Origin of the sequence: Thalassolituus oleivorans MIL-1, from assembly GCF_000355675.1 — a bacterium.
Taxonomy (GTDB): Bacteria; Pseudomonadota; Gammaproteobacteria; order Pseudomonadales; family Oceanobacteraceae; genus Thalassolituus; species Thalassolituus oleivorans.
In genome coordinates this window covers 1-115,343 of the sequence record NC_020888.1, presented here as the reverse complement: position 1 = coordinate 115,343, position 115,343 = coordinate 1, and the positions used below count along the sequence as shown (strand labels likewise).

The following is a 115,343-nucleotide window of genomic DNA, read 5'->3' as shown; positions in this document are numbered from 1 at the left end:
AGCAACAAATCTAAAATCTCGCTGGGTTTTAAATTAATGCGGCCAATACCAAAACGCTTATGTAAACGCAGTCCACCACCACGCCCCGTATCGCTTTCAATCGGGTAGCCCTGCTCGCGCAGACGCGCAACGTCTCGCATCAAAGTACGCAGGCTAACGCCTAACTCCTCAGCAAGACGCTGTGCGGTGAACGATTCTTTCGTGCGCAACAACACCAGTAATTGCTGCAAACGATCTGATGGATGCAAATTTATCACTCCATAGTGTCATCAACTGTGCCATATCTTGTCATAGTTATAACCACACTGAGTACTCCTAACCACATTGATTAAACAAGGAGCAACCAATGCCAAACCAACAACAATCCAGCGCAAATCGCACCATCGAATGGGCGCCCTACACCCTGAAAGACGGTATCGATGAAAGTGATCTAATACAGGCAGCCACCGACGTTGAAACCCAATTTCTCAAACAACAACCCGGCTATTTGCAACGTCAACTACTAAAAGGTAAAGACAACCAATGGGTTGATCTGGTCTTTTGGCAGTCGGAGCAGGCCGCCGCCCAAGCAGGTCACAGCATTATGCAGTCACCTTTTTGCCTTAAATACTTCGCTATGATGCAAGAAATGGACGACCCCAATGCCGCACCACCGGCGCATTACCAAGTCATAAAACACTGGAATCTAACAAACTAGGTGAGAATTATGTTTATTGATCATATGGGCATTGCCGTTAGTAATTACCAACGAAGCAAAGAGTTTTATCTAAAAGCACTAAAGCCACTCGGCGCCGAACTCGTGCTCGAAGTACAAGGCTGGGGTGGTTTTGGCCAACAAGGAAAACCCGATTTTTGGCTAGGCGAAGGCGCAGCGGTTCACGCCCCTATGCACATTGCCTTTAAAGCCGAAAATCGCGAACAAGTGCGACAGTTTTACCAAGCCGCACTCGATGCCGGTGCGAAAGACAATGGCGCACCGGGCATTCGAGAAATCTACCACCCGAATTACTACGGTGCGTTTGTGTTAGATCCGGATGGGCATAATATTGAGGCGGTGTGTCATTTGCCGGAGTAGTTTTTAATTTTCGGTTTATTTTCCTGATTTAGCTCGGCTGCACGCCGAGCTTTTTTCTTTTATAACATGCAGATTTAACTCACCTATCATACCCTTCAGCCAGATGCTTATCTTTCAGCCGCACATAATTCCCTGCACCATAGGTAAAAAAACTGCGTTCTTTTTCGGTAATCGGGCGGACTTTTTTCGCTGGGGTGCCCATATACACAAAGCCGCTTTCGAGCACTTTACCCGGAGAAACAGTCGCTCCGGCGGCGACGATGACTTCGTCTTCGACAATTGCACCGTCCATAATCATGGATTTCATGCCGATTAATACGCGATTGCCGATGGTGCAGCCGTGCAACATGGCTTGGTGGCCGATGGTGACGTCGTCGCCGATAATCAGCGGATAGCCACCGGGGTTGTAGTCAGAAGCATGGGTGATGTGCAGCACCGAGCCGTCTTGTACGCTGGTGCGTGCGCCAATACGAATGTGATGCATGTCGCCGCGAATCACAGCCAACGGCCAGACTGAGCAGTCGTCGCCCAATTCTACGTCACCAATGATCACTGAGCTGCGATCGACAAAGACGCGTTCACCGAGTTTTGGGCTAATACCTTGATAAGTGCGCACGCTGGTGAGCAGTTTGCCGCTTTGATCGCTCATATTTCGCTCCGACTCTGGTTGTATTTTTAGTATTTGACCCAAATACTCTATCTATTGCCACCGCTTTGGAAGTTCTTCATGTCTAACCCTGTTTCTAGTGCTCATGCGTCATCCAATCCATTACTGCAAGAGCACGCCCTACCACCGTTTTCTGCGATCAAGCCGGAGCATGTTCTGCCTGCCATCGAGCAACGCCTAAACACCAACCGCGAGCGCATTAATAATTTGCTGCAAGGCCTTACTAACCCAACCTGGGAATCTTTGGTGCTGCCGTTAGAAGCCTGGAATGACGAACTTAGCCAAGCGTGGTCGCCGGTTGGCCATTTAAATGGGGTTAAAAACAGCGATGAGCTACGCGATGCTTACAACGCATGCTTACCGTTATGGAGCCAATATAGTACTGAAATCGGCCAAAATACCGAGTTGTTTAAAGCCTTCGAAGCACTGCGTAATAGCCCAGAGTTTGCCAACCTATCGAAAGCGCAACAAACCTCGATTGAACACGAACTGCGTGATTTCCGTTTGGCCGGTGTCGATTTATCCGGCGACAAGAAAACCCGTTATGGCGAGATTCAAAAGCGCTTATCCGAGCTGACCAGTAAATTTGGCGAGAACGTGTTAGACGCGACCCAAGCGTGGAGCAAGCAAATCACTGATGTCAGTGAACTGGCCGGTTTACCCGAAAGCGCGTTGGGTTTGTTGCAGCAGCAAGCACAACAACGCGACCTTGACGGCTATGTCATCACCCTCGACTTCCCGTCGTATATGCCAATTATGAGCTACGCCGATAACCGCGAGTTGCGCCAAGAGCTGTACACCGCGTTTGTTACGCGCGCTTCGGAGCAAGGCCCAAATGCCGGTGAGTTTGATAACAGCGCGGTAATGAACGAAATTCTCGATTTACGTTACGAACTCGCTACCTTGCTGGGCTTCGAAAACTACTCTGAATATTCAGTTGCCACGAAGATGGCAGGCTCTGCGCAAGAAGTGTTGGATTTCTTAGATGATTTAGCCACCAAAGCGAAACCGCAAGCCGAACGTGAATTTGCTGAACTCTCTGCCTATGCCGCCGAGACTTTGGGCTTAACGGAATTAAAACCTTGGGATATTACCTTCGCCTCCGAGAAGCTGCGCCAACAACGCTACAGCATCTCGCAAGAAGATATCCGCCCTTACCTACCGGTCGATACCGTCATCAAAGGCATGTTTGAAACGGTAACCCGTTTATACGGTATTGAATTTGTTGAGATTAAAGACTTCGATACCTATCACCCCGACGCCCGTTACTTTGAAGTACACAAAGACGGCGCAAAAATCGCCGCCTTTTATCTCGATTTATACGCCCGTGCGAAAAAGCGTGGTGGCGCATGGATGGACGACTGCCGTATTCGTCGTACTACCCAAGATGGCATACAAACCCCAGTTGCCTATTTGGTCTGCAATTTCTCGCCTGCGGTAGGCGATACTCCCGCACTATTAACTCACGATGAATTAACCACGCTCTTTCACGAATTTGGTCATGGGTTACATCACATGATGACCGAAATCGACGTTGCCGGTGTCAGTGGTATTAATGGTGTTGCTTGGGATGCGGTTGAACTGCCTAGTCAATTTATGGAGAACTGGTGCTACGAACCAGAAGCCCTCGCCTTTATTTCTGGCCATTATCAAACCGGCGAACCACTGCCACAAGAATTATTGGATAAATTACTTGCGGCAAAGAATTTCCAAAGCGCCATGATGACCATGCGCCAAATCGAATTCTCGATTTTCGATATGCGCTTGCATCGCGAACATACCGCCGCTAACCCAGTGGATGCGGCAACCATTATTACCGACGTGCGTAAGAGCGTTACTGTTGTACCAACGGTCGAGTTCAACCGTTTCCAACACAGCTTTAGCCATATCTTTGCCGGTGGTTATGCCGCGGGTTATTACTCGTATAAATGGGCCGAAGTATTAAGTGCCGATGCGTTTTCAAGTTTTGAAGAAGAAGGCATTTTTAACCGCGAAACCGGCGAACGCTTCTTGCGTGAAATTTTAAGCCAAGGCGGTAGCCGTGATGCTGCGGAACTGTTCGAAAACTTCCGTGGCCGTGCACCATCGGTGGAGCCGCTACTGCGTCATTGCGGTATCTTGGGTGAGGAAGCAGCGTAATGACAACCGTAAGAAAACGCCGCTTTATTGCTGGGGCCGTGTGCCCCAAATGCGCAGAAATGGATAAAACCGTGATGTTTACCAACGACGAGGGCGAAGAAGTTCGCGAATGCGTGAGTTGCGGTTATAGCCAAACCACCAGTGAACAGGCGGTCGAAGATCAAGCAAAAGAGATCGTTACCCGCGTAACACCGGATGGCAAAGCGATTCTCGATGAAGGTGAGCAGCCGCTTAGGATTTTGGGATTAAATCCGAAAAAGTAATTAAGCAATTTCAAATAGCGACTGAATAAACTCAGTCGCTATTGTTAAACCGCTAAATCTTAGTTAGCGGCATTAAATCCATGCGCAGCCAACCAAGGGTCGAGCTTGCCCATCACCCGCTGTAAACCTTCCCCGACCACAAGCATATGATCCATATTCACTAAACCGATAAATTCGCTATTGGTGTAACGCGCTGCTGTGCGGCGGCTAATGGGGGTTCTAACAATTCGATCAGATTCACCCGCAATCACCAGTACCGGGCCTTTAATACGCTCGGGATACACTTTGCTGGCTTTGGTTTTATCTAAAAACCACATCGACATTTCAAAATAAGCGCGGCCAGATTCAGCTTTTAGTTGATCAAAGATCTCAGCCATTAATGGCTTAGGGGTTAAATGCCCCGTACCCCAAACAAAGGTTTCCCACTCTGGGATCAAGGGCTTGCGCCAAAACGCCCAACGCGCAAAGTGATGTTGGAAGATTCTCAGCATGCTGGGATACATTGCGAACATACTGGCAGCGGGCGCGGGCGAGAGCAGCACTAGGCCCGCGTGTTCGACTCGTTGCGCGACAAGCTGCGCGATCAAGCCCCCCATCGACCAACCGATGATAATCGGTGGTTTCTCTAGGGTCTTAATCAACTCGACAAAATCATCGGCGTAGTCCGTTAAGCTAACCTCGGCCATTTTGCGCGAGCCTTCCAATATGGGTAGGTCGTGATAACGCAGTGGCGGCGCATACACGTCAAAACCGCGCTGTTCCAACTCAGCCTTCATGGCATCCCAAGCTTCGGGATAACAAAATGTACCAGCTACTAACACGACGGGCTGCTTTCCAGAAGCACTCATGAGGATGTCTCCTTGTTGTGAATAATGATCTATAAATACCTATTCATTAAGCTCACAAGATAGCGAAAATTGAATTCAGCCGATACACTCGATGGTATTCACATGGAGATCGTTCGTGAAGTTCGCCCCCTTACTATCACTACTATTGCTAACAAGCCTAGGCATTACAGGCTGTGCTTCCTATGGTGCAGGTATTCAAGGCGCATTAACGAAGGCTGAACAAGGCGACTATGCTGGCTCCGAAGCCATTATTACTAGCAGCCTAACTCCCGACGGTAATGATCGTCTCTTGTATCACCTCGAGCTGGGGGTGCTTAAGCATCTACAAGGCGACTATGCTGCCAGTAACGACCTACTTGAACGCGCTGCACAAATTAGCGAAAGCCTCGATACCATCAGCGTTTCTAACTCGTTTTATACGCTAATGACCAATCCGCGCCAGGGCCCTTATGGCGGTGCCGACTACGAAAAAGTATTAATCAATTACTACAAGGCACTGAACTACTTTGGTTTGGCGCAGTTAGCACTTACTCGCAACGAACGTCTCGATGCTATTGAGGGCGCACGCATCGAAGCGCGACGCCTGATTATTCGTTTAAACGACCTCAAGACTCGTTTAGGGACGTATCAGCAAGCCAGCGATGCCAAAGAACAAACCTTTAATCAACTCATGCGTATATTCGAACTGCTACTCGGTAACTGGGTAAATAACGACGATTTTCTCTACCGTGATGATGCGTTGGCGCACTATTTATCGGGTTTGAGTTTTGAAATGAATGGCGAGTACGACGATGCACGTATTAGCTATCAAACCGCAGCAACGAGTTACGGTACCGGCTATGCCAAGCAATTCCGCCTAGCGGATGGCATGGAAGAACAGGCTTGGTTCGACACCGTGCGTATGATGCGCACCGCAGGCGGTTACGATAATGAATGGCGTCAGCTCGCCAAAAAACACTTATCAAAAGTACGCCAGAACGAGCTGAATACACTCGATGGCAAAGCGCAACTCATTGTCATCGAACATAAAGGCTTAGTGTCTCAACGCAAAGAAATGAGCTTGGAGTTATCGGTTAATCCAAACCTTAAATCTCTCAATATTCGGCCCTATTTTATCGGCTATGAAGCCGATCAGTTGGCCTGGTTTTGGTTGCTCTATGCCGACAAGAGCGTATACCAATTAGTCACTGCCTATCTAAACGCAGTACGTAACAACGAACTGCGCTTATTTACCAAAACCGTTGCGCTCGGTCCCTTGTACCGCGAAGCAGAGAATATTGGCTTAACCCAAGCAGTGGGCAACTCGATGCGTATTACCGTGCCCTATTATTCGCCGCCGCAGATACTCGGTAGCACGCGGTTAAGCAGCGATGGAGCATCGTGGACCATGTTAGAAGCCGCCAGTCCTGAGCAAATGGCGGTACAAGAGCAAATTGTACGTTCAGGCAAAGATATTCAGTTAGCGCTGGCGCGTTCGGCATTGAAAGCCATTACAGCAGCATCTATCGGCAACGGCGATAGTTCGGGGTTTTTAGCGTTTGCAGGGAAATTAGCGGCACAGCTAACCGACGCTGCCGAGACCCGTAGCTGGTTACTACTACCAGCCAATATTCGTGTTAGCCGCGTTTTTTTAGAACCCGGAGAACACCAAGTTAGCCTCGATTCTGACATCAAAAACGGGCAACATTATCGCGACAGCAAACGCTTCACCTTAAAGCCGGGCGATATTGAACTTTGGCAGGTGCGCTCAATGGCCGCCAGTACCGGCTCTACGGCTGTACCAACGCCAGAAACAAACACCGCAAAACCACCGCAACGAACTGTCTCAGACGGCGCCGCTGAACCGGCACCAACAAATGATGACAAAGCTATTGTGAGTGAAAAGAAACCAACCAGATCATTGCCATCAAAGGAATAATGTCATGCTAAAACGTCTTTCAATCGTTACTGCCGCAACCGTTATCGGCGCGTCAGTATTTATGAGTGGCTGCGCCACTAAAGTATCTCGTGTTGATACCAGTGAAGAGATCGCTCTGTCGGATCGCTGGAACGCCAAAGACTCTGAACTGGTGGCCAATGAAATGATCACCGACATGATGGCCTTCCCGTGGGCGCGTGATTTTGAAATGAGTAATAACCGTCGTCCGACCGTGATTATTCAGCGTATTAGCAATAAATCATCTGAACATATTGCCATCGACACCTTTGTAAACGACATCAAACGCGCCGTCATTCGTTCTGGTAAAGCAGGCTTTGTGGCCGGTGGTGAAGAACGCACAGAGTTACGTGAAGAACGTAAAGATCAAGAGCTAAACTCTGCCGATGCCAAACAGCAAGGCCAAGAAAAAGCCGCTGATTTCGCCCTGTCTGGCAGCATCAACTCCATCGTCGATGAAGTGGGTAAAAAGCGTGTCACTTTCTATCAAGTCGATATGAAACTGATCGATATGGAATCCAACCTCGAAGTGTGGAACGGCCAGAAGAAGATCCAGAAACTTCAGGAAAAATCGAAATTCGGACTCTAAACCATGACGCTTCCACATCCTGTTAAATGCCATGCATTGTGCATGGCCTTAGCTGTATCAGGACTGCTGCTAAACGGCTGCGCGACCAATAAGTCGGACACCAGCGTTGTTCCCGAAGATCATATCCAAGCCAACAGTCTACCGGCGTGGACGACCCAGCCACCACAGCGTAGCGGTATGGCTTATGGTATCGGCAGCATGGAAATCTACGGTAATCCGACGCAAGCGGTGCAACGTGCTGGCGAGCTTGCTCGGGCCGACTTGGTTAGCCAACTTAAGGTGACAGTCAGTGGCCAAAACACCAACGACACGACGGAATTTCGCTTAAATGGCGAATCCAGTCGCGTGCAGCAAACGCTAAGTCAGGTGGTGAAAAGTCAAATTCCAAAAGCCGAGTTGGATGAAGTTGCGATTGTAAAAACCTACGTCGACGACAAGTATGCCTACGCACTGGCAGAGCTTGATCGCGTAGCAGCAGCGGCGCGCATTAAACAACAAATCAGTGATGTTGAAGTAAAACTCAATGCCATGGCGGCAACGCCACTAGCCAACGGCAGCAGATTAAAGCAACTACAACAGCGGCTACCTGCGCTCAGCGAATTTGCTATGCGTGCGCAATTAGCCGATCAGTACGCACTGATTAGCCCCGAACGCCGTCGCCCCGCATTAAATGCTGGATTGGCCGCTTATCGCGATGCCATTTTAAATGCTTTAAAAGAACTGCAAGTACATCTCGTACTTTTGGATGATGGCGCAAGAATTATGCGTGGCGGCTTGATAGAAGCCCTGACCACACAAGGATTACGTTTAAACGACAGTGCCGATGCTGACTTAACCTTTGAAGTAAGTGCGCAATTAGATACTCGTGAACAAGAGGGTAACCAATACGTATTTGCTAACAGTCGCGTCATCTTGCGTGACGATCAAGGAAAGGTCATCAGTACCTTTAGCAAGCAAGCAAAAGGAGTATCAGGGATTAAACAACTGGCACTACAAAAAGCGTCAGAAAAAGTGGCTGATTTATTAGCTGACGAGTTAGCACAGAGCCTAGTCACTCGTTTACGCTAATTCAGCTTAAAATAACGAAAAGCCCCCTCAGGCAGTTGAATCCTGAGGGGGCTTTTTTATTAGTTTGCAGGACTTTCAGTAACCGTATTTTTGGTTGGAAAAGAGTACTTCCAAATACGTTGCACCACAGTCACATATTGGCTGAGAAATGATCCAGAATTATAAGGAATATTATGCTCTGCGCAGACTTGGCGAACCTGCTTAGCCATCTCCCGATAGCGGTAGGCAGGTACATCAGGAAATAAGTGATGTTCAATCTGGCAGCTCAAATGCCCGGTTAAAATATGAAACCAGACAGGTCCTTCTAAATTTGATGAGCCTAGAATTTGACGATAGTACCACTGTCCTCTGGTTTCATTTTCGCAGTCAGCCTCATTGAAAGTATGAACATCCTCAGTGAAGTGACCGCAAAAAATAACAGTCGATGTCCAGATATTGCGAATTAGGTTAGCAATAGCATTACCGGCCAAAACAGCCAGAATCATAGGTGCTCCGGCAATCAATCCTGCAACTAACGGAAAGAACACATAGTCTTTAAATGTCGATTTACGAATCTTTTGAAAAAAGTCGTTCTTTAATTGATTGCGTGAAATCGGTAATTTGCTGTCTTTTTTCGGCTTACCAACAAAAATTCGTTCACCTGCCACTTCATGATAAGCAACACCCCACTGAAATAACAAACTCAGTGCTGCATAAGAAAATATCTGCCAACGATTTTTAGGGCGCCACGGCAAGTCATCACTTAAGCGCAATACGCCGTAACCAAAATCCCGGTCTTTACCGATAATATTGGTGTAAGTGTGATGCTCATAATTATGCACACGCTTCCAAGAATCAGCATCGCCGACGATATCCCATTCAAAGCGTCGCGAATTGATGTGTGGGTCATTCATCCAATCGTATTGACCATGCATAACGTTATGGCCAATTTCCATATTATCGAGAATCTTGGCCAAGCCTAATAAGGCAACGCCTAATAGCCACCACACAGGCGAGAAAAATCCCAACACCATGATCACTCGCCCTAAGAGGGCGCTCGCTCGTTGAACTCTTATAACACGGCGAATGTAATCCGCATCCTGCTGACCCACTTCACTCATAGCATTTTCACGGATCGTATTTAACTGGCGTTCGAATGACAACAAAGTGTCAGGTGACGGATACCCTTGGCGAATCATGACTGCTCCCTAATAAGCGACTTAGTGCTTTAGGCCAGCAGTTTTTACTTTACGCTCGGGATTGTCCAACATCGATTTTCTAGCGGGTTTTAACACCACTTATGATCAACGCAACAAACGGAGAGCCTTTCAATGGCAATGAAATTCAAAAAAGTCATAAATAACAACTAGTTACGACATACCAGCGAGGTCTAAAAATTAACTTACAGGCAAGTATTTGTATTCATTAGTGAATTCAAGGCACTTATATTATGATAATTATATTGGTATTAACGTACCAAATTTTCACAAGCGTCTCTAATTTACAGAACCGATTTAAATGTTTTTCTGAATCTCTTTCATCAAAATCATAATGTCTATCGGCTTAGATATATGCCCCTGCATGCCAATAGCGAGACAATTATCCACATCTATATCCAACGCATTGGCAGTCATAGCAAGTATTGGCATATCAGCATATTTAGGATTTTGACGAATACGTTCGGTTGCTTCGAAGCCATCCATAACAGGCATTTGAATGTCCATCAGCACAACATCGAAAGCACCGTGACGCTCGAGCATCTCCAGAGCCACCTTACCGTTATCAGCGACACTGACAATAGCACCAAACTCTTGGAGTATTTCCTGCGCCAGAATCTGATTTATTACAACATCTTCCACAAGTAAAATTCGAATATTCTTTAACGGCGTACTGTTTCCACTATTGGCATTACTGACCACTAGAACATCGTCAATACTAGAAGGATCACCCAACATTTCCGCATGATCCAATAACACATCCGATTGAGTAATGAGTTGAGAACCCTTGACCTCTGGTAATTTTAGGCGCGTAAAAAATTCACTTCCTACTCCGGCCGTACTTCTCACTTTAATCTCGCCACCCATCGCAAGCGCCAACTCGCGACTAATACTAAGGCCCAGCCCAGTTCCTCCAAAACGCCGGCTGGTCGAAGTGTCTGCTTGTTTAAAGACTTCGAATATTTGCTCAAGCTGATGTTTTGGAATACCAATGCCAGTATCACGCACGCTAATCGTTAAAATACTGTGAGAGCAATCGTATTGAAGGTGCACATAAACACCACCTTTCTCAGTGAATTTAAAAGCATTGCTTAACAAATTCAAACAGATCTGCTCGACGCGCAAACCATCTCCGATCAAGTAGCCCGGAATCTCTCCAGAAATACTGAATTCAAAATCCAAATTCTTATTTGAGGCTTGCAAAGAAAATAGTGCATTTAATTTATTGATAAGTTCTAACAAAGAAAAATCTTCACTATTAATTTCCAACTTTCCTGATTCTATTTTCGCATAATCTAACGATTGATTAATCAGTGACAAAAGAGTCGTTGATGAAAGAGCAGATTTATTTAAATAGTCGCGTTGCTTCGGACTTAGCGGCGTACGTAAACAAAGGTTAACGAAGCCAATAATGGCATTCAACGGAGTGCGCAACTCATGGCTCATATTCGATAGGAACTCAGACTTAGCCCTATTGGCGGCATTAGCTTCGTCCATCGCAAGCTTAAGATCATGAGTACGTCGATCAACCAGCCGCTGTACATGTTCGACAGAGCCGGTTATTAACAATAGAAAAATTTGAAATAAAGCAATTAACAAAAAACCACCGGTCAAAATAACATAACTACTCCAATCACGACCGCCAAAATTGAAATTTTCATTTGCATAAATTTCAATGCGATACCTTCGCTCACCGAATTCGGTGTAATAATTCTCTGGTTCAAAACCTGCTAAAGAATTATCGCTAGACTCAAATAGAGAAATGGGATTATTCAGGTCAGTTTCATCGTATATATTAAATGACAAGTTACGACTATCAGCATCTGATGAGACGCTCCCTAACATTCCATCTAGACGCAATATCCCACTAACAAATCCTGCAAATTTATGATTGGATGTATCATCAAGAAATACCGGCAAATATAAAATAACTGCTTTTAATTTTTCTTTTTCTTGCGCTAGCATGATTGGCGCAGTAGCTACAGCTCTACGCAGTTCTTTCGCTTTTGTTAATGCTTCCTTTCGTGCAGAGTTAGCTAATAAATCTAATCCAAACGCCTTTTTGTTGCGTTGAAATGGATAAATATAAAGCACTGGAGCATATTCATTTCTAATTTTAGCTGGAATCAATGTGCCGTCTGAAGAGAATTCAGTAATGTGGAAGTCTGGAAATCCTTCTTTTTTTAATTTAATTTCCGTTTCCAGTCGTTGGGCATGATCAATGATTGGAGTCCAACCCAATCCATAAAAAACTTGGTCTGAATCTAGAATCACTGCAGAAAACTGATCAAATTCAGTACGCGACACAGAATTAGACGCGTTAAAAAATGCCGAATATGCGACCAATTTGTTTTCCGATATTCTAAGTCGCTCTTGCAGCCGTTGAGAAAACTCATCGGTGTGAGAGCGAATAATCAAATTGTGTTCTTGATCGGTATAATTGATCGATTTTAAAAATAAGGCATACACTATGATGAGCATAGTGAAAGAAGGGACCACGATTTGAAGTTTACGAACTAGATTAAACCGTCTTTCCTGATCAGCTAATACAAGTAAAAGTGGTGTAACAATTAACACACCAATAGAGTCACCAGTCCACCAAGTTATCCAAGTGAACCACATCGCGGCTACGGGAATAAATCCCGCGAGTAATAGACTCATAGCACCGATTGAACTTGCAATCGTGCATCCCAACATGATGACTAAGATCACAAAACGCAAAATGCGCGTAGGTGAATCTAAGAACTCGACTCGCCCTATAAAGCGCGAGAACAACACGCATCCAACTCCAGCTTGAAGCATGGCACCGAAGGCAATTAACAACGCAGGAAGAATCGTCCCAGGCACTATATTTTCATAGCCGCCACTGGATATGCCCAGGTTAATAACAAATGAGCCAACACCTAAGCCGAGCAAGGCTGGTAAACGCCTGAAAACAATAACAGAAGCTAAAGCTATACCAGCCGCAGGCCATACTGCAGAAGCAAACCCAGGAGGGATAGCGAGCTCTAGCCCTATGCGTCCAGCGACGAAATAGCCGATTGCTGCGAGGATAAAATGAAGGAAATTCCTCTGCATTTACGAGGTCCGATGATGACTATACTTGCAGTATAGACACCATAGAAGATCTAGCGACCTCGTACTTAAGCCATATTTAGATCCCCTTTCTGGCACCTAATAATGAAAAAACCCGGTCTAAGCCGGGTTTTATTCGTATCACCTGATTACCTAAACATCAGCGACCATAACGCTCACGCAGGGCATTGATACGTGCATCTAGTGGTGGATGAGTTGAGAACAGTGCGGAAAACTTGCCTTCACCTCGAATACCAAAAGCCACCAGCTCGCCATTCAATTCGCTTGGCTGCTCATAGGTTTCTTTCAAGCGCATCAAGGCTGCAGCCATAGCTTGCGGGCTAACGAGTTCAGCACCGGCTTGATCGGCACGAAATTCGCGACGGCGACTAAACCAAGCAACGATGGTGGATGCCAGTATACCCAAGACAATTTCGGCAATGATCGTGGTTACAAAGAAGGCGATGCCTGGGCCGTTCTCATTCTTAAATACGGCTTTATCAACAAAGTTACCGATAATCCGCGCGAAGAACATCACAAAGGCGTTAACCACCCCTTGAATCAAAGCCAGTGTAATCATATCGCCATTAGCAACGTGACCAATTTCATGCCCCAACACGGCTTTCACTTCTTCTTTTTCCATACGCTGTAGCAAGCCAGTAGACACGGCGACCAAGGCGTTGTTGCGGTTCCAACCGGTAGCAAACGCATTGGGAGCGGATGATTCAAAAATACCAACCTCTGGCATGCCAATACCGGCCTTATCCGCCAGTTCTTTTACCGTACTAACCAGCCACTGTTCGCCGGAATTGTGGGGTTGATCGATGATTTGGACACGCATTCCCCACTTAGCCATTACCTTAGATAGCAGCAAAGATATAACGGAGCCAACCATACCGAACACAAGACAGAAGGCTAAAAGATTGCCTAAGTCCATGCCGGAACCACTGGAATTAAGATAACTCCCCACACCTAACAGCGAGAGAGTAATGCTGGCCACAAACACAACCGCTAAGTTAGTGGCTAAGAATAAAACGATACGCAACATGGTTGCTTCTCCCGTCATGCGACATTAGTTAAAAATCAGTTTTACTATGATGGCTTAGATGGTGGTTTTTATCCCGAGATTCAAGCTTTTTAAAGTGTAAAAAAACGTGATGAAAGCGCGTGTTCTTAATGCACTAAATCCAGTATCATGCGGGCACGAACCCAGGGGGTGGTGGCGGAATCTGATTCCAACGCCTGAGATGCACTAGCGAACCCCTAGAACCTGATCCGGTTAGTACCGGCGTAGGAATGGGGAGTAAGCTTGCTTACTCACACTTCGCTTGTTGGCGTGGCTGCTTTAGTTTAATCACTGACACCGCCCGCCCCTACGCAGACGCCGGGTCTCCCTTGTTTTATTAAAAGGAAAGACCCAATGAATACCCGCCAGAACGCACAGTTATCACTACTCATACTAGCCATTGCTGGCACAACGAGTACTTATGCAGACGATATTCAATTAGACACCGTCGTGGTGGAAGCCGATTTCCGCCAAACCGATGTACAACAAATTCCAGAAGCCGTGACCGTTGTCGGCAGCCAGCAAATAGAAGCACGCTCTGCCGAGCATCTAGAACAAGTATTAAGCTTTGCACCAAACGTAAACTTCTCTTCGGGCGCATCCCGTGGCCGCTATTTTCAAATTCGCGGTATTGGGGAGCGCAGTCAATTCGTTGATCCAGTCAATCCATCTGTGGGTTTAATGATCGACGGTATCGATATGACCGGCCTAGGTGCTGCCGCTACTCTGTTTGACGTACAACAAGTGGAAGTGCTGCGCGGCCCCCAAGGTACGCGCTTTGGTGCTAACGCCCTCGCTGGCATGATTAATATTCGTAGCAACGACCCAAGCAAAGAATCAGAAGGCTATATCAAGGCACGCGCCGGGAACTACGACAGTTATGGTTTGGGCGGTGCGGTATCTGGCGGCTTAGCCGATAACCTGCAAGGCCGACTGGCTGTGCAAGGCTTCCAGTCCGACGGCTACCTCGACAATACCTATCTCAACCGAGACGACACTAATAAACTCGATGAAATCATCGCCCGCGGTAAATTGGCCTATCAACTCAACAACGATACCGATCTCGGTTTAACCTACCTCTATGCTGATATCGACAATGGCTACGATGCATTTAGCTTAGATAAAAATCGCAACACTTTATCTGACCAACCCGGACGTGATAGCCAAGATACTCAAGCGGTCGCGCTAACCGTAGACTCACGTCTAAACAATGACGTGCAACTGCAAGCGGAATTAACTGGCAGTTGGAACGATAGCGAATACAGTTACGACGAAGACTGGGCTTACGTCGGTATTGCTCCTGATTCTGAGTACAGCTCATTCGACCAGTACCTGCGCAACTATCAACGCACCTCGGCTGATATTCGTCTGCTGTCTGGTCCAACAGGGCGTGTTATTAATAACAGCAGCGATTGGGTGGCTGGCATCTATGTCATGCAACGCAATGAAGATCTAAAGCGCAATTACACCTATTTAAGTGCTCCATTTACCAGTTCGCTGGAAAGCCAAGCGGTCGCGTTTTATGGCGAGTTAAGTTCAGACGTATCCGTAAGCACGCGCATTATTAGCGGCCTACGGTTTGAACATTGGGAGAACGATTACCAAGACAACAATGGTATTAACGGCAATACCGCCGAAGGTTTAATTGGTGGCAAGATCACTATTGAAACTTTGTTAAGCCCAAGCCAAATGCTCTACGGTTCATTGGCTCGCGGTTACAAAGCCGGCGGTATCAATACTGACCCCGATATCTCAGAAGACAATCGAGAATTTGATACAGAATTCAACAACACAGCGGAAGTGGGCTTAAAATCGAGCTTACTAGATGACGAGTTAACGACTCGAATTGCGGCTTTTTATATTCAACGTAAAAACCAACAAGTTAAAAGCTCTTATGCCATTCAAAACGATGACAATAGTCTGACCTTTCAAGATTATTTAGCCAACGCCGCCGAAGGACGCAACTATGGGGTCGAACTCGAAAGCGATTGGAATATCACTCCCTCATTAAATTGGGCTGTCAGCTATGGCTACTTAAAAACAGAGTTTATTGACTACCACTATCAAACCGATGATGGCGAAGTTAATAAAGATGGTCGTGCTCAAGCACATGCACCAGAAAATAGCCTAGCAACTTCGTTAACGACCCAACTGTTAAATGGCTTAAGTCTACGAATTGAGAGCGAAGCAAAAGACACTTTTTACTTCTCGGATAGTCATGACGAGAAATCAAAAGCCTACGTTTTATGGCATGCACGCCTTGCCTACGACAGCAACAATTACGCTGTCGCCCTTTATGGCCGCAACCTAACCAATCGCGATTACGAAGTTCGCGGCTTTGGTGGTTTTGGTAATGATCCGCGTAATGGTTATGCCAATGATCGCTACGTGCAATACGGCGAACCGCGCTTAGTCGGCATTGAAGGTACGTATCGTTTCTAAAAATGGCGAACCATAAGTTGGGCTAAGCGCAGCGATGCCCAACATTTAGCAAAGATTGAGGAGCACATGATGGAAATATCGGTAGAAATTAGTAAATACCCACTCGCAGATGATTATATCCCTGCGATCAAAACCTTTATCGAACGCCTCAACGCCATCGACGGTTTAACCGTGGTTACCAATACTATGAGCACACAAGTGTTCGGTGATCACGACTTAGTGATGAACACCTTGCGCGATGAAATGAAATTAAGCTGGGAAACGTTCGGCAAAGCGATTTTTGTCTGCAAGTTTATTGGGGTGAATTTAGATCCAGCGCTGAATCCGCACGGATAGCTTTTACTTTTAGCTGACACCGGCCAGTTGATACTCCACGGAACGCAGCAAGTACATCCCTGTATGCTCAGCTGCGCCATCCATGGCGCAGATGCCCGCTGAGCATCAACTAGCCGATTCAGCTTAGTATTTATGCGACGTTGAATTCTAACCGACCAAAGGATACCAACATGCTCGACACCATCATCGCAGGCGCACTCAACTACGCGCAGACTATGAGCCATTGGGAAACCATCGCAGTTATCCTCGGTGTCGCCTATTTGTTGCTGGCAATGAAACAAAGCCAGTGGTGTTGGTATGCAGCCTTTGGCAGCACCGCCATATTTAGCTGGTTATTTTTTGATGTTAGCCTGCTGATGGAATCCGCATTAAATGTGTACTACCTTGCCATGGCGATTTATGGATGGGTTGCGTGGCATAAAGGTGCCCATTCAGAGAATGAATCACTAAAGATACAAAGCTGGACCATGAACCAACATGCGCTTGCGATTGGCTCCGTCCTTACGATTAGTCTCTGTAGCGGTTATTTATTGAGTGAAAACACCAGTGCAATCATGCCGTATTTAGATTCATTCACAACATGGGGCGCAATACTCACCACTTGGATGGTGACGCGCAAAGTTCTAGAGAATTGGCTTTATTGGCTAGTAATCGATGGCGCGGCTATCGTGTTATATATTGATCGTGAATTGTATCTCACAGCATTGTTAATGGCCCTGTACCTACTGCTAGCCACTATAGGCTGGTTTATTTGGCGCAAACAATTTAACCAGCAAACAAACGACGACTCGAATTTAGCAACGGTAAACTAATGATCCGAAACACCGGCGACGAGGCACTACAAACGATTTTAAATGACTGGCAAGACTGGGCATTTTGTCGCTATCGACCGTCGTTGGCACAGGTTGCTCCTATCATCGGAGGACTGACCAACCACTGTTACCGCTTACGCCTTGCTGAAGGCGATTATGTTTTGCGTATAGAAGGAAAAAACTCGCGAGCGTTAGACATTGATCGCGAACAAGAATACTGCATCCATAAACTTGTTGCCGCCGCCGGCTTAACGCCACCTGTGGTCTTTCGCTCCAACCCCGAATCTACGAACTATTGGCTGAGGCCTTATGTAGAAGGCACACCATTGAACGAGGCTGATCTAAAACCTGCAATGGTTGTCCGTTTAGCGCAGTACTTAAAGCGATTACATCAGCTGCCTGTCGATTCACATCTAAAGACCTTAGATATTACCGCTAAAGCAATACGCTACTGGCAAATAATCAATACCAGTAATCATGAGTTACTCACATTAAAATCCAAACTGCAAAAAGCGCTTGCGGGCATGCCATCCGAAGAACTTTGTTTAATCCACATGGACCCGACAAAGCCAAATTGGATACACACACCTGACGACAAGTTAGTGTTACTCGATTGGGAATACGCATGTCTCGGTCATCCGTTGTGGGATTTAGCAACACTACTTCAAGATGCCCACTTATCAACAGATGAAGAAAATGCGCTAATAGCCGACTCACCGTTCTCGCAAGCTGAATGGTCATTTGCCAAGCGGCAGATAACTTATCTGACCGTACTTTGGTATCGTGCTCAGGATCTTAGTAGTGATGCAGACCTGACCCATCAGCTCCACGAACTCGACTTACACAAAGATACATAAGTCGCCAAAGTGTATCTTCGTGTAACCAATATCACCGACCATTTATGACTGAACAGCCTTTCACTACCTTCCAATAGGCAATTTGCGACGCTTAAATAGCGAACTTCCTCACAGCTTAAGTCACAATAAAAGCCTAACCTCTTACTAAAGCGGTCAGAATTCCACCCTTCACAACTGAGTCAGGTGATTATGCTGAAACGTTACTATACGATTCTCGGTTTGCCGGAAGGAGCCGATAAAGAAGCCATCAAAAAGGCATTCAAACGCTTGGCTATGGCCTATCACCCTGATCGCAACGAAATACACAGTGAAAGCGCTCATCTACTATTTCAAGATATCTGCCGTGCTTATCAGTTCCTGCTCGATCAACCGGAAAAAGACGTACCAGCAGGACAGCCGAATGAAGGCGACGATGCGCCTATGGTCAGCACCATCGAACCACACAAAGAGTTAAATACCTCGCAAGAACGACGCTCAACAGGCAGACGCTCACCAAACGACCGTCGTTTTGAACTTGTGTTAGAAGGGCACTACAAAGGCACGAGTATTAAAGAACATATATGACAGACCTTTCACGCCACCGGGTGAGCGTCCTTACGGGCCAATCCTGTCATTCTGGCGGGTAAGGTTTACGCTGTGATTTCCCCATATCTTATTTTGTTTGTATGATCTAAGAACTTATTCTAATTGTTCGACTAAACAATTAGGCCGGCCAATAATCATTAATACAAAGTCTTATCGCAGGATGCAGATATGAAAGCGCCAAAACACAGCAAAACCATCACTACTCTGATGCTCGCCATGAGCTTGAGTGGCTTTGCTGTGGCCGAAGATCGTATTCCTAAAACGAGCCTTGAAATTATTGCTCAAGCGCAAAAGGATTCGACGCGTCCAATTATTGATCACTGCATAGCTAACACACCTGAAATTTCCGACAATCTGCGCGATGAATACGCTCGTTATGAGCAAAAAATCGATTTAGCGATGGCTCCTATGCTCGCACGTGAAGCGGCCAAGCCACGACGCCAAGAGTCGCAAACAGCCCTCGCCGTGCTAGACGCAGGCCTGAAAGCGCAAACCCGAGTTAAACTCGATAAAATTCAAAACGCTGATACAACTATGTATTGCCGATGGTTAGTTAAACAATTAGCAACCGTTACAGTGGAATCGTTCCAAGAACAAATAGAAGCCGGCGTGGCGAAATATCGCCAAGTTGCCGACACAGAATAATCGTTATCCCACGCTATGAATGGTGCGATGCACAAAGGCTAACTTTGCACGTATCGCGTCACTGATCACAAACGGATAAGCATCTGGCAAGCCCATACTGCGATTGAGCGCATTCAGAACCACAGAAAAATAGATCCAATTACTAACAATATCTTCAATCGACGAATTTTTGCCGTAATACCGCTCTTCTTGCGGTAGCGTTATTTCTTTTGTGTCTATGACTGCAGCATTCTCAACTTCCGTAACAATACCGTAAGCTTGTGCCGTTTCTAGGGTGTCGAGCATATGTAGATAATGTGCCCAAGTTTCAGCCCAGTCTTCCCAGGGATGCATACTGGCATAACGACTAATAAATTCGCCCTTCCAGCTATCATCGTCATTACTACGTTTATAATGACGATCAAGCGCATCTTGGTACGACTCTCGTTCATCACCAAACACTTTACGATATTCACCCAATAGCACGGGGTGGCGGGCAATTAATACATCCCAATAATAATGCCCTATTTCATGACGAAAATGCCCAAGCAAAGTACGATATCCTTCGCCCATTGCTACTCGTGCAGCATGACGAGCAACATCATCCGCTTCGGCTAAATTAATCGTTATATTGCCGTTAGCATGACCCGTAAATACCGGCTCTTGATCTGCCAGAGGGCTATTAAAATGATCGCCCGCAGTTTTATCTGCCATAAAACTAAAACTTAAACCCGCTTCGGGTTCTTGCTCTCGATCTCGTATAGGTAAACCTAACGACTGCAAAGTAAATAATAACCGGCGTTTAGCCGTTTCTAATTTACGCCAAAGCGGCAAATGCTCTGGCACATCTAAATCGGGTACATTGCTATTAAAGTGACAAGCAAAACATAAGGCTTCGCCATTAGGTTGAACCTCATTGGCAAGCCGAATCATGCCATTACAGACCTGATGATGACGGTAGTTTTTGCATTGCTGATAACGGCTACCCCGGGCCATAAATACGCCCGACTCTTTTGTTTCATCAAAGCTCAGCATAGCGTTTTCTTTATAACAGTAGCCGCTAAGACGCTGACAGCTAAGGCATCGACTGCTTTCAAAAAATAAAGATTGCGTGGTGCCACAATCACATACAAAGCGTTTCATCTATTATTGATCCATATGATCGATATATTGAGAATTTGAGTACTAGAAATAACGACAATTACTGTTGTTGTTGTTGTTGCTGCTGTAATTTACGTCGATACTCGTCAGGATTTTTATCGGCTGGAAGTGTTCGCCCCTGCTGAGTAGCCAGACGTTGCGCCAATAAACGACTCAACCAAAACCGCAAGGCCGCGCCGCGCAGCAATAAAGGCCAAGCCATTTTTTCTTCCGTCGTAAAGGGCCGCACGGATTCATAACTTACCAATAATGACGTTAGTCGAGCCTTATCCCAAATGCCATTTTTCTCGCGGCACCAATCATTCGCAACGATGGCTAAATCGTAAGCCAAGGCACCATCACAGGCGTTATACAAGTCTAAAATCGCTGTTAACTTGGTGCCCTGTTCGCTTATTAAAAACAAAGCATTGTCGTGAAATAAATCCGCATGAATCCAGCCATGAGGAAGCTGACACCACAAGGTTCGTCCATCTTTTTGAGCTTGTAGCTCAGCCTCAAGAAGCGCTTGGTCGGCGGGCGATAAGTTAGCCTTTAACTCTGGCGCAATCGCTAGCCACCAATCAAACCCGCGTTCATCGACACGACGCTGAGGTAGATCTTGAGCAGCAAGATGCAGTTGCGCTAAACCTCGACCAATTTCAGCGCAATGCTCTGACGTTAATTGGTCGGTGTGCGTACCGGGTAAACGTCGACACAAGATTGCCGGCTTACCACTGAGTTCATGTAACCAAACACCCTGAATATCATCCAATGGCATGGGCACCGCTAATCCCGCTTGCCCTAAATGGCGCGCAAGACGCACAAAACTCGCAACCTCGTCTGCATTGTGATGCTCGAACAAGGTCAGTACAAATTCGTCACTCACAGTCTTTAATAAATAATTGGTGTTTTCGATACCGTCACTAATACCCTGCAGTGCGGTTAAGGGGCCGATTGCATACTGAGTTAAAAACGATGCGACCACATCGTCTGCGAGCTTTGTATAAACGGCCATAGAAAATTACCAGCGGAAAATAACCCATTTAGGAACGCGCATATCGGGATTGTCTTTACGCACAAAATCACCGCTTTCTTGTTGCGATGGCACAAGATAATAAGCAGGGCCAACCTTAGGCACGACTTTAATCTCACTAAGTTGTCCGTTAACTCGATATTCGTAATACGTATTATCACCATCATTGCGAATGGTGACCGTCTCACCTACCGGTTCTTCCGCGTACGCTAGGCTGCCTAACAATAACGCCGGAGCCAGAATTAATGCGGCCAGAAGTTGTGATGTCTTCATGTTAGACTGCGCCTCTATTTTAGTTGATCTAGTTTGGTTGATCTCGCAATGGTCGTATTCTGATTTTGACCATTGAGATTGGAATAATGTCCGGTTAGTGTACCCAAACCCTACTTCAGCGTCAGTTTTCGATTTGCTCAGGACCCCTGCTCATGTCATCAAACCCCGTGATTCTTGTAGATGGATCGTCGTATTTATTTCGTGCGTTTCACGCGATCCCCCTGCTAACCAACTCCAAAGGTGTACACACCAACGCCATTAAAGGCGTGATCAGTATGATCAAGCGCCTAAATAAGGATTATCCCGAGTCACAGGTTATCGTGGTATTCGATGCCAAAGGCAAAACCTTCCGCAACGATATTTACAGCGAATACAAAGCACATCGCCCGCCAATGCCAGAAGAACTGCGCGAACAAATCCAGCCCATCCACGACATTATCCGTGCCATGGGCTTGCCCTTGTTGATTATCGACGGCGTTGAAGCCGACGACGTGATTGGTACGCTGGCTTCCCAAGCGGTGCAACATCAGCAAGATGTCGTGATCTCCACCGGCGATAAAGACATGGCGCAATTGGTTAATGAGCACGTCGCCCTGATCAATACCATGACCGATACCTTTATGGATATCGAAGGCGTAAAAACAAAGTTCGGCGTGCCGCCCGAACACATCATCGACTATCTGGCGCTGATGGGCGACAAAGTCGATAACATCCCCGGCGTACCCAAAGTCGGCGAAAAGACCGCCGTCGGCTTAGTCGCGGGTTTGGGCAGCTTAGAGGATATCTACGCCAATCTCGATAAGGTCGCGACCCTTGATTTCCGTGGTGCGAAAACCTTAGCGCCGAAGCTGGAAGAACATAAAGAGCAAGCTTTTCTATCGAAGGAACTGGCCACCATTAAGTGCGATGTTGAACTCGAATTTGCGCTGCCGGATTTCAAAAACAGCGACGAACACAAAGAAGATCTGCTCGCCCTGTATCGTGATTTAGAATTCAAAGCTTGGATCGCCGAACTCAGCAGTGATCCAGACCTTGATGTCACGACAACAAATGCAAAAAGTACGGCGAGCCGTGCCAGCAAAGGCAAACCAACCGAAGCCGCAGAGGTCATTACCGATGTCATGCCAGACGCGCTTGAAGGCCAATATGAAATCATCCTTGAGCAAGCCGCTTTAGATGCATGGATTGCCCAGCTAAAAGCCAGCTCACTGTTTGCCTTTGATACCGAAACCACCTCGCTTAACTATAAAGAAGCGGAAATTGTCGGCGTCTCTTTTGCCGTTGAGATCGGCAAAGCGGCATATGTGCCACTCGCCCATGACTACGACGACGCACCACAACAACTCGATCGCGCTGCAGTATTGGCACAGTTAAAACCGTTACTAGAAGATAAGAATCAAAAGAAAGTCGGCCAACACATAAAGTACGACGCTCATGTGCTCGCCAACTATGGCATCCAATTGCAAGGTGTTGAGTTTGATACGCAACTTGAGTCCTATGTGTTGGATTCGGTTGGCACCAAGCACGATATGGACAGCCTCTCACTCAAGTACCTTGGCCATAAAACCATTACCTATGAAGAAGTCGCAGGTAAAGGCGCCAAACAGATTGGCTTCAATGAAGTCACTATTGATGTCGCAGGACCCTACGCCGCTGAAGATGCCGATATCACTCTACGCTTACACCAAGTGTTGTGGGCAAAACTGCAACAGCAGCCTAGTCTTGCCAAGGTATTCACCGACATCGAAATGCCCGTCATGCCCGTGCTGTGCGCCATGGAAGAAATCGGCACCATCATTGATGCCGATATGCTGCACGAGCAAAGCCAGCAAATAGAGCAACGCCTGCAACAGTTAGAACAAGAAGCCCACAATTTAGCCGGTAAGGTTTTCAACCTTGGTTCGCCCAAGCAACTCGGCGTGATTTTGTTTGAGGAGCAGGGCTTGCCGGTCTTAAAGAAAACGCCCAAAGGCGCACCATCAACCGCCGAAGAAGTGCTGGCAGAACTGGCCGAAGACTACGAACTGCCGCGCGTCATTACCGAGCATCGTGGTTTAGCCAAATTAAAAAATACTTACACCGACAAACTGCCGATGATGGTGAATGCAAAAACAGGCCGCATTCATACATCGTACAACCAGACCATTGCTGCCACCGGTCGTTTGTCGTCGACCGATCCCAATTTGCAGAACATTCCGATCCGTTCAGAAGAAGGTCGCCGCATCCGCCAAGCTTTTATCGCCGCACCCGGTTACAAGCTGGTGGCTGCCGACTACAGCCAAATCGAACTGCGCATCATGGCGCATCTGTCCGGTGATGAAGGCCTCCTTAGCGCTTTTGCAGAAGAGCGTGACGTTCACCGCGCCACAGCAGCCGAAGTATTTGGCGTCAATGAAGCAGAAGTGACCGACAATCAGCGTCGCAGCGCCAAAGCCATTAACTTTGGTTTGATTTATGGCATGTCTGCCTTCGGTTTAGCTAAGCAGTTAGGCATTGGCCGTGGTGAAGCTCAAGACTATGTGAACCTCTACTTCCAGCGCTATCCTGGGGTAAAAGACTACATGGACAACACCCGCGAGCAAGCCAAAGACCAAGGTTATGTTGAAACCATTTATGGCCGCCGCCTGTACTTACCTGACATCAAGGCCAGTAACGCTTCACGACGCCAACATGCCGAACGCACTGCAATTAATGCCCCTATGCAAGGCAGTGCCGCCGACATCATCAAGCGCGCCATGATTCGTGTCGCCGATTGGCTGCCCGACAGTGGCTTTGACGCGCGCATGCTGCTGCAAGTGCACGATGAATTGATTTTGGAAGTACGCGCCGATCAAGCGGAAGCCCTAGCGACCGAGCTGAAAACACAAATGCAGTGTGCCGCCGCATTAAAGGTGCCGTTATTAGTAGAAGCAGGGATTGGCGATAACTGGGAACAGGCGCACTGATTAATAATCAATGCGCCCTTGAGATTGAGCGAATTACACCAGTAAAGGAATAATCTGCTCCATCATACGCTCGGCATTGGCGGCAACTGTCAATGCTGGGTTCGCAGCACCGGCAGCACCCGGGATTGAAGCGCCGTCAATCACGAATAGATTTTCAACGCCGTACACGCGGCCAGAGTAATCACAAGCAGAACCCATCGCAGCGCCGCCAAGAGGATGCCAAGTACCAAACGCACTGATGTCCACCAGCTCGCCGCCACCGGTAGCGATCATTTTCTCTGTGCTATGCAATATCGCCTGATGCGACGTTTCATTTGCATCGCGATCCCAGTTCAAACTCACCTTATCCGTGTACTTATTGTAGGTTACGCGACTGTTTTTATCCGGCACACACATACCCATCTGTAGCTGAGTAAACTCTTTCACAGCGGACGTTGGAGAGTGCATAAAGCCCGTCGACTTGTATGGGTTTTCCAAATCGAATGCAGCAATTGATGGCGGGCCACCTTGGATAGGGGCCGTAGAGGTATCAATATTTCGACGCCCCATAAGTTCATCACCATTCGTACCCCATTCAGCGCCAATGCCATCGTTATTCTTAAGGCCGGCAATTTCACCCAAAGCTTGAGCTTTCAACAACAGCCGCGTGGTGTTCAACGAGCCAGCACCCATGAATAAATACTCACACTCAATGATGTGCTTGCCAGTAATACGGCCTTCTTCGTTTAATACTTCACAATGAATCTCGTAGCCGTTACTGCCCGGCTGCTGCACGATATTAGTCACATTATGCAAGGTTTTGATGGTGACATTACCCGTTGCTTCCGCATCGGCTAAGTAGTTTCGATCTAAGGTATTTTTAGCGCCACTGTTACAGCCAAATACGTACTCACCAACGGAGGCAAACGGCGTACGAGTACCATTTAGCTCTTCACGAATCACATCCCAATCAAAGCTTACGTGACTGCGCACAACTTCTAAGCCAGCATCCTCAGCGCTTTTTATAAATTCACGTTTTGACGTGTAGTTCGGATGGTTGAGAACATCGTCCGGAATCGGACCACCACTAATACGAGCAAGTACGCGCGGGTAATAAATTTCATCCATATCGGTGTACGACAAAAACGGCAACGCCTGCTCAAAAATTTCACGCTTTGGCTGCAATAACACACCGCCATACACCACCGAGCCGCCACCGAGACAGGCACCACAGCCAACGGCGATGGATTTATCGAAGTAGTACTGAATCATACCGACAGAACCTGGGATCAAAGAGCTAGGCTCCGACCACAGTACTCGGTCATCAACCTTCAGTTTCATTATGTCGCCATCCACGGTCGGATAGCTGTCTTCACCTTCATACTTCCAGTGCTTACCGCGTTCGATGAGCATGGTTTCAACACCAGCCTCAGCCAAACGTAAAGTTGCTACAGAACCACCGAAACCAGATCCAATAATCAGAGCACGAGTCGTTGAACGAGTTGTTTTGCGTAACCAACCAGCTTGCGCCATTGGCGACGCCGTTGCAGCGCTAGCGACCACCCCAGCAGCAGCCGAACTTTTAAGAAAATTACGACGATTGATTTTTTTCATTATTATAACGTCCTAAAACATAGCCCCCGAGTGTGTAGCCTCTCGAATCAAAGGGTCAAGGTGGACAGAAACATCGGCGCGAAAAGCAACAGAAAGGGAAGAGAGCAAACGACTTATTGTTCGACAAAAAGACCCAGTCGCCCTTGAAAGTGGGCAAACGACCTATTGTTCGACAAAAAAAGACCCAGTCGCTCTGGAGAGCGGGCAAACGACTTATTGTTCAACAAAAAAAGACCCAGTCGCCCTTGAAAGTGGGCAAACGACTTATTGTTCGACAAAAAGACCCCGTCGCCCTTGAGGGTGGGCAAACGACTTATTGTTCAACAAAAAAAGACCCAGTCGCTATGGAGAGTGGGCAAACGACTTATTGTTCGACAAATATGCAAAAAAAGACCCAGTCGCTCTGGAGAGTGGGCAAACGACTTATTGTTCGACAAAAAGACCCCGTCGCCTTTGAGGGTGGGCAAACGATACGCAAAAAAGACCCAGTAGCCCTTGAGAGTGGGCAAACGATACGCAAAAAAGACCCAGTAGCCCTTGAGAGTGGGCAAACGATACGCAAAAAAAGACCCAGTCGCCCTTGAGAGTGGGCAAACGACTTATTGTTCAACAAATACGCAAAAAAAGACCCAGTCGCCATTGGGGGCAAACGACTGGGTCAACTTCGGATCGTTGGGGAAGTACCGAAGAAAAAGAACTACCTATGACGGGAGAGCCAATCCTAGGCTCACAATCAAAGGGAACAACTTCACTATAGACCCACTCAGCAACCTCGCCTGTTATTTTCCGTTTAAATTTTGTATTGATTATTGATTAACGATAGTTAACATTTATTCCTAAAGGGCCAAATGGCCTATAGAGCCCGCCAAATCTCACGTTGATAATAAGATGCGTTCATCACGGATCTTTTAACTTGAGTAATGACTCACAGAATAATCTTATTAGTCGGCTCAAAATGGCGTGTTTCGTCCCGCAGAACGTATTTAATCGGGCCAGTATTCAGTTATTCCTTATCTATCACTAGATTCAATAAGGGTTCCTAAGGCACTGTTGCACCCTACAATAAAAAAAACAGGTTCCACTATGTCTATCACACGCTCATTGCGCTTGATGCTTGCGCCCGCACTGCTCGCTAGTGCTATCACTTCTCAGGCAGATGTAAACTGCAATCCAACCTCGGTCGGCACTTGCGGCCTGCCATTTCCATCGAATTACTGGAGCCTTGATGATAGCAATTCACCGACGGGCAAACGCCTATCGGTGCCAAACGGCGTAGTAAGAGACGAAGTGATTGCCCAATTGCCGGTGGATGATGGATTTACGCCGGAAGGAATTTTTAACGATTTTAGTGGTTTTTCTGCTGCCACACCGGTGATGTTCGAATTTACCAGCGCCCCGGATGCTGCGACTTTGCCATACGATGGCGGTACAGCAGTAATGGCATTCGACTTAACGACAGGCGAACAAGTAGCGATTCGCACTAAGGTAAGCGATTACGCTCAGTCGGATAAAGTGACAGAAAAAACCCATGTCATCGAAGTATTCCCACAAGTTCGCTGGGGATATGGCCACGAAATCTTAGTCGTCGTTACCGATAAACTCGATTTAGAGTATTTAGAACCCGGTATCGTCTCCAAACTTTTAAGCGGCACAAGCGAACAGCGCTCGTACACTTATAAGCTAACTAGCTTGTTAACATCATTGGGCATCAACTCACTAAACGTACGTAACGCTACGCGTTTTACTGTGCGTGATCGTGCTGAAGTTGTGCAACCAATGCAGACCTTAGTGGATAACGTTTGGGATATGGAGCACCCGGTTCGCAATCTCAAAACCACCTACAACTACATCAATTCCAATATCGCTGCACGCGTTGACGGTGAAGTTTTAATCTACAACTACCGTACCAACGACGGTACTGGGGTTGTTGATTTCGACAAAGAACCGACTGAACAGTGGATAGAATTCCGCCTGACTCTACCGAAGGCTTCTCGCCAAGGTCCTGTGCCCGTAGCCCTTTATGCTCATGGTTTAGGTGCAACAAAAGAAACAGATAGTACGGTGACCGACATGAATGCGGATATTGGTATTGCCACTTACTCGGTTGGTTTCCCGAATCACGGTGATCGTGCGGAGGCTGATGGTGGCTATGTATTAAGCATTGCGACAACAGACCAGTTAGCTAAAACCATCGGCATGATTCAACAAAATGCCATCGACTTTGCTTCCGCTCATCGTGCGTTGCAAACTAGCCTGGCGAATATCGACGTTGTTGGTAAATCAAGCTGGTCAAAATGGTGTAGCAACTGCCCTGATGGCGTTGCCGATATCGATGCAACCAATGTCATGATGGAAGGCACATCGCTTGGTGGTGTTCTGGGTTCTGTATACGGCGCACTTTCACCCGATTTGAAAGGTGCGGTGTATCACGTAACCGGTGTTGGCATCACTAGCATACTATCCGACTCTATTTTGTGGGACGCGATGTTCGTCAACCTAGTACCAAGCGAATCAAACGGCAGTGAAGCGGTTTTACTACGTAGCTCGATTCAACAAGCATTGGATTACGGCGATTCCATTAACTACATCGACTACTTCCGTTATCCTCAAGCAGGTAAAAGCGCTCGCCCACTGATGATCACAACCGGCGCAGGCGATACCATTGTTGGTAATCAAAGCAGCGTTGCCGCAGCAAACTTAGTTGACCTGCCTATCGTTGGTGAGCCTTTGTACGATATGCCCGGTGTGCGCTTAGAAGCCGATTATGACGAAGACGGATATGGTATTCGCCATTACAAGCCAATCGTGGGAACAGTTCCCTTAATTTGGGATGGCACTTGGGCAGAAGCATTGAGCGGTGCTTCGGGTCACTTAATCTTCACTCGCAAGTCGAAACAAGGTGATCAACAAGAATTCATCAAGCGTTTCATTATGAACTAACGCCTTGATCTACCAATAAAAAACCCCGGCTAGCCGGGGTTTTTTATTGTTCAAGATAAGCAATTACACAGTCGTATTGAGATCGTCGTCAGCCACGTCATCATCTGCTTGCTCGTCATCCGCCAACAGAGGCGGTAACAGCCAAGTGTTCAAACGTCGCTTTAATTCTTTCATGCCATCACCTGTGAGTGATGAAAATGTCTGAATTGTGACCAGATCGCCCAAATCAGCAACGGCTTTCTTTACTTTAAGCAAAGTCGACTGAGCAGGGCCGCGTTTAAGCTTATCGGCTTTGGTTAACAGGATATGCACGGGCATTCCAGTTTCACCAGCCCAATCGAGCATAGCGTTATCAAACTCTTTCAGCGGGTGGCGGATATCCATGAGCAGGACTAATCCCACCAAAGAATCGCGGTTATTAAGATAATGATCGAGTTCTTTTTGCCATTCATTTTTAACGGCAACCGGGACCTTGGCAAAGCCATATCCGGGTAAATCGACCAATGCGAGGGGTGCTTCACCTACCTGAAAGAAGTTAATTAGCTGTGTTCGACCCGGTGTTTTACTGGTTCGAGCAAGTTTTTTTAACTCGGTCAGGGTATTCAGCGCACTCGACTTCCCAGCATTCGAACGGCCCGCAAAAGCCACCTCACGCAGGATATCTGTGGGGCACTGACTCAACTTCGCAGCACTTTTAACGAAGAAGGTATTGGTATATGTCAATGAAACCTGTTCTATCATGGGGTAAACGTAATGACCGTCCGGAAATTAATGTTATATAATGCGTAGCCTTGGATGACAGTCCCATTCTATCACAGGGCGATGAGTTCGAGGCCAAGCTGTTTTAACGGTTACGCAAAACAAGCAAGAGAGAGACTCACTATCATGAAAAAACTCGCTGTGATGGCGGCAATTGTCGCCGCTATGAGTGCCAACGCTCAGGCATTCGATGTTGACGCTAAATACAAGCAAACCTGCGGTGCTTGCCACTCAATGGGTGTTGCTGGTGCTCCTAAAGCATTTGATGCGGCTGCTTGGGCACCGCGTTTAGCAACGGGAATGGACGCACTGGTTGCCAGTGTCACCAACGGTAAAAATGCCATGCCTCCTCGTGGATTGTGCATGGACTGTACTGCCGATCAGTACAAATTATTGATCAATTACATGTCGACTCCGAAGGCAAATTAATTCACCCTTCGGCTACACTGCTGTAATAGACGAATTCACTTACAACCTGGATCTGATGATGAAAAACCTGTTGATTAGCCTGATTGTTTCTGCCGGACTAATGTCTGTTGCTCATGCGGGTGACGCGGAAGCCGGTAAAGCAAAATCCGCAACCTGTGCCGCCTGTCATGGTGCCGATGGTAACAGCATGGCCCCAACCTTCCCTAAGTTAGCCGGTCAGGGCGAGCGTTATTTGATTAAGCAGATCAAGGATATTCGTGACGGTCGTCGTGTAGTTCCGGCCATGGCTCCTTTCGTTACGGGTATGAGCGACACTGACGTTGCCGATCTTGCCGCTTACTTTGGCAGCCAAGTTCCAACGACTGGCGGAGCCAAAGAAGAATTGGTTGAACTGGGCGAGCGCATTTATCGCGCAGGTATTGCCGCAAAAGACGTTCCAGCATGCATGGCATGTCACGGCCCTGATGGTAAGGGTGTTGATTTAGCGGGTTTCCCGCGTTTAGCCGGTCAGCACGATGCTTATGTTCAAGCTCAGCTAAATGCCTTCAGCACAGGCACTCGTACCAACGATGGCGACAGCAAAGTAATGCGCAGCATTGCTTACCGTTTGCATAGCAGCGAAATTGAAGCAGTATCGTCGTACATTCAAGGTCTGCGTTAATTCGCACTTGATGAAAAAGGTGGCTTAGGCCGCCTTTTTTTATATCCCGACCCTAAGCAACCGACCGAGTTTGCGTTAGGACAGTTTTACAGTCCTTTGCACTATCGGCGGTGGGCAGCACTTACGCTTTTGTGTAAGAATGCTGGAACAATAATTCATATCTAACACGGATTGGAGCTCTCATGCTTTCTCAGTTCAAATACTGGTTTACAGCCGCCCTTATGTTGGTGAGCGTTTCTGCTTTCTCAGCGGAATATGAAGCCAACAAGCAATACAAAGTTTTAGAACAACCAGTGCCTGTAGTTCAGGATGGTAAAATTCATGTCGAAGAAGCCTTCTGGTACGGTTGCCCACATTGCTTCGATTTGGAATCTATCCTTGAGCCTTGGAAAAGCAAACTGGCCGCTGACGTCCAGTTCGAAGGTGTCCCTGCAATGTTTGGCCGTACTTGGGTATCTCATGCACAGTTGTACTACACCGCCGATGCACTGGGTGTACTGCCAAAAGTTCACACCAGCATCTTTGATGCTATCCATCTGCAAAAAGTACGTTTGGTTACTCGTGAAGATCAGCGTGCATTCTTGATGGAAAAAGCCGGTGTAAGCGCCGAAGATTTTGATAAAACCTATGAGTCATTCACAGTTAAAACCCGCATGAATCGTGGCGACAAGCGCGTACGTTCTTTCCAGATTAATGGTGTTCCTGCCTTGGTCATTAACGGCAAATACGTTGTTGATGCTACCTCTGCCGGCGGTCAAAAAGAGATGCTTGAAGTCGCAGATTACTTGATCAACAAAGAGCGCAACGGCCTATAAGGTTGACTGAGCGCGTTACACTCCGTGAGTTTGTCGCAGCCCCAAAGGCTGCGGGAAGCTTGCGACTACTGACTTTCAATATGCAGGTCGGTATTCAAACCCGTGCCTACCACCATTATTTGCTCCGCAGTTGGCAGCACCTTCTTCCTTTTAAAGCTCGACATCTAGCCCTAGATGCCATCGCCGATCTGGTTAGCCACTTCGATATTGTTGCCTTACAAGAAGCTGATGGCGGTAGCTGGCGCAGCGCTAAAGAAAACCAAGTAGAATACATCGCGCAGCAGGCTAATTTCCCTCATTGGTATCATCAAGTTAATAGAAATTTAGGACAGCTAGCCCAGCACGCCAATGGCTTACTCAGTCGCATGGCCGCCAAACATGTAGAGAAACACACGTTACCGGGTGTTTTACCGGGTCGTGGCGTTATGGTTTTTCGTTTTGGCTCCGGCGATCACGAACTCGTCATAGCCGTCACCCATCTCGCCTTGGATCGTCGTACACAACAAAATCAAATCGCTTATTTAGTAGACGCCGTTAGTGATGCCAAGCATTTGGTCATTATGGGGGATCTCAATCAAGAAGCTGAGTGGCTACTGCAACACAGTGCCCTGCAAACGTTGAGCTTACACCCGATTGCGCCACATTTATCGACCTACCCCAGCTGGCGTCCCAATCGCGCCATTGATCATATTTTAATCAGCAACAACCTAGAGCTAGGCCGCATCGCGGTTATAGATCATCCGCTTTCTGATCATCTCCCGGTAGCCGCAGAAATCACCTTCACTATTTAACTTTCCTGCCCTTGTCGTCCAGCACTTCATTAATTCTTATCTATACTTGCATCAATAATACACTTTATTTTTTAGGGGCATTAAATGGCTGCTGGATCGGAAGCGGATGCTGCGCGCCGTTGGCGGGATAAGTACTTAAACTTACTCGACGAACACGAAAAACTTAAAGCTTCGTCAGACGACCGTAGCGATCAATTACGCCGCGGTTTGTTAATGGTGTCGCTGCTCGCAGAAGGGCAAGCCGGAAATGTCGACTCTGCGCTCGGCAATCTAAGAGAGGCCATGAAAGGCGGCAGCTTAGGTGTAAGTCGCAGCATGGATGAGTTAGAAAAAGTCGTGCGCCGCTTTGAAACCCAAAATGAAACCCAAGCTGGGTTACTAGCAGATGAATTAAGTGCGGTCGCCGATAAACTTTTACAGTGCCCACTGCCCAAAGAACTGCTAAAAAAGATCCGCGAAGTGCGCAAGTCTACCGCCAAAGACCTTGGTACTTGGGCTGGATACATTACCCAGCTAAAAGCATGGAGCGATATTCTTGCCGCCGTAGCCACTCTTGAAGGTTACGATGAAAACGCTAAATCATCCGCATGGTGGCAGCGCTGGTTAAAACCGCAAGAAAAGACAGAACAGCCGGAACCTGCTGAAGAAATTGCAGAAGAAGACAGTAGCACACCTCAGCAAGAGCCGGGGTTTTCGCATATTGCCGCAGAAGTTGCAGACACCTTAGGCAATTTACTATCTCGCCTTGTTATTCCAGAGCGTCTCGAAACTCGAGTAACTACCTTGCAAGAGCGCCTTAATGGAGGCCTCAATTGGTATGAACTCGTTCCTCTGTTAGAAGATACATCACAATTTTTACTCGACTGCCTTGGTAGCGGCCAAGAAGAATTTGAGCGCTTCTTACAAAGTCTCGATCAACGCCTACAAGCCATCCAGTTGATGGTATCGGACGCCAACACAGGCCAAAGCGACCGCGAAAAAGCTCGTCACGATTTAGAAAGTATGGTGCGCGAACAAATTGCAGATATACGATCAGTCGTTAACGGGCTCGGCGATTTAGGGGAATTGGGGTCAAGTGTTCGAGACCACCTTACCCTTATCGTTCAGGCAATGGAGCATTACCAAGAATGCGAAGTCGCGCGCGAGCAACGTTTGGCCGAGCAGTTACAAATAATGCAGGCTCGCCTCAATGAAATGGAGAGCGAAGCCTCACAAGCGCGTCAGATCATTGAAGACCAAAAAGCACGCGCAACCCAAGATCACCTCACCGGCTTACCCAATCGTGGCGCTTACCAAGTGCGCCTAGACGAAGAATTGTCGCGCCGCTCTCGGGGCGGCGGTGCACTATCTATTATTATTGCCGACGTCGATCACTTTAAACGCATCAATGATGGTTATGGCCATCTAGCCGGCGACAAAGTATTGCAACTCATCGCCTCCACTTTGCGGAAAAATCTACGCACTATGGATTTCATTGCCCGCTACGGCGGTGAAGAGTTTGTCATCTTACTGCCCGAAACCAGCGCCGAAGAAGCGATGGGCGTCGCGGAAAAACTGCGCAGCAAAATAGAAGCTTGCCCATTCAACTTTCGCAGTGAACGCGTCGTCATCACTATGTCGTTTGGCATCAGTGAATTTCGTACGCTTGAAGCCGTTGAAACGGTATTTGAGCGTGCCGACAAGGCACTCTACAAAGCAAAAGCAGAAGGCCGCAACCAATGTCAGCGCGGTTAGTGAAGACAACACTTGCCATTTAGTTTCGTTTTGATTATTTTGCTCAGCTAAATTTCGAAACGAAACCTTATTAATGACTCGTCGACCCACCCTTGCTCGCCGTGAGCAAATTTTACAACGCTTGGCCGAATGTGGCCGCGTTCAGGTCGACGAGCTATCACACCTGCTGAATACCTCTGAAGTTACCATTCGCAAAGACCTTACCGCATTAGAAGAAGCGGGAAAGCTAGTGCGACGATACGGAGGGGCAGTTCCATCTTTTGCTGCCGATACAACAAACGATGGAACCGACACTGAAGTTTCGAATCGAAAGATAGCAATAGGAGCTGCCGCTTCTCGCCTGATCCGTGATGACACTCGTATCCTTATCGATTTTGGCAGCACAACGACGACTCTGATTCCTCATCTCAGTCGCTATAGCCAGCTGGTCGTCATGACCAACTCGATGCGCACCGCCAATGCCGTACTGGCGTTAACCTCAGCGCCGACCTTGTTAATGACAGGCGGAACTTGGGATGCCCAAACGCACTCTTTCCAAGGGCAAATTGCCGAACAAGTATTACGCTCATACGACTTCGACCAGCTTTTTATTGGCTGCGATGGCATTGATTTAGAGCGAGGAACCAGCACCTTTAACGAATTACTCGGTTTAAGCCGGGTGATGGCCGAATCAGCAAAGCAGATTATCGTAATGGCCGAGGCCGACAAGGTAGGCCGCCGTATTCCAAATTTAGAAATTCCATGGCGTCAGATTGACGTTTTGGTCACAGATAAGCGCTTAAGCACAAGCGCCAAAACTCAAATTGAGCAGCACGGTGTCGAGGTCATTATTGCCGACATCTCTGCAACCCAGAATAAAACCGGAGAACAATAATATGTGTGGAATCGTCGGAGCAGTCGCCCAACGCGATGTGGTTCAAATCCTATTGGAAGGCCTACGTCGCCTAGAGTATCGCGGATATGACTCCGCCGGTGTCGCAGTAATCAACCCAGCCCAAGCGCTAGTGCGCGTGCGCCGCATGGGCAAAGTTCAATCGCTGGCAGAGGCCATTGATGCCGAACCCGTTCCTGGTGGCACTGGTATTGCGCATACGCGCTGGGCAACTCATGGCGAACCTTCCGAAGTCAACGCTCACCCACATGTCTCTGGTGACATTGCTGTAGTACACAATGGCATTATCGAAAATCACGAACACCTGCGTCGCGAGCTGCAAAGCCAAGGCTATGTATTTAGCTCACAAACCGATACTGAAGTCATCGCTCACCTCGTTGAACGCGAATTGCGCGATGCCAGCGGTGACAATCGTTTGCTGGCAGCGGTGATGGCAGCACGCACCTTGCTTGAAGGCGCTTACGGCATGGTCGTCATCGACCGCAATGATCCAGAGCGCATGATCGTAGCGCGCTCAGGTAGCCCACTCGTGATTGGCTATGGCATTGGTGAAAACTTTGTTGCCTCCGACTTATTAGCCTTACTCCCCGTAACACGCAAATTTGCTTACCTCGAAGAAGGCGACGTCGCAGAAATTACCCGTTCGGACGTGCGTATCTTCGACGCCGGTAATGAACCAACAGAACGCACAGCCTCCGAAACGACGGTTGAGCACGACGCCGGTGACAAAGGCGAATTCCGCCACTACATGCTGAAGGAAATCTACGAGCAGCCAACCGCTATTACCAATACCCTCGAAGGTCGCTTAGTGGGCGGGAAACTCAATCTGGAAGCACTCGGTGATTTAAGCGATATCGACCAAGTGCAAATCATTGCCTGCGGCACTAGCTATCACGCCGGTATGACGGCCCGTTACTGGATTGAAGAACTGGCCGGCATTGCCTGCAATATCGAAATCGCCTCAGAATTTCGTTATCGCAAGTCAGTTGTACGCCCAAATAGCCTGTTAGTAACGATTTCACAAAGTGGCGAAACGGCTGACACCCTTGCCGCCCTGCGCTTAGCCAAAGAACTCGGTTTTACTCGTTCGCTCACCATCTGCAACGTACCGGGTTCTTCACTAGTACGCGAATCCGATATGGCGCTACTGACTCGTGCGGGTACCGAAATTGGTGTTGCCTCAACCAAAGCCTTCACCACTCAACTCGTTGCCCTGCTACTGTTAACCGTCGCACTAGGTCGTGGCCGCGGCTTAACAGCTGCCGCTGAACAGAACGTCGCCAATGCGCTGACCTTACTGCCGGGTTTAATCGAAAAAGCCCTCACCATGGACCCAGCAATCGAACAACTGGCAGAACACTTCGCCGAGAAAAACCACGCCCTCTTCTTAGGCCGTGGCGATCAATATCCGATTGCGATGGAAGGCGCGCTAAAGCTAAAAGAAATCAGCTACATACATGCTGAAGCCTACGCCGCCGGTGAGTTAAAACATGGGCCACTGGCTTTGATCGACGCCGAAATGCCGATTGTTGTCGTGGCACCGCATAACGACTTGGTCGAAAAGTTAAAATCGAATATTGAAGAAGTGCGCGCCCGTGGCGGTGAGCTCTTCGTATTCGCAGATGAAGCCGCTTATATTCGCCCAGAACGCAATATGAAGGTCATGGAAGTACCGCATTGCGACGCCATCATCGCGCCGATTGTTTACACCCTGCCGCTGCAGTTGCTTAGCTACCACGTAGCCGTGATCAAAGGGACGGATGTAGACCAGCCGCGTAATTTGGCCAAGAGTGTGACGGTGGAGTAACTCCACCTCAGATTCCTGAGCAATTGTTAACACATTAAATGAAGACGCATCGGGAAGATTTCACACCCAAAAATATAAATCCGGTGCATAAATCATGCATAATACCGCCCCCACCTTAAATATTATTGCGCAGGTGAGGCATCGACCTTAAGGAAGAAATATGACTATAGGAATATTAATCGCCCTAGCTATTATACTGGCCATCACCATCGCGGCATGGATCATCCTAAATAAAACCAATAAAAAATCGACAACCGCATCCACAGACAAGCAAAACGCTGAGACGACCGACCCCAAAAAAGCGCGTACAGACTTAGTCGTTGAAACACTGCTCAAATTAAATATCGACATTAGAATCAGTGGTATTACAGAGAAGACGATGCTTGTCTGTGAAGACATTATTGATTCACTCATCAACCTACTCCCTCGCATTGAAGAACAAGACACTCTGGATGGCGAGTTGAGCTGGACAGTGCGCCGCATCGCGTCCGAATACTTGCCAAACAAATGCGTATATCCATATATCCGCTTGAGCCAAGCACAGCGTGACAGCGAAGAAAACATATCAAGTCTGAATCAAAGTCTCAGCAAACTGAAAACCGAAATAACAAATATCGATGAGCTGATCGCTAAAAAAGACGTTCAGTCATTCAAATCAAAAGCCGAATTTCTCAACCAACGTTTCATGACTGATGGAGAAGCCTAATGACCGACTCACAAACTCCCGTAAAAGCGCCAAAGTGGGCCTCAGAAGAGCAACTTGGAACGCTAACCGATAAAGCCAAATCATTAATTGTAGCGACCAAAGAAAAATCAGGTCCGGCCCTTAATCGCGTTATCGATACCTTAGGCCTGCAATCACAAAAAAGCATGGCCGCAGCAAATGACATTATGGAACAGAGCATCAGCAGTCTGTTAAAAGATGTCGACGGTGATTCTCCTACAGCCAATAAACTACTTGAGCTGAGATCGACAATGGATGAGTTAAACCCTCATTCACTGAGTAATACTTGGTGGTTTTCTTGGGTGCCGACCAGCATTAAACGCAAAGCAGTCACTCGTTTTATTCGCCGCTATGAGCCTATGCGCAATCACCTGACTGCGATATTTGACGGCCTTCGTAACGGCAAAGACCAACTGATTGAAAGTAATATTATTTTAGAAAATCAATACAACTCAGTGATGGACGCTAAACGCGACATCGAATCGGAAGTATATATTGGTGAATTATTTTTAGTTCAAGTTGATCAACTTGAAGCCGATGTCGATCAAAGTGATCTGGTGGAAGTGCAAAAACTTGCTACGATCAAAAATAAAGCAGCGCGTCGTATTCGCGAATTACGCACCAAAGAACAAGCGGCGATGCAATTTTTTATCAGCATTAATCAAACGATTGAAAACAACTCACTATTGGGCGAGCAAATTGAAAGCGCCTTGTCCGTGGGTCCAATGGTATTAACAAATGCACTTCGAATTCAGGCCGCACTCAGCCAGCAAAAAGCGATTAAAGATGCCGTGAATGAATTCCAAACGGGTCTCGGCGATTTAATGACTCAAAATGCGAAAGCGGTCAATCAAGCCACTCAAGAAATTGGCGATCTTTACAACAACCCGGTTATCAGCCTTCAGAAATTAGAAGAAGGATTTGATCAGCTTATGCAAGCGGTTAACAACGCCAATGAAACGATGCGAATCAGCACAGATAAAGCTCGAGAATCCAGTTCGCGCTTAGCAGAGATGACCGCCGAGCTTGCACCTGTTGTCGAAGGCACAGAACAAGCTAGAAATCTGAAGACGTCAATGTCCATAACCGAAGATGACATGACGCTAAAACTAGATACCCCTGAAAATAAATCAGGAGGTCCTAGTGTATAACACCCAACATCAGCTTGAATTGATTCGAGGCATTCATCCAAATGCATATGCACCACAGGGAACCTCAATCACAGAACTGTCGGCTGGCGGTTACATTGAATTTGGCGGTGCCTATTACCATCTGGTAACTGTCTCGCGCTACCTGGACGTAAAGTGGAATAACTTTAAAAAACGGAAAAATGATTATTGGGTTTATGAACTTCAATTGGTGGACTTGATGACATCCGAAGTCCGCTGGATTGAATGGGAGTACGACGACGAGCTAGAAATCACCGAGACCCTTGCTCGAATAGCACTTCGTGAGATCTCACATAAAGGCCAGACTATCACGCTCTCTGCACTTGCCGAGATTGCGGAGAACGAATCCGGACAAGTGACCTATCAAGGGAAGACTTACGACTACGTCGAAGATGATGCTTGGGCTGCTCTGTATTACAAAACGGAAGAAAGCGAACCCGCAGCCGTCCGAATGTTTGAATTCACCTCGGCTGACAATCAATACCTGACGATTGAAGCTTGGGATAATGAAGATGATCGACCGGATAGAGAGGCATTTTTAAGCAAACCACTCTCAAGCTCATCGATTCAGGTAGTGCAAAAGAAACCTTATATAAATAAGGAGCAGTGATGCAAAATCCAAAAGCGAATATGATCTTTGCTGCGATTGTTGTTTTTCTCTTAGCCGCAGGAGGGTGGCTGATCTATAAAGAAATGAATCGACTGCCCGACGTCTTAATAAAACAAGCAACCACACTTAACTACGGTCTTGTTAGTTCTCGCAAAATAATTAACAAAACAACATCAGAGATAAAAAACCTAGAGCGCAGCGAAGACTGGGAATTTCTAGCGCCTTACGCTGAGCGAGAAAACTGGTCTAGTCCGATACAGGAATCCAACACGCTGATTGATTCAGCCTCAGAAAAGTACAGTAGCGCTGTGATTCCGATTCTCGATACCAACCATAATCGAGATGAAGAAAAACTCAAAAAATTAATAATAGAAATTAAAACGCTTAATAAAAATGCGCTCGAAGCTTCAGCATTTATTGAAAAACGCCCCAACGAGCTGCTAGATATTCGCAATAACAGCACTCTTTATTACCAACGCAGTGAGACTGCAATCGAAGGCGCAAGAAATAGAATTTCGGAACTGAGGTCTAGCGCAAAAACCTATGCAGAAAAACATCTAAATAAAGCAGAAGACATACAAAGTAAGATAGATGCAGGGGCAGATCTTCTTGCTGAAGCAGAAAAAATGTTTGATACGATAACAACAGAGTACACATCGGATTCGCCCGATTACGCCGTTTTCATCGACACCTACAACCTGCTTACCAAGCAAACTAATCTGACTGCCATCTACACAACAGATACTTTAACGCTATTGAAAGAGCTTGATCGCAGCTATGTAAAAATTCTAGCGGATCAAAAAGTAACGTATTTGATCACCGTGGGACGACAAAGTTGGTGTGAAGTAGACTTTTGCGGCGAAGGTACTTATTACAACTACCCGCCTATATCCGTCGACGAAGAAACCTTCGAATATTTTGACAACCTAACTCAGGACTCTATTGCCTCTTATGGTGGCGCCTTTCGTTCCAGCCTCACATTGGCAATTCCACAGTCTCGCTGGAATGAGCTTAATATTAATTATAGAGCTCGGATGCCATCTTCCGAAAACTACGCGGAATATTGGATAGCCAAGACAGAGATAAAAGGCTATCACTCCTACACCATTATTGAAAATGAGCAGATTAAGACACTCGGTATGCAAAAAGTATCTGATACTGAGTTTTGGGATAATTATGACAACCTAGGAATGGCGCTGGTCACAAAACCCTACGGTTACTATGAATCCGAATCATTAAATGCACCAGAACCGATTGGCATGGCACTTGTTGCACCTCCTACGGTTGAAAATGGCGTCGCCACGGGAGCTAATCAATATGGCCAGTGGCAGCATTCTAATGGGCAATCATTCTGGATTTACTACGCACAATACAGATTTTTTTCTGACCTATTAGGCGGCGGTTATCATCATTCACCTTCGAGCTACAGCAGCTATCAAAATAGAAATCGAGCCAGTGCTTATTATGGTAGGAACAATGAATTTGGTACGTTTGGTAGTCAAACGTATTCGACCAGACAGAACGGGGCCTTTTATAGAAGCAACCCGAATATATCCAAAAGCATTCTAACCGGTAACACCGACAAGACCGCATCGTCTGTTCGTGGTGCTGGAAGCTCAAACCGCGGCAAAGGCCCTGGCGCGGGCGGAAAATAATTTAATTATCGGAGTTAATATCATGATTCTTCAACAGTATGGCATCTATTTTAGTTACGCAGCCTTGTGCTTTTTGCTCATGGTTATTCTTAAATACCTACTCAATTTCCGTGCAAACAAGGTGTACTCTGCGGAAGCAGAACTCTCTGGGGGCAACATTGCCGTTGGGCTTCGTCGTAGTGGCGCTCAGCTCGGTTTAGCTATTGCGTTACTGGGTGCGCTTTCGGGCAGCTCGGCCGAGACATTAGTATCCGATTTATTATTGACGGCGGGATACGGAGCGCTGGCCATCGGCTTTATTCTTAGTACCTTATACATTGCGGATCGTGCAGTACTGCCCGGCGTACGCAACTTAGAAGAATTAAAAAACAACAACATTGCTGTTGGCATCGTTGAGTTTGGCATGCTAATCGCCACTGGGATTATTGCCTACGCCAGCATTCTTGGTGAACAAGGTGGCGTACTATCGTCGGTTGTTCACTTTGCGGCAGGACAAGCTATTTTAATTTTACTCACCTTAGTTTTTGAGAAAGTGGTAACACGAAAAGTCGCTTTTATTCCTGCAATTGCAGCAGGAGAAATTGCATCGGGTATTTATCTTTCAGGTAAGCTGATTGCTTATTCTCTTATATTGAAGAGCGCTATTATCGGCGAAACTCACGCAATAACCGTTACAGATAAAGCCATGGAGTTTTTAACCTTTGCGTTTGTCGGCATGCTATTTCTCTATATGTTTGAGTTGTTGCTCGATAAGTTCATTATTACTTCAACGACCGTCACTGAAATTCTATCCGACAATAAAATCGTACAATCGCTGCAACTCTCAGCGTGCAAGGTGGGTATTGCCCTTATTTTGAGTGCGGGCATTCTTTAATGAGTCACACGCCTCGCTTCTTACCATTGCTTCTCGCGTTCTGTATGTTTTCTACGGGCGCGAGCGGCTTGGTTAATGAATACGTTTTAGCAACCATTACAACGTATATCCTAGGCAACTCAATTGAGCAGTTTTCGATTGTTATTGCATCAATGATGTTAATGATGGGCGTCTCTGGGTTTGTCCAGAGTAAAATGTCTGACCGCTTTTTATTACAAAAATTTATCGGCGTCGAAGTCTTAATGGCGCTACTGGGAGCTTTTGCCCCCCTCGCCATTTATGCCGCCTTTGGTTACATGAACGAACACTTCACGCTGGTGCTGTTTTTTTTCATTCTCTCTATCGGTTTTCTTATAGGCTTTGAGATTCCTCTGGTGATGAGGATTATTGACGCACAAAATATTCAGTTGAAAACCAACTTAACCATTGTCTACGCTATGGATTACATAGGCGCGTTTGTTGGGGCAATTATCTGGGTGAAGTTTCTACTGTTAAACTTCCCGTTAACAGAAATTAGTTTTATTGTTGCGGGCTTTAATTTTTTTATTGCAGCCATTGCCATTCTTTATTTTCTTAAGCAACGAATTATTCAATCTCCAGTCATTATCTTGCTTATTATCATCTCCACAGCTTGTGTTCTTATTGCGGGGTATTTTAACAATCGAGAGCTCAACAATTTATTGGAACAACGATTTTACGATGACCCGATTGTTTTTAAAACAACCTCTAAATACCAACATATCGTCATCACTGAAAACAAAAAAACGGACGACACACGACTTTACATCAATGGCAATACCCAATTTTCATCACTGGATGAAGTTCGTTATCATGATTTTTTGGTACACCCTGCGATGTCACTTTCACCGCGTCGATCAAACATACTGGTTCTTGGTGGCGGTGATGGACTGGCCCTTAGAGAGCTCAACAAATATAAAGACATTCAATCGATTACGCTCGTCGATCTTGATCCAGAGATGATTAAGATTGCGTCTACCAACTCGTCGCTGGTCAAGCTGAATAACAATGCGTTTGCTAATGCGAAAGTTAGCCTAACCCAACCAGATCTCCACAACGAAGGGTTTAAGCAAGCCGTATATCAAAGATCCGGTTCGGGCGAGAGCCCAGAAAAAGTGGCGTCTATCTCTGTTTATAACCTTGATGCCGAGCATTTTCTTAGAAATGTTAAAGATGTGACCTTTGATGTCATCATTATTGACCTACCGGACCCGTCATCGGTCGAACTCTCTAAACTTTACAGCAAACAGTTTTATAAAAGTTTACGTCGGCACTTAACTCCCGGCGGATTTGTTGCCATTCAGTCTACCTCTCCGTTTCATGCAAAGCCTGCGTATTTGGCAATCGGGGCGACGTTATCGGCGTCTGGTTTTACCGTACTGCCATACCGACAAAACATCCCATCGTTCGGTGACTGGGGGTTTTATCTCGCTTGGTACTCGGACACGACACCAAACAACGTACGTTCACAAATTAAAAACATCAGCGAATTTGATGTCGAGACTCAATTCATTACGCCAGAGTTATTGGTTGCCTCATTAGCGTTCGGTAAAGGTGAGTTAGATGCAAAAGAAATATGTATCAATACAATGATGAAACCCTGTTTGCTTCAGGCTTATACCCGCCAAAGCTGGTTAGTTGAATAGTAGGCTGCAATATCATTTAAAATCATGTTCTCTCTTAAACACATTTATTAAAAGACTCAATGTCTAATTTCCGCATATTAAAGTGCGCATGTTAAGTTCAGGAATAAGAACAATGCTAAAAGCTAGGATCTTTTAAATCATGCAAATTTTGTTAAGTAAATATCTCAGGCGCCTATCCTTTAGGATGTATTCCAACGCTTGGTTGACGCTGTCTATCATCATCACTGGCCTGTATACCTTAGGTTATGTCGGCATGTGGCTGTCAGATGAAACTCAGATTTTAGCGCACTACTCTTGGTGGTTTATCGTTACCATTACGACGGTAGGTTATGGTGATTTTTCACCCAAAACAAACTCCGGTCAAACCATCGCAGGTTTCATTATGATTCTTGGAATAGGTGCGATTGGTCTTATTATTGGTAAGTTATCAGAATTTATATTGGATTTATCACAAAAACGAATGAAGGGACTTGGTTATATGAACCTGACTGATCACACTATTCTTATGGGATACCGCAAAGGAAGCACCGAGCAAGTAATCACTGAATTACTGGCAAATAATCCGGACGAGCACATCGTCATATGTTCTGAATCACAAGTAACCCATCCTCTTCCAGATACGAATATCGGTTTTGTTCAGGGCGAATTATCTTCTGAGGATGTACTGCAACGATCCTGTGCCAGCGACGCTGCCAATGTCATTATCCATGGGGAAGATGACAATCAAACCTTCTTTGCGGCCTATGTGTTTCGCTCAATTAATACACATGCGCATATGGTCTGTTATTTAAATAACGAATCTCATCGGACCAAAATATTGGGTTTACCCGTCGACCAAGGCTGCTTGAATCAAGTGCTATTACCATCCAATGTTTATCTTATGGCTCAAGAACTTCAGGATCGTGAATCCAGCGATGTTATTCAGCAGTTAATCTCAACGCTAGATGGTGAAAACCTATATCGCACAAATCTTGGTGATGATTTCGACAAAACGGACTATTTATCTTTAATGGTCGATTTAAAGAAAAAGTTCAACGCCACACTCATCGCGGTAAAAAGTGACACATTACTCGTAAACCCGAATCATGATTTTTTGGTATGTCCTGGCATGGCTATATTCTACGCCTCAGCTCATCGTATAAAAATTTGAACATACATTAAGCTAACATGGTGCCACTTATTTTGGTTCAATACTTCCGGCACCAACCTATCATAACGCTCCAATATCCCCTGCTGGTAATCATGATACAGCTCCAATAGAAACGGATAAGCCACTCCAACTTTCAGCTCTTTGAGATCTTTGGCTAGAACACCTTCTTTTTCATTCCCTAAGGCCATCGAACAATGATCGACGCCGAGATGCCGATTGTTGTGGTAGCACCACATAACGACTTGATAGAAAAACTAAAATCGAATATTGAAGAAATGCGCGCCGATTGTTTACACCCTGCCGCTGCAGTTGCTTAGCTACCACGTAGCCGTGATCAAAGGGACGGACGTAGACCAGCCGCGTAATTTGGCCAAGAGTGTGACGGTGGAGTAACTCAGTAGCGCCAGCGTATTCTGCTATCAATACGGAATTGCTTGTAATCCGCGGCTTGGAGGTTCGATTCATTCCAGTCGCGAATCAACTCGAACTGGGCGCTCCAACGCGGTGTCATTTGCAATCAAGATCGGCGCTTAAACGGATTTTGTCATCGTGGCGCGCGGCGAGAATATCGCTGCGAATGCCATCGTATTGGCGCACTTCATAACGAGCCTTTATCTGTGTGCTCACAGTATCAGCTCCAACTTGCCAAGCCCGTTTCCACCCGAGGCGTACGATACCGCCTTGATATTGATAAATATCATCCGGGGTTTGTTCGCGCTTCAATTGCACATTAGCACTGATAAAATGGCGGGTTTTATCGAGAAAGCGATAGAGATATAAACCCACTGCGTCACCATCACTATCGCGTAATGGGTAATCGACAAACTGCTTTTGCGTGCGGTCATATTGCGCACGCCAATACCACTGCTGACCAATAAAAGAACCCGTCGCGGGGCTAATACGCCGCATGGTTAAAAACGCCTGACCATTCACATCTGCTTGCGCATAAACGCCCGCTAACTCGTTAATAAAATGTGAGGATTTGTACGTTACTTTGCCCAGGCCGGTGTGCATTTGGGTATCGTATTGCGAGTAGTTTTGCCACTGACTGTCGTAACCTTGGTAGCGGCCATTCCATTCCCAATTGGCCGACCACCGGCCGCTAGCTCCAAGCGCAACATTAAGATTTCTCGACCAATCACCAAGACCTGAAGTGCTATCAATAGAGTCTACGGCCACATTGCTGTCGTACTCCAAGCCTGCAGCCAATTCGGCGCTGAATTCCGCCTGCGCCGAAACGGCAAAAACCGCCAACATGAAGGCGGTTTGCACTGGTCCCAATAACGTTTTCACATACAAGATTTAAATCCTTCTTTGCGGTAATTCCATTCAGTTAGAAGCTGCTCGCAGTTGTGGAAGCCCGTAACCAAAAACAGTGTCCTTGCCGCGAGCGCCTAAATCTTTGGCCTGAACTTCCATACGCTCTACTTTATTTGCGCCGTCACTCTGTTCTAACGCCAATGCAGTGGCAACAAATACCGCAGCAACCGAGGTGCCGTCCATTGTTTGTTCGCGTCCTGTGCTTGCATCCGCAACTCGAACCCCAACACCAGGGGCAGAGAAGGCGATGTGGTCCCCTTGGCAAGCTCGCGAATAAATATTCAGCGCGGCATCAATTGCTGTCACGGCCACCACACTAGAATACGCGGCAGGATAACGAGGAAAGGCAGCCGGGCCATCATTGCCAGCCGAGGCGACGATGACCACGCCGCGATCATGAACACGATTTAATGCTTCTTCTAGCACTCGATTCGGGGGCCCAGACAAAGAAAGATTAATCACATTAACCTGTTGCGCTAGTAACCAATTCAAGCCAGCGACTAAATCAGCTGCGGTCGCCACCACTAAGCCATGATCTGTGCGAGCAAATACCACAGCATTGTCTAACTCCGCCTGCGCTAATATGCCTGGCGCCGCACAATCCGCTCGACCTGCGAATATTGATGCCATCGCAGTCCCGTGAGCATCGTCATTCGTTGCCTCGGGCGGGTAATAAGCCGCTTGATTAATGTGTACACCGGTTAAACAAGGATGGTCCTCCTGAATATGAGAGTCCATCAAACCGATCTTAACGGGTAAAGATATCGGAGCCGATATGCCCATCATCTTTGCCAACGTCGGCACAGGAGTCGATATTGAAGATGGCGTCGTTGTCCCGTCCAGCCCATATAAATGATTACTATCTGAGTCTTTTGGTGGTACTACACGCGAATCGCCGAAGGTAACTAAAATTCCACCTAATTCTGTCATGACTTCGGTGGCGATAATATCTGCACCACTCGCTTTGGCATCGTTTAATTCTTGCTCGGTTAGCAAAGCGATGGTTTGTTCAGGTAGCGCAGGAAAACCACTTTCATCGAGCATCTCTTCGAGTTGCCAAAGTTGATGAATATGATCCTCAATGCCTTGGGTGATGAAATCATCATCACCATGACTGCGAGCCTCAAACATACGTTCTAAGCGCTCTTCGAGTTCATCTTCTAATTCTTCGGCTCCCTCAAATTGCTCTTCAAGCGAATTCTCAATGTCGTGCTCGGCGCGTTCAAAGGCCTCATCTTCATCCTCGCTTTCTATCTCTGCCGTCATCGATTGTTCTAACGCTTCTTCTGCATCGTCATCCGCCCACACACAGCCCACAGCGACGAGCAGGCAGGTCGAAATAACAAAATGGCGCCAACTGGCGGTGTTGCGTTTCATGAAGTTCCTCGGTACAAACTTGGCAGCTTTCGTCACTATAACGAAGATTTTGCATTTTTATTTCACAACATGGGAATAAAGCCCATTAACGGGCGTTGTTACAGGTATGGATACAACCGAATCGGCCTTTCGCCAACAACTGATTGCCGCATTGCCGCATTGCCAGCATTGCCAGCATTGCGGCGCTATTGCTACGCCCTAACATCACATCCGCAAAATGCGGAGGATCTATTGCAGGCATCGGTTGAACGCGCACTCAGTCGATGGCAACAATACCAAGTCGATAGCCATTTTGATCGCTGGTTGTACCGTTTATGTCGAAACTATTGGATCGATACCATGCGTAAACAGAAGCCCAGCGAAACGTGGGACGAAGAACATGATTATGAGCAGCAAACGCTATCGACCGAACAGGTTTACAGCGCCAGCGCCGCCTTAAACAAGGTTCAATCTCACATGCAAAAATTGAATGAGGCAATGCGCTCCGTGCTCTACTTAGTGGCTGTAGAAGGCCGCAGCTATCAAGAAGCAGCCGATATTCTTAACGTACCGATCGGCACGGTAATGAGCCGTTTAACCCGCGCACGTCAGCAACTCAGCCGCAGCGTTGGCGATATTTAAGGGGAGAGCAATGACTAATTACAGCGATGAACAATTATCTGCATTTTTAGATAACGAACTATCACCGAGCGAATACCAACAGTGCGCCGAGGACATCGCCGCCAACGCAGAACTGCAACGACGTGTGGATGCCTTGCGAGCCGCTGACGAAATCGCCCGAGACTATTTTAAACGTGTCGATGAGCAAGCTGACAACGGTGCCTTAATAGACTTAATCAACTCGGCACCATCAATGGACTTGGCAACGTCCACCATGAACAAGGTCGTTACCCTGCCAACGAAGAAGCCTTTGTTAACTCGCATTACTAGCTTAGCCGTCGCCGCCAGTGTTCTGTTTGCAGTCGGTGCTCTATGGCGTACTGTCTCAGTCACCTCACCCTATGCACAAGAGCAAGTTTTGTTGTCAGAACTGAGCAGCGGTGAAATACGCAGCTATGATGATTCTCGTGCCGAGTTAGTGCAGAGTTGGCGGACAAGTAACGGTGAAATCTGTCGCGAATTAATGCTGCATCGCGCTGAAGGCTCCAACACTATAATCGGCTGCTGGCACAATCATGGGTGGGAAATTACAACACTCGACAACGATACCGCCGACTACCAACCCGCATCGTCTAACGATGTCACTTTCGGTGCTGAGCGCTTAACGCCAGAAGAAGAAAGACGCTGGCTTGAACAACACTGACGTCTATTACCAAGCCTAGTTCGGCCACATCCCTCCGATGGCGGCAAGTTTCTGTCTAATTTGCTGAGTTTAACGTCAAGTTATGCTCAATCTTACTTGCCTACGCGCCCCCAAACCCTGCACACTCCTGTGCTGAGCGGCGAATGACTAGATAACGGATGTATCGCAGCCCATGATCAAATGGATTGCAGCATGAATGCTGCCAAGGAGAAAGTTGCCATGAACTTAAAGCCGACGGCGAGTCTTATCGGCATGCTACTGGGTGGCGTTTCACTACTCTTAGGATGTAGCCCCAGCGTACAAACGAATTTAATTCACCCCGATGCTGATAAGAGCATTGTTTTTAGTGCCAGCAAAGGCGGGGTGAAAGGTAATGTCAGCCTACTTGAGCTAGAAGTCGGTGGTAGCATCGTCGCCTCCACCAGTGCCTCGTCGTTAGAATATACCGGCGGCCCCTATCCCATATTTAGCAATATGATGCTGCCGTATAAAGTCTATGCGCATTCGAACTATGGTGTAAAAACCAACACAGGCTCACTTTACATCGCTAACCCGAAAGGCCATTACCGCTACACAGTTGCATCAGGCAGTAACAATGGTTACCCCAATAGCACTGCCGAGCAAACAGGGCCGAATCTTTATCGGTTAGATAAAGCCGTTGTTCGCACCCATGCACAGAATGCCGTTATTGAATACGCCAACGCCCGAGGCTTAACAACTACTCAGGTATTAGCCACCGCCGATCATATGGTGGAAGCGGTTGCGCGCTATGTTTCTCAGCATATGAGCTGGCGCTCGGACGAACTCAACCGCCAAGTCTTTGCTGACAATGGCTACGAATCCTACTCTCCGGGATGGGACTTTCCACAACCGGCCGATTTGACCTTAACCATCTCCGGCGACTTAAATAACGTCAGTTCATCGGATGATTTTATGGGCGACTGCGAAGACCATGCGATTTTACGCGCTGCCCTCTTGCGAGCGTTAGGCTTCGCGCCGTGGGCAATCTGGGATGTAATTGATAATCCAGTGAGCCACGAATATAACGTCGTACTTTACCAAGGCGCCTTTCGCTTAATGGATTACGGCACCATCGACCGCTGGCTAGAAACCCATACTTGGGATGCCCACCAAAGCTATTACGGATGGAATGAAGAGCATGGCCCGCGTGGAACCGCTGACCTGAATCACGATTATTTAAAAGATAATACGCATAATTATCCTGGCGGACGTAGCAACGGCAATACCTGGAGCTACCAAGGTTACTACGAAGACGTCGCGCCATAAGCCCAGATTAAAGAGGAATGAACATGAATTGGTTACGTATGATGGGCTGCTTGGTTGGCGTTATTGTCAGTGCTAGCACCCTTGCTGTTGAGCAAAAAATATCGACGATGGACGTCGGACCTGCAGGTATTATTATCACCCATATGGAAGGCAAGATAGCGTTACAAGATGGTGCCGCACCGACGACAGATATCAAGCTGACCATTACCAATAGCTCCGAAAAGAACTTCACCGGCACAATCGGATTTCGTGGCGGTGATAGCCAACCGATTACTTTAACGCGTGGCAATACAGCGACCATAGCGGTAGCACCGGATGTGCAATACCGCGGCGAACGCGGTCATATTCAAAAGGCGGCGATTGATTTAACCATTTTAATGGATGGTGACCTACCCCAAAACGCCGTTGAATCGGTGAACGTTGCCGTATCTCTGCCAGAGGGTGGCAGCCCATTGATGAAAGCCACACCGCCGCTAATCGAGAACGAAGGAGCTGTACCGTCGTATATTTTGTTTTCTCGCGGGCAATACACATCGCCTCTGACCATGCTCTATACCATGGCGCCAGTGAATGTACGCATTCACAAAACCCTAACACCTAATCCGATTAAAGAAGGGCCTGTGACCGTGTCGCTCACCCTAACCAACGTCGGCAAAGAAACGGCGAAAGGCTTAATTATTAAAGACAGCCTAGATCCGCGTGATTTTTCCGGCGAAGGAGAAGGCTTTACACTCTATCAGGGTGAAGTCAATGATCAGCGTTTGTTATGGGAACACACGCTAGAGAGCCTTGGTGCAGGAGAAAAAACGACCATCTCCTATGAAGTAATCGCCAATGGCGCTGTGCATGATGTCGCTCTTGATGCCGCTAGTGTCATTGTCGATCAAGAACTTGCGGGAATCAGTAATAAGGTTTGGCTACATAAGTAGCACTGCCATTACTGAATTAAAACCGAGTAAATCCCTAGGTTTTTAATAAGTGGCGGACATTCCTGTCAGCCACTTCCTGCTAAATAACAAGAATAACAGTATCTAAACTTCTGCAGCCCAGAACCTGAGCGACCTGCACAATTCAGCAACATTTCTTAACGATAAATAACTACATTTTGTAGGTGTATTTTTCAAAACACTCGCCAAATAACTGCTTAACTCAGTGCATCGACCGAAGGTCACGTCATTAGTTAGGAGTTACAGCATGAATCGAATTACCCCATTGCTAGCAGCCATGTGCGTATCAAGTGCACTGGTCGGTTGCTCTAATACCAATAACGATAACGCCTCTGCCTCGACAGAAACCGGCAGCGAATCATTATCGGGTAAAGTCGCTGACGGTTACTTAGCCGGAGCCACCGTCTGCTTAGATCTGAATGACAACCAAGAATGTGATGCCGACGAACCATCAACGACTTCCACCTCTGGCGGTGCCTACACCCTCGAAGGCGTAACCGCAGAGCAACTAGCCAGTACTGCGATTCTGGTAGAAATTGTCGTCGGTGAAACCATTGACGAAGATAACCCTGGCGTTGCCATTGATCGAACCTACACCTTAACCGCACCTGCGGGTTATAACTTCGTTAGCCCTCTCACCACCATGGTACAGAACGAGGTGCGTGAAAGTGGTTTAACTCCTGACGAAGCCAAAGCTAGCGTACAAACGAAACTCGGTACCGAAATTGATCTTGCCGACGACTATGTTGCCGGTAGTAGTGATGAAACCAATGGCGCTGAATTTGCGCGCCTGCACAAGGTGGCTCAGGTTACCCGTGTGGTAATGCAAAATAACATCGAAACCGTCAAACAGCTCACTGACGGCACTGGTGTTGCGTTTGAAGACCTACTGTCACTCATCGTTAAACAAGTTGTCGCTGCACTTGACACTATTTCAGCACAAGTGGATGCCGCAGGTGAAAGCTTTGATCCTGATGATGTTGTTTCCTCGGGTGGCGTTGACGGCGCCAACGTTGATACCGCAACCATTAACGACGATCTTGCCGAACGCGAAGCAAAACGCAGTGCGACCGATGTAAGCATTGCCGAAGTATTAACTTCCGGTGACAGCCTGCACTTTTTTGAAAGTGATGAGTACGACCAAGGCGTTGTTGATTTCTTTTACGGCACCGTGAGCGCCGATAGCAGCAATAACGTCACCATCACGCGCTCCATTTACAACAGCTCAACCGAATCTTGGGATGCTGACTCAGAAGACAATGCTGATACCTACCAAGATTGTATTTTGGATAGCGGTGCTTGGAATTGTGTCTCGGATAGCTCTGAAACCATTACGGTATCGGGCGATAGCGTTATTGTTAAGCGCGGTGGTCTTGGTGCCTCTAAGGAAGTCATTACCGGTATTTCAGTCGATTTAACCGGCAAGCGCATCGCCAGCTTCGCCGACGACGAACGTTATGAATACGTACTCGACCCTGCCGAAACCTTTAGCGAGGGCGCTACTGGATATCGTTTAAGCTTTGTTCGTGACTCGGCTATTCACGTTATTTTCAACGATAACGTTGCAACGGTATCTGAATGCTGGGGTGGCTCTGGCAACGCTACAGGCCCATTCTCGCCAACGGATACTTGGTGTAATAACGTCTTCCTGCGCACCGGTGACGGCAACTACGAAACCGATGGCGACGCGGCGACGACTCTATCTCAGTTAGTTTCTAGCACAGCAGCTAGCAACCCAAATGATCCTGCCGATATTAAAGGCACCGAACTTTATGGTCGTGATATTAGCATCATGGCAGAGTTCGTCAGCGGCGGCGTCGCTAACTATTATTTAGTCGACTATCGCGAAGGTTCTACGACGTCATTGTCCACTAAATACACCGGCACTTGGGCACAAAATACGGTTGATACTAAGGTAGTTATGCAATTCACCTTACCTGCCATTTTGATCTCAAAAGGCGATCTGGACGACGACGAGAAAACCCAGTTCTTTACTGTTCATGATGGCTATGTACGTCGCGGCGGCATCATTCCAGCCGGTAGCAGCAATGACAATCAATGGGTATTCAATAACAGCGCACGCGATCAAATCAAAGCCGCATTTGATTACAGTTTGCTAACTGACCTTGAACCTTGCTCAACCGGTGATATTGAAGAAGGCGAAGATCAAAGCGGTGTTGCAACGGGCGGAACGTCATCCGATTTTATTGCCGCTGCTGAAGCATGTTCAGCCTCTAGCTTTGTCAGTGCAGACCTAACCAATCAAACCTTTGTATCGGATTTTGGCGTGTTTAATTTCAAAGCCGCAGGTGCGGGTGTGTTTGTTGGCGAAGTAGGTGGTGAAGAAGATTCCGTTCTCGACTTTACTTGGGCAATCAATAGCGCTGGCCACGTGGTCATTAACACGTCTAATACACAAAAGGGCGAGACGACATTCCTGCGCTTAACGATGGCGAAAATTGAAGTGAATGCACGTCAAATTAGCTTGAAAACCTTTAGCCAAGAGGCCGGTACATCTGCCGCGGTTGATCAAGCCGTTGGCGAAGTGTACGGCGAGGTTTGGGCAATTAAATAACCACAAACCCAACATAAAAAAGCCCAGCAATTGCTGGGCTTTTTTATGTTCGTTAATCGTTAAAAATCAGCCAACATATTGCGCAAACTGCTCAGCGTTTCTTGTCCGCGCTGCTTTTGCTCTTCAGCGCTGGTTTCGGTTTTACCTTCCCAAAGAATATCATCGGGCGGTAATTCATCCAAAAAGCGCGAATGCGTAGTCGACGCTGCTTCACCATACTGACGGCGCTTCGCTGCATACGTCAGTGTTAACGTCCGCTTTGCACGGGTAATACCCACGTACATTAAACGGCGTTCTTCTTCGATCGTATCGGCTTCAATGCTGTTGCGGTGCGGCATGAGTTCTTCTTCCATGCCCATGATATACACATGCGGAAATTCCAAACCTTTTGACGCGTGCAGCGTCATTAACTGCACTTGATCACTTTCGTCTTCTTGCGCTTGTTGCTCCATCATATCGCGCAAAATCAAACGTCCTACGGCATCTTCGATGGTGCATTCATCACCCTCTTCTTCCGCTTTTGAAATCATCTTGCTAATGGAGTCGATTAAAAACCACACGTTTTTCATGCGCCGCTCGGCTTGATTTGGCGTACCGGAGTTTTGCAATAAATAGCTTTCGTAATCGATGTCGGTGATCATTTCTTTAATCGCTGCCACTGGATCATCGGTATAAGCATTGCGAGTAATCCCATCGAGCCAATGGCCAAACCGACGCAAGCGATCCAGCGCCTTAGGCATCAGTGACTGTTCAAGCCCCATCTCAGTGGTGGCAGACAACATACTGGTGCCACGCATGGCGGCGTATTCGCTTAGCTTTTCAATCGTAGTCGGGCCAATTTCACGGCGCGGGGTATTAATAATGCGTAAAAAAGCAGCATCATCGCTGGGGTTAATGATTAAGCGTAAATAGCCCATGATGTCTTTAATTTCATTGCGGCCAAAAAATGACTGGCCACCACTGATTTTGTAAGGCACCTGATAGGCCTGCAATTTCATTTCAATATTGCGCGATTGATGATTACCACGGTACAGCACGGCAAAATCTTTATAGCCGCAGCCATAACGCAAGCGGCGCTCAACAATTTCCGTCGCGATGCGCTCGGACTCAACGTCGTCGTTGCGACATTTAAGAATCTTAATCGGATCGCCGTAGCCCATATCGGACCAGAGCTTCTTCTCAAACTCGTGCGGATTGTTATCAATCACACGGTTAGCGGCGTTAAGGATTAAACCGGTGGAGCGATAGTTTTGCTCCAGTTTGACGATCTTCAGCGTTGGGAAATCTTTCTTCAACAGCGACAAGTTTTCTGGCTTAGCGCCGCGCCAAGCATAAATCGACTGATCGTCATCCCCAACCACAGTCAAACCGGTACGATGACCCACGAGTAACTTAACCAGCTCATACTGACTGGTGTTGGTGTCTTGATACTCATCCACCAGCAAGTAACGAATCTTCTTCTGCCAGCGTGTTAATACTTCCGGGTTATTCATAAACAACACGGTTGGCGCCATGATCAAATCATCAAAATCGACCGCGTTGTAGGCCTTGAGCATGCGCTGGTAAACCGAATAGGTTTGCGCAATCAGCGAATCTTGCTGAGTTTGGGCCATGTTGACCGCTTGCTCAGGAGTAATAAGATCGTTTTTCAGATTGGAAATAGCGCTCTGAATCATGTCGAGCATATCGCCATCGTCACCGTGCTCACGGTGCATAACGTCGCGGATAATGCCTTTGCAGTCGTCTTGATCAAGAATCGAAAAGCCCGGCTTGTAGCCTGCTGTTTTGTGCTCAAAACGAATGATGTTCAAACCGAGGTTGTGGAAGGTAGAGACGGTTAACCCTTTGGCTCCGCCCTTGCCAACCAAGGCGCTGACCCGCTCTTTCATCTCGCGCGAGGCTTTATTGGTAAAGGTCACCGCCGCGATGTGGTGCGGCTTAATGCCGCAAACACCAATGAGATAGGCAATCTTACGCGTGATCACGCTGGTTTTACCCGAACCCGCACCGGCCAGCACCAACAGTGGACCGTCGATGTATTTGGCTGCTTCTTTCTGGCGGGGATTGAGTTGACTTAGATCGACCACGGACATACCTCTCTCTGGGCCGGGGATTTTAGCAGTTATCGACCGCGATTAAATCGTTCCTTTACTAACAAGACCTGACATTCGGCAGCAAAAACGCCCCAGCGACCCTCGTGTTTTCATATTTTTTCGCAATCCAACGGCAAGAGTCGCGCTAATGACCTATACATATAGGAGCCTTTAATTTAATTACGGTTTTATTGTTTTCTTATGGTGTCTCTACCAGACCACACAATACTCGACCTATTGGTTCTAGGGACGGAACGTCCCGTATCCTCAACCTTGATTCAATGGTTAAGTGAGCAACCAGGGGCCGCTGCGCATCCCATTCGTAGTGGCATGTTCGACGCCTTTATGCCGATTCCAAATGGCCATATGGTTATTGTAATCGCACCTCATGACTCACCTAATTTACGTGATCGTATTCAAGAAATGAGCAGCCACCATGCCTGCTTGATCATAGGTCGCCCTACAGAACGCGCTTATTACCCTGACGCGAGCGTGTGGCTAGATGAAGACCAACTATCACCGACATCAATCAACCATGGCTTAGAAGATTTACGTACGAGCGCTCTCGGCTTGCAGTGCCCATTACTCACGCGCCAGATGTTCTTGCGACAATTACGCATCCGCTTAGAGAAGCAATCCGATCTATTTTTGCAGGTGGTTAGTTGTCGATGGCGACCCGCAGCATCCGGCGATAGTGCTGAACTGCGCTTTGCCACCCAACAAGCGTTTGAACATCGTCTGCGCTCAAATGCACCAGCCGACGCCCTAATCGGCAAATTATTAGACGATCAGTTTGTTGTGGTGAGCACCCAACAAGCAATATTGGCAGAATCTTGGCTTGCCTCATATGAAGACGACAGTGCCTATCTGTGGACGTCTTTCCTTAGTAATCCCTTGATGTTGCACAGCTATAATGACCTTGGAAAAACACTACAAGCCTGTGTGCAGCAAATTGAACACAAGCGCATGATGCAAAGCGGCATAGGTACGCGGTCACTGAGTACATCTGAGAGCTTGGTCGTGTCTGATTTAATCCGCGCGCTAAGACGCAAAGAGTTCTACCTAGAATTTCAGCCACAATTCGAAACCGCGAGTGGAAAGTTAGTGGGGGCAGAAGCCCTATTACGCTGGCTGCACCCAGAGTTAGGGGTTGTGCCACCAACGGTATTTATTCGCGATGCTGAAATGGCCGGTTTAATTCGGACTTTGGGCTTATGGGCCTTGAGCGAAACGTTGAAAGCATGGCATCGACTTGCTGAGCGCGGACACTCATTGCGCATGGCGGTGAATGTGTCCTTCCCCGAAGTCGCCGATCCTGATTACGCCGACAAAGTTCTCAGTCTTCTGGAAGAGAACGGCGTACCGCCTTCCTGTTTAGAATTAGAACTAACCGAAACCGCCATGATGCTGGATGCCAGTGTGTCACTGCTAAATTTGCGCACACTAAAGCAGGCGGGTGTTCATATCGTATTGGATGATTTTGGTACGGGATTTTCATCACTCTCGCACCTAAACGAGCTGCCACTAACTGGCATAAAACTCGATCGTGCGTTTGTAACGCCGTTAGGTTCTGACGGCCCGCAAACACATATCGTTAGCTCTATGTTGTATTTAGCGCGGCGCTTAGGCTTAGAAACAACGGCAGAAGGCGTAGAGGACAGCAAATGCTTAGAGGTAATTCACACTCTTGGCTGTGATCGGGTTCAAGGCTTTTTATACGCCCAACCTATGTCTCTCGATCACCTCATCGAACGTATTGACGGCGAACTAGTTATGAGCGAGGGATCTGGGCAACAGTGCCTGTTTTAGGCGCTGCGGGTAAGGGAACAACAGGAACAGCTCCCGTTTCACCGAAGAAAGCCTTCGCATCAAATGGGCTAGGCGTTACTTTGTGGTAATACACCATACCCGCAACAATAACAGCTGTAACAGCCAAGAAAATAACCAATTGCTTTACCGAATCAGAGTCGCGCATCAAGTGCTCCAACGCTACAAAAAAAGATGAACTGTCTTTTTAGTCTGGTCTAGTCTCGGTAGAACGCAACTTTACAAAGTTTACCATTCCCTCTTTACAATATTCATAGATAAAAGACGTCCAAGATCTCTAGCACTGACATCTATAGTTCTGGCTGATCGACTAGCATCGGCCATCGCCTGACCGCTAATTGAAGACCATTCAATGAAGTAATCGTTTTGACTAGCTAACTGATCGATAAAGACACGCTGCGTTCGCCCGTTCCCTTCCCTAAATGCATGTATCTTATTGATCCAACCCAAATAAAAACCAGCTCTTTGCCCAAAGGTATTAGCGTCTAAGCCTCGTAAATAATTTTCAGTCATCAATTGCGAGAAGCAAGCAGCAGCTTCGCGATGAATCAAAGCATACGGTAAGAAAAGTTTATTCCCTTTGCCAATCTCTACTTTTCGTAATTCTCCAGCAAACGGGTAAACATGGCGAAAAATTCTGCGATGTATTTCAGCTAAGTGTTTCAAATCAAAAGAAGGCTGAACGGGTGAAGCTATTAACTGCGCTAATGTCTGCTGGGTAATACGCCTTTCGGCTTCATTAAGAGAGGTGGTATTCGTATGCCCTAATAAATTTTTTAAACATGACGAATTGTTAATTAAATACGGATCGTGTTCAGATAAGTCGTATTGTGAATAAGCTTCCATGCGTTGGGTTCCTTCAGATCAATCAAGTCGCATTTTTATTTGTAGCCTTGCAGGCTTGAACAATTTTTTCAATTTCAGCTTCGGCATCAACCCTACCGGCGATAATGTCGCTCATCAGCCGCTCTTCTTCAGCAGAAACCTTTAGCCCCTCGATCCTGCACGATCCAGCCGCCTGAGCAGCTAAAAATTCACTGGTGATAGGTTTGTTTGGCATTGTAAAGCCCCCCGATTTACCGAAATTCGAGTTTAACATGAAGTGCTCTTTACGCAGCAACATTGGTATAAGGTACAGATTAACGCAAAACAAAAACAAATCTGCACGCTAATAGCAAAAGAATCACTCCCAATCAAAGTTTATATCTTTACGTTATTACCCGAATTACGCTCAAAGTTTAAAAACATAAATACATCAAGTCACCTGCCGGTAACGATCCAAGCTGCGATAGCCTAAGGCCTCCATAAGATGAATTTTCTCGATATGCTCGGCTTCGGCCAAATCGGCAATAGTGCGGGCAACATTTAATAAGCGGTGATAGCCACGAGCGGATAATTGCAGTCGTTCGATAGTATCCAACAGCCACGTTTGATCATCTTCTCGTAACGCGCACACGCGATCACGCGTTGCACCCGATAATTCTGCGTTAGGGCAGCCTTGCCGTTGTATTTGACGCGCGCGCGCCGCGATCACCCGTTGCTGCACCTGCTCGCTTGGCTCTGACGGCGGCGCTTGTTGCAAGACAGCCACAGGAAGCGGAGGCACTTCAATGTGCAGATCAATACGATCAAGCAGTGGCCCAGACGTTTGCCCTTGATAGCGCCGTATTTGCTCTTGGCTGCAATGGCAACGCCCCGACGGATCACCGAAATAACCACAAGGACATGGATTCATGGCCGCGATGAGCTGAAATCGGGCTGGGAAGGTGATGGAACGATTCGCTCGGCTAATAACGATACGGCCACTTTCGAGTGGTTCGCGCAATACATCCAGTACTTTGCGGCTGTATTCAGGCAATTCATCGAGAAAGAGTACGCCGCCATGAGCTAACGATATTTCTCCCGGCTTAGGGTTTCCTCCACCGCCCACCAGTGCAACCCCAGATGCCGTGTGATGCGGTGCGCGAAATGGGCGCTGACGCCAACGTTGCTTCCAGCCATCATCTTGATGACTAATCGAATAAATCGATGCTGAGACTAAGGCTTCGTCTTCGGTCATTGGCGGTAAAATCCCCGGCAAACGACTGGCGAGCATGGTTTTGCCCGTTCCTGGAGGGCCAATAAACAGAAGATTATGCTGCCCACTTGCGGCTATTTCTAACGCCCGTCTGGCCTGTGGCTGACCGCGAACATCTTGCAAATCGTCTCCCAAGCGCGTTAATGCGAAAGCATCAAGGTTAGGCTGTACCTGAGTTAGCTGATGCTGGCCATGCAAAAACGCCGTTACCTCGCTCAACCCAGAAGCGATACGGTAATCACCAGTACTGCACAAACTTACTTCAGCCGCATTACCTGCTGGCAGTATTAAAATCCGTTGTTTTTCTGTGCACTGTAACGCCGATGGCAAAACGCCCGATACCGGCTGCAAAGCACCACTTAAGGCCAGCTCACCAATAAACTCGTATTTTTCTAAAGCATCGGCGGGGATTTGATCGGAAGCGGCGAGTATGCCTAAAGCAATGGCCAAATCATAACGACCACCTTCTTTGGGTAAATCCGCAGGGGCGAGATTGATCGTGATGCGTTTCGCTGGAAATTCAAACTGGCTGTTAATGATGGCGCTGCGCACGCGATCTTTTGATTCGCGCACGGCGGTCTCGGGCATCCCGACCAAACTCAACGATGGCAAACCATTCGATAGGTGAACTTCAACTTGGACTTGAGGCGATTCAATACCCAATTGTGCGCGGGTATAGACCTTGGCGAGTGACATTGGCATTCCTTGCTGGCGTCATTTTATTCAGACTAATAAAAGCAACTGAGAAGTGCCATAAGGCAAAAGGCTGATGAAAAAAGGATAAAACCCAAAAAGATACTGCGCCAGCTCGGTAAAATGCCTAACATTGAAACAGTTATTCAATTTGTTACGTATAGATATCATGAGGGAAAGGCATCCAATTCCTCTGTTAAGACGTATGTCATATAACCGAGCTTGCTTAAGTGTTTCGCCAAGCTTGTGGAGAAGTTAATGATTACACCCGCTCGTATCACTCTTTCGATTGCCTTAGCTTGCGCACTTATCGGCTGTAAATCTGGTGGCGGTAGTAGCAGCGACTCTGGCTTAAGCTTGTCGGGCCAGCTAAGTATTCCGGTTAACACAGTCACCGACTCCGATGTTAACGATAGCTTGGCAACCTATGCGTCTAACAATGATCCATCGACACCACAAAGTATCCCTAACCGCGTGACGGTACATGGCTTTGCCTCGGCGGTGCCGACTTTTGCAGCCGCCAGTGATTCCGGCGATTACGAGCGTTTTAATAACGATGCCGATGAAGATGATTACTTCTCGGTTAGCCTCCAAGCGGGGCAAAAAATAACGCTGCAAGTGGTTGATTATGAAGGTAATAATACCGGATCGGCGTACAGTGGCGACTTAGATCTTTATCTATTTAAACCTCCTCTAGAAACCTCAATTTTAAGCTCACTCAATGAATCTGAGTTTGAAGAAATCATCGTTCCTGCCGATGGTGAGTATTTAATCAATGTTTATGCTTATAGCGGCATCTCTAAATACGTACTACGTATTCAACCAGCAGATACCAGTATTACCAGTGCATCCAATAGCAATAGTTTAACGCCTTTCGTACTCGATCAAGCCATAGTGCAGTGGAAGGACAATAGCTCAGCGGCTAATGCGAAAGCCCTATCAGGTATAAAGGCGTCAGCAGAAACGCACAGCCGTGCATTAGGTACAACGCGGTTGAATGCCGACCATTACTCCAGCGAGTATCCGGCCAAGGTTAAAATGGCGCGCATTCAAGCCGCGGCGCTAACACCACTACAAGCTTTCAATCCTGAGCTAGCTCGCGCAAGGCAAACCCTGATTGATATCAAACGCTTAAACGAACGCGAAGACGTTGAGTTTGCTGAGCCAAACTATATTCGCCATGCGCTGCGAACACCCAACGACCCTTTATATCGTAATCAATATCACTACAACGACATCAACCTGCCTCAAGCATGGGATATCACCACTGGCAGCCGTGCTGGCGGCGGCAATGTCATTGTTGCCGTACTCGATACTGGAGTATTTCTCGCGCACCCCGATTTAAGCAACCAGCTAGTGAGTGGCTATGATTTTATTTCTGACAAAACCAATGCCAATGACGGTAATGGTATCGATAGCAATCCCGATGACCCCGGTGACAGCACTCAGCGGGGCGGTAGCTCGTGGCACGGAACACATGTCAGTGGCACGGTCGCAGCGGAAACCAACAACAATACCGGCGGCGCTGGTGTGAGCTGGAGCGCTAAAATTATGCCGGTGCGCGTGCTCGGCATCCAAGGTGGGGAATCCAGCGATATCATCCAAGGGATTCGCTACGCAGCAGGGTTAAGTAACAATAGCGGCACAGTGCCCAACCAGAAAGCCGACATCATCAATATGAGTTTAGGTAGCTACGGTGCATCAACCGCCGAGCAAAATGCCATTACCGCGGCGCGTAATGCAGGTGTCATCATTGTCGCAGCTGCCGGTAACGATGGCAGCTCCGAGCTATCCTATCCCGCCTCCTACAATGGTGTGATATCGGTTAGCGCCATCGGTCCTGATGGCAATATCGCTTATTACTCCAACTCCGGTAGTAAAATCGACGTAGCAGCACCTGGAGGTGATCTAACGGCTGATCGTAATGCCGATGGACAATCCGATGGCGTATTAAGTACTTCCGTCAATGATGCCAGTGGCGCTCGTGTTGCCTCTTACTATTTAGAACAGGGCACCTCAATGGCGACCCCGCATGTGGCTGGAGTGCTGGCGTTGATGAAAGCCGTCAATCCCAATCTAACACCCGTACAAGTCGATAATGCGCTTGCAGCAGGAGAGTTAACAGATCAAAGCGGACGTAATAACGAATTTGGATACGGCGTTATCAATGCCTATAAAGCAGTTGTCGCGGCACAAAATATTGGCGGCACTAGCAGTTCCACTCCCGTGTTGGAATCTTCACCGAATAGCCTCAGCTTAGGTACGGATGACAGCGCTAATTTTATCGTTAGCAATGCCAACCAAGACTCTACCGATCCTATGATCACTAGCGTCACTGACGATGCTAGCTGGCTAACAGTATCGTCGAGTAGCGTCGATGCTAATGGGCTGGGCAGCTACAACGTCACCCTTGACCGCACCAACTTGATCGATGGTATTTATGACGCAACAATTACGGTTACCCCCGACAGCGGTTATCCCTTGTCAATCAGCGTCACTATGCAGGTGGGTGAGGTCGTGAGCGGTGGTGGCATGACGCAGCAGTACATTTTATTACTCGATGCCGACAGCGAAAACGAAGATGTTGTCGCCGAGACACAAAGTGATAGCAACGGTAATTATAAATTCACCGACCTAAAACCCGGTCGTTATATCATTAATGCGGGTTCTGATATTGATGTCGATTTGTTGATTTGCCAAAGCGGGGAAACTTGTGGTGCCTACCCGAGCTTAGGAGCAGAACAAATAATTGAACTGACGGATACAGACCGCGCTAATGTCGATTTTGTTATTAGTGTGATCGGTGGTTTTAACAGTAATGCTGCCAGCGTTCAAAGCCGCCCAATTACCAACAACAACGCGGAAGAGAGTAACGGCACAGAGGAAGATAACAGCAAACAATCAGTCCACTCTATCGCAAACTGATTGTTCATAAGCCTAGAATCTAAGCACACCAATGGCACCTGAATGCAGGGTGCCTAGGTGTAAACCATCGTCTTCAGGTTGTACCGAGGTCACGTTACCCACCGTAACCGCCGCTCTGTCATGTAAACTTTGCAATACTTCGCCTTGCTCAGAAAAATGTACAATTAAACCGTACGCAGGTGGCACAGGTAATAGCCAACTGGGTAATTTGGCCATCTGATTTTTTATCCAAGGATACGGATGCAGCGCATCTAAAACGGGGCTGCGCAGAGCATACATAGCTACCCAAAAACTGCCATCGGCAGCACGCGCAATGCCATCGGGAATGCTCGGCAATCCATCAGCAAAAATCGCTTTCTCGCCTTTTCTATCGCCTGTTAGAAACACTTTGGTAATTTGATAACGATAGGTTTCATTGACCAACACAAATGACTGATCGCTGCTCACTGCGACACCATTTGCAAAGGCTAAATCATCCGCCAACAAGGTTAATTCTCCGCTCGGTTTAAGCGCAAATAACCGGCCACTGGGGCGGGCTTCGAGTGCGTCATTTAAATACTGCGCTAATGGCCAATGCGTACTAGCATCCGAGAAATAAATCGTACCGTCATTACCGATATCAACATCATCAACAACGCCTAATGCCTCGCCCTGATAATGGTCTGCTAATACTTGCAATGTCCCCTCATGCGTCCACTTCAATAAACCACGAACACCATCGGCAATAATAAGTTCATCGCTCGGCGTCATGGCCAGCCCAAGGGGACGGCCTTGAGTATTCGCAACCGTTTGCCAACGATCAGCCTCCTCACCGCCAGTGCAGAGTTTCAGAATGCTGCCATCATCGACACCAGTGTAACGACAGCCCTTGCTATCGAGTGCGACATCTTCACCACCATGCACGCCTGCTGGAAGAAGAGTCATTTGTGCCGACTGCAACATGTCGTTAGGCGCATAGGCACCGTCCAGCAATTGGGGCGTTGAGGGTGTCGTCGCCGCAGAGTTAATCGGAGAAGGCAGCAATAAAGCCACACCGATAATTGCGCCAAATCCAACGGCGACGTAGGTTAGTGATCGCATAATGTCCCTTTTTTATTTATAAAAAAAGCTGAGGATCTAATGACGCTCAGCTTCTATTGGAGTGTTTAGGCTACCAGATTACACCAGCAAATAACCACCATCGACATTAATGCAAGTACCTGTTGTGTAGCTTGCGGCATCTGATGCTAAATACAAAACCGTACCCGCCATTTCTTCCGGCATGGCAACACGCTTCATCGGAATGTGCATCATTGCATGTTTCAAAATAGCGTCATTCTTTGTTAGCGCACTGGCAAACTTAGTATCCGTTAAACCGGGCAACAAGGCGTTCACACGAATACCCAGTTGCGCGCATTCTTTTGCAAACGCCTTTGTCATCGCTATAACTGAAGATTTAGTAATGGAATAAATACCTTGTAAATCACCCGGCACAACGCCATTAACGGAAGCAACGTTGATAATAGTGCCGCCGCCATTTTTCTTCATCAAGTTACCGCCTTTAACGCACATAAAGAAATAACCGCGAATATTTACATCAACGGTTTTACTGTAAGCGCCCAAATCGGTATCTAAAATATGACCAAAATATGGATTAGCAGCAGCGTTATTAACTAAAATATCCAACTTGCCATGCTTAGCTTCTATCGCGCTAAAACACGCTTCAATCTGATCCATCTCACCAATATGGCACCCCAAGGCTTCTGCACTGCCACCGGCTTCGTTAATGGCATTAGCAACCACTTGGCAATCGTCGATCTTACGACTAGAAACAATCACATGCGCACCTGCAGCGGCGAGTAATTTTGCAATGCTTTCACCAATGCCTCGGCTAGCGCCTGTTACCAAAGCTACGCGGCCAGTAAGATCAAATAAGCTCGTTGGGTTCATATATGTTTCCTAGTTTTAACGATAGGTCAGATACTGTTTACCAGCACTGGCTAAGTGATGATGTTCATTACACGAGGCTAGGCTAACTTTGCCTTCGCGGTTATAGAGTAATTGCGATATTCCAGCATTGAGCAAGGTCCAATTTAATTCGAACGCTTTGTCATGGCTTAATCCCAAACAGTGTTGGGCAATCGCAGTGACGGGGCCACCCGAGGTAAATACCACAACATTTTTGCCCGCAGCATTAGTTATTAGATCCTCTAAAGCCCGAGTGCAACGCCCAGTAAAGTTATTCCACGATTCGATATAATCATCATCGTGCTCGCCCGACGTCCAACGTTCTACAGCCTTTGCAAATAATTCCTGAAATGCTTTACGACGATTTTTTTGTGTCAGCAACCAAGCGCCTAACGCAGCTTTATGTTTAAAGTGCGGAAAAGCACAAGCAATAACATCGTCTGAATCAAATTCATTAAACCCAAACATTTCGACAATCGGCCCAAAACTATGCCAATGCCGCTGCGCCGATTGCATCGTTTCGCGATGGCGCTGCATGGCGCCATGCACAACCATTGGCGCTTCAATGCCGCGCTGAGCCAGTGCCTTACCGACTAGCTCGCCTTGAGCAAAACCTAATTCGGACAGTTGATCATAATTTAATTTGTCAAAACCCGCCTGACCATGACGTACCAGATAGATGCTGGCCATAATTTAATGGCCAGCCTTTGGTAATTGGCTGCGCTTGATAATGCGATTACAGCGCCAGTTTAAATAATTCACCATAATCCAAAAATTCTTAAAGGCTGGATTATCGGTTTGCTTATGGTGATAACGGTAATAAATTTGTTGCGCAATAACCGCTAAGCGAAACAAACCAAAGACTTCATAAAAAGGCCACATTGCTTTATCGAGATTCATACGTTGGCAATAATGTTCAACGATTTCGTTACGCGTTAGCATACCTAGCAAATGGCTCGGCTGACGACGAACTGATCGCATGACGAAGTCATCGTCAGCTTGTATCCAGTAAGCCAATGCACCACCTAAGTCCATAAGAGGATCACCTAAGGTTGCCATTTCCCAATCAAGAACACCGATTATTTCACCCGGATTATCGGGATTAAGAACCACGTTATCCATACGAAAATCGTTATGAATAATACACGTCGCTACGTCGTTCGGCTGGTGCTCTTGCAACCATTTAATGGTCTTTTTAAAGCTGGGAACATTCCATGTTTTCGATTTACCATAGCGTTTCGTCCAGCCTTCAACTTGGCGCTGCACATACCCTTCGCCTTTGCCTAATGAATCAAGACCCGCTGCCTTGTAATCCACTTGATGCAAGTCGATAAGTTTGTCAAACGTGGAAATGCATAGATCTCGTGCTTGTTCTGCACTCAGCTGCATACCTTTCGGTAAATTACCGCGAGGAATAATTCCAACTAGGCGCTCCATAACGTAGAAATCGCTACCGATAACGCTTTGGTCATCACACATAGCAATCATTTGTGGAACATAAGGATAAACAGGTTTTAACGACGCCATGACGTTATATTCACGCTTCATATCGTGAGCACCGGCGGCCTTATGGCCCGACGGAGGACGTCGCATAATATAATCGACTGGCTTGCCATCCGCTTGCGCAGGGTAGCTCAATTGATAGGTTAAATTCGAAGCTCCACCAGAAAACTGACGAACCTCTGGCGTACCGCTTAAACCGTCAACCTGCTGCTGCAACCAAGCATTTAGCGCTTCAACATTAAAACTGTCGCTATCGCGTAAGGCCTTGGCCTGATCGATATATTCCTTAGACATATTATTACTTCCTGCGCTCTTCACGCTTTTTCAATGCTTCAGCCATCTTGCCGATTTGATTACGGTAAATCCAAGGCAGAAAGCGTTTTACAAAATATGCACGACGACCGACGGGATGCGGATTGCAAATCAGTTCATTTTTCTGCATCGAGACGTAAGCCGCATCAGCTACATCATCAGCATCTAAAGCGGATGATTCGAAGACTTTATCGACGAATTTCAACATATCCGGATCAGATGTCTTCATTCCCACATTTAAATTGGTGCGGAAGAAGCCCGGGCATAATGCAGTAGTGCCAATGCCGTACGGTTTTAATTCGTAATGCATAGTTTCTGACAGTGCAACAACACCGGCTTTTGTCACGTTGTAGGATGCCATCGAAGGTGCCACCATTAAACCGGCAAGCGATGCAACGTTAATAAAGTAGCCAGAACCTTGTTTTTTCATCAAAGGTGTAAAGGTTCGACAACCAAGAGCCACACCTTTTAAATTGATGTCGATGATCCATTCCCACCACGCCCACTCACCGGCATCAATACGATCTCCAGTAGCAACACCCGCATTGTTAATGACGACATCAATGCTGCCCCAACGCTGACTCACTTCTTCAGCTAGCGCTTGCCATTGTTCAGGACTGCGAACATCCAAAGAATAAATCCAACCATCGCTGCCGGCAGCTTTGACCATGGCTAACGTTTCTTGCGAACCGTCAGCATTAATATCGGCGATACAAATATGGGCTCCAGCTTTAGCAAAGCGCAGCGCTAAGGCACGACCTAAACCGCTAGCGGCACCGGTAATTAAAACGTGTTTCATTGTATATTTACCCTAATTTAAATTATCGCTGAACGCTTCGACCAGAGGTGTATCGCATTCTAGTCCGCGAACAAACGGCTACTTAAGAGCCGTTTGTGCCACATCCGTTTGATTCTTACTTTTCTGCCATGTATTTGCGATATTTCATCAGTTCAAACTTCGCTACTAATCCACGGTGCACTTCATCAGGGCCATCAGCCAGTCGTAAAGCGCGAGCCTGAGCGTAAATACCGGTTAATGGGAAGTCATCGGATAAACCGCCGCCACCATGAATCTGCATCGCCGCATCGCATATTTGTTGCGCAATATTCGGGGCAATTACTTTGATTTGCGAAATTTCACTCATGGCAGCCATAACGCCGACCTTATCGATGATCCACGCGGCCTTAAGAACCAACAAACGCGCTTGTTCAATACTCATACGAGCATTGGCAATGATGTCGCGGTTACCACCCAGATTGGCAATCGGTTTACCGAATGCCGTGCGGCTAACGGCACGCTTACACATCAACTCAAGCGCTTTCTCCGCCCCACCAATTAAACGCATGCAGTGATGAATGCGACCAGGCCCCAAGCGACCTTGGGCAATTTCAAAACCACGGCCAGGGCCTGCGATCATGTTGCTTAACGGCACGCGCACGTTATCGAATGTCATTTCACCATGACCGAACGGCTCATCGTAGTGACCAAACACCGGCAGCATGCGCTCGATTTTCACACCAGGTGTGTCAAAGTCGAACAACACCATAGAATGCTGCTGGTGACGATGTGCTTCAGGGTTGGTTAACCCCATAAAAATACCGACTTTGCAGTTAGGATGGCCGATTCCGGTAGTCCACCACTTGCGACCATTAAGTACGACTTCGTCGCCTTCAACAATTGCGGTTGCTTCCATATTGGTGGCATCAGAAGACGCCACGCCGGGCTCAGTCATGCAAAAGGCCGAACGGATTTCACCCGCCATCAATGGCTTTAGCCACTTCTCTTGCTGTTCGGCCGTGCCGTACTTCTCTAGCACTTCCATATTGCCGGTATCTGGCGCATTGCAATTGAAGATCTCAGACGCAATAAACGAGCGCCCCATAATCTCAGCCAACGGTGCGTATTCAAGGTTGGTTAAGCCAACACCGTGAGATTCATTCGGGAAGAATAGATTCCAAAGGCCTGCGGCTTTCGCTTTTGCCTTTAACTCCTCGATGATCGGTAGCACAACCCACTTATCGTCTAGGCTGTGCAACTCGCGCAAGTAGCTTTCTTCAATCGGATCAATCTCGTTCTTCATAAACTCAGAAACGCGTTTGATGTATTCCTGAGCCTTGGGGGAGTGCTGGAAATCCATTCGATTTCTCCTAGTGGATAGCAATGATTGAATTCAGTGTACGCAGAGGATTCAGATAGATGAAATGAATAGTTGTTATCTTCAACTATTCTTAAATCTTATGAGTGAGAATCTAGCACTGAATGCGTCAGCGGGACAAAATCGGACACGAGCGCAGAATGAGATACGAACCAATCTAAAGCGCAAACAACGAACTCTGCACTTTAGAAGTGCAGCAATCAAAGCACTCAAACGAAATATTGGCTCAATCCGCAAAAAATCCGAAGAATAACTCAGGATTTTTCTTATTATTAAACATGGCATAGCTCATGCAGTGATGTTAACTAGTGAGCCAACGGCGGCTCTTACAATTTAAAGAATTCTGGATAACGGCGTCCATCTCACGAGCAATTTTTGTTTGTGGGAGGACGCCGTTTTTTTTGGCTCCGAGCCAAGCTGTCCAAACGATTGACTAACTTTTAATAACCTTATGAGGTGAGACTATGTCTTATTTAGCTCCAGCGGAGTTCGTCACCAAGATGGTGGATGCAGGCGAATCTAAAATCTTTATGTCGACGCGCGATACATTAATTCGTGCTTATATGGCAGGTGCGATTTTGGCATTGGCTGCGGCATTTGCGGTAACCGTCGCGGTCCAAACGGGTGTGTTTTTAATCGGTGCAATTCTATTCCCTGTCGGTTTTTGTATGCTGTACTTAATGGGTTTCGACTTATTAACCGGTGTGTTTGTCTTGTGTCCATTAGCATTATTAGATAAACGTCCAGGTGTAACCGTCGGCGGCATATTGCGTAACTGGGGCTTAGTTTTTCTCGGTAACTTCGCCGGTGCTTTAACGGTTGCCTTTATGATGGCTTTTGTTTTTACAATGGGCTTCAACACGGATCCAGGTGCTGTGGGTGCCAAGATCGCTTCTGTTGGTGAAGCGCGTACTTTAGGTTACGCCGAACATGGTGTAGACGGTTGGTTGACTATTTTCATCCGCGGCATGCTATGCAACTGGATGGTATCAATGGGCGTTGTGGGCGCAATGATCTCCACCTCAGTAAGCGGTAAAGTTTTGGCCATGTGGATGCCAATTATGTTGTTCTTCTTTATGGGTTTTGAACACTCAGTAGTAAACATGTTCTTGTTCCCTTCTGGCATCATTATGGGTGGCGACTTCTCTATCGCTGATTATTTCATCTGGAACGAAATCCCAACCGCTATCGGTAACCTTGTCGGTGGTTTGGCGTTCACTGGCCTAACTCTATACACTACTCACGTACTGACTAAGCCAAAGCGTAATGCTTAATAGAACGCGGGCTGTCTTTAAATAAAAGACGGTAACTTAAAAGCCTCAGTAAGTTATTACTGGGGCTTTTTTCTTAGGGAAATAATGATGGAAAGATGCCTGAAAGTAACCGTTGGACAATGCTCAGATAAGGGCATTAAAGATCTCAATCAAGACTTTCATGGCGTTGCTATTCCGCAAGAACCCCAGCTTAGCTCTAAAGGCATTGTCATCGCTCTTGCTGATGGCATTAGCAGTAGCACCGTCAGCCAAATAGCAAGCGCGGCAGCTATTAATGGTTTCTTAAGTGATTATTACTGTACTTCCGAAACTTGGTCGGTAAAGCAGTCCGCACAGCGTGTTTTATACGCCACAAACTCATGGCTGCACTCACAAACGCGTCAAAGTCAATATCGTTACGATAAAGACAAGGGCTACGTCTGCACTTTTAGTTGTTTAATAATCAAGTCCAATACAGCACATGTTTTTCATGTTGGCGATACGCGCGTCTACCGCTTGCATGATACATCCATGGAGCAACTCACTAACGATCATCGCCTGTGGATATCGGAAGACAAAAGTTATTTAAGTCGCGCGCTTGGCATTGATCAACAACTGGATATCGACTACCAAACCTTTGCCGTAAGCAAAGGCGAAATTTATATGTTAGCTACCGACGGAGTGCATGAATTCGTCAGTGCCAATGATATTATTGCCAGCATAAAACAGAGTGGCGACAACTTAGACTTAGCCGCTCAAACAATTGTCGATAAAGCTCTTGCCAACAAGAGTGATGACAACCTCACGATTCAGATATTACGCATCGACGACTTGCCTGATCAAGGTCTCAACGAGGTTCAACTACAAATTACCGACTTACCTTTCCCGCCAGAGCTGGATGCTCGCATGGAATTCGATGGCTACGAAATTATTCGTGGTTTGCATTCTACGAGTCGCAGTCATGTATTTCTGGCTAAAGATATTGAATCTGACCAACGCGTGATTCTTAAAATTCCTTCAATTGATTTACGTAACGACCCCGCCTATTTAGAACGTTTTTTGATGGAAGAATGGATTGCTAAGCGAATAGACAGTGCTCATGTACTAAAGCCTATAGCCAATGCCCGCCAACGACAGTTTTTATATGTAGCAATGGAATTTATTGAAGGTAAGAATCTTGCCCAATGGATGCGTGACAACCCAAAGCCGAACCTAGATGACGTGCGCGACATTGTTGAGCAAATAGCTAAAGGACTGCGAGCATTCCATCGTTTAGAAATGCTGCACCAAGATTTAAAGCCCGATAACATCATGATTGACCAAAGCGGTACGGTGAAGATCATCGACTTTGGTGCCACCTTAGTCGCTGGCTTAGAAGAGATGGAAAGCGCTATCGATCAGCCATTGATCTTAGGCACTGCACAATACAGCGCACCAGAATATTTTTTAGGTGAGAACGGCAGCATCTATTCCGATCAGTTTTCATTAGGTGTGATCACCTATCAGATGCTAACAGGCAAGTTACCTTATGGTTCGAATATCGCTAAAGCTAGAAGTAAAACAGCACAAAACAAACTAAAGTATCAATCACTGATTAGCGATGACTGCGAAATTCCTGCATGGATTGACGATGCTATTCGCAAGGCCGTATACGTCAATCCTTACAAGCGCTATGAGGATTTATCTGAGTTTGTTTACGATTTACGCCATCCCAGTAAAACCTTTTTAACTAAAACAAAACCGCCCTTACTGGAGAGAAACCCAGTCGTATTTTGGCAATCGGTCTCGATCATATTACTGATCGCAGTATTTATACTACTGTATCAAAATAACTAACGTTTGAATTCTCTTAGTGCTTACGTTGAAGGCGCAATAAACGTGGAGATCTGTCGCCAGGATTTTTCTCCACTCGTCGCTACAAAATTTATTTTTGTCCGGTAGGGCAGATCTTCCTTTGTGCACACTTTTATCAGTTGCCACTGTGCATTATCACTTAGTGCCGATAAATTGGTGGCCCCCTCAACCGTCGCTTGGTTTAAGCCATTTACAGTAATTTCTACTGAATCTAAATCATGAACAAACGATTCTATTTTGACCTGATATGAATTACACAATCTATCATCAGCTTGAAGTACATATAATTCATTTCTATCCCGCTGAACATTGAATAGAAGATCGGTTTTATTCACAAAACCTATCGTTATGATGACGATGCACACAGCAGTAACCGCTGAATAAGCAAATAAACGTGGACGCCAGAAGCGTGCTTTACTAGCAGTAAGTATATTATCTGATGCAAATCGGATAAGTCCTTTCGGTTTACCTAAGTGACGCATGACACTGTCACATGCGTCGATGCATGCTCCGCAATCAATGCACGCCGCTTGTAAACCATTGCGGATATCAATACCAACGGGGCAAACCTGAACACATAAAGTGCAATCTACGCAGTCCCCTTTTATGCCTAGAGCCTTACTTTTGTTTCTAGGCTCTCCTCGCTCGACATCATAGCTAACAGTATAGGTATCGCGATCAAACATAACACTTTGGAAACGTGCGTAAGGACAAGCATGAAGGCATATTTTCTCGCGCACATAACCTGCATTTAAGTATGTTAAGCCGAACATGATTAATAACCATCCGGCGACATCAACTGGCAGCGTAAACGTTAATAGCCCATGCAATAACTCTCGACTAGGAAAAAAATAGGCTGAAAAACTAAAGGCGGTTACAGCAGAAACAATTATCCATAAGCCATGTTTGGTTAGCTTTCTGATCATGCGATTGAATGTTAACGGTTGTTTTCTTGCCCGCTTACGCGAATTACCTTCAGTAAAATCTTCAATCCGAATAAACATCCAGCTCCAGATACTTTGTGGACATGCAAAACCACACCAAGCGCGACCAATCGTCATTGCCATTACAAACAATATTAGTGCCGCGACGATCAATAGCCCTGCCAGCAAAGGCAAATCGTTCCACGAAAGGCTCCAAGCAAACACTCGTAATTGATGCTCTGCTAACGAAAACTGAATGGCCTGTTTGCCGTCGTATTGAACCCAAGCCATGACGACAAATAGTGTCACTAATGGAGCTGACACTAAGTAGCGCAGACGCTGAAATAATCCAGATACCAGCCGTACATGAATAGTCCCATTCGCAATATGCTTGGGGCTATCAAGATTATAAAGAGGAATGTTAGTCATACGTTTTACTCTGCTGCAGGCCACCTCGCTATGAAACACCATTAATTGTTCCTATATTAGGTATAGATTCTGAATAAATAATAGGTACAGTTGAGCAGGGTGAACTAGACAGCACGAGGACGAATGAATAACTTTCGCTATTTAGAACTTGAAACGTGGTTAAGAGAAGGCATTACCAATGGCCGTTGGAAGAGCGGTGCTCGGCTCCCATCCATCCGCCAACTTTGCGAAGACCACAAAGTCTCTAAGGCGACTGTTCAGCATGCTCTACATAGGCTTGAGGCTCAGCGCCTAGTCATTGCCAAGCCTAAATCCGGCTACTTTATTCCGCACGAAAGAGCCGTGAAAGTGTCTTCAAAAGCACAAGTAACTAATGCGCCAACGCTGATTACCGTTAGTGATGTGCTCATCGACGTCATGTCTAAAAATGCGGCATTTGATCTGATGCCAAGTTTCGTCGACGGTGAAAAGCCTTCGAGTATTGTCGCCTTAAATCGAAGCCTCACTCGAGCGCTTAGAAGACAAAAAGGTCACTTACATCAGTATTACGATGTCCCAGCCGGTGATATCCACTTACGCAAGCAGTTGGCTGAAATGATGCACCGAAGAGACTGTGCAGCGCAGCCAGAAGAGCTATGCATCACAAACGGCTGCCAACATGCACTCTTCCTCGCGTTAATGGCTACGTGTCAGGCTGGGGATGTCGTTGCGGTTGAGTCACCTGGTTTTTATGGCGCCTTACAGCTGTTAGAACAACTGCAACTCAAAGTCATTGAAATACCAGCTTCATACACGACAGGAATTGATATTGCGGCGTTAGAATCAAACTTAAATGTATGGCCGATAAAAGCCATCATTGTGACGCCCAACTTTTCTACTCCAACCGGCTCACTTATGCCAAACGATAACCGCATTAAACTACTCGCTCTCGCCGAGAAATTCGATATTGCCGTTATCGAAGACGATATTTATGGAGAAATGGGATTTCATAGCGCCACTCAACCACTGGCTGCACTTGATGAACATAGCCGCGTCATTAGTTGCAGCTCGTTTTCCAAGAGTCTGAGCCGCGATCTAAGAGTCGGTTGGATCAAGGGCGCTCGATGGCATGAAAAAATAATAAAATTAAAGCTGATAACACAGTTAGCGAGTAGCAGTAGCACCCAACAAGGCCTCTGTGACTACATTGCCGATGGCAGCTATCACCTCTATCTTCGTCGGCAAAAACAGACGCTACTACAACAGCGTGATCAGTTACTGACTTACCTGTGCCAAAATTGGTCTTTTGCTGACTATACTGTACCAGAAGGAGGAATTTCGTTATGGGTAACACTCCCCGAACATTGCGATACGATGCAGTTATATTCCCAGCTTAGTCGATCTGGAATTACGATTATTCCCGGCCCTATTTTTTCAATTTCTAATCAATTCAAATCTAACCTCAGATTGAGTTTCAATCATCAGTGGACAGAAGAGAGAATAAAAGCCTTAAATGTATTGAAGAAATATATTGCGTAAATTCATATACCTAAACAATAGCCAAGGACTAATAAAAAACGCAGCTTAAAGCTGCGTTTTTTAAAACCGTCACTGGTAGATCTTACCTTTTTTCTCATTTTTATCAGGCCGGGTCTTAAAGCGCTTATGTAGCCATAAATACTGAGAAGGATGTTCACGCAGTCTGCTCTCTAAAAAAGCATTTGCTACGCGTGCATCTTCGACTTCATCGTCACTAGGGATTGGTAATGGATCATAAGCGGTTAGTACATAACCACTATTATCTTCTTTACGAAAGTAGGTCATTGGAATAACAACCGCGTTGCCTGCCTTGGCTATTCGAGAAGTAGCAGTAATAGTTGCTGCAGGTACACCAAAGAAATCGACAAACACACTATTCTTACGTCCAAAATCTTGATCTTGAGCATACCAAAGCACATTGCCTTTTTTCAGCGTTCGAATAAATCCACGAATATCTTTACGGGTGAAACATTGCTGATATAAACGATCTCGATTGCGTTCCATGACATAATTCATGACAGGATTATCTTGAGGGCGATAGCTCACGCTTACAGGCAAGATATTCGTGGTTAATGAACCTGCCAAATCTAGCATTGAGTAATGAGCGCCTAAAAGCATCACACCACGACCTTCAGCCAGGTGAGATTTAACCTGATCAAAGCCAATGAACTCGGTACGATCAAGTAGATAATCTGGAGCACGAAACCACGCCATCATGGTTTCCATTAAACCAATGCTGTTGTCGATGAAAATCTGACGAACCAATATTGCCCGCTCTTGCTCTGATTTCTCCGGAAAGCAGAGTTCAATATTACGTTCAGCAATGCGGCGCCGACTTTTTGCAACTTTATGCAGTAACAAACCAATAACGCGGCCAATCGCTAACTGCCAAGCATAAGGTAAAAACGTAAGAGCGCGCAGCAATCCCAGCCCCAGCCACACGAACCAGTGCTGGGGCATCAATAAAGATTTAGGCATTCAACCAGTCCAAGTAGGCGAACACACCTTGTTCTACGTTAGCAAATGCATCGGTATAGCCTGCAGCACGCAATGCACTAATATCTGCTTCAGTGAAGCTTTGATATGCGCCCTTCAAATGTTCGGGAAATGGCGTATACGATTTACTACCTTGCAGGCCTTTTTCACCATGCCACTTAATCACGGCGTCAGCGACATCATTAAAGCTCTGACAGTTACCCGTTCCTAAGTTAAAGATGCCACTTTGTGTTGGGTTTTGCCAAAACCATAAATTGACTTTGACGACGTCACCAACAAAAACAAAATCGCGACGCTGTTCGCCATCACCATAGCCACCGCTGCCACCAAACAACTTACAGATACCGTTGTCTTTTAGTTGATTATTAAAGTGGAAAGCGACCGATGACATTGAGCCTTTATGCTGCTCGCGCGGACCATAAACATTAAAATAGCGGAAACCAACAACCTGACTTGGAAATACTTTATCTGGATAAGTGCACTGTAGTTGGCGTACGTATTGATCAAACTGCCACTTGGAGTAGCCATAAACGTTTAACGGCTTTTCGAAACGACGTTCTTCTTTAAAAACATCGCTGCCACCGTATACAGATGCACTGGACGCATACAAAAAGGCGATGCCTTTTTCTAAACAAGCATGTAGCAAAGTTTTAGAATATTCATAGTTATTTTCCATCATGAATTTGCCATTCCACTCTGTAGTGGAAGAACAAGCACCTTCGTGGAAAATCACTTCAACGTCATCAAGCAGGCCGTCATCTAATTGCACACGCTGCAAAAAATCGTCTTTATCTAAATAGTCAGCAATATCGCAATCGCTGATATTGTAAAACTGCTTACCATCACTAAGGTCATCAACCACAATAATATCGGTGCGGCCTTGTTCATTAAGCGTTTTTACAATATTGCTACCAATAAAACCCGCACCACCGGTCACGATAATCATGCATCTGTCTCCTGAATTCGTTTTACAATCGCACTAGTAGAGCAGTTGTCTTTAAAGCTTAAAATAATAACGTCGCCACCATTTTTTTGTACGCACTGGCCACCGGCCACTTGCTCAATTTTATAGTCGCCACCTTTGACTAAAATGTCAGGTAATACTCGGCAAATTAAGCGTTCAGGCGTGTCTTCAGTAAACGGGACAACCCAATCAACACTTTCCAGCCCTGCCAACACCGCCATGCGATGATCAATGGTATTGATCGGTCGGCTTGGACCTTTTAAACGACTTACCGACTCATCCGCATTAACTGCAACTAATAGTCGATCACCTAGTGCTTTGGCTTCTTTTAAATACTGCACATGGCCGGGATGAATAATGTCAAAACAGCCATTGGTCATGACTAATGTTTCACCACGCGCACGCGCTTCTTGCACTAAAGCCATTAAGGATTCTTCATCAAATAAACCAGCACCTTGCTGACTCTCGCTGCGTAACTCACGACGTAATTCTTCGGTTGTTACGGTTGCCGTGCCCAACTTACCAACGACAACACCCGCAGCAGTATTAGCTAACGTCGTTGCCTGTTGGAAATTTTGACCTGCGGCTAAACACGCGGCTAATACCGAAATAACGGTATCGCCGGCACCGGTAACATCAAACACTTCACGAGCGCGCGTTGGTAGGTGGAAAGGTTCAGCATCGCGCTCTATCAGAGTCATACCTTTTTCGCTACGCGTGACCAATACTGCCTGCAAATTATAACGCTGAATTAACTCCTGCCCCTTAGCGACCAATTGCTCATCGGTTAAGCACGGACCAACAACGGCCTCGAACTCACTAAGATTGGGGGTAATTAAAGTGGCACCGCGATAGCGCTCGAAGTCGGTACCTTTTGGATCAACCAAGACAGGAACATTTTGCTCACGCGCAACTGCAATTAAGCGCTGCGGATTACTTAAAGCCCCCTTACCGTAATCCGACAAAATAACGACACCCGCACCTTTGATACGCTGATCAAAATCGACATACAGATGACTTAAATCGGTCGCATCAAATGCTTCTTCAAAATCCAGTCGAATCAATTGCTGATGACGGCTGATAATGCGTAGTTTGGTAATCGTGGGGTGCAGAGGATGATGGAGAAAGCTACAATCGACGCCAGATTTTGCCAACATATCAGCAAGCGCAGAGCCGTTGTCATCATTACCTGTAATTCCGAGTAAATCCACTCCTGCGCCAAGCGTCGCTATGTTGAGAGCTACGTTACCGGCTCCACCCGCGCGATTTTCAATATCTTGAATTTTAACCACTGGGACAGGCGCCTCAGGTGATATACGCGAGGTCGGCCCTTGCCAATAACGGTCCAACATTACGTCACCAAACACTAAAACACGGGCTTGATGAAAATCGGGAATGGTTACATCCATCGTTAACTTCACACGAATTTTGAAAGGCGCCAGTCTAACATATTGATCTAGCCAGTTCCGCTATTCAGTGTTTCATTACCTAGGCATATCAGCACTCACATTGGCTTGTGCTATGATTTGACTCCCGTCGCCTGTGTTGATTTGGATTATCGTGCCTCGATACTTATACACCCTGCTTTATACTCTGTTACTGCCGATTTTTGTTGCGCGCCTCTGGTGGCGTGGTCGAGTAAATCCCGGCTATCGTCAACGCATATCTGAGCGTTTTGGCATCATCCCACATCGTCCTGCAGCAAATGGCCTCTGGATTCATGCGGTATCGGTCGGCGAGACCTTAGCCGCTGCACCACTGGTGCGCCGCTTTATGCTGCAACATCCTAATGTCCCCGTGATAGTTACCACCACAACGCCAACGGGATCTGAACAAGTTAAACGACTATTCGGCGAAAGCGTGTTTCACATGTACTTGCCTTACGATGTTCCATTATTTTTAACGCGATTTATCCATAAGTTACGGCCCGGCTTATTAATTATTATGGAAACAGAGCTTTGGCCCAATTTACTGGCTAGCTGCGCCAAGCACCGAGTGCCGGTAATGCTTGCAAACGCGCGCCTATCGGAGAAATCAGCGCGGGGTTATCAGAAATTTAATAAGCTAACCGCACCGATGCTCAGCCAGCTGAGTCTTGTGGCCGCGCAGAATGCGGATGATGGCCAACGCTTTTTGTCCTTGGGGCTTGCTGAAAATAAACTCGATGTCACCGGCAGTATTAAGTTTGATGTGACTGTTCCAGCAGGTATTAACGCTAAGGGGGCGGAGCTACGTCAGCAATGGGGTAGCGAACGTCGTGTACTGGCTTTAGCCTCAAGTCATCCGGGCGAAGATGAACGTCTTTTAGACTTATATCCGCAACTGCTTAAAGCCTGTCCAGATTTGTTACTGATGCTGATACCACGACACCCAGAACGTTTCGAGGCAGTGACCAACGCAGTACGCAGTCGCGGACTAAGAGTGCAACGCCGCAGCAATGGCCCAGCAACAAAAACAACCCAAGTATATGTCGCCGACAGCATGGGTGAGATGCTGCTGTTACTGGCCGCCGCCGACGTGGTGCTGATGGGCGGTAGCTTGATCGAACGCGGTGGGCACAATCCGATTGAACCAGCAGCGCTCGGTAAAGCGACGTTGATTGGCCCTAATTACACCAATTTTGCTGCAATTGTGGACACCTTAGTGGAAGCGGAAGCGCTTGCGGTCGTCGATGCCGATGACGGCTTGTTAACGGCTCTACAGACATTTCTGGCCGACCCAGAACGGTGCGCTGCAATGGGCCGCAATGCTCAGCAAACTGTTGATGCGAATCGCGGTGCCGTTGAGCACTTAAGTGGTATAGCGGCTGGATTTTTAAGGCTCTAGGCTAATCACTAGGCCAACTAATAGGTATAAAAAAACAGCGGCTAAGCCGCTGTTTTTTTTGTTTCTAATCTTAAACATTAATGTCTAAGTTATGCATCCAGCCAAGTGTTCAACATTTGAATATCTTGCTCATTCAAGGTGCCGGCAAAGAACTTAAGATTCAGCAAATTGATGATGTAGTCATAACGAGCATTCGCATAATCGCGCTGTGCTTGATAAAGATTACGCTGTGCATCCAACACTTCAACGATGTTACGCGTACCCACTTTATATCCTGTTTCTGTTGCATCTAAGGCACTCTTAGCCGACTTGATCGCCTGCTTACGCGCTTTGATATTCAACACGTCTGTACGCACTTTGTGATAAAGACTACGAATATTTTGCTTCACATCACGACGTTGCTTCTCTAAATCGTAATCTGCAGCGGCATAGTTCAAGGCTGCTTGCTTGCTCTGTGCATATAACGACCCTCCAGCCAGCAATGGTACAGATAACTGCACCCCTACCACTTTTGTAGTGCTATCGGTTGGGTCTTCACTGGTACCAAATGGTGCCTGATCGGCTTCTGAATAAGATGCGACTAATTTTACCGTTGGTAAATGGTTTGAACGCGCCGCATTGCGCTGCAAGCGCACCGTATCCCGACCACTTTCAGCCAACAATATACTTGGATATTTGCTCAAGCCTGAAGCAACCCACTCATTCGGATCCGAAGGCTCAGGCAACTCCATCACTATTTTTTCTTTTAGGGGGGCAACACTTTCGTAGCGCTCACCGGTTAGGTTTTCGACTGCTTCATAGCTGATCTCTAGCGCAGCTTCTTGACCTAACAGATTCACATAGCTCAAATCGTAACCCGCTTGCGCTTCATATACTTCAGTAATGGCAATCAAGCCAACGTCGTAACGCTGTTTCGTTTGCTCAAGTGAACGCTTAACGGCCTTTTCTTCTGCTTTCGCAGTCGATAGGTTGTCTTGTGAGCGCAGCACATCAAAGTAAGCTTCTGCTGTGCGCAACAGCAACTGTTGTTCTGCCAACTGCAACTGAAGCTCCGAGCCTCTGTTCCCTGTAATCGCTGCCCGATAAGAATACCAACTATTCAAATTAAACAGCGACATGCTCGCCGCTAGCTCTAACTCGTTAAGGGTATAATTTTTGTTGGCATCGACCGATTGACCAGTGGTGAAGTCGATTGACTCAGCTTCTGAATTAATCTTACTGATGTTGTAATTTAGCTGGGCCTGCGGCAGTAAAGCACCGCGAGCAATCATGACGTTATAGTCATCCGCTTCGCGAGAAGCGCGCGCCGAGGCCACTTCAGGATCGTTACTGGCTGCTTGTTCATAAATGGTGCTAAGGTCAGCAGCGCTAGCAAGGGTCGACGCTAGCAGGGCTGAGGTAATCGAAAGCAATTTTTTCATACTAGTGCCTTTCGCAACGGGCGGTGTAAAAATAGAGTATTTGGATTCTACCAGAAAAAATCCAATCTACCCGGCGAGGATTGTTCCACATTTAAGAACACAGAGTGCTGTCACCGTCGGGTTTTACATTCTTATTCAGTAATATAGGTAGGTCAAGCATGGCAGAAATCCCCACCACATTTGATGCCGCTGATATTGTAGTTGAAGATCGTAGCGTCCTATTCAAACGCTTCTTTGCTATTGAAAAAATTCGCCTCAAGCACAAAACCTTTGCCGGAGATTGGACGGAAAGCTTCGAACGTGAGTTATTCGAACGAGGCGAGGCAGTATGCGTACTACTGTTCGATCCTAAACGCGATTGCGTCGTGCTCACCGAGCAATTTCGGATAGGAGCGTTAGCCGATGAGCGTTCACCTTGGTTGTTAGAATTAGTGGCCGGTATGGTTGAAGAGGGTGAAAGCTACGAAGACGTGGCCGCGAGAGAAACAGAAGAAGAAGCTGGATGCCAGTTCACAAAATTACATCCTATATGTCGCTATTGGGTATCTCCGGGTGGCACCAGTGAAAGGGTTCAGCTTTACTGTGGAATTATCGACAGCAAGGATGTTGGCGGCATTCATGGCTTAGCGGAAGAAAACGAAGACATTCGTTTAACGACCCTATCGTTTGCTGATGCTTGGTCGGCTGTTGAAACTGGGATTATCAACAATGCTGCCACCATTATTGCGCTGCAATGGCTGAAGATACACCATGAACACATGACTAGACCTTAGCTGCCAACAAAACTGATTTGACGGGGTATAGACACTTAAAGGCTAAGAGATGCCTTACTTAGTTCGATTCATTCTGTCACTAGTAAGCGATTAAGGGATTCGATAGGCTGCTTGACCACCTGTAACAAAACAAGGTGTTCACAACATTGAAGGTAACGAGGATATCGTGATTCGTAAACGCTACGTGCCAGATCTACAAGAGTTAGCTGCCCTATGCGAAGCTAATTATGTGCGATTTTTAAAGCTTCTTCCTGATAGTGAAGAGGGTAGCGAACGCGTATTTGCCATTACCTATGATTCCGAAAACCGTGCGCAGGTGCGTATCCGGGTACAAGAGCAGCACCCTTACACCACTATGCTTGAAGTCATTCAAGAAGGGCTAAGCCCCGCTTGGATCCAACCACCCTCGATGCAAGTTCGCTTGTACCATGACGCCAGCATGGCGGAAGTGCTTAGCTATCAAAATCAGCATAGATTCGATGGTCGCTACCAGTATCCGAATCCACAAATGCGCCTACCTGACGAAAAAGTACAACTCAATCGCTTTCTTGCTGATTGGCTCGACCACTGCTTACGACATGGCCACGTTAACATTCCATTCTCGTTCACACCGACGTTTTAAACCCTCAGGTTCCTATATTTACGTGAGTTCATTGCTGAATTTGTGAACCGAGTCCGATACCCATAGTCTGAATCTTGTTACTATCGACGAATGATTCAAAGGGTATCTGGAGGATATCTTGCACACGCTAACGACAAACGGGCCGCTGCGGCTAATACAAATTACCGATACCCATTTGCTGGGTCCGGAGGACGGTCGCCTGCTCGGTATGCCCACGTCGCAAAGTTTGGATTGTGTGTTAAACAGCATTCGTAAACAGCACCCACAGTTTGACGCTTTTCTGGTTACCGGCGATCTCACGCAGGATGGCAGTGAGAAATCCTACCAACACCTACACGATGTCATGAGTACTTTTCAACGCCCTGCATTTTGGCTACGCGGTAATCATGACGAGCCGAGCGCAATGAGCAAAGTGGCGCAGGGAACCGAACACTTACAACGAGTGATTCGTAATGAACACTGGCAAATCATTATGCTCAACTCGCAAGTGGAAGGCGCCGTATTTGGCGAACTAGCGGGAGAAGAACTTGAGTTTCTAGATTACACACTCACTGAAGCACCAGACCTTCATACGCTTGTTTGTTTACACCATCACCCGGTATCAATGAATTGCGCGTGGATCGACCCGATTGGATTGCGCAACAGCCATGAATTCATGCAGCTACTTGGCCGCCACGATAACGTACGCGGTGTCGCTTGGGGTCACGTTCATCAGGCACTAGAAGGCGTGCAAGATGGTATTCGTCTAATGGCAACGCCCTCGACCTGCATCCAGTTTGAACCGAATTCAGATGACTTCGCCCTCGACGATCAAAATCCAGGCTATCGTTGGTTTGAATTACACGCCGATGGCAAGTTCGATACCGGCGTAGAGCGAGTAAAAGGCGTTCACTTTGAAGTAGATCATTCGCAAACCGGATACTAGTCCTTATGCCAGTTGTATCGATTGATGGCTTACCTGCACAAGTGGACCACTTCGGTTGTTTGTATTTGCATGGCTTTTTAAGCTCGCCAAAATCGCAAAAAGCTCAAGAGCTAAGCCGCTATTTCGACCAGCATCTCGATATTCATCAGCTCAGCATTCCCACGCTCCCTTTTGCTCCCGCGGATGCCATTGAGGTTGCCGCCAAGGCACTGGCCGAACTTCAGGCCAAATATGCTCGGGTATTCATCATTGGCAGCTCTTTGGGTGGTTTTTACGCCACGTGGTTGGCGCAACAAAATAATGTCCCTGCCGTTCTCGTTAACCCAGCAGTGCGGCCGTTCGAGCTATTTGAGCACTACCTTGGACCGCACACCCATTATTATTCGGGCGAAGTACATCAATTAACGACCGATCATCTCGATCAGCTGAGAAGATTAAATGTCGATACCGTTATGCATCCCGAGCGCTTACTGCTATTACTACAAACCGGTGATGAAACCCTCGACTATCGGCACGCAGCACAGCTTTACCGAGCAAGCCCAGCTTGGCTTGAAGGTGCAGGCTCTCATAGTTTCGAAGGTTTCATCGAACGACTACCGCAAATTTTTCACCATATAAGCCGCTGTTTACAACCCTGAATACCCTTAACCCGCCAGAATGGCACGTCATTCAACTGATCAATTGTGCAGAATCCTCGACACAAGCTGCACAAGTGGCGGGTCCTCGGTATACTCTGCGGAAAACAAGCACTATGGATTGCTGGCTGAGGTCTGAATGTCAAAGCAATACACCGCATCTTCCATTGAAGTATTAAGCGGCCTAGACCCGGTACGAAAACGTCCGGGCATGTACACAGATACCACCCGACCGAATCATCTAGCGCAAGAAGTTATCGACAACTCAGTCGATGAAGCGTTAGCCGGTCATGCCACCCTTATCGACGTCACCCTTCATGGTGATGGCTCGATGACGGTACTCGACGACGGTCGCGGCATGCCAACGGACATTCACCCTGAACATGGCGTTTCAGGTGTTGAGCTGATTCTTACGCAGCTTCATGCGGGTGGTAAGTTCTCAAACGACAACTATCAATTCTCCGGTGGTTTACACGGGGTTGGTGTGTCGGTCGTGAACGCGCTTTCACAGGTATTAGAAGTCACGATTTGGCGTGATGGCCAAGTGCAGCGCATCGGCTTTAAAGATGGCTACAAAGCCATGGAATTGCAGGTAGTTGATAGCTGTGCGAAAAAACGCACCGGCACCAGTGTGCGCTTTTTGGCCGATCCTAAATATTTCGATTCACCAAAATTCTCCGTCGCACGACTTAAGCACGTACTGCGCGCTAAAGCGGTGTTGTGCCCAGGTTTACGCATCAAGTTTACCGCGCCGAATGCCGAAGACAGTGCCGAGTGGTATTACGAAGATGGTTTACGCGACTATTTAGAAATCAGTTCAACCGGCTACGAAGTTTTACCATCAGCACCATTTACCGGTTCGATGATGGGCAACCACGAAGGCGTCGATTGGGCTGTACATTGGTTACCAGAAGGCGGCGAACTGCTGCAGGAAAGTTACGTTAACTTAATTCCTACCGCCCAAGGTGGTACGCACGTTAATGGCTTCCGTTCAGGCTTGCTCGACGCTTTGCGCGAATTTTGTGAATACCGCAACTTGCTACCGCGCGGTATCAAACTGACCCCTGACGATTTATGGGAACGCTGTTCTTATGTGTTATCGGCTAAACTAGCCGATCCACAATTCGCTGGCCAAACCAAAGAACGCTTATCATCACGCGAAGCATCGGCGTTTATCTCAGGTGTCGTTAAAGATGCCTTTGCTTTATGGCTGAATGAAAATACCGCCGAAGCCGAACGCTTAGCCGAAATGGCGATCAGCAGTGCACAAACGCGTTTGCGTAAATCGAAAAAAGTCGCGCGTAAAAAGATTACACAAGGCCCAGCACTGCCTGGCAAACTCGCTGACTGTAGCGGCCAAGATACCGAACGCAGTGAACTGTTTTTGGTGGAAGGGGATTCCGCTGGCGGCTCGGCGAAACAAGCTCGCGATCGCGAATTCCAAGCGATTATGGCTCTGCGCGGTAAAATCCTGAACACTTGGGAAGTCGACTCCACTGAGATTTTAGCCTCACAAGAAGTACACGATATAGCCGTGGCTTTGGGCATTGATCCCGGTACAGACGATCTGAGCGGTCTACGCTATAACAAGGTCTGTATTCTTGCCGATGCCGACTCCGACGGTTTGCACATTGCCACCCTGCTTTGTGCCTTATTCGTACGTCACTTCCGTAAGCTAGTATCCGATGGGCATGTTTATGTTGCCATGCCACCGCTATACCGAATCGACATCGGTAAAGACGTCTATTACGCCCTTGATGAAGGCGAAAAACAGGGCGTGCTAGATCGCATTGCAGCCGAAAATAAACGCGGCAAAATCAACGTTCAGCGCTTTAAAGGTTTGGGTGAAATGAACCCACTGCAGTTGCGCGAAACCACCATGGATCCGAATACTCGGCGCTTAGTTCAATTATCCATTGAACCCGGCGATGGTACTAACGAGCTGATGGATATGTTACTTGCCAAAAAACGAGCACCTGACCGCAAATCGTGGTTAGAAGCACGCGGCAATGAAATCGAGATTCTGTAAATCGTGCATTTACGTCGCTGGTTCGCCCCATTAGCTCTGCTACTGATCGTCTGGTCTTTATTTACCGGCGCATCAGTAGCCGACGGTGATCGAAATAACAGCTTACCCACCGATTTGTTGATTTTGCTATTTACCATAGTGATACTGGGTGCTTCTGTTGTGTTTTTTTATTGGCGCCAAATTCGTCGACGCCAAGACAGTGATCAGCGCTTAAAAGAACATACTGAGCTCATTCGTAATATCCTCGATTCGCAACCTGATATGGTGTACTACAAAGACACCGACGGCCGCTATCGGCTTTGTAATGAAAATTGCGCACGTTTTATTGGTCGCTCCGCCAACGAAATTTACGGCTTAACCGACGCCGATTTTTACGACAGCCCAACCGCAGCACTCGCCAGCCAAAGGGATAAGGAAACCATTGAGCGCGGCGCCCAGTGCATCCACGAGGAATGGCTGCACAATGCTGACGGTCGCCCGGTATTACTCGAAACACGTAAGTTGCCGTTATATTCGAAAGACGGTCAATGCACCGGCATTCTTGGCATGAGCCGCGACATTACGGAAAGTAAAAAAGCGCAGAAAAATCTAGAGCACATGGCACATCACGACGTGCTAACCGGCTTAGCAAACCGTATTTTATTAAACGAACAACTCGACTACGCCTTACAGTTAGCCAAACGCAGTAATAAAACAGTTGCCGTACTATTTATTGATCTGGATAAATTCAAAGAAATAAATGACTCCATCGGCCATGCCGTAGGCGATTTATTATTAAAAGATGTCGCTCACAGACTAACTAAAAATCTACGCGATACCGATATATGTGCGCGCTTAGGTGGCGATGAGTTTATCGTCGTGTTAACCCAGGTTGATGACGCTAGTACCATTAATGAAAAATGCGATCAGCTACTCAGTGTTATATCGCAACCCTACAGCTTACAAGGCCATCTGCTCAGTGTTTTTGCCAGCGCAGGCATCAGCGTAGCCCCACAGCATGGCGAAAGTGTTGATGCGCTTATTCGCAATGCCGATGTCGCGCTGCACAAAGCAAAAGAACTGGGCCGCAATCGCAGCTGGATGTATCAACCAGAATTAAGCCGCAACATGCACAGTCGCATGTCGCTCGAAAAAGACTTACGTGATGCCTTAGTGCAAAACGACTTCCGCTTGGTTTATCAACCTCAGTTCCGACAAAATGAATCGAACCCGCTACGAGTAGAAACCCTATTACGCTGGCCTCATCCATTGCGGGGACTCATTTCACCTCACGAATTCATCCCACTGGCGGAAACCAGCGGTTTAATTATGGAGTTAGGGTTATGGGTTTTACGCTCAGCATGCGAACAGTTCTTAGCGTGGCGTGACCAAGGATTAACCTTAGAGAAAATTGCCGTTAACGTCTCCGCCATTCAAATCAATGGTAGCTTTGCAGAAAGCGTGGCAAAAATATTAGATGATCTAAATTTCAATCCACAATGGTTGGAATTAGAAGTAACCGAATCGTTAATGATGTCGGGCATTACCGAAGTAACTCAACAGATCCATTTACTGCGCAATATGGGTGTGGAATTCTCGATTGATGATTTTGGTACAGGCTACTCTTCATTAAGCAAAATCAAGTCAATGCCGGTTAGCGTATTGAAAATTGACCAGTCATTTGTACGCGATATTAGCGATGAATCCAGCGACTACGAAATCGCCCGCGCAATTATTATGATGGCAAAGAGCTTAGGTCTATCAGTGGTTGCGGAAGGTGTAGAAAACCAGATTCAAGAAGATACATTACATCGCTTGGGTTGCGATTGGTTGCAAGGGTACTTCTATGGCAATCCATTGAGTGGTGAAGAATTTTTAACAAAATATAATACTAACCAATGACGTTCACTGTTTGGCATAAAAGAACAATGCGGCACGGTTGTGTTGCAATCAGGGTAGAGTCACAATCGGCTCAATAATAGGCCCGAATAAACTGAATCAAACGAAGCGATGAAAAGCGACCTATGACGGATCAGATCAGTTATACAGACGATGGCGTTGAACGCCAGACGCTCAAACATTATACCGAGAATGCGTATCTCAATTATTCGATGTACGTCATTCTTGATCGAGCGCTGCCGCACGTTGGTGACGGCTTAAAGCCAGTTCAGCGCCGTATCGTCTATGCTATGAGCGAGTTAGGCTTAAAGTCGACCGCTAAATACAAAAAATCGGCGCGTACCGTAGGTGACGTGTTGGGTAAATATCATCCCCACGGTGATAGCGCCTGTTATGAAGCTATGGTGCTTATGGCGCAGCCGTTCTCCTATCGTTATCCGCTAGTTGATGGCCAAGGTAACTGGGGGGCACCAGACGATCCGAAATCGTTCGCCGCCATGCGCTATACCGAGGCGAAATTAGCGAAGTATGCCGATGTGCTGCTATCTGAGCTGGGCCAAGGCACCGTTGAATGGCAGCCTAACTTCGACGGCACCATGGATGAGCCTGTTACGCTTCCAGCACGCCTACCAAATATTTTATTAAATGGTACAACCGGTATTGCCGTTGGTATGGCCACGGATATTCCGCCGCACAATGTGCGCGAGGTGGCCAGCGCTTGTATTCATTTGTTGGATGATCCGTCTGCGGATATCGATGCGTTGTGCGAGCATGTGATTGCTCCCGACTTCCCAACCGATGCCGAAATCGTTACGCCCCGTGCTGATTTGCGCAAAATGTACCGCGAAGGCAAAGGCAGCGTAAAAATGCGCGCAGTCTACTCAGTAGAAGATGGCGACATTGTGATTACCGCGCTACCGCATCAAGTATCTGGCGCAAAGATATTAGAACAAATCGCGGCACAGATGACGGCTAAAAAGCTGCCATTAGTTACCGATTTACGCGATGAATCCAACCACGAAAATCCAACTCGCCTAGTGATTATTCCTAAATCGAATCGTGTCGACACTGATGCGGTAATGGCACATTTATTTGCGACCACAGATTTAGAACGTAATTACCGCGTTAACATGAACGTGATTGGGTTAGACGGACGCCCGTCCGTTAAAAACCTGCTCACTATGTTAACCGAATGGTTAAGCTATCGTACCGAAACCGTACGGCGTCGCTTGCAATATCGGTTAGATAAAGTGCTGGCGCGTCTGCATATTTTACAAGGCTTATTAGTCGCCTTTTTAAATATCGACGAAGTGATTGAAATCATTCGTGCCGAAGATCAGCCTAAACCCGTGCTGATGGAACGCTTTGGTATTAGCGATATTCAAGCAGAAGCTATTCTTGAATTAAAATTACGTCACCTCGCCAAATTGGAAGAAATGAAAATTCGTGGCGAACAAGACGAATTAGAAAAAGAACGCGATTATCTAGAAAAAACACTCGGTTCAGAACGTCGCTTAAAAACCTTAATTAAAAAAGAAATCACCGCTGATGCCGAAACCTATGGCGACGAACGTCGTTCGCCTGTAGTTGTTCGTGGCGAAGCGAAAGCTTTCAGCGAAACTGAATTAGTATCGGCAGAAGCGGTCACCGTTGTACTCTCCGCGAAAGGTTGGGTACGTGCGGCGAAAGGCCATGATATCGATGCCGAAAATCTCAGCTATAAAGCGGGCGATAGCTTTATGATTGCAGCCCAAGGCAAGAGCAATCAGAACGCGATCTTCCTCGATAGCAGCGGTCGCTCATACAGCCTGCCAGCACACCAGCTGCCATCCGCACGCGGCCAAGGAGAGCCTCTCACTGGCAAGCTTAATCCACCGGCGGGCGCTAGCTTCCTAAAAGTACTGATGGGCAAAGACGAAGAACAATATTTACTGAGCACCGATGCCGGCTATGGTTTTATTGCCACCCTTGCCGACATGCAAAGTAAAAATAAGGCAGGTAAGACACTGATTACCATTCCTGATAATGCTCGTATTCTTGCGCCTGCGCGGTTAGCCGATCCTGAAAAATGCTGGATTGCCGCCATCAGCAACGAAGGGCGCATGCTGGTATTCCCAGCCGCGGACTTACCACAAATGGCGCGCGGTAAAGGTAATAAAATGATCAGCATTAACAGTGCCCGCGCCGCCAGCCGTGAAGAGTTAATGGTGAGTGCAGTCGCCTTCCATGAAAACGATACCTTGTTGGTATACGCCGGTAAGCGCCACTTAAAGTTGAAGTTTTCTGATCTGGAACATTATCAAGGCGAACGTGGACGCCGTGGTAATAAGCTACCTCGTGGTTTCCAAAACGTAGACTTAATGGAAGTGGTTAACGCTGGGGAATAAGCACCTAGCAAAAAAAGGGGCGTTACCTCACGGCAACGCCCCTTTTTTATCGACTGAAATCTGTTTACCAGCTAGAGACTTGATTCGTTTCGTCGCTGCCGCTTTCACCTTCAGCAATTTCTTCAGCGCTATTGGCATTAACATCCACAGGCATTGCATCTAGCTCGTCACGTACATCGTTAATAACGTTACGCACCATCTGCGGAACACTATCCCAATTATTAGTACCGTTAGACTCTATTTTTGACGACGCTAAACACGTAATGCTATGAGCCTCATTCGTCGATTGCTTATTGATTTTCTCACCAGCAAAAACATGAGCAATATCTTCATCCGTTAATTCGCTAAGTGAGCCAACATCACTAAATTTATTACCCGAAATCATTGCATGCTGGATACCGTTGTAATCACCGTTACTATCTTGGTCGGTTACCAACAATACGCCATTGAGATATTGATCATTTAATACTTCAAGCTCAATTTTATATGATTCGGAATATTGCACTTCACCACGCTTATCTTGGTAAGCACCTTGATCGAATAAACGTTCACCGCGTTGCACTAATTTCGTTGTTGCGTAATCAACATCGATGTTCATCCCGCACTCATGAAAACGAAAAATACCGTCGCCAATTTCTTCTAGCACGACCAATTGTTTGCTTTCGATACTGCTAGTAATACCGAACTCGGGGCTGGTATTCGTTTCGAGAAGCTTGGATGATATTAACCAAACACCCGCTGGAGATTTTAAAACAGGAGCGTTACTGGTAACCGAATTACTAGATTGCTCAGGAATGACCGCAGAATTGGCATCAGTCGACTCATTAGAGCAAGCCATGATTGCAGCCGTCATTATTCCTATGGTGAACAATCTCGAAATCAACATCTGTGCGCCCTCTTATTTGGTCATAATATTGGCGGTATTTTCAAAACGAAAGCCACTCTAACACTCGATTCATGACACCCAGACGACCACATGTACCCTTTTGTATAAAATGAGGCAGGCGTCACAGAATCTCTACCATAGGGTTTTCGATCTAGGCCAATTCGATACGAAATAGGCAAATTTCAAGATCAGAGAGGACAATACGGCTAACCGATTGGTCGCATTCTAACCTAAAGGCCAGACAAAATGACCGAAGAATATCTGTTTGTTTACGGCACCCTTCGCCCCGAGTGCCAGCAGCATAGTCAGCATTTACCGAAGGGCGGCAATATTGCCCACGACGCCTTACAACGATACGGCGAAGCCATGGGGCAAACTATTTGGCAAGCGCAGTTATTTGATTTAGGAAGGTACCCTGGTGCACAAGCCAGTACAGAGCCTACTGATCAAGTCATTGGCGAATTGTTTTGCCTAAAAAACCCGCAAGCTGCATTGGCTATTCTGGATGAGTATGAAGCTTGTAGGGCAGAAGATCCGCTCCCGCACGAATATGAACGCTGTGAAATTCAGGTGTATATGCGCCAACAAGGACCAAATCATGCCAATCAAGCCAAACTATGGCCTAATAAGGTCTGGGTTTACGAGTACCGCCTAAGTACTATTGGCCATCGTCGAATCCTAACAGGTGACTACACATCTGTTTATCCACCCATCGATAACAATAAGGTTTACTGATGAAACTGGTTAAAAGCCTAACAATACTACTAGTGATCGCTGTGATCGGAATATTTGCTAGCGTTCACTTTGCTCCGTTAAAGACAGCTACTTTTCTTGTCGAGTTTAAACGCGACATCGCCGGTCTTGAGCGCAAAACCATTTCCCTCGCCGATGGCAACCAATATGTTTACCTTGAAGGCGGCAAAGGTGAAACGCTGGTATTACTCCACGGATTTGGTGCCGATAAAGATAACTTTACCGAAGTTAGCCCTTACCTAACAGGTGACTTCCACGTTATTGCTCCCGACCACATTGGCTTTGGTGAATCCTCTAAGCCAACAGGTGCAGATTATAGCCCTATCGCTCAAGCGCAGCGTTTGCATGAATTGGTTGCGCGCCTCGGTTTAGAGCGCTTTCACTTAGGTGGAAGCTCAATGGGTGGCCACATAGCGATGACATACGCCACGCTATACCCGCATGAAGTTAAGAGCTTGTGGTTGCTCGATCCAGGCGGTGTTTGGTCAGCTCCGGAAGCCGAAATGCGCACTATCATTCGTAAAACTGGGGTCAATCCGTTAACAGCTAAAACCCCAGAAGAATTTCGTAAAGTATTCGATATCGTGATGAGCAAGCCCCCTTTCATCCCAGGCTTTGTACTGGATGAAATGGCGAAAAAACGCATCGCTAACTTCGATTTAGAACAAAATATTTTTGCCCAACTATCTGCAGACAATGTCGAAGAACGCGTCCGCGGCCTAACCACCCCTACCTTGCTAGTATGGGGCGCTGAAGATCGAGTACTCAACCCAGAAGCAGCGCCCATTCTGGAAGGACTTTTGACCAATGTTAAAACGATTATCATGCCCGGTATTGGTCACCTGCCTATGCTAGAAGCGCCAAAGCAAACAGCAACCGACTTAAAAGCATTTATTGCTGATTTGCCTGAATAAAACCAATAGGCGTTGAATTTAACAGCGCCCAGAAAAAAGCGGCCCTCTGCAAATAAACAGGGGCCGCTTTTTTTATACTTAAAAGGTCGAATTAATTAGCTTCAATACTCACATCTAAAGACATTTCACCGTCGTTCTCATCCGTACCGGACGCCGAAAAAGCCAGTTCATCATCACTCGTTGCGGTAATTTCAAACGCATAAGTCGCCGTGCTCTGACAGACATCATCACTCTCATCACACGTACCTTCGCCATAAATATCACTTTGACCGGAAATAATATCCTGCGAGAAGGTGTTGTCGTAAACCAAAGTTACGTTCAATCCGATTGTGCTCGCATCGCCAGAGAACGCTGCCTTCTCCCCCGTCAGCGTCATGATTTCAGCGTAATTGACAGCGGATATAGAGGTGTTGCTATTCACCACACCGGCACCAACCCCCTTCGAAGCACCAACACACGCTAACGAATCACTTAATTCTGCAAAGGTGGCGCTGGCGGAACCCACAGTAAAATCGACACCTATCGCGTATTCACTAGCGGCATCGGTGAACGAGGTGGCATCGCTAACCTTCACACCCACCATGCGCGTATTTTGCGCAATGCTGTACCCGTCCCCCGTCGCATCAGTCTGCAAGCTGCCAGACAAGCTGCGGTTGTTGGTTACTATCAGACTCCAATTGTAAGAGTCCTCAACCGAGCCACTTAATGTGCCATCAGCAAGCGTTAACGTGATATCGGTAAAATCCAATTGGTGGTCAATATTGCACGCCCACAAGCGGTACTCACCTTCGGTTTCTAATGCGCTCAGTAATACCAGTTGGCGACCTTGATAGTAGTTGGTGGTATCACTGCTATCGGTCACTTCATAATCAAACTTCGAACTGGTATTTATCAGCCATAAGCCTTCAGGGGTATCTGAACTTAATGCCGCATCCGCTGCCGGAAGATCTGCCCCCAATTCAGCTAAGGTTTGTTGCGCAAGTTGCGTGGTAGGGTCAACGTCGATCACGGTAGCGACATTGGTACTGCTACTGTTACCACTGCAGGCCGATACCAGTGCAGCAACGACCAAGCAATAGGCCGACTTTTTGAATTGGGAGTGCATCATGATTTCCTTTTGATATTCTTATTTAATCCTAGAAGGGGATCATAGCAGACGCAATTGCAGACCTAAGGGCAATTCGGGCCCATTACCAATACGATTATCCCCACTTACCTTGGCCTCCTAGCGTTCGCGCCGTTATAATCGCCCGCAGAAATTCATCCTCCTATCCTCACGGACTATCTCATGACCTCTAAAACCGTCGTTTCCGAACGCCTGTATGATGGCTACGCCCAATCCTTCACTGTGAGCGAACTGCTGTTTGAAGTGAAAACGGAACACCAACATCTGGAAATCTTCGAAACGCCGTTTCTAGGCCGCGTTATGCTGCTGGATGGAGTGGTACAAACCACCGAGAAAGACGAATTTATTTACCACGAAAGCATGGTCCATGTGCCTTTGTTTGCCCACCCAGCCCCTAAGCGTGTGCTAATTATTGGTGGCGGCGACGGCGGCATCTTGCGTGAAGTGTTGCGTCACAAAAACGTAGAACACGTAACCCAAGTTGAAATCGACGGCAGCGTCATCGACATGTGCAAAGAATACTTCCCGCGTCATTCTAATGGTGCCTTCGATGACCCGCGCGCCACTATCGTGATCGCCGATGGCAAAGAATTCGTCGCCAACTGCCAAGACAAATACGACGTCATCATCTCCGACTCCACCGACCCTATCGGCCCGGGCGAAGTGCTGTTTACCTCAGATTTCTATGCCGACGAAAAAACCTGTTTGAACGAAGGCGGCATCATGGTGGCACAAAACGGCGTGCCATTTATGCAAGGTCAGGAAATCACCAACACCTTCCAACGCCTAAGCAAACTGTACGTAGACAACAGCTTCTACGTTGCCCCCGTGCCAACCTATACCGGTGGTTTTATGACCTTAGCCTGGGCAACCGACGACGCATCATTGCGCAAGCAAAGCGTTGAACAGATTCAAGCGCGTTACGACGCCGCAGGGTTTAGCACACGTTATTACAACCCAGAGATTCATGTTGCGGCATTTGCATTGCCGAATTATGTGAAAGCTTTGATGGTGTGATTTTATGCTTGAAGTCAAATGACTTCGACCAATCTTGTAGGAGGGAGTCAGCGAACGTTTTTTGTTCGTACTCCCGATTACTGCAGTTTTCGTCACTGCTCGCTGTCGCTCCCTGAGTGACTCCTACAGAAAGATCCACCCTTGGTTTTAAGTCCGTGTTGCGAAAAGAACTCGCGGCGTCAGCCGCAAAACCCACCAATAGCTACAAAATCCCACCGTCACTGTTATAATCTCGCGTCTTTAAATTTTCGAACGTTGCATAACGCACGCAAACAGGAATCCTCGCTGTGAGCCAGAGTCGCCATAACGTCAAAACATTCCAAGGCTTAATCGCGGCCTTGCAGGAATACTGGTCCGAACAGGGCTGTGTAATCAACCAACCACTCGATATGGAAGTCGGTGCCGGTACTTTTCATACCGCGACGTTTTTGCGTGCTATTGGCCCAGAAAACTGGAGTGCTGCTTACGTGCAACCAAGCCGCCGTCCTACTGATGGCCGCTATGGTGAGAACCCGAACCGCTTGCAGCATTACTACCAATTTCAGGTAGTGATGAAGCCAAACCCAGTGGATATTCAAGAAAAGTACCTTGAGTCGCTGCGCGTGATGGGCGTTGATCCTTTGGTTCACGATATTCGTTTCGTTGAGGACAACTGGGAATCACCAACGCTAGGCGCTTGGGGTTTGGGCTGGGAAGTTTGGCTCAACGGTATGGAAGTGACTCAGTTCACTTACTTCCAGCAAGTTGGCGGTTTGGAATGTTTCCCCGTAACCGGCGAAATCACTTACGGTCTTGAGCGTATCGCCATGTACCTGCAAGAAGTGGATTCTGTCTACGACCTAGTTTGGACCTACGGCCCAGACGGCAAAGCCGTGACCTATGGCGATGTGTTCCATCAAAACGAAGTAGAACAGTCGGCCTATAACTTCGAACACGCCGATGTCGATTTCTTATTCAAAGCCTTCGACCAATACGAGAAAGACTGCAAACGTCTGATCGAAGTTGGCTTGCCGCTACCGGCTTACGAGCAGGTATTGAAAGGCTCGCATACCTTTAACTTACTCGATGCTCGCGGCGCGATTTCTGTGACTGAGCGTCAAGGCTATATCTTGCGTGTACGTACCTTAGCGCGTTCGGTTGCTGAAGCTTATTTCAACAGCCGTGCCGAAAAAGGCTTCCCGCTGGCGACCGAAGCAAACCGCGCCGAAGTATTAGCGAAGTACGAAGCAGCCAAGGCGAAAAAAGCCGATAAAGACGCTGCCCAGCAGGAGACCAAATAATGAGCACTCGTGATTTCTTAGTAGAGCTAGGCACCGAAGAGCTGCCACCGAAAGCGCTTAAAAAGTTATCAGTAGCATTCGCTGCTGAATTAAAAGATTGGCTAGATACTGAAGATATTACTTATGGCAACGTTGAGATTTTTGCTGCTCCGCGCCGCCTAGCCGTTCGCATTAGCAATTTAGCCGAAAAAGGAGATGGGGGAGTTGTAGAGAAGTTCGGTCCTTATAGTAACATTGCCTTCGATGCTAACGGCAAACCAACCAAAGCTGCAGAAGGTTTTGCCAAATCAAATGGTATTAGCATGGATCAAGTCAGCAAGATTACTGACTCCAAAGGGGAACGTCTTTACTACCGTGTCGAAGGTCATGGAACGATCACGTCTACAACTCTAATTGCTGCTGTTGATCACTCTCTTGGCAAACTTCCAGTTCCGAAACGTATGCGCTGGGGCTCTTCTCGTGTGGAATTTGTCCGTCCAGTACATTGGATTCTGATGCTATTTGGCAATCAGGATATTTATGAAGCTAATAACGCTCAAACTGAGCAGCAAAAGGAAATGCTGGGGCGTATCCTGGGGCTTCAACCAGGAAAAACCACTCGTGGTCACCGCTTCCATGCACCCGGCGAAATCGTTATCGAACACCCGTCAGAGTACCAAGACAAGTTACGCGCCGCCTATGTGATGGCGAGCTTTAGCGAACGTGGTACTTTGATTAAAGAACAAGTCACGGCCGAAGGTAAAAAACTGGGTGGCGAAGCCGTCATCAGCGACGACTTGCTCGATGAAGTAACGGCCCTAAACGAATGGCCGGTAGCCTTGGCTGGGTCGTTTGATGAAGACTTCCTGCGCGTGCCGCCAGAGGCACTGGTGTCTTCAATGAAAGAACACCAAAAGTACTTCCACGTGATGAAAGACGGCAAACTGCTGCCCAACTTCATCACCATTGCCAATATCGAAAGCAAAGATCCACAACAAGTGATCTCAGGTAACGAGAAGGTGATTCGTCCGCGTTTATCCGATGCCGCTTTCTTCTGGGATACCGATCGTAAAAACCCATTGGCCAGCCGTTTCCCGAAATTGGAAAACGTGGTCTGGGTGAATGGCCTTGGTTCTACTGCCGACAAAACCCGTCGTATTAGCGTATTAGCCAGCAAAATTGCTGAACACATTGGCGCCGATGTAGCGCTGGTTCAACGCGCTGCGCATCTGTGCAAAAACGACCTTGTTTCAAACATGGTGACCGAGTTTACCGACCTGCAAGGTTTGGCTGGTAAGTACTATGCCGAACACGATGGCGAGCCAGCAGACGTCGCGGCGGCCATGGTTGAGCAATACATGCCTGCGTTCGCTGGGGATGCTTTACCAGCAACACAAACCGGCACCCTGATCGCCTTGGCTGATCGTCTCGACAGCTTGGTCGGCTTATTTGGTACTGGCCAGCTACCAACGGGTTCTAAAGACCCATTTGCGTTGCGTCGCGCATCACTAGGTGTGTTGCGTTTGCTGGTTGAAAAGCAAATCAACATCGACCTTGGCGACTTAATTGATTGGGCGTTGGCGAATGAATGGGCCACTGAACTGCGTGCCGATACCAAAGCAACCCTAACTGAATACATGCTGGATCGTTTCAGCGCATGGTATCAAGACGAAAACATTCCAACGGGCGTATTCCAGTCTGTACGTGCACTGGGCGTAACCAATGCGTTGGATATTAACCGTCGCGTACAAGCTGTATTTACCTTCGGTAAATTAGAAGCCGCCCAAGCACTCGCCGCTGCCAACAAACGTGTCTCCAACATTCTGGCTAAGAATGGCGGCGAAAACGTTGAAGCCAAAGTGAATGCTGAACTGCTGCAACAAGCCGAAGAAAAAGCGCTAGCTGAACAAGTTGCTGCGAAAAAAGCCGTGGTTGAGCCGCTACTTGCGAACGGTGACTACAGCGCGGCATTAACGGAATTAGCGGGCCTACGCGAAGTCGTCGATGCCTTCTTCGACAACGTAATGGTCATTGCCGATGACGAAGCCGTTAAGAACAACCGCCTAGCGCTGCTAAAACAGCTTAGTGGCTTGTTTATGGCAATTGCGGATATATCTGTACTGTAATTGTTACTGCTGAAAAGCCCAGCCACTGAGAAGTCGCTGGGCTTTTTTATTTATACGGGTTCTATTCTGCCCTACTTAGTTGCATCCATAACTCAAAAACCGATAATCTCCCTTTCACTTTCTTTAATGGCGCCAACCTGCCGAGCATTACGGAATCCTAATTTTATGAAGCTGATTATCCTCGACCGCGATGGTGTACTAAATTACGACTCCGACAATTACATTCGTTCGGTGGATGAATGGCAGCCAATACCGGGCAGCGCTGAGGCCGTTGGTCGTTTGTGCAACGCAGGTTATACCGTTGCTGTGGCGACGAACCAGTCGGCGATTGGCCGTGGATTTTTCCCGATTGAAGTATTGAATGGCATGCACAACAAAATGAGTTCGTTGACGGCTGAACACGGCGGTGAATTTGCGCATATCGCTTTTTGCCCGCATGTTCCCGATGACCATTGTGATTGCCGTAAGCCAATGCCAGGCTTAATCCACCAAATAGAACAAGCGTTAGGTGTTTCTGCTAACGATGCTTGGATGGTAGGTGATTCACTCACAGACTTAAAAGCTGGGGCCAGTGCTGGCTGTAAAACAGCGTTAGTTATGACAGGCAAAGGCGAACGCACGCTACCAAAATTAAAGGCTGATGCGGAACTCAGTGATCGGCCTGTATTCGACGACTTGTCTGCTTTTGTAGATTGGTTGCTGGGCCAAGCAGAATAAAGCTCACTTCTTATCATCGCCGCTTTATTACCATTGGGTTTCCTCGTACTCTAATTACATACAGCCTAAGTTGAATGCCCGGCTCCGCACCGCGAGATGGGTGTAAATTGGGCGGATCATAAGCCTGCGAGAAGCGATGAAAACACCACCGGTACTAACGAGTATTCAACTTGCCTTTTATGGCGCACGCACACTCTTGCTGTACCTATGGCTATGTGTGTTCGCGCTATTTTGGATGCTACCTAGCTTGATATTCATCCCCCTATTGCCGCTAAAGTTACGTCATCGCTGGGTGGCACGTCCATTTTGCCGCGTGATTTTATGGTCAGCAGAGGCGATTACCGGCATACACTGGCGTGTTGTCGGTGCAGAACATATCCCGGAAGGCGAACAGCGTTGCGTTATATTAGCTAAACACCAAAGCAGCTGGGAAACCTTCATGTTACCCGTGTTGCTGTACCCGCAAGTTCAGGTCGCCAAGCAAGAACTTACTAAAGCGCCGCTCTTTGGTTGGCTATTGAAACACATGCACCCGATATTGATTGATCGCATGCAGCGCGCCCAAGCGTTAAAACAATTAGTAAAAGACGGTGCGGAACGCTTACATAATGGCTTTCATATTTTGATATTCCCAGAAGGTAGCCGCGTGCCGCCCGGAACTCGTAAAGCCTTCTCTAAGGGCGCGGCCATGCTTGCAGTAAAGAACAATGCCCCCGTGCTGGCCGTTGCTCATAATGCCGGAGAATTCTGGCCGCATGATCATTGGATAAAACGTCCAGGAACAATTACAGTCGTTATCAGCCGCGTGATTGATACAACGAACTTAAGCACACAAGAATTACACGATCAGGTTGAACACTGGATCAATTCCACCGTCGAAGAGATATCATCGACAAAGTTCACTGGCACCATGATTACCGACACGACCAGTGGTAAGCGCTTTTAATTTAGATTAACCAAGGACATTAACATGCAGATTCAAATTACCGGTTTGTTTGGGCTTATTATTCTGATTGCAGATATTTACGCTTTGATTAACGTCGTGCAGTCACGCCGAACGTCAACGGGCGCTAAGGTAGTATGGATTCTTGCGATTTTATTCTTGCCCGTCGCTGGCTTTGTGGCTTGGTTGCTATTTGGTCCACGCGATAAATAGTTAAAACACTATCGAATACGCTACAAAAAAGCCCCGCTAAACAGCGGGGCTTTTTATTGCTTCCTAAATCAACTAGACCTCTTCGGTTCCTCGTTTGATGTCGGGCTTAGTCTCAGCCTTAACTTCTAGTTTAGCCTCTTGGGGTTTATCCAATTCAATTTTTGCACTTGGCGCTCGACCCGATTTATCTTCACCAAAATAGATGGTTTGATGAGGGAAAGGTATTTCAATATTACGCTCGTCGAACGCTATCTTCATACGACGATTATATTCACGCATAACATTCCAACGGTCGTGAGATTTCGTTTTAATACGCGCTTTGATCATTACCGCGCTATCGGCAAACTCGTCTAAACCGAAAATCTCCATTGGTTCTAGTATCTTATCCCCATACACCTCGTCGTTGCGTAAATCTTCATCAATTTCTTTTAAACATACCAGTACATCATCAATATTCTCGCGATACGCCACGCCAATATTAAATAACGCAAAACTGAAATCTTTGGTCAGATTTTTAACTACTGAAATGTCACCAAATGGCACGGTAATCACAGCGCCATCCAGATCTCTTATCTGAATTTTTCGCAACGAAATTTTCTCGACCACACCAAAGTGATCACCCAACTGAATGACATCGCCTATTTGTAACAGGTCTTCGAAAATAACTGTAAGCCCGGTCAGAAAGTCTTTCACTAAGGTTTGCGCACCAAAACCTACCGCAATACCCAGAACCCCCGCACCGGCAAGCAATGGCATAATGTCGATACCTAACTCAGACAACACCACCATGATCGACAATAAACTGAGGGTGAATAAAAGTATGTTACGAATAATCGGCGTGATGGTTTGAAAACGGCTACTCGATAAATGGCTATTTCTATGCACAATAAATTCAAGTAGAGCATTGACCCCTTCCCAAATCAGCATAAAAACCAAAGCGACGACAATGAGCATAAAGGCCGATGAGAATACGGATTCAAATGCTAGAAATTTTTCCGCTTTGGGATAGTAGTCAGATAGTACGTTGGTACAGGCATAAAGACTGACAATAGAACCAAATAAATAACCTGCCCAACGTTGCAAAGAGAATAATGTTTGAAAACGATCTCGGCTTAACTCAAGACGCTTAGCAATTTTGCGCATACGTTTTTCTAAGCGAACGGCCAACATGCCATTTAAAAAGACAAAAATTCCTATAACAAATAAGGCGACCAGTAAAACCAGTAGATCTCCTATCAAAGAATCACTAAACCCATAAGAATTTAAAATTCGCATTAATTCATTGGCTAGACCATTACCGGTACTGTCTAAATCAATCAGACCCTCCACTAACGAATCAGTCTTAGCTGGCTCATTTACCTCCAGCAACAGCTTGAGCTTATCTACTAGTGCTCCCCTATCGGCTTCGCTTTCAAGGGTTGAAATTAAATTCTCTATCTTTTGAGTTTCGGTATGGGCCGTTACTTCTTCTGCATGAATATCCGCCACAGGCGGTTCGGCAAAAGCCATACTGGAAAATAAAACGGCACATACAAACCATAAATGTCGCATACTGACTCCATGCGGATGAGATTTAAACATAAGTATATCGGCTAACGCAGTGCAGTTGGGGTCCAATTGCCCGCTGTGTGACGCCACCTTCTGAATGACGTCATACTCTTTAATAGGCGGTGGCCCCCACAGACCTTGAGTTGGCCCGCCATTGTCGGTTACAACTATCTTATGTATTCACTCATCGTCTAGTAGGAGCGCTGTCATGGCGACTATCGCCGAATCGGCACATCAAAATATTGAAGTGCGTAAAATGGACTTCGCTTTCGATGCCATCGACAAAATGGATTGGTATCGTAACAACCCCTTTATGACAGCGTTCATGACCGTGCTGTCGGGCACCTTTCCACCGGGCGAGCAAATGTTCATTGAATCGGTGAGAGCCTTCAAAGATAAGGTGACCGATCCCCAATTGCTGCAGGATATCCAAGATTTTACTCGCCAAGAAGCGCACCACACCAATCAGCACAAGCTCGCCAATCTAAAGCTACAATCCTTGGGCTGGAATGCACTAGCCATTGAGAAACGAGTAGAACGAGCCATTGGGTTTCTAAATAACAAGCGCTCAGCCAGAGAGCGCTTAGCAGCAACCGTATGTCTCGAACATATTACGGCCATCGTGGCAGAGTATGTACTTACCCACCCCGAACAGCTCGCCGATATGCATCCAGCGGTGAAAAATCTACTGATCTGGCACGCCATTGAAGAAATTGAACACAAAGCCGTGGCCTTTGATGTTTACATGAGCACAGGCGGTAGCCGTAAACTCCTGAAGAGGATTATGCGATCTGTCTCCATCCTGTTCCCTATGCTCAGCTTTGCTCGTACCTTCTATTTATTGTTTAACGCCCGCCGCATGCCGAGCTGGGCACACATGAAAGATGCCTATGCAGCGCTGTTCAGCGAAACCGGTTTATTTACCTGTATCAAAGGCCCGTTTAAAGACTTCTACCGCGAAGACTTCCATCCTAATGACCACGATAACCGCGCGCTGGTTGAAAAGTGGAAGACCGAAATTGAGGCTTATAAGGCTTAAATGAGCCGAATAGCGCATTTAATCGGCTCACCATTCAAAAGCACCTTCCTTACACCCGTTCGACGCGGTTTAAACAAAGAACAAATCAAAGTGTTAAATCGCCTACTTGATGGCGGCCCGGATGGCTTTGAAGGCGGCATAAGCGCAGGCCAATATCAGAAAGTCGCCAAGGTGAGTAAAGCAACCGCAACGCGGCACTTGGCGGATTTAGTGGCCAAGGGTTGTGTTCAGAAGATGACTGGCGGTTGGCGGAGTACGAGGTATGGGGTGATCCGAGAAAGACTATAATAAGAATTTATCTATTATCGTGCTGAATAAACGCATTTATTGATGAAATAGTCTCTTTGCTATCTGAATCGCCCCTAGTTTCCTAGACACCCATTTGCTTCAAGAAATAATTCTTTTCATAGTCCCTTGGCGACAAGTCATTATTATTACCATGACGACGTGTGGAATTATAAAACAGCTCAATATAATTAAATATATCCGCTTTTCCTTCTTCTCTTGTGCGATAAATTTTACGGCGAATACGTTCTCGCTTTAGCAAGGCAAAGAAGCTTTCCGCACAGGCATTATCATGACAGTTCCCTCTACGGCTCATACTGACGGTTAAGTTATTGGCTTTTAACATGCTTTGCCAGTCGTAACTTGTGTATTGGCAACCTTGATCGGAATGCACGATCACCTCACCTTTTGGCTTCCTTCGCCAGCACGCCATCGTGATTGCATTCAGTACCAAATCGGTATTAATACGTTCACTCATCGACCAGCCAACGACCTGCCGTGAGAATAAATCAATGATTACCGCTAGAAACAGCCAGCCCTCATAGGTACGAATGTAGGTAATATCGGTGACCCATACGGTATTCGGTTTGGATACATCAAATTCACGATTCAGTAGGTTAGGGGCAACGGTGGATAACTCGCCGCTGTCATAGCGTGTTTTTCGGTTGTAGCCCCGCTCTGCCTGTATTTGTGCCTGCTGCATCAGTCGATGAACACGATTTTTTCCACAGTGTTCTCCTGCATGCTTTAGATCTTTATGGATTTTTCGATAGCCATAAACGCAACCACTCTCAAGCCAGAATTGCTTAATAAACCCGAGTAGATACTCATCAACTTTCTGCCGTGTACTTTCGGGGTTCGCTAACCAGGCATAAAACCCACTGGGATGAACTTCAAGTGTTCGACACAGGGTACGAACGGAGTAGCGATCTGTTCGAGATTTTATGAACGTGTATTTTTCTTTGACTCGGCAGCAAAGAACACGGCGGCCTCCTTTAATATGTCACGCTCCTCTGTGACACGTTTTAGCTCCGCTTTAAGCTTACGCAGCTCTTCATGACTGGATTGCTTCTCGTGGTAGGCTTGCGCATTCTCGCCGTAACGATCACGCCAGTTGTACAAGCTCTTAGTTGTAATGCCTAAACGCTGAGCAACATCAGCAATGGAGTAACCATGTTCGGTCACTTGCTTTACTGCTGCGATCTTGAATTCTTCGTTATATCGTTCACCAGCCATCTCGGCCTCCTCTTTAAATACATTGTAACTTTAAAGAGTGTCTAAGAAACTAGGGGCGATTCAATCAAATATCGTGTTGTGATTTTCATTGCCGATGATTTTAAGTAACTTCTGCCCCGAAATATTTTCATACACGCTACGAGAATGCGATGCGGGAATATCTAGGTCATTCTCGGCAAGAATCACTAAACTGTTCGCTTCGATTTTTTTCGCAGTTCTCTCTAGATCAAAGCTATCTTTTATAACTATTCTTGGAATTAAAAACCTCTCTGAGGCGATTCTGGATATGCTACTTAAAGGACATAATAAAACCAGTTTATGTACCTCTCTGCGCGTAGCAAGATAACCAGCTATAGAGCTTCCTAAGCTATAGCCAATAACTACTATTTTTGATTTAGGATTCTTTGATCTTACCAAGTCAAAAATTTCAAGCGAATCCCGACACAGAGTCTTCTCACTTGGGTACCCCTCGCTCTGCCCATAACCTCGATAGTTAAACGTAAAAATATCTTGGGCAGGTAAGACTGAAAGCGTTTTCAATATGGTACATGAGTCTTGTGCATTACCACCGAAATAAATTATTTCAATATTCGACGATATTTCAGATTGAGTTGGAATACACCAACCGTAAAGGTTAGTAAAATCACTCGTAGTTAAAACGAGCGACTGATTTTTATATTTTTTATACAGTAAGTAACTTGGATGTGGTGCTCTATAAATTAATTTTCTTTGTGAGAAAAATAAAACCAAATAAGTTACGAAAACAAAAACTACGGCTATTACAATAATATCAATCATTTACTTTATGGACATGACACTTTCGAAATATCTTCACTCGAAGAAGCTACTTTGACAATGCAAATACATGTATTTTCATCCATAACACCGACCACGGCATAATCTCCAGATCTTATTGACTCTAACTCAAGCTTTGGCAAAGTTACTTTGATACTTTTCCCTTCTAACATTTCATCTTTTAAAATTTCACCCGTCAATACCACTGGAGAGGGTATGTTGCTAGCTATCGATGGGGACTTCCCTATTCCAAAAAAACCAGAACTCTTTGACTCTACATTGTTAACTTTTATTAGAAATTTTTGATCCGAAACTCGACCATCAGGCCATTCCCATGTTAACTCTATATTATCTGACATAGCACACGCTCCTATAATTGAAAACAATATCACTAAAACCAATAAACTCACTACTTTATTTATACTACTCCACAACAAGATCATATAGATCCCTACCTTTATTTCTCACACCAATATACCCACTAAATGTTTGACATTTCCCAATGTATTTTTCACTCAGTTGTTTGTAGAGATTATTTGGAGTATCTAACCCAGGGATGCCTTTTGTTAATATTTTTGCATCAATAAAAGCTTCAGAGGCATGCGTGGAACAATTACCACCTAAGATATTGAAAGCACCAGGATTTAACTTCAACTGAGTCCAATATCTCTTAAATAAATCAGCTTGATCCTTCGTCACTTCTAATAGCAAGACAGTGGATTTAATATCATATTTTTTAGCAAGTGCCGCGTCGACATACATTGGACGTATTTTTCTTAAGTCCTCGATGTAGGCAACCATTCCCTTCATATTTAAGCCCTTACTATTCCAAATAGCTGATGGGCCTGCCGCCCACGAATTACTTGAACTACCAAAACTTGGTCCACTCACTCCACTAGACGCGTCACCACCATTACCAAAGAAACCTACAGGCTGACCACCTGGAAGTATGCAATCAGCATGCTGTTCCATTTTCCCAGGGTTATGATCATGAGAATGCTTACCTCGGACAATCAAACCTACATGATTTAATTTGAGACTATATACTTGGGACATTCAACACTCCTTGTTTTGATTACATAACCAGTCTACACCCATCGAGCATTCACGCACTAGAGTAAGAACTACATAAGATGAACTGACACTTATTCAGGATGATTATTAGCCTCCATTTGCAAGCGCTCAACCAACCACACCTTAATAATGGATTGACGGGTCACACCGATTCGGGCAGCTTCGCGATCTAATGAATCAACAACCCACGCAGGAAAATCCACATTGATACGCTTAGACTCCTGATTCACACGACGCACCGTCGACAAATCAAGATCACCGTCAATATCTTCAACACCATCATCAAATTTTTGATCAAACTCTTCAGTTTTCATAAGGCAATACCTCATTTTTATCCTAATGCCGAACAGTGCCTTTTCTCCCAATGAAACTAATTATATGAAGACGTTAATAATTATTGTCTCAAAGCACTATTTCATCATTAAACAACATTTGCTATTACGACTGCGCGGACTCTCCGATTTTAGCGAGCAACCAATCGGCCAAAGGAGTTGGTGCTAGAATTTTTAAGGAATGATTGCCCCAGCGTGTTGCACCTTCATCATGCAGTAGCGCCCTAGAAACCAACTCAGAACAATACATTTTCAAAGCTGCTTCAGATAAATAATTTAAACTTTCGATCAAGGGCTCAACATCTTTGATCACACTGTTATCAAATAATGGAATAACTTTTAAACCCATAAAACCGTCTGTTTCACTTTGCTTTGCAGTTGCGAATATTTTTAAAATTATTATATGTGTATCGGAAAATTCGGAAATCAACCTCGCGGCAGCTTCCGTTTCATCCCACTCTTTCTCACCACTTACGCAATCACTAAAGAGCCTAGCAAAATGTTTAATTTTATCTTCAGACTTTGTCCGTATCACCTTCTCACATACTGACTGAAATAAATCATAAACACCCTCTTCGTCTTCGGGGTTGATCGTACACTTCTCAACACGATTCAGTCTGAGATTAATCTCAGAAATTAATATTTCCATACGTTGCTGAACGAATTTCTCGCCCTTCTGACTTAAAATTAAATCTAGTGAACCACCGATATATGGTAATGCCGCTATCAAAGCACGAGTAATTGTAGAATCCCCATATAACAGCGAGGATTTTGTCCAGATAGGTATATTTTTTGATTGTGCAATTTCACGCTTACGATCTTTATCCATAATGTTTTTACCAGTATTTTTTAATAACCATAGCGTTATCGCTAAATAATAGGATTAATTAGCAATTCCGAAACTTGCTCACAATTCATCAACCACGCTTCGGTAGTAGTACAACGAAATGCCACAGCCGTTTGAATGTGTCCTAATATTTCCTGCATATTAGCCTGATTAAAAATTGGTTCATGATGTGCTATACGGTTTCTTAATTTACGAATCTTCTTACACTCTTTATTCAATATCACCCGCAAATTTGCCGCATCAACACTAGCATTTGGGAAAGTCATACTGCTATATGGTTTCCAAATACGTGCTTCATGTCTTTGTGTCAGCATACTTTCAAACCAGTATAAATTCAGTTCGGGAACTACTTTTCCTAACCCATCATACGTGGGTGTCACTAAATTTAGTAAATCGGCTTTTTCTTTCTTTGGTAAAGAATTCTGAAATACTGTATTGACCGGCCAGTCTAAACCGTACCTCTGTGAAATTGCATCTGAAATAGCATTTCGCAACATCACTTCATAGATATGCAATGGGAATAGAAAGTGCCCAGAGAGCTTTGCATTCCATTCGTATAGTTTTAACGTTATATCTTCACTATCAACACCTAGAATAGTTTTTACCGCATTCCGATAGGTAAAAAGGCGTCCAGGGGATAGCACTTTCTCAATATCTCTGTAGGGCATAAGTCTTCCTTGATTTACACTATTTAACTTTGACAGATCCGCGGTAAAAGTTTACAGTTTTTCAGTGAGCTTTGGATATCCCTGCTTCGGCAGCCCACCAAAGACGTATGATTTGATTAGGCCCGCTTAGTGCGGGCTTTTTCATACCCAAAATACAAAAAAGGCAGCCATTGGCTGCCTTCCCCACAACAAACTCAGATCAAAAATCCAAGTTCGCTACGTTCAACGCATTCGCTTCAATAAAGGCACGACGCGGTTCTACTTCGTCGCCCATGAGCGTGGTAAACATCTTATCGGCGCCTACGGCGTCGTCGATGGTTACTTGCAGCATGCGACGTGTTTCTGGGTCCATGGTGGTTTCCCATAGCTGGCTTGGGTTCATTTCGCCCAGTCCTTTATAGCGCTGGATGTTGAAGCCTTTTTTCGCTTCCGACAGTAACCATTGCACGGCGTCCCAGAAGTCGACGATTGGGTGAACACGTTCGCCACGTTGGATGTAAGCTGTTTCATCCAGCGTATCACGCAACATTTCGCTCATAGAGGCGAGTTTGTTGTAACCGCTACCGCCGAAGAAGTCTTTATCCAGCAAGTATTCACGCGCCATACCGTGGGTTATTACTTTAATTTCGACGTTGTAGTTATTGCGTTCACTGTCTTTTAGTACGGCCACTTCGAAGTGGCTACCGCTGCGGCCAGCGTCTGGGAGGACGGCTGAGAGCTTTTCGGTCCAATCCTTAACCATCGCCTCACTTTCAAGGTCTGCAGGGCTTAGGCGCGGAAGAGTGACCATCTGGTGCAGTACTTCGCCTGGCACTAGGTTCGACATACGCTTGACGGTTTCTTGCGCGGCACGATACTGAGCAACGATTTCAGCAAAGGCGATATCAGTAATCGCTGGCGCGTCAGCACTTGGATGCAGCGCTGCTTTTTCCAATGCGATATGAGTTAGGTAACTCTCCATCGCTTCTTCGTCTTTGATGTACTGCTCTTGCTTGCCGCGTTTGATTTTATACAACGGCGGCTGAGCAATGTAGATGTGCCCGCGTTCGATAATTTCTGGCATTTGACGGAAGAAGAAGGTCAACAGCAGCGTACGAATGTGCGCACCGTCGACGTCGGCATCGGTCATGATGATGATGCGGTGGTAACGCAGTTTGTCTGGGTTAAATTCTTCGCGGCCAATACCACAACCCAATGCGGTAATCAGGGTGCCCACTTCAGCGGATGAAATCATCTTATCGAAGCGTGCTTTTTCAACGTTAAGGATCTTACCTTTTAGCGGTAGGATCGCTTGGTTCCGGCGGTCACGGCCCTGCTTCGCAGAACCGCCCGCAGAGTCCCCTTCCACTAGGTACACTTCAGAAAGGGCTGGATCTTTCTCTTGGCAATCGGCGAGTTTACCTGGCAAACCGGCGATATCGAGAGCGCCTTTACGACGGGTCATTTCGCGGGCTTTACGGGCTGCTTCACGCGCACGTGCTGCATCGACCATTTTGCCAACCAATTCTTTGGCTTGTTGCGGGAATTCAAGCAAGTATTCTGAGAACAAACGCCCCATTTCTTGCTCTACCGCTGGCTTCACTTCACTAGATACAAGCTTGTCTTTGGTTTGCGAGCTGAACTTAGGATCAGGTACTTTAACCGAGATAATCGCGGTTAAACCTTCACGAGCGTCATCACCTGTCGTTGCCACTTTGTGTTTCTTGGCTAGGCCTTCTTTCTCGATGTAGGTATTCAACGTACGCGTCAGCGCGGCACGGAAGCCAGCCAAGTGACTACCACCGTCGCGCTGCGGGATATTGTTGGTATAGCAGTAGATGTTTTCTTGGAAGCCATCATTCCACTGCATCGCTACTTCTACGCCAATGCCATCGTTGGCTTCATCGCGCTGAACGTTGAAGTGAAACACGTCGTTCACAACGGTTTTGCCTTCGTTCAGGTAGTTAACGAAGGACGCCAAACCACCTTGGAATTCGAACAAGTCTTCTTTATCGCTGCGCTCATCTTTCAGGTGAATACGCACACCAGAGTTCAAGAATGACAATTCGCGTAAACGCTTAGCTAGGTAGTCGTAGCTGAATTCAGTTTTAGTGAAGGTTTGCTTCGATGGTAGGAAGGTAACCATAGTACCGTTAGTGGCACTTACACCAACTTCTTTCAACGGGTAATCAGGTACACCATGAGTGTATTCCTGCTCATACAACTTACCGCCGCGACGAATGGTCAGCTTTAGCTTTTCAGACAGTGCGTTAACAACTGAAACACCTACACCGTGCAAACCGCCGGATACTTTATAGGAGTTATCATCGAACTTACCGCCTGCGTGCAGTACGGTTAAGATAACTTCTGCAGCCGATACGCCTTCTTCTTCGTGCAGCTCAGTAGGAATACCACGGCCGTTATCGGATACCGATACTGAGTTATCCGGATGAATCACAACATCAACGGAATCACAGTGACCAGCCAAGGCTTCATCAATGGAGTTATCCACGACCTCGAACACCATGTGATGCAGGCCTGTGCCATCGTCTGTATCGCCAATGTACATCCCTGGTCTTTTACGTACGGCATCCAGCCCTTTTAGGACTTTAATACTCGACGAGTCGTAAATCTGCTCACTCATTCGTGGTGTTCCTCATAATTAATTCGGTGCTCTAGCGTCTTGTCGTATTGCGCTAGATATCTGCCCGCTTGCGCGTGTTCCTACAAAATGGGCTTACGCTTCTTCTGTTAAACGTCCGTGTTCCACGTGGAACACTTTACTGGCAACGGGCTGCCATACATCGGTCAGCTTGTCTTTATCGATGCTGGTAATAAAGACCTGACATTTTAAATCTTCTAGCAGTTTGCATAAAGCAAAACGGTGCTTTTCATCCAATTCTGACGCGAGATCATCCACTAGGTAGATAGTGCGTCGATCACTCTCTTGTTGAAACAATGAACCTTGAGCAATCTTAAGAGCCGCCACCACTGTTTTTTGCTGTCCGCGCGATAAGATCTCGGCAGCCGGTTGCTTATCGCATTTGATGCGCAGCTCAGCTCTGTGTGGCCCTGACTGAGTGTACCCTAAAGCGAGATCTCGTTCTTGCTGACGTGTTAGTACATCGCCCAGTTCCGAATCTTTGTCCCATCCCGGAAAATACGCCAAGGTGACGTCTACATCAGGATCAAGAGCGGTAAGAATACGCTCAAATTCGGGCTTAAAACGCTTAAGGTAGTCTCTTCTGTGTTTGTCGATGGTAAGGGCGCTCTCCACAAATCCAGCGTTCCAAACGCTCAGCCATTCGCTCTCTTTTTGCTTGAGAACGGCATTGCGTTGTTTCAGCTGTTTGCGAAAGGTCTTCCACTGATCCATGAAGCCGTGTTCCACGTGGAACACTCCCCAATCAATAAACTGTCGCCGTTCTTCTGGAGAGCCAGCCAATAACTTGAATGTATTTGGCTCTATGATCTGAACCGGTAACCAATGTGCCGCTTCGGCCTGAGACGTGAGAACAGAACCATTTTGCTTCAGCAAATGATCCCCTCCCTTTAAGCGCAAACTATCTAGCTCGCACTCGCCGCGATGCAGGTCTTCAATGCTCATGCGCAATTCCATGCGATCAGCATCGTGACTCATAACATGTTTAAGCTGAGAGGTACGAAACGACTTGCCGGCAGCCATGACCGCAATGGCTTCGAGTATGCTCGTCTTGCCAGAACCGTTCTCGCCATAAATGAAATTAACCCCGCTATGCGGGGTTATGGTCAGCGGCTGTAAGTTGCGCACGCCGCTGATTTGAAGTTGCCGAATAGGCATATCAGGAAGTAATACTACAGACGCATCGGCATAACCACATACATGGCATCGCCGCCTTCTGGCTCTTCTAAAAGTGCGCTGCTATTGGCATCAGATAAGGTCAGCTTAACTTGCTGTGTATCTAGCACGCCCATAACATCTTGTAGGTAAGATACGTTGAAGCCCATTTCTAAAGCATCACCTTTGTATTCTACCGCTACCGATTCTTCCGCTTCTTCTTGCTCCGGGTTGTTAGCAAAAACCTGCAAAACATCCGTTGCTAGCACTAAACGCACACCACGATATTTTTCGTTAGAAAGAATCGCAGTACGGTTAAATACTTGGCGTAATTCCAAACGATCAGCCAGCATAACGTTGTTGCCGCCCTTAGGAATAACACGGCCATAATCTGGGAACTTGCCATCGACCAACTTAGAGGTGAAGGTGAAATTCTCGGTATGGGTACGCAAGTGGTTAGTGCTTAACGAAACGCTAACAGTGGCTTCTGGATCAGTCAGCAACTTAGCCAACTCCAGCACGCCTTTACGCGGCAGAATAATTTGCTGCGCGACTTCTGGGCCGCTAACCGCAACATGGCATGTCGCTAGACGGTGACCATCGGTTGCAACTGCACGCAAACCATTAGCACTCACTTCTATCAACATACCATTTAAGTAGTAACGAACATCTTGCTGTGCCATGGCAAAGCTAGTGCGGTCGATAATACGACGCAGGCTGCCTTGGGCCAGAGTAAACGACTGTTCGCCAGCGATGTTGTCGACATTTGGAAATTCAGTTGCAGGCAAGGTAGACAGCGTAAAACGTGAACGACCAGAGCGTACGTTAACGCGCTGATCATCTTGTTCGACTTCAATCTGTGCGCCATCTGGCAACGAACGGCAAATATCCATCAGCTTTTTAGCAGGCACTGTAATTGCGCCCTCTTCGCCGACTTCATCAAGCGTCACTCGTCCGACCAGTTCAACTTCAAGATCTGTACCCGTCAAAGACAGTTGCTGACCTTCTACTTCCAGCAGTACGTTAGACAGTACTGGTAGCGTCTGACGTTTTTCCACAACGCCTGCCACCAATTGCAAAGGCCGCAGAAGGGCTTCCCTAGAGATAACGAATTTCATGATTCTCCACTCAGATCTAGGTTGTCAGTGATCGCAGTAAGTTCTTATAGTCTTCCCGAACGTCTGCACTGGTTTCCTGTAATTCTTTAATTTTACGGCACGCGTGTAACACTGTGGTGTGATCTCGCCCGCCAAACAACTCACCAATTTCTGGCAAGCTGTGGTTGGTAAGTTCTTTACTCAGTGCCATCGCTACTTGTCTAGGACGAGCGATAGAACGGGTGCGGCGCTTAGATAATAAATCAGACATCTTGATTTTGTAATACTCAGCAACCGTTCGCTGGATATTTTCAACGCTGACCTGTTTGTCTTGTAAAGCGAGCAAATCTTTTAACGATTCTTTAATAAACGGCAGCGTAATTTCACTTCCTGTGAAGTGCGAATTCGCAACCACGCGTTTTAACGCGCCCTCCAGTTCCCGTACGTTGGAACGGATCTTCTGGGCAATAAAGAATGCCGCATCGTCGGGCAGATTAACACCAGTTTGTTCAGCCTTTTTCATCAAAATGGCCACTCGTGTTTCCAGCTCTGGTGGTTCAACAGCAACGGTTAAACCCCAGCCGAAACGTGACTTTAAGCGTTCTTCTAATCCATTGATCTCTTTAGGGTAGCGATCACAGGTTAAAATCATTTGCTGACCACCCTCTAACAAAGCGTTAAAGGTATGGAAAAACTCTTCTTGCGAACGTTCTTTGCCCGCAAAAAATTGAATATCGTCAATTAATAAAGCATCTAAACCACGATAAAAGCGCTTAAATTCGTTAATCGCATTTAGCTGTAATGCTTTTACCATGTCTTGCACAAAGCGTTCTGAATGCACATAAAGTACTTTTGCATTCGGATTTTTACTTTGCAGATGATTACCTACCGCATGCATTAAGTGGGTTTTACCTAAACCGACACCACCATATATAAATAGAGGGTTGTAAGAACCACCGGCATTTTCAGCAATCTGCTTAGCTGCGGCATGCGCTAGCTGGTTTGATTTACCTTCAACAAAGGTTTTAAAGGTAAATGTCGAATTCAAGAAACTCTGATGCTGAATACCACCTTCAACCTGCACATTACGTTTCGGTTTATTAGAAACCGGAGCCGACGGCATAGGATCAGTATTAAAAGAAGCCTGACCAGGCAAAATGAGATTAGAAGAAGACTGACGTCCAAACTCATTGTTGTTATTAGTAGAAGGTGATTCTTTTAACGGTGAAGATGCAATCGGTGAAAAAGTACTGGTTGGTTCTTCAGCTTCCACTCGAGGCGCAGCAAAAGCAAATCCTTCAACCGACGACGCCGCAGGCCGTGGTTCTGGTCTTGGCGCAGCCTGAGGACTAAACATAGGACGCGACTCACCCGCAGTCACATCGACATGAGTGATACGACCGCCGTTAAGTTCGGATAAGATTTCTTGAATACGCTGCAGATACTTGTCTTTAACCCAATCTTTGACAAAGCGATTAGGGGCGCTCAGAACTAACTGACCGTTTTCCGTACTCGCGATCAAAGGTCTGATCCATGTGTTGTATTGCTGCGCAGGCAACTCATGCTGTAAATGCCCAAGGCAGTCTTGCCACAAACCCGTCACGGTTACCCCTGTTACTAGCGTCATCAAAGATTTCAATCGAGCCAGCCATTCTACCCAA

General features: G+C 46.8%; 99 protein-coding genes, 2 pseudogenes and 1 riboswitch (1 of these 102 running past the window's edge). Of the genes and pseudogenes, 58 read left to right on the top strand and 43 right to left on the bottom strand.

All coding sequences use genetic code 11. The features are described from left to right. Nucleotides 1–257, bottom strand: partial view of a helix-turn-helix transcriptional regulator gene (locus TOL_RS00515; RefSeq protein ID WP_025264469.1) — the 5' portion only. Its footprint begins 466 nt before the window's first position; 257 of the gene's 723 nt are visible here — the first part of the coding sequence; it begins with the start codon at nucleotides 255–257; its stop codon lies beyond the left edge, outside the window. Nucleotides 258–346: 89 nt separating this feature from the next. On the opposite strand from TOL_RS00515, the gene TOL_RS00510 reads away from it, so the two are divergent. Together TOL_RS00510 and TOL_RS00505 are read left to right on the top strand one after the other, a co-directional pair. Continuing rightward, nucleotides 347–697 (top strand): antibiotic biosynthesis monooxygenase family protein, encoded by a 351-nt coding sequence (locus TOL_RS00510; RefSeq protein ID WP_015485298.1) that lies wholly within the window; start codon nucleotides 347–349, stop codon nucleotides 695–697. Between the two features lie 9 nt (nucleotides 698–706). Beyond that, nucleotides 707–1,075: a VOC family protein gene (locus TOL_RS00505; RefSeq protein WP_015485297.1), complete on the top strand. Its 369-nt coding sequence runs from the start codon at nucleotides 707–709 to the stop codon at nucleotides 1,073–1,075. A 79-nt stretch (nucleotides 1,076–1,154) separates the two neighbouring features. On the opposite strand, the gene TOL_RS00500 is transcribed toward TOL_RS00505, so the two are convergent. Beyond that, the gene (locus TOL_RS00500) at nucleotides 1,155–1,724 is read right to left on the bottom strand and encodes a gamma carbonic anhydrase family protein (RefSeq protein WP_015485296.1); all 570 of its coding nucleotides are present in this window, start codon (nucleotides 1,722–1,724) and stop codon (nucleotides 1,155–1,157) included. A 78-nt stretch (nucleotides 1,725–1,802) separates the two neighbouring features. Here TOL_RS00500 and prlC point away from each other — a divergent pair, with 78 nt between their 5' ends. Next, nucleotides 1,803–3,881 (top strand): oligopeptidase A, encoded by a 2,079-nt coding sequence (gene prlC, locus TOL_RS00495; RefSeq protein ID WP_015485295.1) that lies wholly within the window; start codon nucleotides 1,803–1,805, stop codon nucleotides 3,879–3,881. Next, the gene (locus tag TOL_RS00490; RefSeq protein ID WP_015485294.1) at nucleotides 3,881–4,144 is read left to right on the top strand and encodes a YheV family putative zinc ribbon protein; all 264 of its coding nucleotides are present in this window, start codon (nucleotides 3,881–3,883) and stop codon (nucleotides 4,142–4,144) included. Before prlC ends, TOL_RS00490 begins: the two co-directional genes overlap by 1 nt. 59 nt (nucleotides 4,145–4,203) lie before the next feature. Here the strand turns inward: TOL_RS00490 and TOL_RS00485 are convergent, their stop codons facing one another. Beyond that, nucleotides 4,204–4,992, bottom strand: a complete 789-nt coding sequence (locus TOL_RS00485; RefSeq protein ID WP_015485293.1) for an alpha/beta hydrolase — start codon at nucleotides 4,990–4,992, stop codon at nucleotides 4,204–4,206. Between the two features lie 115 nt (nucleotides 4,993–5,107). Here TOL_RS00485 and TOL_RS00480 point away from each other — a divergent pair, with 115 nt between their 5' ends. From TOL_RS00480 to TOL_RS00470, 3 genes are read left to right on the top strand one after another with little or no spacing between them, the layout of a single operon-like run. Continuing rightward, the gene (locus TOL_RS00480; protein WP_041588349.1) at nucleotides 5,108–6,910 is read left to right on the top strand and encodes a COG3014 family protein; all 1,803 of its coding nucleotides are present in this window, start codon (nucleotides 5,108–5,110) and stop codon (nucleotides 6,908–6,910) included. Between the two features lie 4 nt (nucleotides 6,911–6,914). After that, nucleotides 6,915–7,517, top strand: a complete 603-nt coding sequence (locus TOL_RS00475) for a penicillin-binding protein activator LpoB (RefSeq protein ID WP_015485291.1) — start codon at nucleotides 6,915–6,917, stop codon at nucleotides 7,515–7,517. 3 nt (nucleotides 7,518–7,520) lie between these two features. After that, nucleotides 7,521–8,585 (top strand): LPP20 family lipoprotein, encoded by a 1,065-nt coding sequence (locus TOL_RS00470; RefSeq protein ID WP_015485290.1) that lies wholly within the window; start codon nucleotides 7,521–7,523, stop codon nucleotides 8,583–8,585. 59 nt (nucleotides 8,586–8,644) lie between these two features. On the opposite strand, the gene TOL_RS00465 is transcribed toward TOL_RS00470, so the two are convergent. From TOL_RS00465 to htpX, 3 genes are all read right to left on the bottom strand, one after another. Beyond that, entirely contained in the window at nucleotides 8,645–9,763 is a 1,119-nt protein-coding gene (locus tag TOL_RS00465) for a fatty acid desaturase family protein (protein WP_015485289.1), read from the bottom strand. 315 nt (nucleotides 9,764–10,078) lie between these two features. Further along, nucleotides 10,079–12,859, bottom strand: a complete 2,781-nt coding sequence (locus tag TOL_RS00460; protein ID WP_015485288.1) for a CHASE domain-containing protein — start codon at nucleotides 12,857–12,859, stop codon at nucleotides 10,079–10,081. Nucleotides 12,860–13,016: 157 nt separating this feature from the next. After that, nucleotides 13,017–13,904, bottom strand: coding sequence for a protease HtpX (htpX, locus tag TOL_RS00455; protein ID WP_041588347.1), 888 nt, complete (start codon nucleotides 13,902–13,904; stop codon nucleotides 13,017–13,019). Between the two features lie 154 nt (nucleotides 13,905–14,058). Further along, nucleotides 14,059–14,170, top strand: a riboswitch (TPP riboswitch). A gap of 106 nt (nucleotides 14,171–14,276) precedes the next feature. Here htpX and TOL_RS00450 point away from each other — a divergent pair. The 6 genes from TOL_RS00450 (at nucleotide 14,277) to TOL_RS00425 (ending at nucleotide 19,599) form a co-directional block, all read left to right on the top strand. Then, nucleotides 14,277–16,364, top strand: a complete 2,088-nt coding sequence (locus tag TOL_RS00450) for a TonB-dependent receptor (protein ID WP_015485286.1) — start codon at nucleotides 14,277–14,279, stop codon at nucleotides 16,362–16,364. Between the two features lie 66 nt (nucleotides 16,365–16,430). Next, nucleotides 16,431–16,700 (top strand): hypothetical protein, encoded by a 270-nt coding sequence (locus TOL_RS00445; protein WP_223248694.1) that lies wholly within the window; start codon nucleotides 16,431–16,433, stop codon nucleotides 16,698–16,700. Nucleotides 16,701–16,870: 170 nt separating this feature from the next. Further along, complete coding sequence (gene pnuC / locus TOL_RS00440; RefSeq protein ID WP_015485284.1) at nucleotides 16,871–17,512, top strand: nicotinamide riboside transporter PnuC; 642 nt, start codon at nucleotides 16,871–16,873, stop codon at nucleotides 17,510–17,512. Further along, the gene (locus TOL_RS00435; RefSeq protein ID WP_015485283.1) at nucleotides 17,512–18,369 is read left to right on the top strand and encodes a choline/ethanolamine kinase family protein; all 858 of its coding nucleotides are present in this window, start codon (nucleotides 17,512–17,514) and stop codon (nucleotides 18,367–18,369) included. Before pnuC ends, TOL_RS00435 begins: the two co-directional genes overlap by 1 nt. Nucleotides 18,370–18,558: 189 nt before the next feature. Beyond that, nucleotides 18,559–18,933, top strand: a complete 375-nt coding sequence (locus TOL_RS18040; protein WP_015485282.1) for a J domain-containing protein — start codon at nucleotides 18,559–18,561, stop codon at nucleotides 18,931–18,933. 189 nt (nucleotides 18,934–19,122) lie between these two features. After that, complete coding sequence (locus tag TOL_RS00425) at nucleotides 19,123–19,599, top strand: hypothetical protein (RefSeq protein WP_015485281.1); 477 nt, start codon at nucleotides 19,123–19,125, stop codon at nucleotides 19,597–19,599. A 3-nt stretch (nucleotides 19,600–19,602) separates the two neighbouring features. On the opposite strand, the gene TOL_RS00420 is transcribed toward TOL_RS00425, so the two are convergent. Genes TOL_RS00420 through TOL_RS00410 form a run of 3 tightly spaced genes read right to left on the bottom strand, consistent with a single transcriptional unit; the run spans nucleotide 19,603 to nucleotide 22,024 of the window. Next, entirely contained in the window at nucleotides 19,603–20,721 is a 1,119-nt protein-coding gene (locus TOL_RS00420) for a zinc-binding metallopeptidase family protein (protein WP_015485280.1), read from the bottom strand. Nucleotides 20,722–20,779: 58 nt separating this feature from the next. Next, entirely contained in the window at nucleotides 20,780–21,733 is a 954-nt protein-coding gene (locus TOL_RS00415; protein ID WP_015485279.1) for a homoserine kinase, read from the bottom strand. Between the two features lie 6 nt (nucleotides 21,734–21,739). Next, nucleotides 21,740–22,024, bottom strand: a complete 285-nt coding sequence (locus TOL_RS00410) for a DUF2782 domain-containing protein (RefSeq protein ID WP_015485278.1) — start codon at nucleotides 22,022–22,024, stop codon at nucleotides 21,740–21,742. 152 nt (nucleotides 22,025–22,176) lie between these two features. On the opposite strand from TOL_RS00410, the gene polA reads away from it, so the two are divergent. After that, nucleotides 22,177–24,969: a DNA polymerase I gene (gene polA, locus TOL_RS00405; RefSeq protein ID WP_015485277.1), complete on the top strand. Its 2,793-nt coding sequence runs from the start codon at nucleotides 22,177–22,179 to the stop codon at nucleotides 24,967–24,969. Nucleotides 24,970–25,002: 33 nt separating this feature from the next. On the opposite strand, the gene TOL_RS00400 is transcribed toward polA, so the two are convergent. Then, entirely contained in the window at nucleotides 25,003–26,562 is a 1,560-nt protein-coding gene (locus TOL_RS00400; protein ID WP_015485276.1) for a GMC oxidoreductase, read from the bottom strand. A 1,083-nt stretch (nucleotides 26,563–27,645) separates the two neighbouring features. Between TOL_RS00400 and TOL_RS00390 the strand changes: the two genes are divergently transcribed. Then, a complete protein-coding gene (locus tag TOL_RS00390) occupies nucleotides 27,646–29,502 on the top strand; it encodes a hypothetical protein (protein ID WP_015485274.1) in 1,857 nt (618 codons plus the stop codon). 63 nt (nucleotides 29,503–29,565) lie between these two features. On the opposite strand, the gene yihA is transcribed toward TOL_RS00390, so the two are convergent. Beyond that, entirely contained in the window at nucleotides 29,566–30,243 is a 678-nt protein-coding gene (gene yihA, locus TOL_RS00385; RefSeq protein WP_025264446.1) for a ribosome biogenesis GTP-binding protein YihA/YsxC, read from the bottom strand. Between the two features lie 144 nt (nucleotides 30,244–30,387). On the opposite strand from yihA, the gene TOL_RS00380 reads away from it, so the two are divergent. The 15 genes and pseudogenes from TOL_RS00380 to TOL_RS18615 all read left to right on the top strand — a co-directional run. Further along, complete coding sequence (locus tag TOL_RS00380; protein ID WP_015485272.1) at nucleotides 30,388–30,690, top strand: c-type cytochrome; 303 nt, start codon at nucleotides 30,388–30,390, stop codon at nucleotides 30,688–30,690. 58 nt (nucleotides 30,691–30,748) lie between these two features. Continuing rightward, complete coding sequence (locus TOL_RS00375; RefSeq protein WP_015485271.1) at nucleotides 30,749–31,351, top strand: c-type cytochrome; 603 nt, start codon at nucleotides 30,749–30,751, stop codon at nucleotides 31,349–31,351. Nucleotides 31,352–31,533: 182 nt separating this feature from the next. After that, nucleotides 31,534–32,166 (top strand): thiol:disulfide interchange protein DsbA/DsbL, encoded by a 633-nt coding sequence (locus tag TOL_RS00370; protein WP_015485270.1) that lies wholly within the window; start codon nucleotides 31,534–31,536, stop codon nucleotides 32,164–32,166. A 2-nt stretch (nucleotides 32,167–32,168) separates the two neighbouring features. Continuing rightward, nucleotides 32,169–32,957: an endonuclease/exonuclease/phosphatase family protein gene (locus TOL_RS00365; protein WP_041588345.1), complete on the top strand. Its 789-nt coding sequence runs from the start codon at nucleotides 32,169–32,171 to the stop codon at nucleotides 32,955–32,957. Nucleotides 32,958–33,041: 84 nt separating this feature from the next. Further along, nucleotides 33,042–34,691 carry a GGDEF domain-containing protein gene (locus TOL_RS18035; protein WP_015485268.1) on the top strand — a complete coding sequence of 550 codons (1,650 nt, stop codon included), beginning with the start codon at nucleotides 33,042–33,044 and terminating at the stop codon, nucleotides 34,689–34,691. A 73-nt stretch (nucleotides 34,692–34,764) separates the two neighbouring features. Next, a complete protein-coding gene (locus TOL_RS00355; RefSeq protein ID WP_015485267.1) occupies nucleotides 34,765–35,565 on the top strand; it encodes a DeoR/GlpR family DNA-binding transcription regulator in 801 nt (266 codons plus the stop codon). 1 nt (nucleotide 35,566) lies between these two features. Further along, nucleotides 35,567–37,390, top strand: coding sequence for a glutamine--fructose-6-phosphate transaminase (isomerizing) (gene glmS / locus TOL_RS00350; protein ID WP_015485266.1), 1,824 nt, complete (start codon nucleotides 35,567–35,569; stop codon nucleotides 37,388–37,390). Between the two features lie 160 nt (nucleotides 37,391–37,550). Continuing rightward, the gene (locus TOL_RS00345) at nucleotides 37,551–38,096 is read left to right on the top strand and encodes a hypothetical protein (RefSeq protein ID WP_015485265.1); all 546 of its coding nucleotides are present in this window, start codon (nucleotides 37,551–37,553) and stop codon (nucleotides 38,094–38,096) included. Further along, nucleotides 38,096–39,265, top strand: coding sequence for a toxic anion resistance protein (locus TOL_RS00340; protein ID WP_015485264.1), 1,170 nt, complete (start codon nucleotides 38,096–38,098; stop codon nucleotides 39,263–39,265). Before TOL_RS00345 ends, TOL_RS00340 begins: the two co-directional genes overlap by 1 nt. Next, on the top strand, nucleotides 39,258–39,893 hold the full coding sequence (locus TOL_RS00335) for a DUF4178 domain-containing protein (RefSeq protein WP_015485263.1): 636 nt from the start codon (nucleotides 39,258–39,260) through the stop codon (nucleotides 39,891–39,893). Before TOL_RS00340 ends, TOL_RS00335 begins: the two co-directional genes overlap by 8 nt. Continuing rightward, nucleotides 39,893–41,548: a hypothetical protein gene (locus tag TOL_RS00330; protein ID WP_015485262.1), complete on the top strand. Its 1,656-nt coding sequence runs from the start codon at nucleotides 39,893–39,895 to the stop codon at nucleotides 41,546–41,548. Before TOL_RS00335 ends, TOL_RS00330 begins: the two co-directional genes overlap by 1 nt. Nucleotides 41,549–41,570: 22 nt before the next feature. Continuing rightward, nucleotides 41,571–42,422, top strand: a complete 852-nt coding sequence (locus TOL_RS00325) for a DUF350 domain-containing protein (protein ID WP_015485261.1) — start codon at nucleotides 41,571–41,573, stop codon at nucleotides 42,420–42,422. After that, nucleotides 42,422–44,086 (top strand): polyamine aminopropyltransferase, encoded by a 1,665-nt coding sequence (locus TOL_RS00320; protein WP_015485260.1) that lies wholly within the window; start codon nucleotides 42,422–42,424, stop codon nucleotides 44,084–44,086. Before TOL_RS00325 ends, TOL_RS00320 begins: the two co-directional genes overlap by 1 nt. A 139-nt stretch (nucleotides 44,087–44,225) precedes the next feature. Then, nucleotides 44,226–45,236, top strand: coding sequence for an ion channel (locus TOL_RS00315; RefSeq protein WP_015485259.1), 1,011 nt, complete (start codon nucleotides 44,226–44,228; stop codon nucleotides 45,234–45,236). Nucleotides 45,237–45,418: 182 nt separating this feature from the next. Next, nucleotides 45,419–45,629 (top strand): annotated as a pseudogene (locus tag TOL_RS18615) (glutamine--fructose-6-phosphate transaminase (isomerizing)); the annotation flags it as partial. A gap of 114 nt (nucleotides 45,630–45,743) precedes the next feature. Here the strand turns inward: TOL_RS18615 and TOL_RS00305 are convergent. After that, complete coding sequence (locus tag TOL_RS00305; RefSeq protein WP_144055313.1) at nucleotides 45,744–46,529, bottom strand: surface lipoprotein assembly modifier; 786 nt, start codon at nucleotides 46,527–46,529, stop codon at nucleotides 45,744–45,746. A gap of 36 nt (nucleotides 46,530–46,565) precedes the next feature. After that, nucleotides 46,566–47,933 (bottom strand): S8 family serine peptidase, encoded by a 1,368-nt coding sequence (locus TOL_RS18030; RefSeq protein ID WP_015485255.1) that lies wholly within the window; start codon nucleotides 47,931–47,933, stop codon nucleotides 46,566–46,568. Here TOL_RS18030 and TOL_RS00295 point away from each other — a divergent pair. The 5 genes from TOL_RS00295 (at nucleotide 47,904) to TOL_RS00275 (ending at nucleotide 54,045) form a co-directional block, all read left to right on the top strand. Then, complete coding sequence (locus tag TOL_RS00295; protein WP_015485254.1) at nucleotides 47,904–48,554, top strand: RNA polymerase sigma factor; 651 nt, start codon at nucleotides 47,904–47,906, stop codon at nucleotides 48,552–48,554. The genes TOL_RS18030 and TOL_RS00295 overlap by 30 nt on opposite strands. Before the next feature lie 10 nt (nucleotides 48,555–48,564). Further along, complete coding sequence (locus TOL_RS00290; protein ID WP_015485253.1) at nucleotides 48,565–49,236, top strand: hypothetical protein; 672 nt, start codon at nucleotides 48,565–48,567, stop codon at nucleotides 49,234–49,236. 192 nt (nucleotides 49,237–49,428) lie between these two features. After that, a complete protein-coding gene (locus tag TOL_RS00285; protein ID WP_041588344.1) occupies nucleotides 49,429–50,523 on the top strand; it encodes a hypothetical protein in 1,095 nt (364 codons plus the stop codon). A gap of 23 nt (nucleotides 50,524–50,546) precedes the next feature. Then, complete coding sequence (locus TOL_RS00280; RefSeq protein WP_015485251.1) at nucleotides 50,547–51,452, top strand: hypothetical protein; 906 nt, start codon at nucleotides 50,547–50,549, stop codon at nucleotides 51,450–51,452. 265 nt (nucleotides 51,453–51,717) lie between these two features. After that, nucleotides 51,718–54,045: a hypothetical protein gene (locus TOL_RS00275; RefSeq protein WP_015485250.1), complete on the top strand. Its 2,328-nt coding sequence runs from the start codon at nucleotides 51,718–51,720 to the stop codon at nucleotides 54,043–54,045. A 59-nt stretch (nucleotides 54,046–54,104) separates the two neighbouring features. Here the strand turns inward: TOL_RS00275 and rep are convergent, their stop codons facing one another. Continuing rightward, complete coding sequence (gene rep / locus TOL_RS00270; protein WP_025264428.1) at nucleotides 54,105–56,138, bottom strand: DNA helicase Rep; 2,034 nt, start codon at nucleotides 56,136–56,138, stop codon at nucleotides 54,105–54,107. A 201-nt stretch (nucleotides 56,139–56,339) separates the two neighbouring features. On the opposite strand from rep, the gene TOL_RS18025 reads away from it, so the two are divergent. Beyond that, nucleotides 56,340–57,947 carry an EAL domain-containing protein gene (locus TOL_RS18025; protein ID WP_015485248.1) on the top strand — a complete coding sequence of 536 codons (1,608 nt, stop codon included), beginning with the start codon at nucleotides 56,340–56,342 and terminating at the stop codon, nucleotides 57,945–57,947. Here TOL_RS18025 and TOL_RS18610 read toward each other — a convergent pair. The 4 genes from TOL_RS18610 to TOL_RS00245 all read right to left on the bottom strand — a co-directional run bounded on the left by TOL_RS18610 (nucleotide 57,910) and on the right by TOL_RS00245 (nucleotide 60,738). Then, nucleotides 57,910–58,113: a hypothetical protein gene (locus tag TOL_RS18610; protein ID WP_015485247.1), complete on the bottom strand. Its 204-nt coding sequence runs from the start codon at nucleotides 58,111–58,113 to the stop codon at nucleotides 57,910–57,912. The two genes, TOL_RS18025 and TOL_RS18610, sit on opposite strands and share 38 nt — an antisense overlap. Before the next feature lie 80 nt (nucleotides 58,114–58,193). After that, complete coding sequence (locus TOL_RS00255; RefSeq protein ID WP_015485246.1) at nucleotides 58,194–58,811, bottom strand: Fic/DOC family protein; 618 nt, start codon at nucleotides 58,809–58,811, stop codon at nucleotides 58,194–58,196. A gap of 22 nt (nucleotides 58,812–58,833) precedes the next feature. Continuing rightward, nucleotides 58,834–59,064, bottom strand: a complete 231-nt coding sequence (locus TOL_RS00250; protein WP_025264424.1) for an antitoxin VbhA family protein — start codon at nucleotides 59,062–59,064, stop codon at nucleotides 58,834–58,836. Between the two features lie 156 nt (nucleotides 59,065–59,220). Continuing rightward, entirely contained in the window at nucleotides 59,221–60,738 is a 1,518-nt protein-coding gene (locus TOL_RS00245) for a YifB family Mg chelatase-like AAA ATPase (RefSeq protein WP_015485244.1), read from the bottom strand. Nucleotides 60,739–60,993: 255 nt separating this feature from the next. On the opposite strand from TOL_RS00245, the gene TOL_RS00240 reads away from it, so the two are divergent. Beyond that, nucleotides 60,994–63,660 (top strand): S8 family serine peptidase, encoded by a 2,667-nt coding sequence (locus TOL_RS00240; protein WP_015485243.1) that lies wholly within the window; start codon nucleotides 60,994–60,996, stop codon nucleotides 63,658–63,660. Nucleotides 63,661–63,672: 12 nt separating this feature from the next. Here the strand turns inward: TOL_RS00240 and TOL_RS00235 are convergent, their stop codons facing one another. From TOL_RS00235 to TOL_RS00210, 6 genes are all read right to left on the bottom strand, one after another. Beyond that, nucleotides 63,673–64,740 (bottom strand): SMP-30/gluconolactonase/LRE family protein, encoded by a 1,068-nt coding sequence (locus TOL_RS00235; RefSeq protein ID WP_015485242.1) that lies wholly within the window; start codon nucleotides 64,738–64,740, stop codon nucleotides 63,673–63,675. A gap of 78 nt (nucleotides 64,741–64,818) precedes the next feature. After that, complete coding sequence (locus TOL_RS00230) at nucleotides 64,819–65,589, bottom strand: SDR family oxidoreductase (protein ID WP_015485241.1); 771 nt, start codon at nucleotides 65,587–65,589, stop codon at nucleotides 64,819–64,821. Nucleotides 65,590–65,604: 15 nt separating this feature from the next. Beyond that, a complete protein-coding gene (locus TOL_RS00225) occupies nucleotides 65,605–66,297 on the bottom strand; it encodes a histidine phosphatase family protein (protein WP_015485240.1) in 693 nt (230 codons plus the stop codon). 3 nt (nucleotides 66,298–66,300) lie between these two features. Beyond that, a complete protein-coding gene (locus TOL_RS00220; protein ID WP_015485239.1) occupies nucleotides 66,301–67,404 on the bottom strand; it encodes a phosphotransferase family protein in 1,104 nt (367 codons plus the stop codon). Between the two features lie 4 nt (nucleotides 67,405–67,408). Then, the gene (locus TOL_RS00215) at nucleotides 67,409–68,221 is read right to left on the bottom strand and encodes an SDR family oxidoreductase (protein ID WP_015485238.1); all 813 of its coding nucleotides are present in this window, start codon (nucleotides 68,219–68,221) and stop codon (nucleotides 67,409–67,411) included. 115 nt (nucleotides 68,222–68,336) lie between these two features. Continuing rightward, nucleotides 68,337–69,560 carry an acyl-CoA dehydrogenase family protein gene (locus TOL_RS00210; protein WP_015485237.1) on the bottom strand — a complete coding sequence of 408 codons (1,224 nt, stop codon included), beginning with the start codon at nucleotides 69,558–69,560 and terminating at the stop codon, nucleotides 68,337–68,339. A 482-nt stretch (nucleotides 69,561–70,042) separates the two neighbouring features. On the opposite strand from TOL_RS00210, the gene TOL_RS00205 reads away from it, so the two are divergent. Together TOL_RS00205 and TOL_RS00200 are read left to right on the top strand one after the other, a co-directional pair. Then, nucleotides 70,043–70,852, top strand: coding sequence for a formate/nitrite transporter family protein (locus TOL_RS00205; protein WP_015485235.1), 810 nt, complete (start codon nucleotides 70,043–70,045; stop codon nucleotides 70,850–70,852). 87 nt (nucleotides 70,853–70,939) lie between these two features. Next, a complete protein-coding gene (locus tag TOL_RS00200) occupies nucleotides 70,940–72,667 on the top strand; it encodes a bifunctional protein-serine/threonine kinase/phosphatase (protein ID WP_015485234.1) in 1,728 nt (575 codons plus the stop codon). A gap of 20 nt (nucleotides 72,668–72,687) precedes the next feature. On the opposite strand, the gene ccoG is transcribed toward TOL_RS00200, so the two are convergent. Next, nucleotides 72,688–74,079, bottom strand: a complete 1,392-nt coding sequence (ccoG, locus tag TOL_RS00195) for a cytochrome c oxidase accessory protein CcoG (protein WP_015485233.1) — start codon at nucleotides 74,077–74,079, stop codon at nucleotides 72,688–72,690. An 81-nt stretch (nucleotides 74,080–74,160) separates the two neighbouring features. Here ccoG and TOL_RS00190 point away from each other — a divergent pair, with 81 nt between their 5' ends. Beyond that, on the top strand, nucleotides 74,161–75,555 hold the full coding sequence (locus TOL_RS00190; protein ID WP_015485232.1) for an aminotransferase-like domain-containing protein: 1,395 nt from the start codon (nucleotides 74,161–74,163) through the stop codon (nucleotides 75,553–75,555). 69 nt (nucleotides 75,556–75,624) lie between these two features. On the opposite strand, the gene lpxL is transcribed toward TOL_RS00190, so the two are convergent. The 3 genes from lpxL to hldE are packed head-to-tail and all read right to left on the bottom strand — an operon-like array spanning nucleotide 75,625 to nucleotide 78,924. Next, nucleotides 75,625–76,533, bottom strand: coding sequence for an LpxL/LpxP family Kdo(2)-lipid IV(A) lauroyl/palmitoleoyl acyltransferase (gene lpxL, locus TOL_RS00185; protein WP_025264416.1), 909 nt, complete (start codon nucleotides 76,531–76,533; stop codon nucleotides 75,625–75,627). After that, nucleotides 76,526–77,497, bottom strand: coding sequence for an ADP-glyceromanno-heptose 6-epimerase (gene rfaD / locus TOL_RS00180; RefSeq protein ID WP_015485230.1), 972 nt, complete (start codon nucleotides 77,495–77,497; stop codon nucleotides 76,526–76,528). Before rfaD ends, lpxL begins: the two co-directional genes overlap by 8 nt. Then, entirely contained in the window at nucleotides 77,494–78,924 is a 1,431-nt protein-coding gene (gene hldE / locus TOL_RS00175) for a bifunctional D-glycero-beta-D-manno-heptose-7-phosphate kinase/D-glycero-beta-D-manno-heptose 1-phosphate adenylyltransferase HldE (RefSeq protein ID WP_015485229.1), read from the bottom strand. Before hldE ends, rfaD begins: the two co-directional genes overlap by 4 nt. A 151-nt stretch (nucleotides 78,925–79,075) precedes the next feature. Between hldE and waaA the strand changes: the two genes are divergently transcribed. Further along, the gene (gene waaA / locus TOL_RS00170; RefSeq protein ID WP_015485228.1) at nucleotides 79,076–80,341 is read left to right on the top strand and encodes a lipid IV(A) 3-deoxy-D-manno-octulosonic acid transferase; all 1,266 of its coding nucleotides are present in this window, start codon (nucleotides 79,076–79,078) and stop codon (nucleotides 80,339–80,341) included. Between the two features lie 89 nt (nucleotides 80,342–80,430). Here waaA and TOL_RS00165 read toward each other — a convergent pair whose 3' ends face one another. Continuing rightward, the gene (locus tag TOL_RS00165) at nucleotides 80,431–81,762 is read right to left on the bottom strand and encodes a TolC family outer membrane protein (protein ID WP_015485227.1); all 1,332 of its coding nucleotides are present in this window, start codon (nucleotides 81,760–81,762) and stop codon (nucleotides 80,431–80,433) included. Between the two features lie 158 nt (nucleotides 81,763–81,920). Between TOL_RS00165 and TOL_RS00160 the strand changes: the two genes are divergently transcribed. From TOL_RS00160 to parC, 7 genes are all read left to right on the top strand, one after another. Beyond that, nucleotides 81,921–82,535, top strand: a complete 615-nt coding sequence (locus TOL_RS00160; RefSeq protein WP_015485226.1) for an NUDIX domain-containing protein — start codon at nucleotides 81,921–81,923, stop codon at nucleotides 82,533–82,535. A gap of 166 nt (nucleotides 82,536–82,701) precedes the next feature. Continuing rightward, on the top strand, nucleotides 82,702–83,157 hold the full coding sequence (locus TOL_RS00155; protein ID WP_015485225.1) for a DUF1249 domain-containing protein: 456 nt from the start codon (nucleotides 82,702–82,704) through the stop codon (nucleotides 83,155–83,157). Between the two features lie 118 nt (nucleotides 83,158–83,275). Continuing rightward, the gene (cpdA, locus tag TOL_RS00150; protein WP_015485224.1) at nucleotides 83,276–84,082 is read left to right on the top strand and encodes a 3',5'-cyclic-AMP phosphodiesterase; all 807 of its coding nucleotides are present in this window, start codon (nucleotides 83,276–83,278) and stop codon (nucleotides 84,080–84,082) included. Between the two features lie 5 nt (nucleotides 84,083–84,087). Beyond that, entirely contained in the window at nucleotides 84,088–84,720 is a 633-nt protein-coding gene (locus tag TOL_RS00145; RefSeq protein WP_015485223.1) for a YqiA/YcfP family alpha/beta fold hydrolase, read from the top strand. A gap of 136 nt (nucleotides 84,721–84,856) precedes the next feature. Beyond that, nucleotides 84,857–86,746 (top strand): DNA topoisomerase IV subunit B, encoded by a 1,890-nt coding sequence (parE, locus tag TOL_RS00140; protein ID WP_015485222.1) that lies wholly within the window; start codon nucleotides 84,857–84,859, stop codon nucleotides 86,744–86,746. A 3-nt stretch (nucleotides 86,747–86,749) separates the two neighbouring features. Continuing rightward, nucleotides 86,750–88,627: a putative bifunctional diguanylate cyclase/phosphodiesterase gene (locus tag TOL_RS00135; protein WP_015485221.1), complete on the top strand. Its 1,878-nt coding sequence runs from the start codon at nucleotides 86,750–86,752 to the stop codon at nucleotides 88,625–88,627. Nucleotides 88,628–88,749: 122 nt separating this feature from the next. After that, entirely contained in the window at nucleotides 88,750–91,011 is a 2,262-nt protein-coding gene (gene parC, locus TOL_RS00130; RefSeq protein ID WP_015485220.1) for a DNA topoisomerase IV subunit A, read from the top strand. A gap of 64 nt (nucleotides 91,012–91,075) precedes the next feature. On the opposite strand, the gene TOL_RS00125 is transcribed toward parC, so the two are convergent. After that, entirely contained in the window at nucleotides 91,076–91,897 is an 822-nt protein-coding gene (locus tag TOL_RS00125) for a hypothetical protein (protein WP_015485219.1), read from the bottom strand. Between the two features lie 246 nt (nucleotides 91,898–92,143). Here TOL_RS00125 and TOL_RS00120 point away from each other — a divergent pair, with 246 nt between their 5' ends. Continuing rightward, complete coding sequence (locus TOL_RS00120) at nucleotides 92,144–92,632, top strand: gamma-glutamylcyclotransferase family protein (RefSeq protein ID WP_015485218.1); 489 nt, start codon at nucleotides 92,144–92,146, stop codon at nucleotides 92,630–92,632. Then, a complete protein-coding gene (locus TOL_RS00115; protein WP_015485217.1) occupies nucleotides 92,632–93,564 on the top strand; it encodes an alpha/beta fold hydrolase in 933 nt (310 codons plus the stop codon). The genes TOL_RS00120 and TOL_RS00115 overlap by 1 nt, the downstream gene beginning before the upstream one ends. Before the next feature lie 91 nt (nucleotides 93,565–93,655). On the opposite strand, the gene TOL_RS00110 is transcribed toward TOL_RS00115, so the two are convergent. Next, on the bottom strand, nucleotides 93,656–94,672 hold the full coding sequence (locus TOL_RS00110) for a hypothetical protein (protein ID WP_144055311.1): 1,017 nt from the start codon (nucleotides 94,670–94,672) through the stop codon (nucleotides 93,656–93,658). A gap of 180 nt (nucleotides 94,673–94,852) precedes the next feature. Between TOL_RS00110 and speE the strand changes: the two genes are divergently transcribed. The 6 genes from speE to TOL_RS00080 all read left to right on the top strand — a co-directional run bounded on the left by speE (nucleotide 94,853) and on the right by TOL_RS00080 (nucleotide 100,965). Further along, nucleotides 94,853–95,707 (top strand): polyamine aminopropyltransferase, encoded by an 855-nt coding sequence (speE, locus tag TOL_RS00105; protein ID WP_015485215.1) that lies wholly within the window; start codon nucleotides 94,853–94,855, stop codon nucleotides 95,705–95,707. Nucleotides 95,708–95,994: 287 nt separating this feature from the next. Then, entirely contained in the window at nucleotides 95,995–96,987 is a 993-nt protein-coding gene (gene glyQ / locus TOL_RS00100) for a glycine--tRNA ligase subunit alpha (protein ID WP_015485214.1), read from the top strand. Then, entirely contained in the window at nucleotides 96,987–99,092 is a 2,106-nt protein-coding gene (gene glyS, locus TOL_RS00095; RefSeq protein WP_015485213.1) for a glycine--tRNA ligase subunit beta, read from the top strand. Before glyQ ends, glyS begins: the two co-directional genes overlap by 1 nt. A 165-nt stretch (nucleotides 99,093–99,257) precedes the next feature. Next, entirely contained in the window at nucleotides 99,258–99,809 is a 552-nt protein-coding gene (gene gmhB / locus TOL_RS00090) for a D-glycero-beta-D-manno-heptose 1,7-bisphosphate 7-phosphatase (protein WP_015485212.1), read from the top strand. Nucleotides 99,810–99,945: 136 nt separating this feature from the next. Beyond that, the gene (locus tag TOL_RS00085; protein WP_015485211.1) at nucleotides 99,946–100,755 is read left to right on the top strand and encodes a lysophospholipid acyltransferase family protein; all 810 of its coding nucleotides are present in this window, start codon (nucleotides 99,946–99,948) and stop codon (nucleotides 100,753–100,755) included. Nucleotides 100,756–100,779: 24 nt separating this feature from the next. Further along, nucleotides 100,780–100,965, top strand: coding sequence for a PLDc N-terminal domain-containing protein (locus tag TOL_RS00080; RefSeq protein ID WP_015485210.1), 186 nt, complete (start codon nucleotides 100,780–100,782; stop codon nucleotides 100,963–100,965). A gap of 72 nt (nucleotides 100,966–101,037) precedes the next feature. On the opposite strand, the gene TOL_RS00075 is transcribed toward TOL_RS00080, so the two are convergent. Then, complete coding sequence (locus tag TOL_RS00075; RefSeq protein WP_015485209.1) at nucleotides 101,038–102,516, bottom strand: mechanosensitive ion channel family protein; 1,479 nt, start codon at nucleotides 102,514–102,516, stop codon at nucleotides 101,038–101,040. 205 nt (nucleotides 102,517–102,721) lie between these two features. Between TOL_RS00075 and TOL_RS00070 the strand changes: the two genes are divergently transcribed. Then, nucleotides 102,722–103,552, top strand: a complete 831-nt coding sequence (locus TOL_RS00070) for a metal-dependent hydrolase (RefSeq protein ID WP_015485208.1) — start codon at nucleotides 102,722–102,724, stop codon at nucleotides 103,550–103,552. Nucleotides 103,553–103,621: 69 nt separating this feature from the next. After that, nucleotides 103,622–103,840 (top strand): annotated as a pseudogene (locus TOL_RS00065) (DUF4172 domain-containing protein); the annotation flags it as partial. An 82-nt stretch (nucleotides 103,841–103,922) separates the two neighbouring features. On the opposite strand, the gene TOL_RS00060 reads toward TOL_RS00065, so the two are convergent. The 11 genes from TOL_RS00060 to dnaA form a co-directional block, all read right to left on the bottom strand. Then, nucleotides 103,923–105,073 (bottom strand): IS3 family transposase gene (locus tag TOL_RS00060; RefSeq protein ID WP_399347676.1). Its coding sequence is split into 2 segments (ribosomal slippage): nucleotides 103,923–104,830 and nucleotides 104,830–105,073, totalling 1,152 coding nucleotides; the frame shifts between segments, so codons are not numbered across the junction. Nucleotides 105,074–105,133: 60 nt separating this feature from the next. Beyond that, nucleotides 105,134–105,871, bottom strand: coding sequence for an alpha/beta hydrolase (locus TOL_RS00050; RefSeq protein ID WP_015485204.1), 738 nt, complete (start codon nucleotides 105,869–105,871; stop codon nucleotides 105,134–105,136). Nucleotides 105,872–105,876: 5 nt separating this feature from the next. Continuing rightward, nucleotides 105,877–106,227, bottom strand: coding sequence for a hypothetical protein (locus TOL_RS00045; protein WP_025264401.1), 351 nt, complete (start codon nucleotides 106,225–106,227; stop codon nucleotides 105,877–105,879). Nucleotides 106,228–106,291: 64 nt separating this feature from the next. Further along, the gene (locus TOL_RS00040) at nucleotides 106,292–106,924 is read right to left on the bottom strand and encodes a hypothetical protein (RefSeq protein WP_015485202.1); all 633 of its coding nucleotides are present in this window, start codon (nucleotides 106,922–106,924) and stop codon (nucleotides 106,292–106,294) included. Nucleotides 106,925–107,013: 89 nt separating this feature from the next. Further along, nucleotides 107,014–107,256: a type II toxin-antitoxin system BrnA family antitoxin gene (gene brnA / locus TOL_RS00035; protein ID WP_015485201.1), complete on the bottom strand. Its 243-nt coding sequence runs from the start codon at nucleotides 107,254–107,256 to the stop codon at nucleotides 107,014–107,016. A gap of 124 nt (nucleotides 107,257–107,380) precedes the next feature. Further along, nucleotides 107,381–108,103 carry a hypothetical protein gene (locus TOL_RS00030; RefSeq protein WP_015485200.1) on the bottom strand — a complete coding sequence of 241 codons (723 nt, stop codon included), beginning with the start codon at nucleotides 108,101–108,103 and terminating at the stop codon, nucleotides 107,381–107,383. A gap of 41 nt (nucleotides 108,104–108,144) precedes the next feature. Next, complete coding sequence (locus TOL_RS00025; RefSeq protein ID WP_015485199.1) at nucleotides 108,145–108,789, bottom strand: Abi family protein; 645 nt, start codon at nucleotides 108,787–108,789, stop codon at nucleotides 108,145–108,147. Nucleotides 108,790–108,988: 199 nt separating this feature from the next. Continuing rightward, nucleotides 108,989–111,412 carry a DNA topoisomerase (ATP-hydrolyzing) subunit B gene (gyrB, locus tag TOL_RS00020; RefSeq protein WP_015485198.1) on the bottom strand — a complete coding sequence of 808 codons (2,424 nt, stop codon included), beginning with the start codon at nucleotides 111,410–111,412 and terminating at the stop codon, nucleotides 108,989–108,991. 93 nt (nucleotides 111,413–111,505) lie between these two features. Continuing rightward, on the bottom strand, nucleotides 111,506–112,588 hold the full coding sequence (gene recF / locus TOL_RS00015; RefSeq protein ID WP_015485197.1) for a DNA replication/repair protein RecF: 1,083 nt from the start codon (nucleotides 112,586–112,588) through the stop codon (nucleotides 111,506–111,508). A 14-nt stretch (nucleotides 112,589–112,602) separates the two neighbouring features. Further along, on the bottom strand, nucleotides 112,603–113,703 hold the full coding sequence (dnaN, locus tag TOL_RS00010) for a DNA polymerase III subunit beta (protein ID WP_015485196.1): 1,101 nt from the start codon (nucleotides 113,701–113,703) through the stop codon (nucleotides 112,603–112,605). 16 nt (nucleotides 113,704–113,719) lie between these two features. Then, on the bottom strand, nucleotides 113,720–115,309 hold the full coding sequence (dnaA, locus tag TOL_RS00005) for a chromosomal replication initiator protein DnaA (RefSeq protein WP_015485195.1): 1,590 nt from the start codon (nucleotides 115,307–115,309) through the stop codon (nucleotides 113,720–113,722). Between the last annotated feature and the right edge of the window lie 34 nt (nucleotides 115,310–115,343).

Bases quoted from the DNA above. Each gene is read 5' to 3' on its own strand.
- TOL_RS00375 (WP_015485271.1), top strand. From the start codon at position 30,749: ATGAAAAACCTGTTGATTAGCCTGATTGTTTCTGCCGGACTAATGTCT.
- TOL_RS00255 (WP_015485246.1), bottom strand. From the start codon at position 58,811: ATGGAAGCTTATTCACAATACGACTTATCTGAACACGATCCGTATTTA.
- TOL_RS00210 (WP_015485237.1), bottom strand. From the start codon at position 69,560: ATGGATTTCCAGCACTCCCCCAAGGCTCAGGAATACATCAAACGCGTT.
- TOL_RS00165 (WP_015485227.1), bottom strand. From the start codon at position 81,762: ATGAAAAAATTGCTTTCGATTACCTCAGCCCTGCTAGCGTCGACCCTT.
- TOL_RS00425 (WP_015485281.1), top strand. From the start codon at position 19,123: ATGAAAGCGCCAAAACACAGCAAAACCATCACTACTCTGATGCTCGCC.
- TOL_RS00420 (WP_015485280.1), bottom strand. From the start codon at position 20,721: ATGAAACGCTTTGTATGTGATTGTGGCACCACGCAATCTTTATTTTTT.
- TOL_RS00025 (WP_015485199.1), bottom strand. From the start codon at position 108,789: ATGCCCTACAGAGATATTGAGAAAGTGCTATCCCCTGGACGCCTTTTT.
- ccoG (WP_015485233.1), bottom strand. From the start codon at position 74,079: ATGGTGTTTCATAGCGAGGTGGCCTGCAGCAGAGTAAAACGTATGACT.
- rep (WP_025264428.1), bottom strand. From the start codon at position 56,138: ATGTCCGTGGTCGATCTAAGTCAACTCAATCCCCGCCAGAAAGAAGCA.
- lpxL (WP_025264416.1), bottom strand. From the start codon at position 76,533: ATGCCTAAATCTTTATTGATGCCCCAGCACTGGTTCGTGTGGCTGGGG.
- glmS (WP_015485266.1), top strand. From the start codon at position 35,567: ATGTGTGGAATCGTCGGAGCAGTCGCCCAACGCGATGTGGTTCAAATC.
- TOL_RS00330 (WP_015485262.1), top strand. From the start codon at position 39,893: ATGCAAAATCCAAAAGCGAATATGATCTTTGCTGCGATTGTTGTTTTT.
- TOL_RS00320 (WP_015485260.1), top strand. From the start codon at position 42,422: ATGAGTCACACGCCTCGCTTCTTACCATTGCTTCTCGCGTTCTGTATG.
- TOL_RS00490 (WP_015485294.1), top strand. From the start codon at position 3,881: ATGACAACCGTAAGAAAACGCCGCTTTATTGCTGGGGCCGTGTGCCCC.
- hldE (WP_015485229.1), bottom strand. From the start codon at position 78,924: ATGGATGTAACCATTCCCGATTTTCATCAAGCCCGTGTTTTAGTGTTT.
- TOL_RS00475 (WP_015485291.1), top strand. From the start codon at position 6,915: ATGCTAAAACGTCTTTCAATCGTTACTGCCGCAACCGTTATCGGCGCG.
- TOL_RS00275 (WP_015485250.1), top strand. From the start codon at position 51,718: ATGAATCGAATTACCCCATTGCTAGCAGCCATGTGCGTATCAAGTGCA.
- prlC (WP_015485295.1), top strand. From the start codon at position 1,803: ATGTCTAACCCTGTTTCTAGTGCTCATGCGTCATCCAATCCATTACTG.
- parE (WP_015485222.1), top strand. From the start codon at position 84,857: ATGTCAAAGCAATACACCGCATCTTCCATTGAAGTATTAAGCGGCCTA.
- TOL_RS18030 (WP_015485255.1), bottom strand. From the start codon at position 47,933: ATGAAACGCAACACCGCCAGTTGGCGCCATTTTGTTATTTCGACCTGC.
- TOL_RS18040 (WP_015485282.1), top strand. From the start codon at position 18,559: ATGCTGAAACGTTACTATACGATTCTCGGTTTGCCGGAAGGAGCCGAT.
- TOL_RS00080 (WP_015485210.1), top strand. From the start codon at position 100,780: ATGCAGATTCAAATTACCGGTTTGTTTGGGCTTATTATTCTGATTGCA.
- dnaN (WP_015485196.1), bottom strand. From the start codon at position 113,703: ATGAAATTCGTTATCTCTAGGGAAGCCCTTCTGCGGCCTTTGCAATTG.
- TOL_RS00295 (WP_015485254.1), top strand. From the start codon at position 47,904: ATGGCGCCAACTGGCGGTGTTGCGTTTCATGAAGTTCCTCGGTACAAA.
- glyS (WP_015485213.1), top strand. From the start codon at position 96,987: ATGAGCACTCGTGATTTCTTAGTAGAGCTAGGCACCGAAGAGCTGCCA.
- TOL_RS00235 (WP_015485242.1), bottom strand. From the start codon at position 64,740: ATGCGATCACTAACCTACGTCGCCGTTGGATTTGGCGCAATTATCGGT.
- TOL_RS00215 (WP_015485238.1), bottom strand. From the start codon at position 68,221: ATGAAACACGTTTTAATTACCGGTGCCGCTAGCGGTTTAGGTCGTGCC.
- TOL_RS00280 (WP_015485251.1), top strand. From the start codon at position 50,547: ATGAATTGGTTACGTATGATGGGCTGCTTGGTTGGCGTTATTGTCAGT.
- gyrB (WP_015485198.1), bottom strand. From the start codon at position 111,412: ATGAGTGAGCAGATTTACGACTCGTCGAGTATTAAAGTCCTAAAAGGG.
- pnuC (WP_015485284.1), top strand. From the start codon at position 16,871: ATGCTCGACACCATCATCGCAGGCGCACTCAACTACGCGCAGACTATG.
- TOL_RS00045 (WP_025264401.1), bottom strand. From the start codon at position 106,227: ATGTCAGATAATATAGAGTTAACATGGGAATGGCCTGATGGTCGAGTT.
- TOL_RS00485 (WP_015485293.1), bottom strand. From the start codon at position 4,992: ATGAGTGCTTCTGGAAAGCAGCCCGTCGTGTTAGTAGCTGGTACATTT.
- recF (WP_015485197.1), bottom strand. From the start codon at position 112,588: ATGCCTATTCGGCAACTTCAAATCAGCGGCGTGCGCAACTTACAGCCG.
- TOL_RS00240 (WP_015485243.1), top strand. From the start codon at position 60,994: ATGATTACACCCGCTCGTATCACTCTTTCGATTGCCTTAGCTTGCGCA.
- TOL_RS00220 (WP_015485239.1), bottom strand. From the start codon at position 67,404: ATGTCTAAGGAATATATCGATCAGGCCAAGGCCTTACGCGATAGCGAC.
- TOL_RS00390 (WP_015485274.1), top strand. From the start codon at position 27,646: ATGTCTATCACACGCTCATTGCGCTTGATGCTTGCGCCCGCACTGCTC.
- yihA (WP_025264446.1), bottom strand. From the start codon at position 30,243: ATGATAGAACAGGTTTCATTGACATATACCAATACCTTCTTCGTTAAA.
- TOL_RS00030 (WP_015485200.1), bottom strand. From the start codon at position 108,103: ATGGATAAAGATCGTAAGCGTGAAATTGCACAATCAAAAAATATACCT.
- TOL_RS00415 (WP_015485279.1), bottom strand. From the start codon at position 21,733: ATGGCCGTTTATACAAAGCTCGCAGACGATGTGGTCGCATCGTTTTTA.
- TOL_RS18025 (WP_015485248.1), top strand. From the start codon at position 56,340: ATGGTGTCTCTACCAGACCACACAATACTCGACCTATTGGTTCTAGGG.
- TOL_RS00325 (WP_015485261.1), top strand. From the start codon at position 41,571: ATGATTCTTCAACAGTATGGCATCTATTTTAGTTACGCAGCCTTGTGC.
- TOL_RS18610 (WP_015485247.1), bottom strand. From the start codon at position 58,113: ATGCGCGACTCTGATTCGGTAAAGCAATTGGTTATTTTCTTGGCTGTT.
- TOL_RS00085 (WP_015485211.1), top strand. From the start codon at position 99,946: ATGAAAACACCACCGGTACTAACGAGTATTCAACTTGCCTTTTATGGC.
- TOL_RS00205 (WP_015485235.1), top strand. From the start codon at position 70,043: ATGTCTTATTTAGCTCCAGCGGAGTTCGTCACCAAGATGGTGGATGCA.
- TOL_RS00355 (WP_015485267.1), top strand. From the start codon at position 34,765: ATGACTCGTCGACCCACCCTTGCTCGCCGTGAGCAAATTTTACAACGC.
- TOL_RS00460 (WP_015485288.1), bottom strand. From the start codon at position 12,859: ATGCAGAGGAATTTCCTTCATTTTATCCTCGCAGCAATCGGCTATTTC.
- TOL_RS00400 (WP_015485276.1), bottom strand. From the start codon at position 26,562: ATGAAAAAAATCAATCGTCGTAATTTTCTTAAAAGTTCGGCTGCTGCT.
- brnA (WP_015485201.1), bottom strand. From the start codon at position 107,256: ATGAAAACTGAAGAGTTTGATCAAAAATTTGATGATGGTGTTGAAGAT.
- TOL_RS00145 (WP_015485223.1), top strand. From the start codon at position 84,088: ATGCCAGTTGTATCGATTGATGGCTTACCTGCACAAGTGGACCACTTC.
- TOL_RS00465 (WP_015485289.1), bottom strand. From the start codon at position 9,763: ATGATTCGCCAAGGGTATCCGTCACCTGACACTTTGTTGTCATTCGAA.
- TOL_RS00410 (WP_015485278.1), bottom strand. From the start codon at position 22,024: ATGAAGACATCACAACTTCTGGCCGCATTAATTCTGGCTCCGGCGTTA.
- polA (WP_015485277.1), top strand. From the start codon at position 22,177: ATGTCATCAAACCCCGTGATTCTTGTAGATGGATCGTCGTATTTATTT.
- TOL_RS18035 (WP_015485268.1), top strand. From the start codon at position 33,042: ATGGCTGCTGGATCGGAAGCGGATGCTGCGCGCCGTTGGCGGGATAAG.
- TOL_RS00200 (WP_015485234.1), top strand. From the start codon at position 70,940: ATGGAAAGATGCCTGAAAGTAACCGTTGGACAATGCTCAGATAAGGGC.
- TOL_RS00115 (WP_015485217.1), top strand. From the start codon at position 92,632: ATGAAACTGGTTAAAAGCCTAACAATACTACTAGTGATCGCTGTGATC.
- TOL_RS00500 (WP_015485296.1), bottom strand. From the start codon at position 1,724: ATGAGCGATCAAAGCGGCAAACTGCTCACCAGCGTGCGCACTTATCAA.
- TOL_RS00225 (WP_015485240.1), bottom strand. From the start codon at position 66,297: ATGGCCAGCATCTATCTGGTACGTCATGGTCAGGCGGGTTTTGACAAA.
- TOL_RS00040 (WP_015485202.1), bottom strand. From the start codon at position 106,924: ATGTCCCAAGTATATAGTCTCAAATTAAATCATGTAGGTTTGATTGTC.
- TOL_RS00070 (WP_015485208.1), top strand. From the start codon at position 102,722: ATGGCGACTATCGCCGAATCGGCACATCAAAATATTGAAGTGCGTAAA.
- TOL_RS00075 (WP_015485209.1), bottom strand. From the start codon at position 102,516: ATGCGACATTTATGGTTTGTATGTGCCGTTTTATTTTCCAGTATGGCT.
- TOL_RS00050 (WP_015485204.1), bottom strand. From the start codon at position 105,871: ATGATTGATATTATTGTAATAGCCGTAGTTTTTGTTTTCGTAACTTAT.
- TOL_RS00315 (WP_015485259.1), top strand. From the start codon at position 44,226: ATGCAAATTTTGTTAAGTAAATATCTCAGGCGCCTATCCTTTAGGATG.
- TOL_RS00230 (WP_015485241.1), bottom strand. From the start codon at position 65,589: ATGAACCCAACGAGCTTATTTGATCTTACTGGCCGCGTAGCTTTGGTA.
- TOL_RS00285 (WP_041588344.1), top strand. From the start codon at position 49,429: ATGAATGCTGCCAAGGAGAAAGTTGCCATGAACTTAAAGCCGACGGCG.
- dnaA (WP_015485195.1), bottom strand. From the start codon at position 115,309: ATGACGCTAGTAACAGGGGTAACCGTGACGGGTTTGTGGCAAGACTGC.
- TOL_RS00510 (WP_015485298.1), top strand. From the start codon at position 347: ATGCCAAACCAACAACAATCCAGCGCAAATCGCACCATCGAATGGGCG.
- TOL_RS00445 (WP_223248694.1), top strand. From the start codon at position 16,431: ATGATGGAAATATCGGTAGAAATTAGTAAATACCCACTCGCAGATGAT.
- TOL_RS00190 (WP_015485232.1), top strand. From the start codon at position 74,161: ATGAATAACTTTCGCTATTTAGAACTTGAAACGTGGTTAAGAGAAGGC.
- gmhB (WP_015485212.1), top strand. From the start codon at position 99,258: ATGAAGCTGATTATCCTCGACCGCGATGGTGTACTAAATTACGACTCC.
- TOL_RS00435 (WP_015485283.1), top strand. From the start codon at position 17,512: ATGATCCGAAACACCGGCGACGAGGCACTACAAACGATTTTAAATGAC.
- parC (WP_015485220.1), top strand. From the start codon at position 88,750: ATGACGGATCAGATCAGTTATACAGACGATGGCGTTGAACGCCAGACG.
- TOL_RS00160 (WP_015485226.1), top strand. From the start codon at position 81,921: ATGGCAGAAATCCCCACCACATTTGATGCCGCTGATATTGTAGTTGAA.
- TOL_RS00250 (WP_025264424.1), bottom strand. From the start codon at position 59,064: ATGTTAAACTCGAATTTCGGTAAATCGGGGGGCTTTACAATGCCAAAC.
- TOL_RS00450 (WP_015485286.1), top strand. From the start codon at position 14,277: ATGAATACCCGCCAGAACGCACAGTTATCACTACTCATACTAGCCATT.
- TOL_RS00505 (WP_015485297.1), top strand. From the start codon at position 707: ATGTTTATTGATCATATGGGCATTGCCGTTAGTAATTACCAACGAAGC.
- TOL_RS00125 (WP_015485219.1), bottom strand. From the start codon at position 91,897: ATGTTGATTTCGAGATTGTTCACCATAGGAATAATGACGGCTGCAATC.
- TOL_RS00370 (WP_015485270.1), top strand. From the start codon at position 31,534: ATGCTTTCTCAGTTCAAATACTGGTTTACAGCCGCCCTTATGTTGGTG.
- rfaD (WP_015485230.1), bottom strand. From the start codon at position 77,497: ATGATTATCGTGACCGGTGGTGCGGGTTTTATTGGTAGCAATATTGTA.
- TOL_RS00110 (WP_144055311.1), bottom strand. From the start codon at position 94,672: ATGATGCACTCCCAATTCAAAAAGTCGGCCTATTGCTTGGTCGTTGCT.
- htpX (WP_041588347.1), bottom strand. From the start codon at position 13,904: ATGTTGCGTATCGTTTTATTCTTAGCCACTAACTTAGCGGTTGTGTTT.
- TOL_RS00340 (WP_015485264.1), top strand. From the start codon at position 38,096: ATGACCGACTCACAAACTCCCGTAAAAGCGCCAAAGTGGGCCTCAGAA.
- TOL_RS00470 (WP_015485290.1), top strand. From the start codon at position 7,521: ATGACGCTTCCACATCCTGTTAAATGCCATGCATTGTGCATGGCCTTA.
- TOL_RS00290 (WP_015485253.1), top strand. From the start codon at position 48,565: ATGACTAATTACAGCGATGAACAATTATCTGCATTTTTAGATAACGAA.
- TOL_RS00345 (WP_015485265.1), top strand. From the start codon at position 37,551: ATGACTATAGGAATATTAATCGCCCTAGCTATTATACTGGCCATCACC.
- TOL_RS00120 (WP_015485218.1), top strand. From the start codon at position 92,144: ATGACCGAAGAATATCTGTTTGTTTACGGCACCCTTCGCCCCGAGTGC.
- speE (WP_015485215.1), top strand. From the start codon at position 94,853: ATGACCTCTAAAACCGTCGTTTCCGAACGCCTGTATGATGGCTACGCC.
- TOL_RS00380 (WP_015485272.1), top strand. From the start codon at position 30,388: ATGAAAAAACTCGCTGTGATGGCGGCAATTGTCGCCGCTATGAGTGCC.
- TOL_RS00245 (WP_015485244.1), bottom strand. From the start codon at position 60,738: ATGTCACTCGCCAAGGTCTATACCCGCGCACAATTGGGTATTGAATCG.